Genomic DNA, 113,947 nt, shown 5'->3' with positions numbered 1-113,947 from the left:
AGCGCGACCGTCCCGGGATCCGGTTCGGGTGCGGTGCCCGGCCGCTCCCCGTGGTGGCGCCGCCAGGCGTCCGCGGCCCGCCCGCGCCGCCGCCACCGGCTCACCGCGAGGCGCCACGCGACGGTCCTGATCCACGCCTCGGGCCCGGCGTCCCGCTCCAGGCGGGAGCGGCGGGCCCAGGCGCGCACGAAGGCCTCCTGGACCACGTCCTGCGCCTCGTGGAGGTCGCCCGTCATCAGATACACCTGCCCGACCAGCGGTCTCACGGAGTGCGCGTAGAACGCCTCGAACTCCTCGTCGGTCAAGTGGTCTCCAGATGCGTGCGGTGCGCGTGCGGTAGGTACGTCGTACGGCGCGGGGTCCTCGAATGCAGTACGCCTCGGACACCTGCCCGGTTTACACGGTGGGGCCGGGAATTTTCGGACAGGTATTTTCCGGACATTGTGCGGGGTGCTCGGGGCGGGCCGCGCCGATCAGCGCGGAGTCGTACGCTGGAGACCCCCGGCCCGTACGACGTGCCGGGCGGTTCGCGTTGCCCACCCACGCCGGTTGTCGCCCACCACTCCGGTTTATCTGGACGGAAAAAGCCTCCATGAGCCTGCACGGTCTGCTCGACGCCGTCGTCAAGGACGCGGCACTCGCCGAAGCGGCCAAGGCCGCGACCGACGGCCACCGCATGCACGTCGACCTGGTCGGCCCGCCCGCGGCCCGGCCCTTCGCGGTGGCCGCGCTGGCCCGTGAGTCCGGCCGCACCGTCCTCGCCGTGACGGCCACGGGCCGGGAGGCCGAGGACCTCGCCGCGGCGCTGCGCACGATCCTGCCGCCGGACGGCATCGCGGAGTACCCCTCCTGGGAGACGCTGCCGCACGAGCGGCTCTCGCCCCGCTCCGACACGGTCGGCCGCCGCCTCGCGGTCCTGCGCCGGCTCGCCCACCCGCGCCCCGACGACCCGGAGACCGGCCCGGTCTCGGTGATCGTGGCGCCGGTCCGCTCGGTGCTCCAGCCGCAGGTCAAGGGGCTCGGCGACCTGGAGCCGGTGGCGCTGCGCACCGGGCGGAGCGCCGATCTGAACGAGGTCGTCGAGGCGCTCGCGGCGGCCGCGTACTCCCGCGTCGAGCTGGTCGAGAAGCGCGGCGAGTTCGCCGTGCGCGGCGGCATCCTCGACGTCTTCCCGCCCACCGAGGAACACCCGCTGCGCGTGGAGTTCTGGGGCGACGACATCGAGGAGATCCGTTACTTCAAGGTCGCCGACCAGCGCTCCCTGGAGGTCGCCGAGCACGGCCTGTGGGCGCCGCCCTGCCGCGAGCTGCTGCTCACCGAGGACGTACGGGAGAAGGCCGCCGCCCTCGCCGACGAGCACCCGGAGCTGGGCGAGCTGCTCGGGAAGATCGCCGAGGGCATCGCCGTCGAGGGCATGGAGTCGCTGGCGCCGGTCCTGGTGGACGACATGGAGCTGCTCCTCGACGTGCTGCCGAAGGGGTCCATGGCGGTGGTCTGCGACCCGGAGCGGGTGCGCACCCGCGCGGCCGACCTCGTCGCGACCTCGCAGGAGTTCCTGCAGGCCAGCTGGGCGGCGACGGCGGGCGGCGGCGAGGCGCCCATCGACGTGGACGCCGCGTCGCTCCGGGGCATCGCGGACGTCCGCGACCACGCGCGCGAGCTCGGCATGATGTGGTGGTCGGTGTCGCCCTTCGCCGCCGACGAGGCCCTGACACAGGACGCCGACGCGCCGGGGGACGACCACACCCTCAAGCTCGGCATGCACGCCACCGAGACCTACCGCGGCGACACCGCGAAGGCGCTCGCCGACACCAAGGGCTGGCTCGCCGACGGCTGGCGCACCGTCTACGTCACCGAGGGCCACGGCCCCGCCGCCCGTACCGTCGAGGTGCTCGGCGGCGAGGGCATCGCGGCCCGCCTCGACGGCGACCTCGGCGAGCTGACGCCTTCCCTGGTGCACGTCTCCTGCGGCTCCATCGACTACGGCTTCGTCGACCCGGCGCTCAAGCTCGCCGTGCTCACCGAGACCGACCTGTCCGGCCAGAAGGCGGCCGGCAAGGACGGCCAGCGGATGCCGGCCCGCCGCCGCAAGACGATCGACCCGCTGACCCTGGAGGCCGGCGACTACATCGTCCACGAGCAGCACGGCGTGGGCCGCTACATCGAGATGGTGCAGCGCACCGTGCAGGGGGCCACCCGCGAGTACCTCGTCGTGGAGTACGCGCCCGCCAAGCGCGGCCAGCCCGGCGACCGGCTCTACATCCCCACCGACCAGCTGGAGCAGATCACCAAGTACGTGGGCGGCGAGGCCCCCACCCTGCACCGGCTCGGCGGCGCCGACTGGACGAAGACGAAGGCGCGGGCGAAGAAGGCGGTCAAGGAGATCGCCGCCGACCTCATCAAGCTGTACTCCGCGCGGATGGCGGCCCCCGGCCACGCGTTCGGCTCCGACACGCCCTGGCAGCGCGAGCTGGAGGACGCCTTCCCGTACGTGGAGACGCCCGACCAGCTGACCACCATCGCCGAGGTCAAGGAGGACATGGAGAAGACGGTCCCGATGGACCGGCTGATCTGCGGCGACGTCGGTTACGGCAAGACGGAGATCGCGGTCCGCGCCGCCTTCAAGGCGGTCCAGGACGGCAAGCAGGTCGCGGTCCTGGTCCCCACCACCCTCCTGGTGCAGCAGCACTTCGGCACGTTCTCCGAGCGGTACTCGCAGTTCCCGGTCAGCGTGAAGGCGCTCAGCCGCTTCCAGACGGAGACGGAGTCCAAGGCGACCCTCGAAGGGCTGCGCGAGGGCTCGGTCGACATCGTCATCGGCACCCACCGCCTGTTCTCCTCCGAGACGAAGTTCAAGGACCTCGGCCTGGTCATCGTCGACGAGGAGCAGCGCTTCGGCGTCGAGCACAAGGAGCAGCTGAAGAAGCTCCGCGCCAACGTCGACGTGCTCACCATGTCGGCGACCCCCATTCCCCGTACGCTCGAAATGGCCGTCACCGGCATCCGCGAGATGTCGACGATCACCACGCCGCCCGAGGAGCGCCACCCGGTGCTCACCTTCGTCGGCCCGTACGAGGAGAAGCAGATCGGCGCGGCCGTCCGCCGCGAACTCCTGCGCGAGGGCCAGGTCTTCTACATCCACAACCGCGTCGAGTCCATCGACCGCGCGGCGGCCCGGCTGCGGGACATCGTCCCCGAGGCGCGGATCGCCACCGCCCACGGCCAGATGTCCGAACAGGCCCTGGAGCAGGTGGTGGTGGACTTCTGGGAGAAGAAGTTCGACGTGCTCGTCTCGACGACGATCGTCGAGTCCGGCATCGACATCTCCAACGCCAACACGCTGATCGTGGAGCGCGGCGACAACTTCGGCCTCTCCCAGCTGCACCAGCTGCGCGGCCGGGTGGGGCGCGGCCGCGACCGGGGGTACGCGTACTTCCTCTACCCCCCGGAGAAGCCGCTCACCGAGACCGCCCACGAGCGCCTCGCGACGATCGCCCAGCACACCGAGATGGGCGCGGGCATGTACGTGGCGATGAAGGACCTGGAGATCCGCGGCGCGGGCAACCTCCTCGGCGGCGAGCAGTCCGGCCACATCGCGGGCGTCGGCTTCGACCTCTACGTCCGCATGGTCGGCGAGGCGGTGGCCGACTACCGCGCGTCGCTGGAGGGCGGCGTGGAGGAGGAGCCGCCGCTGGAGGTCAAGATCGAGCTCCCCGTCGACGCGCACGTCCCGCACGACTACGCGCCCGGCGAGCGGCTGCGCCTGCAGGCCTACCGCGCCATCGCGTCCGCCACCACGGAGGAGGACGTCAAGGCGGTACGGGAGGAACTCACCGACCGCTACGGCAAGTTGCCGGAGCCGGTGGAGAACCTCCTCCTGGTGGCGGGCCTGCGCATGCTGGCCCGCGCCTGCGAGGTCGGCGAGATCGTCCTGCAGGGCAACAACATCCGCTTCGCCCCCGTGGACCTGCGCGAGTCGCAGGAACTCCGCCTGAAGCGGCTCTACCCCGGCACGGTCATCAAGGTGACCGCCCAGCAGGTCCTCGTCCCCCGCCCGAAAACAGCGAAGGTGGGCGGCAAGCCACTGGTCGGCCGCGAACTGCTCGGCTGGGTAGGAGAGTTCCTCACCACGATCCTGGGCTCCTAGGCGCCCCGCTTTCCGCGTCTTGCCTGGTCGCCGGGTCGCGGACGTCCGCGACCCGGTCCGCCGCGAACCGGCTCACTGGGACCTGGTCGTCGGCGACGTAAAAGCCTGAAAGACCTGGGGGAATCACCTCCCCACCAACCCGGCCCGGAGCCGTTCGCGGCTCGTCACTCGCGCGGGTGACATTCGCCAACTGGGCTGGAACTCGCGGCTGTTCGCGGGCATATGCTCGCCGCGACAACCGCAGACGTGTGACGGCCCTCGGTGGGACTGGCATCCCGGCCGAGGGCCTGACCTTGAGGAAGAAAAGGCTTCCCCATGGCTTTCGCCCAGCCTAGCGCGCCCCCGTGCGCCCAGTCCGCCGTACCGGCCGACACCCCCCGATCCGGTGTCGTCCACATCAACTCGCGCCACACGGCCCGCTACACGGTCATCGGCAATCACCTCGCCCAGCACCGCGGCCTCTCCCTCCTCGCGATCGGGCTCGCCGTCCACATCCAGTCGCTGCCGGCCGGGGCCCGCATCGGCATCAAGTTCCTCGCCGCCCGTTTCCCCGAGAGCGAGCACCGCATCGCCGGGGCCCTGCGGGAGCTGGAGCGGCACGGCTACCTCGCCCGTACGCGGGAGCGGCTGCCCGGTGGCCGGGTGGTGACCCGGACGGTCTCGTACAACCAGCCGGGCACCCACCCGCACCCTGACACGCGCCCGCACCCCGACGCCCGGACGGCCCCGCCCGCCCCGGACCCGGCGCCGACACCCCGGCCCGCGCCCGCGCCGGGGAGCGCCGTCGCGGAACCCGTCTCCGAGGTGGACCTGCCCGAACCGGCCACCCCGGACCTGGACCGGCACCGCACCGCCGTCACGCTCCTCGCGGACCTGTACCGCCACGAGCCCCGGCTGCTGCTCGCCGAGCGGGACGTCCGCCGGCTGGCGCCCGGCGCCGCGGCCTGGCTGGAACGCGGGGCCGCCCCCGACGCCGTACGCCGCACCCTGACCGCGAACCTCCCCGAGGGCCTGCGACACCCGGCCGCCCTGCTGGCCCACCGCCTCACCGCGCTGCTGCCGCCACCGCTGCCCGCGCGGCCACGGCGGCCCGACCCGCTCCAGACCTGCGAAGCCTGCGACCGCGCCTTCCGCGCACCGCAGCCGGGCCACTGCCGCGGCTGCCCACCCGAGGCGGCGGACGCCGCCTAGCATGAACGTGACGACCCTTGCCCCAGGGCACAGACGAGGAGCGCACGCCATGACCATCGCCCCGGACAGCTCGCGGAACGGCAGCTCCCAGTACCGGGCGATGCGTGAGGTCGTCGAGCACGCGTGGGACGGCCTTCCCGGAAAATTCGAGATCACCAAGGAAGGAATCGTCCACGACATGATGACGCCAGGGGGCCCGCACGAGGTGACGGCGGCCCATATCAGCCGCCGTCTGGAACGGCGGATGCCTGACGAACTGCTGGCACACACCGGGACACCGGATGTGGAACACGAACCCGAGGGCATCCTCCGCCACCCGGACGTGATCGTGCTCGCGTGGACCGACCTCGACGTCGAAGGCTCCGTCGACCCCCGCACCCTCATCGCCGCCATCGAGATCGTCTCGCGCTCGACCCCCGAGAACGACTGGGTCGGCAAGACCCGCGACTACCCGCTCCTCGGCATCCCGGTGTACGCGATCTTCGATCCCCGCACCGGCACGGGGGCGGTCCTCTCCGACATCCACACCACGCCCGACGGGCCGCGCTACGCCACCCGCAAGGAGTTCGTCTACGGCGAGGACGTCACCATCGCCGAGTGGACCATCTCCACGGAGGGCCTGCCCCGCTACGAGTGAGGGCCCGAGGCTCCGTGAATCGGCTCAGTCCACGGTGCACGCCTGCGCGATCGACAGGCTGTTCTCGTAGAGGTGGTGCCGGGTGATCCGGCCGTTCTCCACCGTCAGGTGCAGGGCGAAGGGGCCCTCGAAGGTCTTGCCGGTGGCGCGGACGCGGCCGGAGAGGTGGCCCATCAGGACCGCGTCCGTACCGTCCACGAGGAAGGTGTCGACGGAGGCGCGGGCGTCCTCGGCCACCGTGTGCTCCGCCAACTCCGCGGACTGGGCGGCGCATTCGGCGCCGGTGGAGCGGGGGCGGATCCACGGCACGGCCGGGTTCTCGGCGAGCAGCCAGTCGACGTCGTCGGCGAAGATCTCCACCATCCGGGCGGTGTCACCGGCCATGCGCGCGGCGAGGAATTCCTGGACGACGGCGCGGGTGGCGTCGGCCGTGCGCGTGGCGTGCGTGGCGGTCATGGTCCCTCCCCGGGACTCGGAGCGGATCGGCTGAGGGGACAGAGCCTGCCGGGAAGAGCGGGTGCGGTCGATTACCGCTGAGGTAATGGTGTGCGGGCGAGCTCCTCGTCACGCCGCCGCGTGAGCGCGTCGGCGGCGTCGTACCGTGGGGGCCGGGATTCCGCCCAGGGGAGGGGAGAGCGTCGTGACGCTCAAGGTCGTGGGTTTGTGCCGGTTTCCGGTGAAGTCGATGCTGGGCGAGGAGCACGAGCGGCTCGACGTCGGCCCGCGTGGCGTCGTCGGCGACCGCGAGTGGGCCCTGCGCCACCCCGACGGCAAGCTGGGCAGCGGCAAGAACCACGCCCGCTTCCGCCGCGTGCGCGGGATGCTCGAGCACTACGCGACGTACGAGGGGGACGGCACGTCGTCGCCCGTCGTCACCGCACCGGACGGCGCCACGCTGCGCCCCGGCGACCCGCGGATCCCCGAGCGCTTCGGCGCGGGCGTCGAACTGGTCCGGGAGGGCGAGACGAGCCACAAGGACGTCTCCCCGGTCTCGATCGTCGGCACGGCGTCGCTCCGCGCGCTGGCCGACCTGCTGGGCGACGCCGACCCCGTCGACGTACGGCGGTTGCGCAAGAACGTCGTCGTGGAGACCGAGGAGCCGTGGATCGAGGAGGACTGGGTGGGCCGCGAGATCGTCATCGGCGGCAGCAGCGGAAACAGTGGTCAGGAGGGCGGCCCGCTGCGGCTGCGCGGCCTGCAACGCGTGAAGCGGTGCGTCATGGTCACCCAGGCCCAGCCCGGCCTGCCCGAGGACAACCGGGTCCTGAAGACCCTCACCACCGCCCGCGGCATGTGCATCGGGCTGCACACGGACGTGGTGGCGCCCGCGCCGATCGCTCTCGGCGACACGCTGGTCGTCCGGTGAACCGGCGTACCACCGTGGCCCTGCTCGCCACCCTCGCCGTGCCCGCGCTCCTCACCGGCTGCGAGGGCGTGGACCAGGACAAGGCGGAGGGGGGCGCCGCGGGGCCCGGCGCGCGGGCGGGCTCCGCGCTCGCCGCCGTCGACGCGCTGACCGTCAAGGGCCGTGCGCCCAAGACCGGTTACGCCCGTGAGCGGTTCGGCACGGCCTGGGCCGACACCGACTCCAACCACTGCCCGACCCGCGACGACATCCTCAAACGCGACCTCAAGGACGTCAGGTACCAGGGCGGCGACTGCCGGGTGTCGGCCGGGACGCTCGCGCCCGACCCGTACACCGGCCGGGACGTGACGTTCCGTCGGGGCCGCAGCCAGGTCGACATCGACCACCTCGTGGCGCTCTCGGACGCCTGGCAGAAGGGCGCGTTCCGCTGGGAGCCGAGCAAACGGATCGCCTTCGCGAACGACCCCCTCAACCTGCTCGCCGTCGACGCCGGCACGAACCGCGGCAAGAGCGACGGCGACACGGCGACCTGGCTGCCGCCGAACAAGAGGTTCCGCTGCGTGTACGTGGCCGGGCAGGTCGCGGTGAAGAAGAAGTACGGGGTGTGGGTGACCGAAGCGGAACGGACCGCCATGAAAAGGGTGTTGACCACCTGCCCCGAACAAAACCTCCCCCAAAGCCAAACCCCGACCACGGCCCCACCCCGCTTCCACGCCCGCTGAGCCCGACCCCGAGGGCCCCGCAGGGGCCTTTCAGGGGCGCGGGGAACTGCGCGATCAACCCCCACGCACGCGCGGAATCCAACGACCGCAACCCACCCGGGGCCCCGGAGGGGCCTTTAAGGGGCGCGGGGAACGGCGCGATCAGCCCCCACTCACGCGCGGAATCCAACGACCGCAACCCACCCGGGGCCCCGGAGGGGCCGTCCAGGGGCGCGGGGAACTGCGCGCCCAGCCCCGACGCACGCGCGGCCGGAAAACCCGATACCCCCCGCCCCGCGGACCCCGTACCGTCCGCCCCATGGACCTGAAGATCACCACCCTGGCCGAGCGGCCCGACCTCGCGGGTCCGGCCTGGCGCATGGCCGAGGACTGGCCGGAGTTCATCCTGCACGACCCCGTCGGCTGGTCGCTGATAGGCCGGATCGTCGCGGAACTCCCGGAGTACGTCCTGGTAGCCACCGACGAGGACGCCCCCACCGGCACCGGCACCGGCACCGGCACCGGCACCGACGCGGGCGACGCGAAAGTCCTGGCCCGCGCCTTCAGCGTCCCGCTCGCCCTGCGCGACCGCACCGGCGGCGACCTGCCCGACGGCGGTTGGGACCAGGTCATGCTGTGGGCCTTCTCCGACCTGCGGCACGGCAAGCAGGCGGACACCGTCAGCGCCATCGAGATCACCGTCGACGAGACCGCACGCGGCAAAGGCCTCTCCGGACGGATGCTCGCGGCCATGCGCGACAACGCCCGCGCCCGCGGCTTCACCGAGGTCGTCGCGCCCGTACGCCCCAACGCCAAGCACCTCGAACCGACCGCACCGATCGACGAGTACGCGTACCGCACCCGCGAGGACGGCCTCCCCTACGACCCGTGGCTGCGGGTGCACGTGCGGGCGGGCGGCGTCATCGACAAGGTCGCGCACGCCTCCATGACCGTGTCGGGGTCGACCGCGCAGTGGCGCGAGTGGACCGGACTGCCCTTCGACGCGGAGGGCCCGGTCGATGTACCGGGCGCCCTGGTGCCGGTGCACTGCGAACCGGCGCGCGGCTACGGCGTGTACGTCGAGCCGAACGTCTGGGTCCGGCACGCCGTGTGACGCCCGCACGCCGCAACGCGCCCGCCCGCCGCAAGGCCCCCCCGCCGGAGACCACCGTTTCGGACACGTGCGCGGCCGGCGCTCGTACGGCGGGGCGAGGGTGCCCCAACCCCCGGGAAATCGTTGGTCGAATAGGTGTCGAATGGCTGGCCGAGACGACGGCCACTGCCTAACATCGATCACCGCAAGACTTTGTGCACCGCCGCACAATCTCCAACGGGAGGCTTCCTTGCACTGCCGTCGTCGCACAGCGCTCATCCTCTCCGCGGCCGCCGTCGCCGCGGCCCCCCTCCTGACCGCCTGCGGCAGCGAGGCGCACCCAGGGGCCGCGGCCGTCGTCGGCGGCGACCGCATCACGGTCGCGCAGCTGGAGGGCCGGGTGAACGAGGTGCGCGACGCGCAGCGTGCCGCGGTCCCCGACGACGCGCAGTACGCGCAGGCCATCGCCAAGTCCGGCGGCCTCACCCGCTCCACGCTGCACACCATGGTCCTGGACAAGGTGCTGCACCGCGCGGCCACCGACGCCGGCGTCGACGTCACGCGCCGCGACATCCAGACCATGCGCACCGGCCTCGAACAGCAGGCCGGTGGCCGCAAGGCCCTGGAGCGCGGCTGGCTGCAGCAGTACAGCGTCGCCCCCGCCCGCCTCGACGAGAGCCTGCGCACCGAGATCGAGGCGCAGAAGCTCGCCCGGAAGCTGGGCGCGGACATGAACTCGCCGCAGGGCCAGGCGCTCTTCTGGAAGGCGCTCTCCGGCGCCTCCAAGAAGCTCGACATCGATCTGAACCCGCGGTACGGCACGTGGGACGTCGACAAGAACAAGCGCACGGACACGAAGACGCCGTGGCTGCGGCAGGTCTCGGAGACCGGGGCGTCCCAGCAGGAGCAGCGGGCCTGACCGGCCGGGTGGTGTCGGCGGGCTGGGTTACGTTCGAGGGGTGAACGAGACCGAGACCCCGCCCCCGGCCGGCGCACCCGACGCCTCCCACGCGCCCCACGCGTCCCAGGAGCCCGACGCCTCCCACGCGCCCGATGCCCCCGGCGCCTCCGTCGGCCGCGTCATCCTGCTGACCACCAGCCACCGCGTCGCGCCCGGCCTGCTGTCCTGGCCCGCCTGGCAGGCCCTGCACGCGGCCGACGCGGTGCTGTGCGCCGACGCCGACCACCCGCAGCTGCCGTATCTGCGCGAGGCGGGCGTACGCGTGGAGCAGGCGGCGCCCACCGCGCAGGAGCTGGTCGACGCCTGCGCGGGCGGGCGCACGGTCCTGGTGCTCGCCACCGCCGAGGGCGAGAGCCCCCTCACCGACGGCCTGGCCCGGCTCGCCGGCTCTGGCCGGGTCGCCATGCCGGACCTGGAGCTGCTGCCCGCCTCGTACGACCTGCCGGGCGCGCGCCTGCTCGACCTCGTCCAGGTGATGGACCGGATCCGCGAGGAGTGCCCCTGGTCCTCGCGCCAGACCCACCAGGGCCTGGCGAAGTACGCGATCGAGGAGGCGTACGAACTCGTCGAGGCGATCGAGGAGGGCGACCGGGACGAGCTGCGCGAGGAGCTCGGCGACGTCCTGCTCCAAGTCGTCTTCCACGCGCGGATCGCCGAGGAGGGCGGCCCGCGGGAAGAGGACGCGCCGTTCTCCATCGACGACGTCGCGGGCGGCATCGTCGAGAAGCTCATCCACCGCCACCCGCACGTCTTCGGCGATGAGTCGGCGCGGACCCCGGAGGACGTCAAGGCCCACTGGCTGCGCACGAAGGCGCAGGAGAAGCAGCGCACCTCGGTCACCGAGGGCGTCCCGCTCGGCCAGCCCGGCCTGGCGCTCACGGCGAAGCTGGCGTCCCGGGCGCGCACGGAGGGACTCGAGGTGACGGCGCCGACGGGGGAGGGCGTGGGGTACGAACTCCTCGCGCTGGCCCTGCGGGCCGAGGCCGAGGGCGTCGACCCGGAGGCGGCGCTGCGGGTCGCGGCGCGGGCCTACCGCGACGCGGTGCGTGCCGCCGAAGGCGGGGGAGCGGCGGACCGGCGCTAGTACCGTTGCTCCCTGGAGCCGTTCGGCTACGGAGGGGGTTCGGGTGGAACCGGAGTTGGAGCAGCTGGCGGCTTCGGCGACCGCCGCCCTGGTGGCCGCGATGGGGTCGCGGCGGTGGGTCGAGGCGCGGCCCCGGTTCTCGCGGTTCCTGCTGGCCGGGGGCGTCATGGCGGGGGAGAGCCTGATGCTGGACGTCGCCGCGCGGCAGCTGGCCCGCGCCGGGGCGGATCCCCGGGAGTTCGAGGCGCGCTGGTACCGGAACGTGTTCGCCGCGGCGTCCGCCCCGTCGCGGCAGCAGCACGAGGTGCGGGCGGAACTCCTCGCGCTGGTCACGGAGTTCGGCGGGGGCGGGGTCGTCAGCCGGTCCGTGCTCTGCCCGCAGGGGCACCGCGCGTGGGAGCCGACCTTCTGCGAGGCCTGCGGCACCCCGCTGTCCTACCTCGCCCGGCTCCCGCGGGACGCTTCGGCGCCGCGCAAGCCGAGCCGCCTGTTCCGCCGCCCGCCCCCGCCGGAGTCGACGGGGTCATCGGAGTCGCCGGAGCCGTAGTTCCGCCACCGCCCGGTGGACCGGCGCCCGTTCCGCCGCCCGGTGCGCCCGTCGGCCCGGTGCCCCCGGTCCCGTACAACGGCGTGCCCCCGGGCCCGTACAACAGCGTGTCCCGAAGCGCCGTCGAGTACCTGATCCAGTCGGGGGTCATCAGCGGCGGACTGCACCTGACGTCGCCCCGGGTCGGCCGTGACCACGTCGAACTCGGCGCGGGCGCCGCGGGACCCGGCGGTCAGGTGATCGGTGTCCAGAACAACTACGCGGGCGGCGCGCCGCAGGGGGCGGACGGCTGGCCCCGTGTCGGCGCGCTGCGCCGGCACGCCCCCGGTGTCCGCCCCGCGCGCCGCTTCGGCTTCGAGCAGCGCCTGCCGCCGTACGTCGAACGCGACTGCCACCGTGAGCTGGCGGCGATGATCACGCTCGCCGTGACCGACGGCGGCCTGGTCGTCGTCACGGGCGAGCCGCTCTCGGGCAAGACGATGACGGCCTGGGCCGCGCTGCAGCACGGCGCCGGGGACGACGCCCGGGTGCACGCCCCGCAGCCGGGGACCGACCTGCGCGAGCTGCCGGGCAGGATCCCGGACCGCGCCCCCACGGCCCGTCACGTGGTGTGGCTCGACGACCTGGAGGACCACCTCGGTGAGCACGGCCTCACCGCGGGCCTGCTCGCCCGGCTCACCCACGAGGGCGTGCTGGTGCTCGCGACGATGCGGGACGAGGCGTACGACGCGCACCGGTTCGGCGCGGGCCCGGCCTCGCGCGTCCTCAGCGCCGCCGCCACCGTCGAGCTGACGTGCCGGTGGAGCGCGGCGGAACTGGCGCGGCTCGCGGCCGCCGACGACCCGCGCCTGGTGGACGCCGTGCGGTGGCGCGGCACGCTCGGCGTGACCGAGTACCTGGCGGTGGGGCCCGAACTGTGGGACGAGTGGCGCAGGTCCGCCCGGCGCGGCGGCCCGCACCGGCTCGGGCACCTGCTGGTGCGCGCGGCGATCGACCTCGCGCGGTGCGGGCTCACCCGGGGCGTCACACCGAAGCTGCTGACCCGCTTCCAGGAGGAGTACGAGGCGGAGTACGGGACGGAGTCCGGGGCGGGGACGGCGGGGAAGGCAGGGGAGGCGGACGACGCCGGGCACGAGGAGCTCGACGCGGCGCTGGCCTGGGCCGCCGCGCTCCGGCACGGGGTGAGCGGACTGCTCGTGCCCGGCGAGTGGCCCGGCACCTGGCGGGCGTGCGGGTCGCTGGTCGCGGACGCGGCCCGGTCCGCCGGTACCGAGCCGCTGCCGGACAGCGCGTGGATCCGCGCGTACCGGGAGCTGGAACCGCACGACACCGCCGAACTGGACGCCCTGGCCGCCGCCTTCCGCCTCGCCCTCACGCCGCGCGCGGCGAGCGGGGACGTGCACGCCCTGCTGTGGCTCGGCCGGCTCGCCCGCGACGAGGGGGACCTGGCGGGCGCCGAAGAATTCTTCCGCGACGCGGCGGACCGCGGGGACACCCGCGCCGCGGCCGCGCTGGGCCACCTGCTCGCCACCCGCGTCGCCTACGCGGAGGCGGTCCCCTATCTCACGGCCGCCGCCGAGGCGGACGAGCCGGGCGCGGCGGCCCTCCTCGGCCAGGTCCACCAGCACCTGGCGGTCCACTACTTCCGCATCGCCCGAACCGCCGGCGACGAGTCGGCCGCCCGCCGCCTCAAGGGCCCACTCCGCCCGACGCCCCCCTAGGGCCTGTCCGACCCTTCCCTTCTGCTCCGCGACGCCCGGCACGCACTCTCGCCGCACCGGGCGTAAGCCCAAGTACATCCAGTACGAGGGCTTGCACCCGGCACGCCGAGAGCACGCACCAGACGCCGCGAAGCCGCCCTCCGGGCGACGAAGGGAAGGGTCGGACAGGCCCGCATGAGCGGATACCGTCGACCACATGCACGACCAGCAGCCGCCAGCCGTCACCCCCTGCCCCGTCGCCGGAGGCTCACCGCAGCCCGAGCTCTTCAGCTGGGAGTTCGCCACCGATCCGTACCCGGCGTACGCCTGGCTGCGGGAGAACTCGCCGGTGCACCGCACCACCCTGCCGAGCGGCGTGGAGGCCTGGCTGGTCACCCGGTACGCGGACGCCCGGGAGGCCCTCGCCGACCAGCGGCTCAGCAAGAACCCGGCGCACCACGACGAGCCCGCCCACGCCAAGGGCAAGACCGGTATCCCGGGTGAGCGCAAGGCCGAGCTGATGACGCATCTGCTCAACATCGACCCGCCGGACCACACCCGGCTGCGCCGGCTCGTCTCCAAGGCGTTCACGCCGCGCCGCGTGGCTGCCTTCGCGCCCCGGGTGCAGGAACTGACGGACCAGCTCATCGACGCGGTCGTCGCCAAGGGCGACGGTCCCGGTGGCACGGCCGACCTCATCCACGAGTTCGCCTTCCCGCTCCCCATCTACGCCATCTGCGACCTGCTCGGCGTCCCGCGCGAGGACCAGGACGACTTCCGTGACTGGGCGGGCATGATGATCCGGCACGGCGGCGGGCCGCGCGGCGGGGTGGCCCGGTCGGTGAAGAAGATGCGCGGCTACCTCGCCGAACTCATCCACCGAAAGCGCCTCGACCCCGGCGACGACCTCATCTCCGGTCTCATCAAGGCCTCCGACCACGGCGAGCACCTCACCGAGAACGAGGCCGCCGCCATGGCCTTCATCCTGCTCTTCGCCGGCTTCGAGACCACCGTCAACCTCATCGGCAACGGCGTGTACGCGCTCCTCACCCACCCCGAGCAGCGCGCGCGGCTGCAGCAGGCGCTCGCCGACGGCGACACCGGGCTCCTGGAGACCGGCGTCGAGGAACTGCTGCGCTACGACGGTCCCGTCGAGCTCGCCACCTGGCGGTTCGCGACGGAGGCGATCCGCATCGGCGGCCAGGACATCGCCGCCGGCGACCCCGTCCTCGTCGTCCTCGCCGCCGCGGACCGCGACCCCGACCGCTTCGACCGGGCCGACACCCTGGACCTCTCCCGCCGTGACAATCAGCACCTCGGGTACGGCCACGGCATCCACTACTGCCTCGGCGCACCGCTGGCCCGGCTCGAAGGGCAGACCGCCCTCGCGACGCTGCTGCGGCGCCTTCCCGACCTGCAACTCGCGGCGGATCCTGCCGATTTGCGGTGGCGTGGCGGACTGATCATGCGGGGACTGCGCACGCTGCCGGTGGAGTTCACGGACGCACAGCCCCCGGGCCGGGGCTGACGGACCGTCACGACTGTGATGTTCACGTGATCTCCGCTGCATCGACTTGTGACAAGCGTTCGACTGCGACTACGTTCACGACGACTTGAGCGCCCCCGGGCGCCCCAGTTGTCGCTGCAGTCTCCTGAAAGGCAACCGCATGCTCTCCGGTCATGGTCGTCACCGACGCCCCCGCCAGGCCCCGGCTCTCATCGTCGCGGCAGGCGTCACCGGATCAGCCATCGCCATCCCGCTGCTCGCCGCCACCAGCGCGAGCGCGGCCGACACCGCCACGTGGGACAAGCTCGCCCAGTGCGAGAGCGGCGGCGCGTGGAGCGCGAATCCGGGCAACGGTTACTACGGAGGGCTCCAGCTCTCCCAGGAGACGTGGGAGGCGCACGGCGGCCTCGAGTTCGCGCCCAGCGCCGACCAGGCCTCCAAGTCGCAGCAGATCGCCGTCGCCGAGAAGGTCCTCGACGCCAAGGGCACCGCCGCCTGGCCGAGCTGCGCCCCGATCGCCGGTCTCACCGACGGCGGCGCCGCGGCCGACGTCGACCCCGGAGCCCCGCTCCCGCAGACCCCGGACGACGCGCCCGACTCCACCGGCTCGACCGGGAGCGGCAAGGCCGACGGTTCGAAGGGCGCCGAGGACTCCGAGGACGCCAAGGGCACGGACGACGCGGCCAAGGACTCCGCGGACAAGAACAAGGGCACGGACGCGGACAAGGGCGAGAGGGCCGACCCGTCCTCGGACGCCGGCGAACCGTCCGCGGACGACGACACGCCCGGTTCGGCCGACGACGCGCGAGACAAGAATCACGACGAGTCCGGCGAAAAGGACGGCAAGGGCGGTAAGGACGGCAAGGTCGACGCGGGTGACGCGGACGCCGACGGCAAGTCCGGGTCGCAGGACCCCGCTTCGCCCGGCTCCGAGGGGTCGACCGCGCCCGCCGAGGGCTCGGACGGCGCCTCGGCGGGACGCCACCGCGGTGGCGTCGACGAGAGCGAGCGGGCCGGCGGCGACCGTCCGGGACGGCACGCCTCGCGCGGCGCCGACCGCGACGGCGGCATCGCCGACGGGTCGTACACGGTGCGCTCCGGGGACAACCTCTCGCTCATCGCCGACGACCTCGACGTGGCGGGCGGTTGGCACGAGCTCTACGCCGAGAACAAGAAGACCGTCGGCGCCGACCCGGACCTCATCCTCCCCGGTCAGAGCCTCGATCTGGGCGAAAAGTAACGGTAGTTGACGAAGAGTCGGGCGGGGCCTTCGCGTCGTATGTCCGCTTTGGCGCGAGTGAGACATGGGTCTCAGAAGCCCTGATCGTCTTTGAAATTGTGTGGAAGACGTGATTACCGTCGTCACCGCTCGCCACTGGTGGGCCCCGCCGGTCGGTACGCCGAATCCTGCCAACGGCCGGACGGGAACAGTCGTCGCTCAAGAGCGCCGTGGGCAGGAGCGGGGGACCCAAGGTTTGTGCCGGGTCCGTCCGTTGAGGGGTGGGGCAGCCGAGAGGCTGAGCGCCGCGAGACGGACGGGAACGGCTAGGGGTGAAGTCGCGCTCAAGGAGTGCGACCGGGCAACCACATCGGCCCGAACCCGACAGCTCACCTCGCAGGCGTCGGTGTAGGGGATCAACTCATGCTGCTTTCCAGCAAGGGCAAGCACCGTCGTCCGTCCAAGGCCACGCGCGTCGCCACCCTCGTCGGTGTGACCGGCGCGGCCGTCGCCGCTCCGCTGATGGCGGCCGGCTCGGCCTCCGCCGCCACCGCCTCCGAGTGGGACGCCGTCGCCCAGTGCGAGTCCGGTGGCAACTGGTCCATCAACACCGGCAACGGTTTCCAGGGCGGTCTGCAGTTCTCGCCGTCCACCTGGGCCGCGTACGGCGGCACCAAGTACGCGCCGTCCGCCGACAAGGCCTCCAAGGCCCAGCAGATCGAGATCGGCGAGAAGGTCCTCGCGGGCCAGGGCAAGGGTGCCTGGCCGTCCTGCGGCGTCGGCCTCTCGGGCGCCTCCCCCAGCAGCGGCGGCGGCCAGCAGGAGCAGGCCCCGCAGCAGCAGGAGAAGCCGCAGCCGCAGCAGACGCGGCAGCAGGCCGCTCCGGAGCAGAAGCAGGCCGCGCCCAAGCCGCAGCCCACGCCGCAGACCGAGTCCAAGAAGACCGTCGAGACCCCGACCGGCAAGACGGTCAAGAAGGGTGACGGCGAGTACAAGGTCGAGACCGGCGACACCCTCTCCAAGATCGCCCAGTCGCACCACGTCAAGGGTGGCTGGCAGAAGGTCTACAAGCTCAACGGCGACATCATCGACGACGCCGACTTCATCTACCCGGGCCAGCAGCTGCACCTGAGCTGACCCTCCCGGACCCCACCCGGCCGTGCCTCGGCGGACGCACGGCCACCCCGTCCCCACGGGCTCCCCGCCCCGGTGCGCGTATCCCCCGTACGCACCGGGGCGGGGCCATGTCCGCCCCCGCCGTGTTCGCTACCAGCGAGTAAAACGCGGTCTTCCGTCCTGTTTCCCGGGGATTTCGCCTCTTGTCCGTCCCACGGGACGGGCGGTCGGCTGGCTGAAGCCCCGGAGCCGGTTAGGCTCAGGAGACGCAGGGCCGAAGCGGCTCGCGTAAACGCGTCACATCCCAGAAGGAGATGCTCGTGCCGTCCATCGACGTCGTCGTAGCCCGGGAAATCCTGGACTCCCGAGGCAACCCCACGGTCGAGGTCGAGGTCGGCCTCGACGACGGCAGCACCGGTCGTGCCGCCGTTCCGTCCGGTGCCTCCACCGGTGCCTTCGAGGCCATCGAACTCCGTGACGGTGACCCCAACCGTTACCAGGGCAAGGGTGTCGAGAAGGCCGTCCTCGCCGTCATCGAGCAGATCGGCCCGGAGCTCGTCGGCTACGACGCCACCGAGCAGCGCCTGATCGACCAGGCCATGTTCGACCTGGACGCCACCGACAACAAGGGCTCGCTCGGCGCCAACGCCATCCTCGGCGTCTCGCTCGCCGTCGCGCACGCCGCCTCCGAGGCCAGCGACCTGCCGCTGTTCCGCTACCTCGGCGGTCCGAACGCGCACCTGCTGCCCGTCCCGATGATGAACATCCTGAACGGCGGGTCGCACGCCGACTCCAACGTCGACATCCAGGAGTTCATGATCGCGCCGATCGGCGCCGAGTCGTTCTCCGAGGCGCTGCGCTGGGGCACCGAGGTCTACCACACCCTCAAGAAGGTGCTGAAGGAGAAGGGCCTGTCCACCGGCCTCGGCGACGAGGGCGGCTTCGCCCCGAACCTGGACTCCAACCGCGCCGCGCTCGACCTCATCCTGGAGGCCATCAAGCAGGCCGGTTACGTCCCGGGCGAGCAGGTCGCGCTGGCGCTCGACGTCGCCGCCTCCGAGTTCTACAAGGACGGCTCCTACGAGTTCGAGGGCAAGTCCCGCTCGGCCGCCGAGATGACCGAGTACTACGCGGAGCTCGTCGCCTCGTACCCGCTGGTCTCCATCGAGGACCCGCTGTTCGAGGACGACTGGGCCGGCTGGAACACCATCACCGAGCAGCTCGGCGACAAGGTGCAGCTCGTCGGCGACGACCTGTTCGTCACCAACCCCGAGCGCCTGGCCCGCGGCATCGAGGAGAACTCGGCCAACGCCCTGCTCGTCAAGGTCAACCAGATCGGCTCGCTGACCGAGACCCTGGACGCCGTCGAGATGGCCCAGCGCAACGGCTTCAAGTGCATGATGTCCCACCGCTCCGGCGAGACCGAGGACGTCACCATCGCCGACCTGGCCGTCGCCACCAACTGCGGCCAGATCAAGACCGGCGCCCCGGCCCGCTCCGAGCGCGTCGCCAAGTACAACCAGCTGCTGCGCATCGAGGAGATCCTCGACGACGCGGCCGTCTACGCGGGCCGCAGCGCCTTCCCGCGGTTCCGGCTCGCGGACCAGTAGGCACAGCCGCCTCGTGGACCAGTAGGCACAGCCGCTTCGCGGACCAGTAGTTACGTACGTCCCCGCACCCGGTCCCGTACCGTGTGCGGGGACGTACGCACGTATACGCGCAGCTCTGGGGAGGCGGAACCATGGCCAAGGCCGGGACCAAGGACCGGTTCTCCACCGCGACCCGCCTGCGGCTGCTCGGCGAGCAGACCGCCGAGCGGGTCTACCGCTCCCAGACCAAGCGCCAGGCCCGCCGCTCCCGGCTCACCGGCCGCGCCGCCCTTCTCGCCCTGGTGCTCTGCTCGTTGGTCGTCGCGCTCGCCTATCCGATGCGGCAGTACGTCTCCCAGCGCGCCGAGATCGACGACCTGCGCCGGCAGCAGGCCGAGCACCACGCGGACGTCGAGAAGCTGCGCGACGAGAAGGCCCGCTGGCAGGACGACGCGTACGCGGAGCAGCGCATCCGCGACCGGCTGCACTACGTGATGCCCGGCGAGACCGGCTTCACGGTGATCGACCCCGCGGCGGCGCACAGCCGGCGCCCGGACCAGGGCGCGGCCGCCCGCCCGTGGTACTCCAACGTCTGGGACGGCGTCGACAAGGCCGACCGTCCCCACGACTGACCGACCGATGGAAAGACAGGCATGGAAACGCCCCCGCCGACCACTGAGCGCACCGAGCCCACCGACGCCGACGTCGAGGCCTTCAAGCAGCAGCTCGGCCGCCCGCCGCGCGGGCTCCGGGCCATCGCGCACCGCTGCCCCTGCGGGCAGCCGGACGTCGTCGAGACGGCGCCGCGTCTCCCGGACGGGACGCCCTTCCCGACGACGTACTACCTGACGTGCCCCCGGGCCGCCTCCGCGATCGGCACGCTGGAGGCCAACGGCGTCATGAAGGAGATGTCGGAGCGGCTGACGACCGATCAGGATCTCGCCGCCGCGTACCGCGCCGCGCACGAGGACTACCTCGCGCGCCGTGACGCCATCGAGGTCCTGGAGGGCTTCCCGAGCGCGGGCGGCATGCCGGACCGGGTGAAGTGCCTGCACGTCCTGGTCGGCCACTCGCTGGCCGCGGGCCCCGGGGTGAACCCGCTGGGCGACGAGGCCCTCGCGATGCTGCCCGAGTGGTGGGCGAAGGGCCCGTGCGTCACGCCGTGCGCGGCCTCCGAGGGGGAGGGCGCATGACCAGGGTCGCCGCCATCGACTGCGGCACGAACTCGATCCGCCTGCTCGTGGCCGACGCCGACCCCGCCACCGGCGCGCTGGTCGACCTCGACCGCCGGATGCAGATCGTCCGCCTCGGCCAGGGTGTGGACCGCACGGGCCGCCTCGCCCCCGAGGCGCTGCAGCGCACCTTCGCGGCCTGCCGCGAGTACGCCGCCGTCATCAAGGAGCACGGCGCCGAGCGGGTCCGCTTCGTCGCCACCTCGGCCTCCCGCGACGCGGAGAACCGCGACGAGTTCGTGCGCGGCGTCCTGGACGTCCTGGGCGTCGAGCCGGAGGTCATCACCGGCGACCAGGAGGCCGAGTTCTCCTTCACCGGCGCGACCAAGGAGCTGACCGGCCGGGACGACGTGGCGACGCCGTACCTGGTCGTGGACATCGGCGGCGGCTCCACGGAGTTCGTGGTCGGCGCGGACCACGTGCAGGCCGCCCGCTCGGTCGACGTCGGCTGCGTGCGGATGACCGAGCGTCACCTCGTACGGGACGGCGTGGTCACCGATCCTCCGACGCCCGATCAGCTGGCCGCGATCCGCACCGACATCGAGGCGGCCCTCGACCTCGCCGAGCGGACGGTGCCGCTCAAGGAGGCCCGCACGCTGGTGGGCCTGGCCGGCTCGGTGACCACGGTCGCCGCGATCGCCCTGGACCTCGACGCCTACGACTCGCAGGCGATCCACCACTCCCGGATCCCGTACGAGCGGGTCAAGGAGATCGTGGAGCGGCTGACGCACGCCACGCACGACGAGCGCGCCGCGATCCCGGTGATGCACGCGGGCCGCGTCGACGTCATCACATCCGGCGCCCTCGTACTTCTGGCGATCATGGACAGGGTGGGCGCCCGCGAGGTCGTCGTCAGCGAGCACGACATCCTCGACGGCATCGCACACAAGGTGGCGGAGGAGGCCGAGGAACTGCGCAGGCAGGCCCCGGACCTGGAGGCGTAGGACGGCCGTTCCCAGCACGACGACGAGCGGGCCCCGGCACCTGGAGAGGTGCCGGGGCCCGCTCGTCACGCGGTGGGACGCGTCAGTCCTGCACCAGGTCGCCGAACGCGGCCACCGAGTTCCAGTTGCCGTTGCCCCAGTCGGCCGACTCGTGGGACGGGGCGTTGCCGCTGAACTCGGCCTCGTTGTGGCCGTGGTGACCGTTGTAGTCGTCGTGGTCGTCGGCGAGGGCGGTGCCGGCGGCGCCGAGGGTGGCTGCGGTGGCCAGGGCCGCTGCGGCGATGGCGGTACGGATGCGCATGCTGCTCTCCCAATCAATGAGGGGGTTGGTGATCGCACTTCGATCTGAACGCACCCCCGGTGGGCGGGCAACAGGTGCTGGTGCGACAGGGTGACGGGCCCCGCGGCGACACTCCGTCGGGAAAGTTCGTGAAGTTCTTCACAAGGAATTGGGTCCCGATGGACGAGGTTCTGGGTCACTTGACCCCCGAAAGGGTCCGTGGAAGGGCCTTACGGCCTCCGGATCAGAGGTTCCGGGGCGACGGCCGGGAGGGGGCGCGGCCAGTGGTCCACCGCGCCGCGCGGCCAGGACGGGCAGCTCACAAGGGGTGAACAACGACTCGTGTGACGCCCTGGTTCCCCTGCGACGCCATGACCTCCGTCACGTGGGCGGCGAAGTGTAGCAGAGGCCCTGGGCATGCTTGTGAAGGGGCGCACGAGCGACCCCCGCCGGGCGGGTGGATACTCGATGGCATGAGCACCACGGAGCGTCCCAGGATCCTCGTAGTAGGCGGTGGGTACGTAGGCCTGTACGCAGCTCGGCGCATTCTCAAGAAGATGCGCTTCGGAGAGGCGACCGTCACGGTCGTCGACCCCCGGTCGTACATGACCTACCAGCCCTTCCTCCCCGAAGCCGCCGCCGGCAACATCTCGCCCCGGCATGTCGTCGTACCGCTGCGACGCGTGCTGCCGAGGGCCGAGGTCCTCACCGGCCGGGTCACCACCATCGACCAGGACCGCAAGGTCGCCACGATCGCGCCGCTCGTCGGCGAGGCGTACGAGCTGCCTTTCGACTACCTGGTCATCGCGATGGGCGCGGTCTCCCGCACCTTCCCGATCCCCGGCCTCGCCGAGCAGGGCATCGGCATGAAGGGCATCGAGGAGGCCATCGGCCTGCGCAACCACGTCCTCGAGCAGCTCGACAAGGCTGACTCCACGACCGACGAGGAGGTCCGCCGCAAGGCGCTGACCTTCGTCTTCGTCGGCGGCGGCTTCGCGGGTGCGGAGACCGTCGGTGAGGTCGAGGACATGGCCCGCGACGCGGCCAAGTACTACAACAACGTCAAGCGCGAGGACATGCGGTTCGTCCTCGTCGACGTGGCCGACAAGATCCTGCCCGAGGTGGGCCCGAAGCTGGGCGCCTACGGCAAGGAGCACCTGGAGAGCCGCGGCGTCGAGGTCTACCTCAAGACCGGCATGGACTCCTGCGTCGACGGCCACGTGGTCCTGAACAACGGCCTCGAGGTCGACTCCAACACCATCGTGTGGACCGCGGGCGTCAAGCCGAACCCGGCGCTGTCCCGCTTCGGTCTGCCGCTGGGCCCGCGCGGCCACGTGGACACCCAGACGACGCTCCAGGTGCAGGGCACGGACTACATCTGGGCCGCGGGCGACAACGCCCAGGTGCCGGACGTCGTCGGCCGCAAGGCCGGCAACGAGAACGCCTGGTGCCCGCCGAACGCCCAGCACGCGCTGCGTCAGGCGAAGGTCCTCGGCGACAACGTGATCTCCGGCATGCGGGGCTTCCCGCAGAAGGAGTACAGCCACGCCAACAAGGGTGCGGTCGCCGGTCTCGGCCTGCACAAGGGCGTCGCGATGATCGTCATGGGCAAGATGAAGATCAAGCTCAAGGGCCGTCTCGCCTGGTACATGCACCGCGGGTACCACGGCATGGCGATGCCGACGTTCAACCGCAAGATCCGCGTCCTCGCCGACTGGACCCTCGGCATGTTCCTCAAGCGCGAGGTCGTCTCGCTCGGCGCCATGGAGACGCCGCGCGAGGAGTTCTACGAGGCGGCCAAGCCCGCCCCGAAGCCCGCGGCCGCCGCCGAGCCGGCGCCCGCGGCGAAGACCGAGGAGAAGGCCAAGGCCTCCTGACCTCGCGTCACTGATCCACCCCGAAGGGGGCCGTCCGCCATCCGTGGTGCGGACGGCCCCCTTCGGCGTGCCCGGGGCGGCGCGTGGACGTCCCGCGCGCCCCACGGGCAAGTAGATGGAGTGGGCATCTATTTTGCCGTTCCGTGACGCGGCGACGGGACTGCGCCCGGGGGTCTTCGGTGTTTACGTGGTGTTGGACCGTTCCGGGACCATTCGGAGGTGTGCGTCATGCAGGACGCCGCACTGCGGCTGAAGAAGATCGCCGAGCAGCTCATCGGAGCTCCCCTGCCGGTGCGCATCCGCGCCTGGGACCGGTCGGAGGCGGGCCCGCCGGGCACCCCCGTCCTCGTCGTACGCAGCCGCCGCGCCCTGCGCCACCTGCTCTGGAAACCGGGCGAACTGGGCCTGGCCCGCGCCTGGGTCGCCGGTGACCTGGACGTCGACGGCGATCTGTTCGCCGCCCTCGACCTGCTCGCGGAGTTCATCTGGGAGCGCGGCGAGGACGCCCGGAGCCTGCGCGATGCGCTGCGGGACCCGGCGTTCCGGGCCGCCGCGCGCGAACTGTTCGCGCTCTCCGCGCCCTTCCTGCCGCCGTCCCCGCCGCCCGAGGAGATGCGCAGACACGGCCGCCTGCACCGCCACACCAAGGGCAGCGACCGGCAGGCCATCAGCCACCACTACGACGTCGGCAACGACTTCTACGAGCTGGTCCTCGGCCCCTCGATGGTCTACTCGTGCGCCTACTGGGAGTCGCCCGACGCCACCCTGGAGAGCGCCCAGCGCGACAAGCTCGAACTCGTCGCCCGCAAGCTCGCCCTGAAGCCCGGCATGCGCCTGCTCGACGTCGGCTGCGGCTGGGGCTCCATGGCGATCCACGCGGCCCGCGAGCACGGCGTGAACGTCGTCGGCGTCACCCTCTCGCAGGAGCAGGCCGCGTACGCCAGGAAGCGGATCGCCGAGGAGGGCCTGACCGACCGCATCGAGATCCGCGTCCAGGACTACCGCGACGTGCGCGACGGCCCGTACGACGCCATCAGCTCCATCGGCATGGCCGAGCACGTCGGCGCCGAGCGCTACCTGGAGTACGCGCACGACCTGTACGCCCTCCTGAAGCCCGGCGGGCGCCTGCTCAACCACCAGATCGCGCGCCGCCCGCAGGCGGACGAGTCGGCGTACAGCGTGGACGAGTTCATCGACGCGTACGTCTTCCCCGACGGGGAGCTGGCGCCCGTCGGCAGCACGGTCGGGCTCCTGGAACGGGCCGGCTTCGAGGTGCGCGACGTGGAGGCCATCCGCGAGCACTACGCCCTCACCCTGCGCCGCTGGGTGGCCAACCTGGAGGCCCACTGGCCGGAGGGCCAACGCCTGACCTCCCCGGGCAGGGCCCGCATCTGGCGCCTCTACATGGCCGCCTCCGCCCTCGCCTTCGAACGCAACCGCATCGGCGTGAACCAGGTCCTGGCGGTGAAGACGAGGGAGACGGGGGCGTCGGGCCTGCCGCTGAGGACGAGGGACTGGACCGCGTAGCGACGGAATCCCAGCCCGCCCGGTGGATTCCCAGCCCGTCCGGCGTTTGAGGACGAGCCGCGAAGCGGCGACATACGGCACCCCGAAGGGCCCCGGAAGAGATGACTCTTCCGGGGCCCTTCCCTCTGCTACCCCCAGCGGGAGCTACTCCGCCTTGATGGCCATCAACGGATTCAGCCGCGCAGCGCTCCGCGCCGGCCACACCGCCGCGAGGACGCCGACCACCGCCGCGACGGCCAGGAAGATCGCGATCCGGCCGACCGGGATCTCCATGGAGTACGTGGTGACCTTCTCGGCGATGCTGCCGCCCACGACCCAGCCCATGAAGAGGCCGAGGACGATGCCGAGCACCGCGCCGAAGAGCGAGATGATGACCGCTTCGAGCCGCACCATCTGCTTGACGTTGGCCCGGTCCAGGCCGATGGCCCGCAGCATCCCGATCTCGTGCTTGCGCTCGAAGACCGACATGGCCAGCGTGTTGATGACGCCGAGCACCGCGATGAGGATGGCCATGGCGAGCAGGCCGTACAGCATGTTCAGGATCAGGTTGATGCCGCCCGCGACCGCGTTGCTGATCGCGTCCTTGTCCTGGATGGTGATGGCCGGGTTGTCGCCGAGCGCCTCGACGATGGCGTCCTCGGCGCGGTCGGACGCGCCGCCCTCCATCTTCACCAGGACCTGCTTGTCGAGGACCTTGGTGACGTGCGGGTCGACGACGGAGGTCGGCGTGAAGAGGCCGCTGAACATCTCGTTGCTCTCGTAGACGCCCGCGACCTTCAGCTCGACGGTCTTGTCGTCGTCCTCGAACTTCAGCGGGAAGGTGTCGCCCGTCTTCAGGCCCTTGTCCTTCGCCGTGTCGGTGTCGATCAGCGCGGTGCCGTCCTTGAGGCCGGCCGCCGAGCCGCTGATCATGTCGAGGCCCAACAGGTCGCCGAAGGTCTTGGGGTCGACGCCGTTGACGTTGGTGTAGCTGCCGTCGGCCTCGCCGTACGCGGTGCGCAGCGGGGTGGTCGACTCCACGTCGGGGATCTTGTCGAGCTTCTGGCGGACCTCGGGGGTCAGCGGCTGGAAGTTCGCCATGGAGACGCTGTAGTCGGCCTTCAGGGAGCCGGCCGCCATCTTGTTGATGGCGCTGCCCATGGAGGTCGCCACGACCGTCATCGCGGTGATGAGGGTCAGACCGATCATCAGGGCCGCGGCGGTGGACGCGGTGCGGCGCGGGTTGCGCACCGAGTTCAGGCGGGACAGCTTGCCGGTGACGCCGAAGGGCTTCAGGAGTGGCGCGGACGCGGCGATGAACGGCCGGGAGAGCAGCGGGGTCAGCACGATGACGCCGACGAGGATGGTCCCCGCGCCGCCCGCCATCACGTAGTTGTCCTCCATGAACAGCATGACCGCGCCGAGGGCGACGATGAGCGAGCCGATGGTGTTGCGCACGACCAGACCGCGCACGGTCGGCGTGGCGTGGACGCTGTTCATCGCGGCGACCGGCGGGATCTTCGCGGCGCGCCGGCCCGGCAGCCAGGCGGCGAGCATGGTCACGACGACACCGATCAGGAGCGCCGCGACGATCGTCGTCGGGGCGATGACCAGCGGCCCGTCGGGCAGCGAGGCGCCGCCGGAGTTCATCAGGGCCTGCAGGCCGAGGCTGACGCCGATGCCGAGCCCGAAGCCGGCCACGGCGGCGATCAGGCCGACCACGAAGGCCTCGATGAGCACGGAACGGGTGACCTGGCGGCGCGAGGCGCCGACGGCCCGCATGAGGGCGAGCTCCTTGGTGCGCTGGGCGACCAGCATGGTGAAGGTGTTGGCGATGATGAAGATGCCGACGAAGAGGGCGATGCCGGCGAAGATCAGCAGGACCTGGCTCATCGAGCTGGTCTGCCGCTCGATCATGTCGTCCTGCTGGGTCTTGAGCTCGCCGCCGGTCATCGTCGAGATGTCCTTGGGCAGGATCTTCTCGACGGAGGCGTTCAGGGCCGACTCGGAGGTGCCCGCGGTGGCCTTCACGTCGATCTCGTCGTACTCGGTCTTGTTGAGCGCCTTGAACGCGGTCGCGTTGTCCAGGACGGCGAGGCTGCCGCCCGCGACGACGCTGCCGTCGTCGGTGTCGAAGACGCCGCTGACTTTGGCGGTCCGCACCGGGCCGTCGGTGGAGTAGCGGACGGTGTCGCCGACCTTGTAGCCGGTGCGCTCGGCGGTACGGCTGTCCAGGGCGATGTCGCCGGCGGACTTCGGGGCGGCGCCGCGCACGAAGTCGTAGCGCGGGTCCTTGCCGTCCTTGCCCGGGTAGTAGTTGGTGCCGGTGGTGCCCCACTCGCCGCCGACCAGCTTGCCGTCCTTGTCGGCGAGGGCGGTGAAGCCGGAGACGGACCCGATGGCGGAGTCCGCGCCGGGCAGCCCCTGCGCCTTCTTCAGGAGCGAGTCGGTGAGCTTCGGCTTCTGCTTGGCCTCGTCGTCGGAGCCGCCGTCCGACTGGATGGCGACGGAGACGTGGTCGAAGCTCTTCGCCGACTTGTTCTTGTAGGCGTTGCCGAAGGTGTCGGTGAAGACCAGGGTGCCGGAGACGAAGGCGACGCCGAGCATGACGGCGAGCACGGTCATCAACAGCCTGGCCTTGTGCGCGAGCACGTTGCGCAGGGCGGTACGGAACATGGGTGTGAGTCCAGGGTGAGGTGAGGGGGGAGAGAAAGGCACCGGAGGTGCCTTCTCAGGGGCGCGGGGAACTGCGCGACAAGCCACGACGGGCCCGCAGTCCCGAACAAAGGCCGGGCCCCGACGGCGGCAGGGAAGAGCCACCCGGAGCCGAGCCGCGAACTAGCTCGTCCGCCCCTTCGCGTCAAAGTGCTTCATCCGGTCGAGCACCCCGTCCGCGGTGGGCCCGTGCATCTCGTCGACGACCCGCCCGTCGGCGAGGAAGATCACGCGGTCCGCGTACGAGGCGGCCACCGGGTCGTGGGTGACCATGACGACGGTCTGCCCGAGGTCCCGCACCGAGTTGCGCAGGAAGCCGAGGACCTCGGCGCCCGAGCGCGAGTCGAGGTTTCCGGTCGGCTCGTCACCGAAGATGATCTCCGGCTGGGAGGCGAGCGCGCGGGCCACCGCGACGCGCTGCTGCTGACCGCCGGAGAGCTCGGTGGGCCGGTGGCTGAGGCGGCCGGAGAGGCCGACCATCTCGATGACCTGCTCCACCCACCGCTTGTCGGGCTTGCGGCCCGCGATGTCCATGGGGAGCGTGATGTTCTCCAGGGCGGTCAGGGTCGGCAGCAGGTTGAACGCCTGGAAGATGAAGCCGATCTTGTCCCGGCGGAGCTTGGTGAGCTGCTTGTCCTTGAGCGTCGACAGCTCGGTCTCGCCGAGGCGCACCGAGCCGGAGCTGAAGCTGTCCAGACCGGCGACGCAGTGCATCAGGGTCGACTTGCCGGAGCCCGAGGGGCCCATGATCGCGGTGAACTCGCCCTGCCCGAAGTCGACGGAGACCCGGTCCAGGGCGACCACCTGGGTCTCGCCCTGTCCGTACACCTTGGACAGTTCCGTGGCGCGGGCCGCCACGGCGGTGGCGCGGGTGGCGAAGGGGGTGGTGGTCACGGGAGGGTGCTCCTGTCGGGACGACGAGTGGGGACGTACTCCATCGTCCTGGCCGATCAGCGCCGTGGAGTCACCCGCTGATCCGGTTCCGGGGGCCCTCTCCAGTCGGACTTGAGGAGCTCCTGTCATACCTGGGGATGACACGCGTCCCTGATGCGGAAGGGGGACAGACGGGTCCGATCCGGAAAGCGGGTGACAGCGGCGACGGGAACCTCAGGGCGGCTAAATTCCGTCATTCCGTGCAGAGGCCCACGAGACCGGCCGAGCCCGAGGACAGGCCTCCGGCATGTACCGATGGACTGTGCCGAGGGCTGATGCACCCTCAGACGTCAATAAAATAAGACAACATCGGGCTGACCTTCCGCTGTTCGGGGGACGCCTCCCGATAGGGTCGAAGCCTCGACGCGGAGCCCATGGCCTGCCCGGATGGTGGAATGCAGACACGGCGAGCTTAAACCTCGCTGCCCCTCGGGGGCGTGCCGGTTCGAGTCCGGCTCCGGGCACTTCCGCTGTCCTGCCCTCGGGCGCCGCCAAATCCGTTGCCCTGCACGCGAATTGATGCGCCATCAGGCATATGCCCCTTGCCGAGCTGCCGCCCTCTCGCCCGCTCGTCCTCGCCGCCCGTCCCCGCCCGCCCGTCCTCGCGTCCGCTCAGGACAGCCGTACGGCGTTGAAGCGGGCCGCCGTGTGCAGATCGGTCTCGATCGCCGCCGCCGTCTCCCGCAGTACGGGCAGCAGCGCGTCGCGGGCCTCGGCGAGCGGACCGGAGCCGGCGTGCTGGGCGACGTTCAGCGCCGCGACCACCCGCCCCCGCGCGTCCCTGACCGGCACGGCGACCGAGCGAAGGCCCTCCTCCAGCTCCTGGTCGGCGGTGGCGTGGCCGTCGGCGGCGACCCGGTCGAGGAGCCGGGCGAGGGCGCCGGTCTCCGTCACGGTGCGCGCGGTGAGGGCGCGGGGCGGCGCGGCGGCGAGGAGCCGGGCGCGCTCGGGGCCGGGGAGCCCGGCGAGCAGCACCCGGCCCATCGCGGTGGCGTACGCGGGGAAGCGGGTGCCCACCGTGATGTGCACGCTCATGACGCGCGCCGCCGCGGCCCGCGCCACGTACCGGATGTCGGTCCCGTCCAGGACGGTGACCGAGGCGGACTGGCGCACCCGGTCCGTGAGGTCGCGCAGGTGCGGCTCGGCGATCTCGGCGAAGGTGAGCCCGGACAGCGGGGCGTGGCCGAGCTCCAGGATGCGGGGGAGCGGGCGGTACAGGCGGCCGTCGTGGGCGGCGTACCCGGCCCGCTCCAGGGTGTGCAGACAGCGCCGCGCGGTGGCTCTCGGCAACTCGGTGGCCGCGGCGAGCGCGGTGAGCGGCAGGCCGTCGCCGCGCGCCGCGCCCAGGGCGCGCAGCACCGCGAGCCCCCGGGCCAGGGACTGCAGGAAGCCCGGACCGAGGTCCGCCTTGGCGGCCACGGCATCGGGGGCGGGGGTGCGGGCCGGCTCCTCGGCGGGCGGCGACGGTCGTACGGCCGACAGGCGGGCGAGCCGCGCCGCCTCCGCCCGCAGCCGCGGCAGCATCGCGTCGGCGAGGCCGTCCGCCGTGTGCCTGCTGGTGTGGCTCACCGCCGACAGGGCGTACCGGATGCGGCCCGCGCCGTCGCGCACCGGGACCGCGACCGCGATCAGGCCCGGCTCGATCAGCTGGTCGTCCAGGGCCCAGCCCGTCTCGCGGGAGCGGGCGACGCGGGCGGCGAGGTCGGGGAGGGCGTGCGGGGCGGGACCTGGCGGCAGCGCGGGGTAGGCGGCGCTCGCGTCCTGGGCGGCCTCGGGGGTGTCGGCGGCCTCGGTGGCGTCGTCGGCGGCGGTGCGGGTCCGCCAGGCCGCCCACCGCGCCTCGTCCCACTCCTGGGCGAAGAGGGCGCCGGGCGCGCACCGTTCGGGGGGCAGCAGGTCGCCGATGTGGAACGCCACCGACATCGCGCGGCGCCGGGCGGCCTGCGTCACGAAGCGCACCCCGTCGCCGTCCGGCACCGCGAGCGACACCGACTCGTCGAGCTCGTCCGCGAGCCGGGCGGTGCGGGCCGCGACCTCGCCGGTCAGACCGCTGGCCGCGAGGTAGGCGTTGCCGAGCTCCATGAGGCGGGGGGTGAGGTGCAGCTCCTGGCCGCGCACGCGTACGTAGCCGAGGTGGGCCAGCGTCGCCACCACCCGGTCGACCGTGGAGCGGGCAAGACCGGTGGCGCGCACGAGATCACCGGCGCGCAGCCGGCCGGGCTCCGCGGGGGCGAGGGCCCGCAGCACGGCGAGCCCGCGCTCCAGGGGACGTACGGACTCCACGGACTCCACGGACTCCACGGACTCCACGGACTCGTCGGACATGGCGCCGCGCTCCTCGCTGCCGGGAAGACCGGATGACCGGTCGGGCCGGGAAATCGGATGCCGCACGACCGTTGACAGCGCACAGGCGCAGCCAGAGACTCCCGGCAACACATTATGAACGAAAGTTCACCAGGCGAACAAGTGCGGGGCGTGCGCGGGGTGGACGCGGGAGGGGATCGAGCGATGCGCACCACCGTCGGGATCATCGGGGCCGGACCGGCCGGGCTGCTCCTCGCCCGCCTCCTGCACCGGGCCGGCATCGAATCCGTCGTCCTGGAGAGCCGGGACCGCGCGTACGTGGAACGGCGCCAGCGCGCCGGAATCCTGGAGCAGGGCACCGTCGACGTGTTGCGCGAGGCGGGCGCGGCCGCCCGTATGGACCGCGAGGGCCTGCCGCACCACGGCATCGAACTCCGCTTCGACCGCCGCAGACACCGCGTCGACTTCCCCGCGCTGACCGGCGGCAGGTCCGTCATGGCCTACGCCCAGACCGAGGTCTGCAAGGACCTCATCGCGCTGCAGCTGGCGGAGGGCGGACCGCTGCTCTTCGAGGCGGAGGCGCTGGAGGTGACCGGCGCCGACACCACGAGCCCGCGCGTGCGGTTCCGACACGCGGGCCGCGAGTCCACCCTGATGTGCGACTACGTGGTGGGCTGCGACGGCTTCTGGGGCGTCTCCCGCGCGGCCGTCCCCGAAGGGCTCTCCCGGACCTTCGAGCGCACGTACCCCTTCGCCTGGCTCGGCGTCCTCGCCGACGTGGCGCCCTCCCACGACGAGCTCGTCTACGCCCGCCACGAGCGCGGCTTCGCCCTGCTGTCCATGCGCTCGCCGACCGTCACGCGCGCGTACCTCCAGGTTCCCGACGGCACCGACCCGCGCGACTGGGCCGCGCCGCGGATCTGGGACGAGCTGGACCGCCGCCTGGAGACCGACGACCCGGCCTGGACGCTGCGCCGCGGCCCCCTCACCGCCACCACGGTCACCCCCATGCGCAGCTACGTCCACGAGCCCATGCGGCACGGCCGGCTCTTCCTCGCCGGGGACGCCGCGCACATCGTCCCGCCGACCGGCGCGAAGGGCCTCAACCTCGCCGTCGGCGACGTCACCACCTTCGCCCGCGCGCTGGTCCACCACCGCGACACCGGCGATCCGAGCCGCCTCGACGCGTACTCCGCGACCTGTCTGCGCCGCGTCTGGCAGGCCGAGCGCTTCAGCTACGCGATGACGACCCTGCTGCACCGCGCGCCCGACGCCACCCCCTTCGACGACCGCATCCAGCTCGCCCGCCTCGACCGCATCACCACCGCCCGCTCGGCCGAGACCGACCTCGCGGAGGCCTACACCGGCTTCCCCCTGACACCGACCGAGAAGGAGAGCCGGTGAACCCCCCTGAGCGCACCTTCCGGGCCGTCGCGCCCGTCATCGCCCTGTGCTGGCTCGTCGTCTTCTTCGACGGCATGGACGTCAACATCTACGGCGCCGTCATGCCGCACCTCATCGACGACAAGGACTTCGGCTTCACCCCGTCCACCGCGGGCACCGTCGGCTCCTGGACCACCTTCGGCATGCTCGTCGGCGCCCTCGGCTGCGGCACCCTCACCGACTGGCTGGGGCGCAAGCCGATGGTGACGGGCAGCGTCGTCGTCTTCTCGCTCGGCTCCGCGCTGTGCGCGCTCGCGCCGGGTGTCGCCGTCTTCGGCACCGGGCGCTTCGTTTCCGGGCTCGGGCTCGGCGGGCTGATGCCGATCGGGCTCGCGATCGTCGCCGAATTCGCGCCGCCGCGCCGGGCCGCGCTCGCCACCGGCCTGATGATGACCTCTTACCACGCGGGCGGCATGGCGGCGACGGGTCTCGGGCTCGCGCTCGGCCCCGACCACGGCTGGCGCGTCGTCTTCTGGGCCGGCGTCGTCCCGGCCCTCGTCGCCGTCCCGCTGGTCCTCCGGTGGCTGCCCGAGTCGCCCGGCGTGCTGCTCGCCAAGGGCCGCACCCGTGACGCGGAGACGGTCGCCGCCCGCTATCTGCTGCCCGCCCCGACCCCGGCCGGGGCCCCCGAGGCCGGCGCCCGGGGACGCCTCGCGGCCGTCCTCGCGCTCTTCGCGCCGGGGCGGCGCCTGGCGACCCCGCTGCTGTGGCTCGCCTCCTTCGCCGGGCTGCTCCTGGTCTACGGCGTCTCCACCTGGCTGCCCGAGCTCATGCGGGCCTCCGGCTACTCGCTCTTCTCCTCCGTCACCTTCCTCATGGTGATCAACGCGGGCGGCATCGTCGGCATGCTGATCGCCGGGCGCACCGCCGACCGCTTCGGCGCCGTCCCGGTCTCCGCGGTCTGGTTCCTGCTCACCGCCTGCGGCGCCTTCCTGCTCAAGGCCCAGCTGCCGCTCGCCGTCGCCTACGGCGTCGTCTTCGTCACCGGCATCTGGCTCTTCTCGGCGCAGGTCATGGTGTACGCGGCCGCCCCTTCCGTCTATCCGCCCGCGCAGCGCGCCACGGGGCTCGGCTGGGTCACCGGCGTCGGGCGCACCGGGGCGGTCGTCGGGCCGTGGCTCGGCGGCGCGGTCGTCACGGGCGGCGACGCCTCGCTCGGCTTCACCACCTTCGCGGTCGCCGCGGTCCTCGGGGCGGTCGCCATCTCGCTGGTGCCACTCGCGCGGGCGAACGATTCCGATACGGGAACAGTGGGGGCCTCCCCGTGCGTTCTCGGTCACAGAGAGGGAAAGATCCTCCCCAAGCACTAGGTCCATCCTTTTGCCTACGCATTACTCTTGAGGCAAAGCCACGCACGGTGGCCATGGAGGAGTGAAATGAGGAGCAGTAACCCGGTCTTCTCGCGACGGGGGTTCAGCCGCGACAACGGCTACGCCGGCTTCGGCGGGCAGCCGCAGGCCGGGGGCCCCGCGAGCGCGACCCAGACCCACCAGGGCAATCCGTACGCGCAGGGCAATCCGTACGCCGGAGGCCAGCAGGCCCCCGCGGGCAACCCCTACGCCACGAATCCGTACGCCCAGCAGGACGTGCAGCACGGCGCCCCCCAGGCACCCGTAGGCGCCGGCCGCATGACGATGGACGACGTCGTCATGCGCACCGCCACCACGCTCGGCACGCTCGTGGTCACGGCCGCGCTCGCCTGGGCGCTGCTGCCGGTGGACGACGCCAACATCAGCAAGTCGTACGGCATCGCGATCGGCGCCGGCCTCGTCGCGATGGTGCTCGGCCTGGTCCAGGCGTTCAAGCGCAAGGCCTCGCCCGCGCTGATCCTGACGTACGCCGCGCTGGAGGGCGTCTTCCTCGGCGTCGTCTCCAGCGTCGTCGACAACCGCATCGCGAGCGGCGCGGCCATGCAGGCCGTGCTCGGCACGATGGCCGTCTTCATCGGCGTCCTCGTGGCGTACAAGGCGGGCTGGATCCGCGTCAACCGCCGCTTCTACGGCTTCGTGATGGCCGCGGCGATGGGCTTCCTGCTGCTGACCGCCGTGAACCTGCTGTTCATGGTCTTCGGCGGCGGCGACGGCCTGGGCTTCCGCTCCGGCGGCCTCGGCATCGTCTTCGGCATCGTCGGCATCCTGCTCGGCGCGTGCTTCCTTGCCCTCGACTTCAAGCAGGTCGAGGACGGCATCGCGTACGGCGCGCCGAAGGAAGAGGCCTGGCTGGCCGCGTTCGGTCTGACGATGACGCTCGTCTGGATCTACATGGAGTTCCTGCGCCTGATCGCCATCTTCTCGGGCAACGACTGACCCAGATAGTCGGTCGTCACAGGACGAGTGACCCCGAAGGGCCCGCGGACCGGGAACGGTCCGCGGGCCCTTCGCCGTGTGGTGGGTGAGGGAGCGCGGTCAGAGCAGTTTGCGGGCGGCCCGCCTGAGGTCGTACTCGTGGATGATCGCCTTCGCGTGGCCGTACGCGAGGTTGTGTTCGGCGCGGAGCCAGCTGACCTTCTCCTCGAAGCGGAAGAGAGAGGGGCCTTCCTCCACGGCACGGAGCCAGTCGGACACTTCACGACCGGTGCATTGGGGGATACGGGCGAGCAGGTTGCGGTGGGTCTCCTCGGAGAAGACTTGGGACATCGGCGCCTCCGGACGCGTCGCGATGTGTTCCGTCCTTCACGCCACCGTGCCTGAGCGCCGGGGCGTTGGCAACAGTCCCGGAAAGGCACATAGGCTCGCGTGGTGCTCGATACGACGCCTTTGACGGCCGCAGTGGACCAATTCGCCGACCGCCTGCGGGCCGCGCCGCAGAGCCGGCTGCAACGCGGGGCGGCGGCCGAAGCGCTGGCGCTGGCCAGGGAGTTGGCGCTGTGGACGCAGCGCGTGGAGGAACCGGCGGCGGAGCCGCGGGAGATGCCGGACGCCGGGATGTTCGCCGCGGCCGACCAGATCACCGTCGCGGGGTGCGATCTCGCCCTTGTCCTGACCGGACCCGAGGACCTCGCGCGGGCGCTGGACCTCGTGGCCGAGGCACAGAAAAGGGCCGGGGTCTAGGACGCTGCGGTCCAGGACCTCGGCCCGGGGCGGGGTGAGGTGGGGCGGGGCGGGTCCGGCCACGCGCGTGGCCGGACTCCGTCAGACCGACGCGATGACGCGGTCGGCCAGGATGTAGATGTTCTCGGTGCCGCACTCGAAGGTCAGCGCGTACGCGCCCGAGATGCCGGAGCCACCCAGCAGGAACGGGGTGCGGCCCTCACGCAGCGCGGTGGCGAGCAGCTCCGCGGTCTCGCGGTGTCCGGGCGTCATGCACAGCGTCGTACCGTCCGCGAAGACGTACACGTCCAGCGTGCCGAGCGGGCCCGGGCGGACGTCGGCGAGGGCGGTGCGGGCGTCGGCCAGCTCCTCCAGGCAGGCGACCGTGCGCTCGTGGTCGCCGTGGCCGTCGTGGTCGGGGGACGCCGGCGTCTGCACCGGCACGAAGTCCGGGTGCGAGGGGTGCCGGCGCCGGGCGGCGGCCAGCTCCGGGGAGTCTCCCGCGAAGGCGCCGTCCTGGGCGGTGCCTCCGGCGAACTCGTCGGCGCCCGCCGGGTCGGCGAAGGGCTCGACGACCGGTTCCAGGCTCTCCGCGTCCAGGCCGGCGAAGTCCGCCTGGCGCGGCAGGAACAGCTCGTCGGCGATGCTCTCGGGCAGGCCGGACAGGCCGGGCAGCCCGCCGAGCAGCGCGGCCCCGTCGGAGCCCTCGCGGGCCTCCTGGGCGGCCCAGAACGCGCGGGCCTCGGCGAGCTCGCGCTCGCGCTCCTCGGCGAGGGCCTCGGAGACGGCCGCGCGTATCTCGTCGGTGTCCACCGTGGTGCGGGCGGCCGGCACCGTGGGGTGCGGGCCGACGGCGGCACGACTCTCGGCCAGTTCGGTGTGCAGGGCTGTGATCTCGGTGAGCTGCTTCCGCAGTCCGTGCACCGCGTGCAGGGCAGCGGCGCCCACGGCCGTGGCAGCGGCCGTGGAGAGCAGCAGGGCAAGAGGCAAGGCGCTCACTGACGTACTCCCGGTTTCAAGTCGACCCCCGACTTCCTACATCAGCTTGAAGCCTGCACGATCCACCTGTCAGTGCATTACGTCACGAATGGGACAGGTCTTTGGGCCCGGGGTTTACCCCCGTAACCGCGCTGAGCTGGGCATATGTATCTCCCCCAGGAGATAGGTCACATCCTGGGGGAGATTGGGTCACGAAGCGATGCAGGGACTGAGGGTCAACACTGCGAACTGTGTGTCAACGAAATCGGGGGTTGCGGTTCAGCTGAGGCGCTCGATGACCATCGCCATGCCCTGGCCGCCGCCGACGCACATCGTCTCCAGGCCGAACTGCTTGTCGTGGAACTGGAGGGAGTTGATGAGCGTGCCGGTGATGCGGGCGCCGGTCATGCCGAAGGGGTGGCCGACCGCGATGGCGCCGCCGTTGACGTTGAGCTTGTCGAGCGGGATGTCCAGGTCGCGGTAGGAGGGGATCACCTGGGCGGCGAAGGCCTCGTTGATCTCGAAGAGGTCGATGTCGTCGACGGTGAGGCCGGCCCGCTTCAGGGCCTGCCTGCTCGCCTCGACCGGGCCGAGGCCCATGATCTCGGGGGAGAGGCCGGTGACGCCGGTGGAGACGATGCGGGCGAGCGGGGTCAGGCCGAGCTCGCGGGCCTTGGTGTCGCTCATGATGACCAGGGCGGCGGCGCCGTCGTTCAGCGGGCAGCAGTTGCCGGCGGTGACGAGTCCGTCGGGGCGGAAGACGGGCTTGAGGCCCTGGACGCCCTCGTACGTGACGCCGGCGCGGGGGCCGTCGTCCTTGCTGACGACGGTGCCGTCGGGGGTGGTGACGGGGGTGATCTCGCGCTCCCAGAAGCCGTTCTTCAGGGCTTCCTCGGCGAGGTTCTGGGACCTGACCCCGAACTCGTCCATGTCCTTGCGGGTGACGCCCTTGGCGCGGGCGAGGTTCTCCGCGGTCTGGCCCATCGCGATGTACGCGTCCGGGACCAGGCCGTCCTCGCGCGGGTCGTGCCAGGTGGAGCCCTCGGACTGGGCGACCGCGGCGGTACGGGCCTCGGCGTCGGCGAAGAGGGGGTTGTGGGTGTCGGGGTGGTCGCTGGTCCCGTTCTTGCTGCGCGACACCATCTCCACGCCGGCGGAGATGAAGACGTCGCCCTCGCCCGCCTTGATGGCGTGCAGGGCCATGCGGCTCGTCTGCAGCGAGGAGGAACAGTAACGGGTGATGGTGCAGCCCGGCAGGTGGTCCATGCCCATCTGCACGGCGACGATCCGGCCCAGGTTGTGCCCCTGCTCGCCGCCGGGCAGGCCGCAGCCGAGCATCAGGTCGTCGATGAGCTTCGGGTCGAGCTCCGGGACCTTGGCGAGGGCGGCCTCGATGATCGTGGCGGTCAGGTCGTCCGGCCGCAGATCCTTCAGGGAGCCCTTGAAGGCGCGGCCGATCGGGGTGCGGGCGGCGGAGACGATCACGGCTTCGGGCATCGAGTGCTCCTGTGGCGAGAGGGCGGCGGGGTGGAACGGGGCGGAACTCCTTGGGAAGTTACCTGCACGTAACGGGGTGGGTCATCGGGTGGGGGGTGTGAGACGGGCCGCATTTCTAAGCGGGCGCTCAGGCCGCGGGGCCCTGAGCGGACTGGGTCTCGCTTTTTGGTGCGGCCCGGTGGGGGTCGCTCGCGCAGTTCCCCGCGCCCCTGGGGTGTGTGCCTTGTTTTTCGTCTGCGGGCCGGCGGGGGCTTGTCGCGCAGTTCCCCGCGCCCCTTGACGGTACCTCCGGCCGCCGGCACCTGAAGGCGGACGACGACGGGGACCCCCCAGGGGCGCGGGGAACTGCGCGAGCGCCACGGGGGACCCGAGCGATGCGTCAGGGGGCGAGGTGGACTGGTCAGGGGCGCGGGGAACTGCGCGATCAACCCCCACCCACCTGCAGGGAAGACCCCCCCGCCCCCCCGGGGCCTCAGTGGGGGAGTGGGGACGGTTCTGGGGCGTGGATGCGGCGGCGGCGTCGGCGTTTGAGGAGGGCCCACGGACCCCGGGGGCCCGTAGGCATGGCCGCCGTGACCTCCGTGCCGCCCTCGGACGCCGCCTGCGCAGCCGCCCGCGCCACCGGCAAGAAGCCCTCGCGCCGCGAGACGTCGGGCCGCTCCTCCTCGGGCCACACGCCGAGCGCCGCGCACAACGTGGGCAGCACCGCCATCGCCGCCGTCGCATACCCCTCCGCGGAGGGGTGGTAGTTGTCCGGACCGAACAGCTCCCGCGGATTCGCCGCGAACTCCGGACCGAGCAGGTCCCCGAGCGACACCGTCCGGCCACCCTGCTCCACCACGCCGATCGTCTGCGCCGCGGCCAGCTGGCGCGAGACGCGCCGGGCCATCCACCGCAGCGGCTGGTAGACGTTCTCCACCGTGCCGAGGTCGGGACACGTGCCGACGACCACCTCCGCCCCCGCCGTACGGAGCCTGCGGACCGCCGCCGAGAGATGCCGCACCGACCGCGTCGGCGGCATCCGGTGCGTCACGTCGTTCGCGCCGATCATGACCACGCAGACGTCCGGCACCCAGGACGGGTCGGAGAGGATCAGCGTCACCTGCCGGTCGAGGTCGTCCGACTGGGCGCCGGGCAGCGCCACGTTCCGCAGGTCGACGGGGCGCTCCGCCACCGCGGCGAGCCCGGAGGCCAGCAGTGCGCCCGGCGTCTGCTTGGCCCGGTGCACGCCCTGCCCGGCCGCCGTGGAGTCCCCGAGCATCGCGAACCGCACCGGTTCCAGGCCGGTGGCCCGCGCGGCGCTGTCGGCGAACGCCCCGCCGTAGCGGCCGTCCGCGCGCGGCGGATCCGCGTGCCCGCCATTGCCCACGTTCCGCTTCGCCAGCTGCACCTCGGCGAGCACCACGCCCACCGCGGCGGCCCCGAGCAGCCCGATGCCTCCTCCGCCGTACGCCGCGCCCGCCGCGATCCGCCGTGCCACCCTCGCCCTCGACATGCCCTGCAGCCACCTCCTCGTGCCGTACCGCGCCAAAGGGCCGTACATCCACTCATTGCCCCGTAAGCACGGTCGGCCAATCGCAAGTGGAGGTGAACGGATGAGGTGGACCCTTAGGCTGACCGCACCAAATTCGTCGCACTACATCGCAGCCCGGAGACAACGGTGCAATTCCACGACTCGATGATCAGCCTCGTCGGCAACACCCCGCTGTTGAGGCTCAACAACGTGACCGCGGGCATCCAGGCGACCGTCCTGGCCAAGGTCGAGTACTTCAACCCCGGCGGATCCGTGAAGGACCGCATCGCGCTGCGCATGATCGAGGCGGCGGAGCAGAGCGGGGAGCTGAAGCCCGGCGGCACCATCGTCGAGCCCACCTCCGGCAACACCGGGGTCGGCCTCGCCATCGTGGCCCAGCAGAAGGGCTACAAGTGCATCTTCGTCTGCCCCGACAAGGTGTCCCTCGACAAGATCAACGTGCTGCGGGCGTACGGCGCCGACGTCGTCGTCTGCCCGACCGCCGTCGACCCCGAGCACCCGGACTCGTACTACAACGTCTCCGACCGCCTCGTGCGCGAGACGCCCGGCGCCTGGAAGCCCGACCAGTACAGCAACCCCAACAACCCGCTCTCCCACTACCACTCCACGGGCCCCGAGCTCTGGGAGCAGACGGAAGGGAAGATCACCCATTTCGTCGCGGGCATCGGGACCGGCGGCACGATCTCCGGTACCGGCAACTACCTGAAGGAGATCTCCGAGGGGCGCGTCACGATCGTCGGCGCCGACCCGGAGGGGTCCGTGTACTCGGGCGGCTCCGGGCGGCCCTACCTCGTCGAGGGCGTCGGTGAGGACTTCTGGCCGACGGCGTACGACCGGAACGTCACGGACGAGATCATCGCGGTGTCCGACAAGGACTCCTTCCAGATGACCCGCCGGCTCGCCAAGGAGGAGGGGCTGCTCGTCGGCGGCTCCTGCGGCATGGCCGTCGTCGCCGCGCTGCGCGTCGCCGAGCGGCTCGGCCCGGAAGACGTCGTGGTGGTGCTCCTGCCCGACTCCGGCCGCGGCTACATGAGCAAGATCTTCAGCGACGAGTGGATGAACGACTACGGCTTCCTGGAGCAGGACGGCGACCAGCCGGACGTCGGCGACGTGCTGCGCCGCAAGGAGGGCGGCGCGCTGCCCTCGCTGGTGCACATGCACCCCGAGGAGACGGTCGGCGAGGCGATCGAGGTGCTCCGGGAGTACGGGGTCTCGCAGATGCCGATCGTGAAGCCGGGCGCGGGGCACCCCGACGTGATGGCCGCGGAGGTCATCGGCTCGGTCGTCGAACGCGAGCTCCTGGACGCGCTGTTCACGCAGCGGGCCTCGCTCTCCGACCCGCTGGAGAAGCACATGTCGGCGCCGCTGCCGCAGGTCGGCTCCGGGGAGCCGGTGGCTGACCTGATGTCGGTGCTGGGTGCGGCGGACGCGGCGATCGTCCTGGTCGAGGGGAAGCCGACGGGGGTCGTGAGCCGGCAGGATCTGCTGGCGTTCCTGGCGGAGCAGCCGGGGCGCTGACGCTGGGTCTTGGCGGATGTGGGGCGGGGCTTCTCCGAAGTGGTACGGGGCTTCTCCGAAGTGGTACGTGGGTGTCATGTGCGCGCAGCACCCGCTTAACACGGCTCCGGCACAGTGGTGGTTGTCGGCGTCAGGAACTCCGGAGCGGCTCCCGGGCCTCCTCGTACGTCTGGACGTGCGTCCGGCTCTGACCCGGCCGCACGTCCCTCACGGGGACCACCGTCGTCCCGCCCCCTGGGGGGTTCCTCCACCGGGGGTGCGGTGGTCCCTGTGAGCGACCCTGACCTGCGGTCGGCGGGTGCGGGGCGGGTGGGGGTTGCCGCGTGGTTCTTGTTCGTCCGCGGCCCGGTGGGGGCTTGTCGCGCAGTTCCCCGCGCCCCTCAAGGCACCTCCGGCTGACGGCACCTTTCAAGCGGGCGATCAGGGGGCCCACTTAGGGGCGCGGGGAACTGCGCGATCAGCCGCCACCCGCCCGCAGGGGACGGGTCAGCCGGTGGGGTGGGACGGCTCCGTTGGGGTGGACCAGCTGGCCAGCAAGGAGAGGCGGTCCGCGCTGGGGGAGCCCGGCTCGGGGGTGTAGACCACCATGAGCTGGTCGGGATCGCCGGGCAGCGCCAACGTCTCGTAGGGGAGGACCAGTTCCCCCACCACCGGATGGTTCATCCGCTTCACGCCGTGCGTCTTCTCCTTCACCTGGTGGTCGGCCCACAGCCGCCGGAAATCCTCGCTCTTGACGGACAACTCGCCCACCAGGGCGCAGAGTTCCGCGTCCGAGGGGCAGCGCGCCGCGTCCAGGCGCAGATACGCGACCGTCTCCGCCGCCACCGCCTCCCACTCCGGGTAGCAGTCACGCCCGGGGCCCTCGAGGAACACCTGGCGCGGGACGTTCCGCTCCGCGGGCGACAGCGCGGAGAAGCCGTTGAGCGCGTCGGCCAGCGCGTTCCAGGCCAGTACGTCCATGCGGCGGCCGAAGATGAACGCCGGCGCGCGGTCGATGGTGTCCAGGAGCAACCGCAGGCCGGGGCGGACCCGTTGCGCGGGCGCCCGGGGCCGGCGAGCGCGCGGCCGGGGCCGGGCCACGGTGCGCAGATAGGCGTGCTCGGTCTCGTCCAGGCGCAGCACGCGGGCGATCGCGTCGAGCACCGCGTCGGACACCGAGGGCCCGCGCCCCTGTTCGAGGCGGATGTAGTAGTCCACGCTGACGCCCGCCAGCTGCGCGACCTCTTCGCGGCGCAGGCCCGGCACGCGGCGCCGCCCGTGCGCGGTGAGGCCCACGTCCGCGGGCTGTATGCGGCCGCGCCGTGAGCGCAGGAAGTCTCCGAGGTCGCCGTCCATGCGGTCGATCCTAGAGGGGCGGCCGGATTCCAGCCTGGTACTGCCGGACCCAGGAAAGGCACAGCCCTGGGTAGCCCGGCGCGGGACGCGCAGAGTGGTTCTCGCCGCCGGGGAACGCCCCGGACGGCACCGACCCCCGCACCGACCCCACTGATCGCACAGGGAGTTCAGCCATGTCGTACGAGAACCTGCAGGACCGCACCGCCCTCGTCACCGGCGCCGCCAGCGGCATCGGCGAGGCCACGGCCCGGCTGCTCGCCGCCCGGGGCGCCCGCGTCGTCCTGCTGGCCCGGCGCGCGGAGCTGCTCGACGAGCTGGCCGGGAAGATCGAGGCGGACGGCGGCCGGGCGCTCGCCGTCACCGCCGACGTCACCGACCAGGCGTCGGTGGACGCCGCCGTGGAGCGCGTGCACGCGGCGTACGGACGCGTCGACCTGGTGGTGAACGCGGCGGGCGTGATGCTGCCGAACCCGGTGACCGCCCACCGCACCGACGAGTGGCAGCGGATGCTGGACACCAACGTGGCGGGCGCGCTGCGGATCATCGGCGCCTTCACCCCGGACCTGATCGCCGCGGCCGACGGGGGCGGGACGGCCGACCTGGTGAACATCTCGTCGATCGGCGCGCACACCGCCTTCCCGCACTACGCGGTGTACGGGGCGACGAAGGCCGCGCTGACCTATCTGTCGGAGTCGCTGCGCACCGAACTCGGCCCGCGGGACGTGCGCGTCACCAACGTCGAGCCGGGCCTCACCGAGACCGAGCTGCGCGGGCACATCGACAACTCGGAGCTGAGCGGGCAGCTGGACGGCATGTTCGGCGCGATCGGCTCGCTGGCCGCGGACGACGTCGCCGACCTCATCGCGTACGCGACGAGCCGGCCGCGCCACGTCAACCTGCGTCAGCTGATCGTGCTGCCCACCCGCCAGGCGTGAGCCGCCGGGGCGCGGTGCGGCCTCAGTCGTCCCACTCCGAGGAGCGCTCCCTGCGGCGCCGTCCCAGGTCGGCGCCGCGCAGGGCGTGCACCGCGTTCACACCGAAGATGCCGGCCCAGCAGACGAAGAGCCCGGTCAGGTCGGCGTTGACCACGGCGATGGCGGACAGCGGGATGGCCAGGATCAGCGAGATCACGCCGAACCCGAAGCGCTCGCTCCAGGAGTCGACGGGGCTGCCGGGGGAACGGGCGCCCCGGGCGACCACCATCTGCTGCTCGGCGAGGTGGCGGCGCATCCGGCGGTCGACCGTGCCGTCCAGGCGCTGCTCGATCTTCCCCAGGAATGAGTCGACCAAGGCGGCGTCGTACTCTTCGCCGAGCTCCCTGCGGGCGTGCAGAGTGGCGTCGAGTTCCTTCTTGAGTTCGGGGTCACGGGCTTCCATACCCGGTTACGTTACGGCGCGGGCGCCTCGGTCGCGGTGGGGCTAACCCCCCTTTCCGTCCGGGCACCACCCCCAGGAACGGGCCGGTTCCGGCGGGCGAGCGCCCAGTACAGCACCGCGGGCACCACGAGCCCCACGATCCACGAGACGTCGGCGCCGTCCAGCGGCTCGACCAGCGGCCCCGTGTAGAAGTGCGTGGCGAGGAAGGGGAGCTGGGCGAGGACCCCGACGGTGTAGACGACGAGGGCGTCCCAGCGCCACGCGCCGTAGCGGCCGCGCGGGTCGAAGAGGGCGGGGATGTCGTACCGCTCGCGCGAGATCAGGTAGTAGTCGACCAGGTTGATCGCCGACCAGGGCGTGAAGAAGGTCAGCAGGAACAGCAGGAAGTCCTTGAACGACGTCAGGAAGCTGTCCTTGCCGAGCAGCGCGACCGCCGTGCCCGCCACCATGATCACCGCGATGTACGCGGCCCGCCCGCGCTGCCCGAGGACGCGCTGCCCGCGGAAGCCGCTGATGCTCGTCACCATCGACATGAAGCCGCCGTAGGTGTTGAGCACGTTGATGGTCAGCTTGCCGAGCGCGATCACGAAGTACAGGAAGGAGGCGATCAGGCCGGTGCCGCCGAGGCCCACCACATAGCCGACCTGGTCGGCGAGGAAGGCGTCCCCCGCGCTCGCCGCCACGAGCACCCCGAACGTCATCGACCACTGCGAGCCGAGCGCCGAGCCCGACAGGGTCCACCAGAAGGTGGCCTTCGCCGAGGTGGTGCGCGGCAGATAGCGCGAGTAGTCGGCGACGTACGGGCCGAAGGCCAGCTGCCAGGAGGCCGAGAGGGAGACGGCGAGCAGGAACATCGGCAGGTCGAAGTGGGCGTCGGACAGCAGTGCCGACAGGTCCACGCGGTCCAGGAGCCGGATGCCGAGGTAGACGAAGGCGAGCGCGCAGATCACGCTCGCCACCCGGCCGAGGGTGTGGATGACGCGGTAGCCGACCGCCGCCATCACCGCGGTGACCGCGGCGAAGAGCACGATGCCGGTGGTGTCGTTCGTGTGCGTGAGCTCCGCGGTGGCCTGTCCGGCGAGCACACTGCCGCTCGCGAAGAACCCGACGTACATGAGGATGACCAGGAGCAGCGGGACGACCGCGCCCTTCACGCCGAACTGGGCCCGTGACTGGATCATCTGCGGCAGGCCGAGCTTCGGGCCCTGCGCCGAGTGCAGGGCCATCACCGCGCCGCCCAGCAGGTTGCCGAGGACCAGGCCCACGAGGGACCACACCACGTCGCCGCCGAAGACGACGGCGAGCGCGCCCGTGACGACCGCGGTGATCTGCAGATTGGCGCCGAGCCAGAGCGTGAACTGGCTGAACGCCGTGCCGTGCCGTTCGTCGTCGGGGACGACGTCGATGGAGCGCCGCTCCACCAGGTCCTCTACCGCCATGCCGGTCAACTCCCTCGTTCCGTACGGGACTTACCTGCTGCTACTTCGTGAGGCCGTGCCGTCACTTCGTGAGGCCGTGCCGTTACTTCGTGAGGCCGTGCCGCTCCGCCCAGTCCTGCGCGACGTCCTCGGGGTCCTTCTTGTCCTTGTCCACCAGGCGGTTGAGCTCGGTGAGCTGCTCGGTCGTCAGGAGCGCGCCGAGCCGGGCGAGCGCCTTGCGCACGGTCGAGTCGGCCTTGCGGTCGGCGACGAGCGGGACGACGTGCTGGCCGGGGACGAGGTGCTTGGGGTCGGTGAGGACGACCCAGTGTTCGGCGGCGATGTCGGTGTCGGTGGTGAAGAGGTTCGCCACGTCGACGTCGCCCTTGCGCAGCGCGCCCTTCACCAGCGGCCCCGACGAGTCGAGCGACTTGAACTCCTTGAACTCGACGCCGTACACGTCCTTAAGGCCGACCGCGCCGACGGTGCGCTTCTTCACCTCGGCGGCGGCGCCGATGACGAGCTTGCCGTTGTGCTTCGCCAGATCGGCGAGGGACTTCAGGCCGTACTCCTTCGCGGTCTCGCGGGTCACGACGAACGCGTCGGAGTCCTCGGCCTTCCCGTACGGGAGGATCTGCAGCCCGCGCGGGAGGCGCATCGCGAGGGCGTTCTGCATCTCGCCCTCCTCGGTGGCCTTCGCCTTGGGGTCCAGGTAGTGCAGGAGCGCGCCCTGGTACTCGGGCAGCAGGTCGATGTCGCCGCCCTTGAGGGCGGGGATGAGGATCTCGCGGGTGCCGAGGTTGGGGCGCACGCTCGTCTTCACGCCGGCCGCCTCCAGGGCGGCGGCGTACAGGTACCCGAGGACCTGGTTCTCGGTGAAGTTGGCGGTGCCGATGGTGACGCCGCCCTTGCTGGAGCCGCCTCCGCCGCCGCCGGACCCGTCGCCGTTCAGCGAGGTGATGCCGCCGCTGCAGGCGGCGAGCGCGGGGACGGAGGCGGTGGCGAGGAGTCCGCCGATGAGGTTCCTGCGGGATATGGGGGCCATCTGGTGTGCTCCTAGGCCTGTCGGGCGGGGCGGTGGCGGAAGAGGGTGCGCTGCAGGGCGGCGAGCGCGAGGTCGAGTACGACGGCGACGAGCGCGACGAGCACGGCCCCGCCGAGCACCTGGACCAGGTCGCGCTGGGCCAGGCCGTCGAAGACGTACCGGCCGAGCCCGCCGAAGGAGACGTACGCGGCGATGGTGGCCGTCGCGACGACCTGGATCAGCGCGAGCCGCAGCCCGGTCATGATCAGCGGCAGCGCGAGCGGCAACTCGACCTGGAACAGCACCTGGTGGGCGCGCATGCCCTGGCCGCGTGCCGCGTCCTTCACCTCGGGGTCGACGGCGGTCATGCCCGCGTACGTGTTGGTGACGATGGCCGGCACCGCGAGCGCGACGAGCGCGATGTAGACGGGCCACATGGACAGCCCGCTCGCCAGGAAGACCAGTACGACGAGGCCGACGGTGGGCAGCGCGCGCCCGAACGAGGACAGGTTGATGGCGACGAAGGCGCCACGCCCCGTGTGCCCGATGAGCAGGCCGAGCGGCAGCGCGATGGCGGCGGCGACGAGGGTGGCGAGCAGCGAGTACTGCAGGTGCTCGGCAAGGCGGTGCGCGATGCCGTCCGGGCCCGTCCACTGCTCGTCGCTGACCAGCCAGGCGCCGAGGTCCTTGAAGAGTTCGTACATGTCAGGCACTCCTGCGGCGGCGGGTCCAGGGCGTCAGGACGTACTGGAGGGTGACGAGCAGGGCGTCCGCGACGAGCGCGAGGAGCAGCGTGAGGACGACGCCGACGATCACCGGGGTGGGGAAGTTGCGCTGGAAGCCGTCGGTGAAGAGCTGGCCGAGTCCGCCGTCGCCGATGTACGTCGCCACGGAGACCAGTGAGATCGACATGACCGTCGCGATCCGTACGCCCGCCATGATCACCGGCAGGGCGAGCGGGAGTTCGACGGTGAGCAGGGTGCGCAGCGGCCGGGTGCCCATGGCCTTGGCGGCTTCCTTGGTCCTCGCGGGCACGGAGTCGAGGCCCTCGACGGTGTTCCGCAGCAGCACGACGAGCGTGTAGATCGTCAGGCCGGTGACGGTGGTGGTACGGGTGAGTCCGCTGACCGGCAGGAGCAGCACGAAGACGGCGATGGACGGGATGGTGAACAGGACGTTGGAGAGCCCGAGGAGGAGTCCGCGCAGGGGGCGGACGCGGTGGGCGAGGACGGCCAGCGGAAGGGATATCAGCAGCCCCAGGGCGACGGCCGAGAGGGCGGCCTGGAGGTGGGAGAGGGTGAGGGTGGTGAGGTCATCGGTATGGTCGCCGATCCACGACCAGTCGACGGTCACGGTGCGTCCTTGACGTGGGCGGTGCTGTGGGTGCCGTCGTCCGTGCGGGCGGCGTCACCCTTCGGGCGCGGGTCCGTCTGCCGCGGGGGATTGTCCGGCGGGTGCGGGCCGTTCTTGGCCGGCCGCGCAGTTCCCCGCGCCCCTGGGGGGTTTGCCTCGCCGTCCGCGTGCGGGTCGCTCTCGGCTGGTCGCGCAGTTCCCCGCGCCCCCAGGGGGTCCTCCTCGGCCCGCACCTCTGGGCGGGACTCCTCGGTGCCGGGCCCGGTGGACGACTCAGGGGCGCGGGGAACTGCGCGACCAGCCCCCACCGGGCCCGCACCCGAATGCCCCGCCCCCACCGAACCCGCACCCGAATGCCGACGCCCCCGTTCATGCACAGCGCCAGCGTGCTCGTGGAGGTCGCCCCGCGACGACACCCCCGTCAGGCGCCCCGTCACGTCCACGCGGGCCACCAGCCCCGCGGGCGACGCGAGGGACTCGTCCAGCGCGGCGAGGAGCGAGTCCGCGTCGCGCAGCGCCCGTACGGGGACGTCGGCCGCGTCACCGTCCACGTGCCGCCAGGCCACCGGCGCCCCCGCCGCGTCGAGACGGAGCGTCCACGCCCCGCCCTCGGGGGCCGGCCCCTGGGGGACGTCCCCCACCGTCGTCAGGGACAACAGCTTCAGGCCCCGCTCCGCGCCCAGGAAGTCCGCGACGAAGTCGTCCGCCGGGCGGGCGAGCAGCTCCGTCGGCTCGGCGCACTGCACGAGGTGTCCGCCCGTGCGGAAGACGGCTATCCGGTCCCCGAGCCGCACCGCCTCGTCGATGTCGTGCGTGACGAAGACGATGGTCTTGTTCAACTCCCGCTGGAGCCGCAGCAGTTCGTCCTGGAGCTGGGTGCGGACCACCGGGTCGACCGCGCCGAACGGCTCGTCCATGAGCAGCACCGGCGGATCCGCGGCGAGCGCGCGGGCCACGCCGACCCGCTGCTGCTGTCCGCCGGAGAGCTGGTGCGGGTACCGCTTGCCCGCGTCAGGGGCGAGCCCCACCGTCTCCAGGAGCTCGGCCGCGCGGGCGCGGGCCTTGCGCCGGCCCCAGCCGAGCAGCAGCGGCACCGTGGCGACGTTGTCGAGGACCGTGCGGTGCGGGAAGAGCCCGGCCTGCTGGATGACGTAGCCGATGGAGCGGCGCAGCTCCGCCGCGTCCTGCTCCAGGACGTCGCGGCCGCCGACGCGGATGGTGCCGGAGGTCGGGTCGACCATCCGGTTGATCATGCGGAGCGTCGTCGTCTTGCCGCAACCGGAAGATCCGACGAGGACGGTCACGCCGCCTTCCGGCATCTCGAGGGTGAGGTCGTGGACCGCTGTGGTGCCGTTCGGGAAGCGTTTGTGGACCGTGTCGAACTGGATCATGTGGAGTCCCTTGCCCGGCTGTATATCGTCATGCAGAGTTCTTGCTGGCTGAATAGGTTGTCAATAGTTCTCGGCGCTTCCGGCAGAAATCCCTGGTCACAAATGGCCGATGGGCAAGACAGAACGTCCGATAGAGGAGGGAATGCGAGTGAAGTCGTCTCGTATCGCGGACACGGCGACCGACGACAGGGGAGCGGTCGTCATCCTCGACGGCCGGGGAATGATGGTCGCAGACGTCGTACGCCTGGCCGAATCCGATGCCAGGCCGGTGCCCGCCACCGACGGGATGCAGCGCGCCGAGAACTCCTGGAACGCCGCCCGTGAGATCGCCGCCTGGGGCCGCGTCTACGGCCGCTCCACCGGCGTCGGCGCGAACCGGAATGAGGACGTGCCCACCGAGGCGGCCGCCGACCACGGTCTGCGGCTGCTGCGCTCGCACGCCGGGGCCATCGGCGAGGAACTGCCCGCCCGCGAGGTCCGCGCGATGCTCGCCGTCCGCGCCAACCAGCTGCTCGCCGGCGGCGCCGGCCTGCGCCCCAGCGTCGTCACCGCCCTCTGCGAGGCCCTGGAGGCCGGCGCCTACCCCACGGTCAACGAGTTCGGCTCGGTCGGCACCGGCGACATCGCCGCCCTCGCCCAGATGGGCCTCGCCCTCGCCGGCGAACACCCCTGGCAGGGCCCCGGGAAGCCGCCCGCGCCCCAGCCCCTCGACAACAACGACGCCCTCGCCCTGATCAGCAGCAACGCCCTCACCCTCGGCCAGTCCGCGCTCGCCCTGCACGAACTGCGCGGCCTGATCGGCGCCACCCAGGTGGTCGCCGCGCTGTCCCTGATGGCGGTCGACGGGTCGTACGAGGCGTACGCGCTGCCCGTCCACGAGGCGCGCCGCCACCCCGGCTCGCACGCGGTCGCCGCCCGCATGCGCCACCTGCTCGGCGCCCCCGACCGCCCAACGCCGCCGCTCGGCCGCATCCAGGACCCCTACGGGTTCCGCTGCCTGCCGCAGATCCACGGCCCCGCGCACGACGCGGCCACCGCCCTGGAGGACGTCCTCACCGTCGAGATCAACGCGGCCGCCGAGAACCCGCTGATCTGCCCCGAGGACCTGGCCGCCTACCACCACGGCGGCTTCTACCTCGCCCAACTCACCCTGGCGCTCGACCACTTCAGGCTCGCCACCACCCAGGTCGCCCGGCTCTCCACCTCCCGCCTGTCCACCCTGAACGAACCGGCCTTCACCCGCCTGCGCCCCTTCCTCGCCGACGGCGAACCGGCCTCGTCGGGCGTGATGATCCTCGAGTACGCCGCCGGCGCCGCACTCGGCGACCTGCGCGCCCTCTCCGCGCCCGCCTCCCTCGGCCACGCGGTGCTCTCCCGCGGCGTCGAGGAACAGGCCAGCTTCGCCTCCCTCGCCGCCCGTCAGACCCTGCGCGCCTGCGCGGCGTACCGCCTGGTGGTCGGCTGTGAACTGGTCGCGGCCACCCGGGCGTTGCGCGAACGCGGCCTGCGCCTGGACCCGGAGACTCCGCTCGCCCGCGCCTTCGAACTCGCCGACGCGGTCCTGGACGCGGAGCTCGCCGACCGGCCGTTGACGGATGATGTGACGGCGGCGACCGGGCTGCTCGACCGGTTCACCGGACTGTGGTCGCAGCCCGGCGCCGGAACGAGTGCGGGTACGGACCTTCTGAGGGGGACGGCATGACTGACAGCCCTGCCGCGCGACTGCAGGTGCTCTTCGAGGGCCACCGGCTCACGCCCACGCAGCGGCGCATCGCGCACTGCATGGTGCGCAGGGCCGCCGACGCGCCCTTCCTCTCCAGCGTGGAGCTGGCCGAACTCGCCGGGGTGAGCCAGCCGTCGGTCACCCGCTTCGCCGTCGCCCTCGGCTTCGACGGCTACCCGGCGCTGCGCAGGCACCTGCGGGACGTGGCCCCCGCGGAGAGCTCGGGGGCGGCCGCCGCCAACGAGTACCAGCAGGCGGTCGAGGCGGAGATCGAGAACCTCCGGCATCTGGCGGAGGTCCTCGCCGACCCCGCGCCGGTCGAGCGCGCGGGCCGGCTCCTCGCCGCGTCCCGCCCCCTGCTCGTCCTCGGCCTGCGGGCCGCCGCGTCCCAGGCGTACGGCTTCTCGTACTTCGCCGCGAAGGTCCACCCCGACGTGCGCCTGCTCGACGAGGGCGGCACGATGCTGGCCGACCGCGTCGACGCGGCGGTGCGGGCGGGTGCCACGACCCTGCTCTGCTTCGCGCTGCCGCGCCACCCCCGCGAGGTCGTGGACGCGCTCGCCCACGCGCAGGCCGCGGGACTGACGGTGGTCACCGTCGCCGACTCCGCGTTCGCCCCGGTCGCCGCCCACTCCGACCTCCTCCTGCCGGCCGCGGTCGGCACCGGCCTCGCCTTCGACACGGCGTGCGCGCCGATGCTCCTGGGCCGCGTCCTGCTGGAGGCGATGTGCGACGACCTGCCGGACGCCCAGGCCCGGTTGGAGGAGTTCGACGCGGGGGCGGCGGCGCGGGGGCTGTTCGTGGAGTGACCCCGCCGTACGGAGACGGTGGCTCTGCGGCGGCGGAGACCTGCCCTAGGCGATTGCCCTCCAGCGGGAGGCCCTTGCCGCTACTCCTCGCCCCTGGCCCGGAGCACCACCTGGTTGACCACCCACAGACCGATGCCGATCGCGATCAGGACGCCGGCCCGGACGTAGACCTCGGCGGGGCGGTCGGCGAGTGGGCTCGCGAGGATCAGGGCGGTGATCGCGCCGAGTACGGGTACGACGGTCGGCGCGCGGAAGTGCCGGTGCTCGACGGGGTCGCGGCGCAGCACCAGGACGGCCACGTTGACCACCGCGAACACGCACAGCAGCAGGAACGCCGTCGTGTCGCCGAGGCCCTCGATCTCGCCGGTCGACACCAGGCCGATCGCGAGCAACGAGACGAAGACGATGCCGACGATCGGCGTGCGGCGGCGGGGCAGGACGCGGCCCATGGCGCGCGGCAGGATGCGTTCGTTGGCCATGCCGTAGCAGAGCCGCGAGGCCATCATGATGTTGATCAGCGCGGAGTTGGTGACCGCGAACAGGGCGATCAGCGCGAAGAGTTTGTGCGGGAAGTCGACGCCGCCCGCCTTGACGACTTCGAGCAGCGGGCCGCTGGACCCCTCCAGGGTCTTGCTGTCGACCAGGAGGGACGAGACCAGCGCCACCAGGACGTAGATCGTGCCGGTCACCGCCACGCCGATGAAGATGGCGCGCGGGAAGGTGCGGACGGGGTCCTTGGTCTCCTCGGCCATGTTCACGGAGTCCTCGAAGCCGACGAAGGCGAAGAAGCCGAGGGCGGTCGCCCCGAGGACGCCGGTCATCAGGGCGAATCCGGTGCCGTCGCCGGTCTCGAACTCGGTGAGGCGGGACGGTTCGCCGTCGCCCGTCAGGACCGCGTACGCGCCGATCGCGAGGATGATGACCAGGCCGGTCAGCTCCACGAGGGTGAGGACGACGTTCGCCTTCACCGACTCCGACACGCCGCGCATGTTCAGGGCGGCGAGCAGCAGGATGAAGGTGATGGCGACGAGGGTCGGCGGCAGCGCGTCGCCGGTGAGCTCGCCGAGGTAGTCCCCGCTGAAGGCGCGGGCCGCGGCGCTCGCGGAGGAGAGGCCGGAGCACATCACCATGAAGGCGATGATGAAGGTGAGGAACGGCGTCTTGAACGCCTTCTGCGTGTAGAGCGCGGCGCCGGCGGCCTTCGGGTACTTGCCGACGAGTTCGACGTACGAGGCGGCCGTCAGGACGGCGACGACGAAGCCGATGGCGAACGGCAGCCACAGCGCGCCGCCGACCTTGCCGGCCACCTTGCCGGTGGTGGCGTAGATGCCGGTGCCGAGGATGTCGCCGATCACGAAGAGGATCAGCAGCTTGGGGCCGATGGCGCGGTGCAGTGTGTGTTCGGCGGGCGATGGGGCGGTGCGGGGTTCGGTCACGTGGGGCCAGCCTTCCCTGGGGCCGGGAACACGTCCTGGTGGGTGGGTCTGCCCGGCGCGTTCGCGCCCATGCGTGATTTGAGCAACCTCAGAGGAATTCGGGGGTGGGTGGGGTGCGGGCGTGCGTGGATGGGTGCGGGTGGTGCGGGGCTGATCGCGCAGTTCCCCGCGCCCCTGAGTGGTCCTCGCGACCCCGCACCAAGCGTGGGACGGGCCGCAGGTGCCGTCCAGGGGCGCGGGGAACTGCGCGACAAGCCCCCACGGGCCCGCGGTTTGAAGCGGCCTTCGTGACCCCGCGCCGAGCGGATGCCCGGCCGCAGGTGCCGTTCAGGGGCGCGGGGAACTGCGCGACCGGCCCCCACCGGCCCGCGGTGGACGTCGGCCTGGGGGCAGGGTTACAGCTGGCGCAAGCCGTCCCGTTCTGGGCCGCCGCCCGCCTCCCTCACGATCTCCTCCAGCGTCTGCGGCTCCCGTACCACGGCGAACCGCACACCCTCCCCGCGCTCCGCGAAGCCGTAAACCCCGGGCCTGCCAAGGCTGTTGTACGAGTAGTGGTGCGCGAAGTAATACGCCCCCGTGTCCAGCGCCGTCACATGGTCCCCCGCCTCCAGCAGCGGCAGCGGCCTGTTCTCGGCGAGCAGGTCGCCCGCGAAGCACGCGGGCCCCGCGATGTCCTGGCCGACGGCCGCCCCACCCTTGGGGCGCCCCTTCCCGTCGTACGCCCCGATCCGCAGCGGCCACGACGCCGGCATGTACACGGTCCGGGTCGCCACCTGAACGCCCGCGTGCGTCACGGCGATCGGCCTGCCGCCCGCGCGCTTCGCGTACTCCACGCGCGCGAGGATCGTGCCGTGCTTGGCGAGCAGCGAGCGGCCGAACTCCGTGACCAGGCCGTACCGCCCGTCGAGCAGCCCCGGCACCCGCGCCTTGAGGCGCCGCGCGTACTGCGCGTGCGTCGGGGTCTCCTCCTCCGAGCCGAAGTTGACCGGCAGGCCGCCGCCGATGTCGATGGTGTCGATCTGCCGCCGCCCGGCGCGTTCGTTGATCTCCTCGGCCAGTTCGTACGTCGCCGCGACGCCCCGCACCATCATCTCCAGGGGCATCCCCTGCGACCCGGAGTGCGCGTGCAGACGGGTCAGCCACGGGCGGTCCAGGAAGGCCCGGACCACCCACTCCCTGGCGTCCTCGTCCCGCAGCGGCACCCCGAACTTGGACGTGGGCGTCGCCGTCGAGAGCGCGCCGATCGCCCCGCCGCCGATCTGCGGGTTCACGCGGATGCCGAGGGGTGAGCCGGTCACCGCCGAGCGGGCCATCGCGTCGATGCGGTCGAGCTCCTGCGGGTTGTCCGCGTTCACGGCGATGCCGAGCGCCAGCGCCTCGCGCAGTTCGGCGGGGGTCTTGGCGGGCGAGTCCAGGACGGTCCGGGTGGGCGGCACCCCGGCGGCCCGCGCCAGGGCCAGCTCCCCGGGGCTCGCCACCTCCGCGCCGATGCCGGCCGACCGCAGCAGCCGAAGGACCGGGACGAGCGGGGCCGCCTTCACCGCGAAGGCGTGCAGGACGGGCGTGCCCGGCGGGGTCACGGCCTCGAAGGCGGCGTGCAGGGCGGCGGCACTCGCCCGGATCCCGACGACGTCGAGCAGGCCCACGACGGGAGCGGCGGGGCTGACGACGCCCTGTTCGACGGCGGCACGGACGGCCTGGTCGCGGCGGGCGGCGGCGTCGGCGCGGGCGGCGGCGCTCCGGTCGGCCGCCCGGGCGAGCACCTCGGTCGGTGGCTCCACGGCGTCCGGTGTACGGGGTTCTGCCGCGCGAGGTGTACGGGGTTCCGCCTCGGGAGACGTTCGGGGTTCTGTCGCGCCCGGCGCGCGGGGGTCTTCGGTGGTGCCCATTGAGCCAGCCAATCACCCGCCGCCCGCCCCCGCCGCCGTACTCGCGCATTCGTTCGCTATTGACTAGCTCTATTCAGGACCCCAGGATGTGAATAACAAGGTCACAGTTCAGAGGAGGCACCGCCATGTCAGGACCCCGCCCCGTACGAGCGCCGCGCGGCACCGAACTGAGCGCCCTGGGATGGCAGCAGGAAGCCGCCCTGCGGATGCTGCAGAACAACCTCGACCCCGAGGTCGCCGAGCACCCCGACAAGCTCGTCGTCTACGGCGGCACCGGCAAGGCGGCCCGCGACTGGCGCTCCTTCGACGCCATGGTCCGCACCCTGCGCACCCTCAAGCAGGACGAGACGATGCTCGTCCAGTCCGGCCGCCCCGTCGGCGTCATGCAGACCCACGAGTGGGCCCCCCGCGTCCTGATCGCCAACTCCAACCTGGTCGGCGACTGGGCGAACTGGGAGGAGTTCCGCCGCCTGGAGCAGCTCGGCCTCACCATGTACGGCCAGATGACGGCCGGGTCGTGGATCTACATCGGCACGCAGGGCATCCTCCAGGGCACGTACGAGACGTTCGCCGCCGTCGCCGCGAAGAAGTTCGGCGGCACGCTCGCCGGGACCATCACCCTCACCGCGGGCCTCGGTGGCATGGGCGGCGCCCAGCCGCTCGCCGTCACCATGAACGACGGCGTCGCCCTCTGCATCGACGTCGACCCGCGCGCCATCGAGCGCCGCATCGAGCACAAGTACCTGGACGTGAAGGCCGACAACCTGGCCCACGCGCTCCAGCTCGCCGTCGAGGCCAGGGACGCCCGCCGCCCGCTCTCCATCGGCCTGCTCGGCAACGCCGCCGACCTGCTCCCGCAGATGCTCGCCGAGGGCGCCCCGATCGACATCGTGACGGACCAGACCTCCGCCCACGACCCGCTCTCCTACCTTCCCGTCGGCGTCGACTTCGACGACATGCAGACGTACGCGGCGAAGGACCCGGCGGGCTTCACCACCCGCGCCCGGGAGTCCATGGCCCGGCACGTCGAGGCCATGGTCGGCTTCATGGACGCGGGCGCCGAGGTCTTCGACTACGGCAACTCGATCCGCGGTGAGGCCCAACTCGCCGGTTACGGACGGGCGTTCGACTTCCCCGGCTTCGTGCCCGCGTACATCCGCCCGCTCTTCTGCGAGGGCAAGGGCCCCTTCCGCTGGGCGGCGCTCTCCGGCGAGGCGTCCGACATCCACAAGACGGACAAGGCGCTCCTCGAACTCTTCCCGGAGAACGAGTCGCTGCACCGCTGGATCAAGATGGCCGGCGAGCGCGTCCACTTCCAGGGCCTGCCCGCCCGCATCTGCTGGCTCGGCTACGGCGAGCGCGACAAGGCGGGCGAGCGCTTCAACGACATGGTGGCGTCCGGCGAGCTCCAGGCCCCGCTCGCCATCGGCCGCGACCACCTGGACTGCGGCTCGGTGGCCTCCCCGTACCGCGAGACGGAGGCCATGCTCGACGGCTCCGACGCGATCGCCGACTGGCCGCTGCTCAACGCCATGGTCAACGTCGCCTCCGGCGCCAGCTGGGTCTCCCTGCACCACGGCGGCGGCGTCGGCATGGGCCGCTCCATCCACGCCGGCCAGGTCTCGGTCGCCGACGGCACGAAGCTCGCCGGCGAGAAGATCCGCCGCGTCCTCACCAACGACCCCGGCATGGGTGTCATCCGGCACGTCGACGCGGGATACGACATCGCGGAGTCCGTGGCGGACGACAAGGGTGTACGGGTTCCCATGCGGGAGGGTGAGGGCGCGTGAGCGACGCGCGGCCCCCGTCGTTCCTGGACATGTGGCGGGACCTGGAACCCATCGGCCGGGACACCGGCACCCGCGGCTACCGGCGCTACGCCTGGACCGGCGCCGACGCCGACTGCCGCGCCTGGTTCAAGGCGCAGGCCGACGCCCGCGGCCTCACGTACGAGCTGGACCGCAACGGCAACCAGTGGGCCTGGCTCGGCGACCCGAGCCAGGGGGACGCCGTCGTCACCGGCTCCCACCTGGACTCCGTCCCCGACGGCGGCGCCTTCGACGGCCCGCTCGGCGTCGTCACCTCCTTCGCGGCCCTCGACGAACTGCGCGCCCGTGGCGTCGAGTTCACCCGGCCGCTCGCCGTCACCAACTTCGGCGACGAGGAGGGCGCCCGCTTCGGCCTGGCCTGCGTCGGCTCCCGGCTCACCGCGGGACAGCTCACCGTCGAGGCCGCGCACAAGCTGCGCGACGGCGACGGCGTGAGTCTGCCGCAGGCGATGGAGGCGGCCGGTTACGACCCGTACGGCATCGGCCCCGACCCCGAACGGCTCGCCCGCATCGGCGCGTTCGTGGAGCTGCACGTCGAACAGGGCCGCGCGCTCGACCTCACCGGCGACCCCGTCGGCCTCGCGTCCGCCATCTGGCCGCACGGTCGCTGGCGGTTCGACTTCCGGGGCGAGGCCAACCACGCGGGCACCACCCGGCTCGTGGACCGCCGCGACCCGATGCTGTCGTACGCGGAGACCGTCCTCGCCGCCCGCCGCGAGGCCGAACTCGCGGGCGCCGTCGCCACGTTCGGCAAGATCTCCGTCGAGCCGAACGGCGTCAACGCGATCCCGTCCCTGGTCCGCGGCTGGCTGGACTCACGGGCCGCCGACCAGGCCACCCTCGACACGGTCGTCACCGGCATCGAGAAGGCGGCCCGCGAGTACGCGGACCGGCACGGCGTCGACCTCGACGTGGTCCGGGAGTCCTTCACACCGGTCATCGACTTCGAGGACGCCCTCCGCGACGAGCTGGGCCGGATCCTCGGCGCCCGCGCGGAACGCCCGCTCCCCGTCCTCGGCACGGGCGCCGGACACGACGCGGGTATTTTGTCCGGGTCGATCCCGACCGCCATGCTGTTCGTACGGAACCCCACGGGCGTCTCGCACTCCCCGGCCGAGTACGCCGCCGAGGACGACTGCCTGGCCGGGGTGACCGCACTGGCCGACGTACTGGAAGGGCTGGCGTGCAGGTGACGACGGAGAGCTCGACGGGGACCTACTGGCTGGAGCACGCCTGGCTCGACACCTACGTCGAGCCGGGGGTCGCGGTCGACGTGGCGGGCGACCGGATCACGGCCGTCCGCACGGAGGTGGAGGCGCCCCCGCCCGGCGCGACGGTCCTGCGCGGCCTGACGCTCCCTGGCCTGGCCAACGCCCACTCGCACGCCTTCCACCGCGCGCTGCGCTCCACCGTCCAGGTGGGCTCCGGCACGTTCTGGACGTGGCGCGAGGTCATGTACGCGGTGGCGGACCGCCTCACCCCCGAGACGTACCACGCGCTCGCGCGGGCGGTGTACGCGGAGATGGCGCTGGCCGGCATCACCACGGTCGGCGAGTTCCACTACCTGCACCACGCACCGGGCGGCACGCCGTACGCCGACCCCAACGCGATGGGCGAGGCGCTGATCCAGGCGGCCGCGGACGCCGGCGTGCGCATCACGCTCCTGGACACGGCGTACGTGGCGTCGGGCCTGCTCGACGCGGAGCGCGGCAAGGCGCCCGACCGCCACCAGCTCCGCTTCTCCGACGGTACGACGGAGGGGTGGGCGGAGCGCGTCTCGTCCCTCAAGGACCGCGCGCACGCCCGGATCGGCGCGGCGATCCACTCCGTACGGGCGGTCCCCGCGCGGCAGTTGGGCACGGTCGCGGAGTGGGCGGCGGCCCGCGAGGCCCCCCTCCACGTCCACCTCTCCGAGCAGACGGCGGAGAACGAGGCGTGCCAGGCGGTCCACGGGCTTACGCCGACGCGGCTGCTCGCGGACCACGGCGTGCTCGGCGCGCGCACGACGGGCGTCCACAACACCCACCTCACGGACGAGGACATCGCGCTCCTCGGCGACTCCGCCACGGGTACGTGCATGTGCCCGACGACGGAACGCGACCTGGCGGACGGCATCGGCCCCGCGGTCCGCCTGCAGCGCGCGGGCAGCCCGCTCTCCCTGGGCAGCGACAGCCACGCGGTGATCGACATCCTCGAAGAGGCGCGGGCGATGGAGCTGAACGAACGCCTCCGCTCGCACACACGCGGCCACTGGACGGCGGCGGCGCTGCTGCGCGCGGCGACGTCCGACGGCCACGCGGCCCTGGGCTGGCCGGACGCGGGCACGATCGAGCCGGGCGCGCTCGCGGACCTGACGACCATCGCCCTGGACTCGGTCCGCACGGCGGGCCCGGTGCCGCGCCTCGCCGCCGAGACGGCGGTCTTCGCGGCGACGGCGGCGGACGTCCGCGACACGGTGGTCGGGGGCCGTCATGTCGTACGGGACGGGGCGCACGTGCTGGTGCCGGATGTCGCGACGGCGCTGGGGGAGGCGATCGCCGCGCTGAGAGACTGAGCACTCCCCCCTTCCCCTCCCCGTCCAGCCCGTCCGGCGATGGGGGACGAACTCGGCGAAGCCGGTGACCCCCGCCAACCCGCAGAGGACCCCATGCCCACCACCCTGATCACGAACATCGCGAGCCTCGTCACCAACGACCCCGCCCAGGGCGACGGAAGCCCCCTCGGCCTCCTGACGGACGCGGCCGTCGTCCTGGACGGCGAGAAGGTCGCCTGGGTGGGCCCCGCCGCCAAGGCGCCCGCGGCGGACGAGACCCACGACGCGGCGGGCCACGCGGCCGTCCCCGGCTTCGTCGACTCCCACTCCCACCTGGTCTTCGCGGGCGACCGCACCCAGGAGTTCAACGCCCGCATGTCGGGCCGCGCCTACTCCGCGGGCGGCATCCGTACGACCGTGGCGGCGACCCGCGCGGCCACGGACGCGGAGCTGGAGGCGAACCTCACCCACTACCTGGCGGAGGCGCTGCGCCAGGGCACGACCACCTTCGAGACGAAGTCGGGCTACGGCCTGTCGACGCGGGACGAGTCCCGCGCCCTGCGTATCGCGGCCCGCCACACGGAGGAGGTCACGTTCCTCGGCGCGCACATCGTCTCCCCGGACTACGCGGACGACCCGGCGGCGTACGTCGACCTCGTCACCGGCGAGATGCTGGAGGCCTGCGCGCCGCACGCCCGCTGGATCGACGTCTTCTGCGAGAAGGGCGCGTTCGACGGCGACCAGGCCCGCGCGATCCTGACGGCGGGCAAGGCGAAGGGCCTGCACCCCCGCATCCACGCGAACCAGCTCTCGTACGGTCCCGGCGTCCAGCTCGCCGTGGAACTGGACGCCGCGTCGGCGGACCACTGCACGCACCTCACGGACGCGGACGTCGACGCGCTCGCGAGCGGCAACACGGTGGCGACGCTGCTGCCGGGGGCGGAGTTCTCCACCCGCGCCGAGTGGCCGGACGCCCGCCGCCTCCTCGACGCGGGCGCGACGGTGGCCCTCTCCACGGACTGCAACCCGGGCTCGTCCTTCACGTCCTCGGTCCCGTTCTGCATCGCCCTGGCGGTACGGGACATGGGCATGACGCCGGACGAGGCGATCTGGTCGGCGACGGCGGGCGGCGCGGCGGCGCTGCGGCGTGACGACATCGGCGTACTCCGCGAGGGCGCCCGGGCCGACCTGACCCTCCTGAACGCCCCGAGCCACGTCCACCTGGCCTACCGGCCGGGGGTGCCGCTGGTGAGCGGGGTGTGGCAGCGGGGAGTGCGGGCGGTCTGACGCGTCCGGACGGCCACTCTCCGGCGTTCGCCGGCTGTGCCCCGTGTGAAGGCCTGGGGTGACTGGGACGCCCGGCCTTGGCCGGATTCCTGTGGGGCGTATGGCCGGGAGGGCGTGGCAGCCTGGGAAGGATGTCTTACGGGGGAGGCACGGAGTGGAGACCGACAACGTCGTATGGGCCCGGCACCGCGAGATCACCGTGCTGGTGACGGAGGACGACACGCTCGACCGCAAGGCCTTTACGCGCCTGCTGCAGCAGGAGCCGGGGCTGCGGCTGGTCGGCGGCGCGGGGGTCACCGGGGGCAGGGCCGACGTGGTGCGCGAGGCGGTCCGGTGCGCACCGGACGTGGTCCTGGTCGACCTGGAGCGGACCGAGAAGGCGCTGGAGACGGTGGCGACCCTGCGCAGACGCTGCCCGTGCGCGCGGTGCATCATCCTGACGACGGCGGGGGACGTGGCGCAGCTGCGGCGGGCGGTGGCGGCCGGGACGTGCGCGTTCGTCACGAAGAGCGTGTCGGTGACGGGGCTGTGGGACGTGATCCGGCGGGTCATGGCGGGGGAGCGGGTGCTCGATCCGGAGCTGTCCGTACGGGCGTTGCTCACCGAGCGATGTCCCCTTACGCCGAGGGAGTGCGAAGTCCTGGGCGTGGCGCGGCAGTCGGCGACGGTGGCGGAGATAGCGGCGGCCGTGTCGTTGTCCCCGGGGACGGTGCGCAACTATTTGTCGCGGGCGATCGCGAAGACGGGGGCGCGGAATCGGCATGAGGCGGCTGCGGCGGCGGCGCGGTTGGGGTGGATCTGAGGGGAGTGCGGTGACGTTGCGGGTGGGCGGGGGCGCCCGGATGTGAGCGGAGTGTGGGGGGCGGCGGGCGACGCTGGGATGGGTCATCCTCTTTCGCTGCCGGGTGCGGCCCGGCCCAAGGTGGGCGGGGGCCACGGTTTGGGGCTCGGTCCGGAGGTCACCCTTCGCCGGCCCGGTGCCTTCGATTCGTACCGGGGCCGCCCGGGTTTTGCGGAGTGTGGCGCCTCCGGGCCGGAAGTAAAGGGCGCCCTTCGGGCGTCGGCTCCGCCGATTCCGCTCCGCTCCACCCTTGACTCCCGCCCCTCCACCGCACGTTGACTTTTGACCCGGACGGCCAGGGGTGAGGCGGCGGGCGAGGCTGGGTTGGGTCATCACGTTTCGCTGCCGGGTGCGGCCCGGCTCATCGTGGGCGGGGCCCCCGTGCGAGCTCGGGCCCACGGCCCGTCTGGCCGGGTCATCCGCTCGCGCGGCCGGGTGCGGCCCGGCTCATCGTGCGCGGGCGCCACAGTGCGAGCTCGGCCACCCCGGCGGCATCGCTGCTCGGGTCATCGGCTAGCGCTGCCGGGTGCGGTCCGGCCCATCGTCGGCAGGCGTCACCTTCGAGGCGCTGCCCGGGACACGGGGCTGGCCTCTGGGGGTCTGGCACCTACTTTGGGAAAGTTGCGAATGAATATGCCGCACGCCCCCCTGTCACACCCCAAGGCGCCCCCGGAACCAACCAATCCGCCAAGGGGGATGGGGCGGATGGGTGCCCTGTGAGAGGTGGGGTTGGTGGGACCGGCGGGATCTGACGGCGCACGAGGTATGTGGGACGAATGAGTTCAGTGGGGCCACCGGGCGCGGCGGAGGGGCAGAACCCGCTCATCGACCACCCGCCGGGCGGCGCGCGGGGTGTGGCAGGGGGGCGCGCGAGAATCCGCTTCGCAACTTTCCCAAAGAAGGTGACCGAGGGGGAGGGACGGGATGGAGACGGGCCTGACGCCAGAGGACGGGCTTACGTCGCCGGGGCGCATCCGATCTGGCAAGGGGGCGCGCGGCGTCTCAATTCGCAACTTTGCCGAAGTAGGTGCCCGACCGCGAGCACCCGCCCGCGCAACCGACACCGCCTCGACCGCGACGGCCAGGCACGATGCCCCGGACCGCACCCGGGCGCGCAAGCCGATGACCCGAGCGGGGTGGCCGCGTGGCGGACCGGGCCGCGATCCTGACGCCCTCCCACGATGGGGCGGGTCGCACTCGGCGTCGAGAGGTGATGGCCCGGATGGCTGGCCCAGCCCAGACTCTGGCATCCGCTCACGATGGGCCGGTCCGCACCCGGCCGCGAGAGGTGATGGCCCGGGCGGCGAGGCCGCTGGGTTGGCCGAGCGTGCACAGTGGCCCCCGCCCACGATGGACCGGTCCGCACCCGGCGGCGAGAGTTGTTGACCCGGCCAGACCGGCCGTGGGCCGAGCCCGCGCCGTGGCGTCGGACCACGATGAGCCGGCCCGCACCCGGCGGCGAAGGCCGATGACCCGACCACACCGGCCGTGGGCCGAGCTCGCACCGTGGCCTCCGCCCACGATGGGCCGGGCCGCACCCGGCGGTGAGAGGTGATGGCCCGAGCAGCGTGGCCGGGCGGTTGGCCGAGCTCGCACTGTGGCGTCGGCGCGCGATGGGCCGGTCCGCGCCCGGCAGCGAAAGCCGATGACCCATCCCAGCGTCGCCCGCCGCCTCACCCCTGGCCGTCCGGGGCAAAAGTCAACGTGCGGTGGAGGGGCGGGAGTCAAGGGTGGAGCGGAGCGGAATCGGCGGAGCCGACGCCCGTAGGGCGCCCTTTACTGCCGGCCCGGAGGCGGCACACTCCGCTCACACCCGGGCGGCCCCGGTACGAATCGAAGGCGCCGGGCCAGCGACGGGTCACCTCCGGACCCCGGCCACGGTGGGCCGGTCCGTACCCTGCCGCGAGACGTGATGACCCGAGCGGAGTTGCCCGTTGGCCTCACAACCGGGTGGGCCCGGTGAGAAGCGAAGTCACCGGCCCACCGACGGTGCCGGGCCACAAGCCCCCGACGCCAGTTCAGGCAATACGGTCGCGCACAACCGCTCCACACTCGCCCGCGCCACCACCCCACCCACCGCCCCGAAGTCCACCTGCCACAAGAAGCCGTCCACGCCGAGGATCTCGGCGATCTGGGCGATGCGCTCCGCCACCCGGCGCGGGCCCCCCACCACCGCCCCGCCCAGCGTCCGGAACGACTCGGGGGTCATCGCACGGATCGCCCGGCTCATGCCCGTATAGCCGCGGTAGTCCGAGGACACCGTCGACGTCCACGCGTCGGTCGACTCGGCCCACACCCGCAGGTAGTGCGCGAGCAGCGGATCCGCCGTCGCGAACGCCTCGCGGTCGTCCGCCCCGACGTACAACGGCAGACTCGCCAGCACACGCGAACGCCCGCCCCCGCACCCGCGTCCGGCCTGGTCGAAGCTCTCCCGGTACACCGCGATGTGGTCGGCCATCTCCTCCAGCGGAGTCAGCGCCGGCGTCACCAGCAGGCCGTGGCCCTGCTCGCCCGCCCAGGCGAAACTCGACCGGGAGCGGACCGCCGCTATCCACGTCGGCGGATGCGGGGCCTGCACCGGCCGGGGCAGCGCCGTCGCCCCAGCGAACCGGAAGAACGGCGTGTCGACCGTGACCTTCTCCTCCGTCCACAGGCGCCGCACGGCGTCCACCGTGGCGACGAACCGTTCGCGGCTGCCGTCCATCGGCACCTCGAACGCCTCGAACTCGTACGGCAGATAGGCCCGCGCGAACCCGACGTCGAGCCGGCCGTCGCTGAGCGCGTCCACCATCGCCGCCTCCGAGGCGAGTTGGAGGGGATGGTGGAAGACCGGCAGCACGCAACCGGTCATCAGCCGCACCCGCCTGGTGACGGCGGCGACGCCCGCCAGGAACGCCAGCGGGCTCGGACAGTAACCGCCGTACGCGCGCAGATAGTGCTCGGTGATCTTCACATGGCTGAGCCCGGCCTCGTCGGCGTACCGGCTGAGGTCGAGCAGGGTCCGGAAGTACTCCGGCGCGGGCAGCCCGTGGTGTTCGGCATCGGGCAGGAACGACAGACCGTGCTCCAGTTCCATGGCGGATGTACCCCTTCTCCCAGCTCCGGGCGTTGGATTATCTGGATGACCTGGACGACCTGGATGACCTAGATGACCGCGAAGACGAAGAACACGATGTGGGCCACCACCAGCGGTGCCACATCCGGCACCGCCCAGAACACCAGGCCGTGCACGACCCCCATCACCACACCGCCCACCACGGGGAACATCGCGCCCTGCCAGGAGGACATGAAGAACGCCTGCATGACGACGAACAGCACGATGGAGGTGGTGAGCGCGACCGCGGGGCCCGCGTCGCGCAGCCAGGTCAGGGCGATGCCGCGGAACACCAGTTCCTCGGAGGCGACTTGGACCCCGGTGAGGCCGAGCGCCGCCCACAGCGGCAGCACCTTCAGGGCGGTGAGGTGGTGCCGGATCCATCCGCCGCGCGAACGCCCCAGCCAGGAGCGCAGGGACATCCCGTGGTCCTCGCGGGCCCGCGGCCGCACAGCGGTGGGTGTACGAGCCGCGGGCACACGAGCCGTACGAGCCGAGCCCACCCTCGTACGAGCCGAGCCCACCCTCGTACGAGCCGAAGACCCCCCACCCCCCGCCAACCGCACCTCGATCAGCCCCCGGCAGAGCAGCGACCCGATGGCCAGCTCGCCGACGCCGAGCAGCGCCCCGAGGACGAGCAGCTCCGGCCGGCCCAGGCCGCCGACCAGGATGCCGGGGCCGATGCCGCTCACGGCGAGCAGCGCCGCCACCACCACGACGTGGCTCGCCCCCGCCGCGGCCAGCTCGAAGACGTCCGCCCGCTGGGCGGTGCCCCAGCGGGCCGGGCCGAGCCGGGTCACGGCCGCGAGACGGCGCACGGCGCGGAACAGCACGGCCTTGCCCAGCCAGTAGTAGACGATCACGACGGTGACCAGGACGAGGACGCGCAGCGGCGTACTCATGGGCCCGTCCTGCGGGCCGCCGAGGGGCGCGCCCGGTGGTAGCGCCAGACCAGCAGGTTGAACAGCGCGTGCCCGGTCACGGCGGGCAGCACCGTCCCGGTGAGCAGCACGGCCCCCGTGCACAGCGCGGCCAGCGGCAGTTTCGACAGCACCTGGCCCCAGCCGAAGAACACGTGGGACACGGCGAAGACGAGCTGGACGCCGAGCACCGCGCCCGCCACCACGACCACCGGCCCGGCACGCAGGGCGAGGCCCAACAGCACGCCCCGGTAGACGAGTTCCTCGGCCGCCGCCACCGCGAGCAGCAGCGGAAGCCGGACCCGCAGGTCCGCCGAGGTCGGCGCGAAGTCGTTGCGCGCCTCGATGAGCCCGGTGCGCCGCCCGGCCGGAGCGGCGCCGCCGGCCGCGACCCCGGCGGGCCGCGCGTGCCCCGACCGGAGCGCCACCGGCCGGTCGTCCCGTACGGAGTGCCCGGCGCGCCGCCCCCACCACCGGGTCACACGCCGGTCGGCGCCGGTGGCCGCGTGCCCCACGGCCGGGCCGAGCAGCAGCCCCGCGGCGAGCCCCGCCCAGCCCGCGTCCCGTACCGGACGCAGGACGCCGGTGCCGAGCAGCGCGGCGCCACCGAGCACCGTCAGCGCGCACACCCCGAGGTGCAGGCCGAGCATCGGCAGCCGGCGCAGGCCCGCCCAGCGGGTGTGCAGATGGGCGGCGACGGTCATCGACGCGAGGCCGAGGACCACCACGGTGGCGGCGAGCAGCGGACGGGTGTCGGCCGGTATGGCGCCGGTCAGTTCAGGGGAACGGATGATCAGTTCAGGGGAACGGATGAGGGGCATGCCGCCGGAACCCTCCGTACGCCGCGAACCGGGGATGGGCCGCCGTCGGCGCGCTCGGCAGCGGCAGCGTGAGCAGATCGGGACTCCAGAACCGGGCGACGACGAAGCCGAGTTCGGCGGCGTCGACGGTGGTGAGGTCGCCGCAGTAGAGGCGCTTGTCCGTGTCGTGGAAGGCGCGGACGAGGGCGCGTACGGAGGTTTCGGGGGCGGCGGCGACCGGGTCGGGCGGCAGGTCGTCGGCGCCGGCCTCGTCGCAGTCGCCGTAGCGCGCCTCGACCACGCGGGCGCCCTTGGCGGACGCGGCGAGGACGACGTTGCTCTCCAGGTCGAAGATCGCCTCGTCACCGCCCGCAGTGCCGGAGCCTCCGGTACCCGTCGCGTGGTCCTGCACGCTCGTCCAGGTCGCCAGCGCCCGCACCCCCACACCCTCCAGGAACGCCTTGTACAAGGCCGACTCCAGGGACACGTCGGCGCCGAGGCCGACGGCGACCGCCGGGATCCGGCCACCCGGTTCGCGGATCAGACAGGCGACGGTGAAGCCGGGCAGGTCGGCGCTGGGCAGCAGATGGAACTCGGGCCGCCCGCCCAGCGGATGGCAGTGCCGGTCGACGAGCCGGAACAGCGCCGCGCAGCGCGCGCCGGGCCGGATCCGCACCGACCTGGTCCCGCCGTACCAGTGGCCGACGGCCGCGTCGATCTGCACCATCTCCTGGAGCGCGCCGAGGGCCGCCTTGTGCGGGTCGGTGTGGGCGGCGGTGCCGGTGGTGACGGCGGGCTGCACCCAGGGCTCGCCCTCGGCGTCGCGGATCACATAGCCGACGGTGGTCAGCTGGGCCGGCACCCAGGTGTCCGTGCCGTCGCGCAGACAGGTGAAGCGGCTCCACCCCAGCGGATCCCCGGGGCGCGGGCGCCGGAAGGGGAAGCCCTCGCTCGCCAACTGCTCGTCGGTGTAAGGGAGATAGGAGCCGACCGGGAAGTGCGGCTCGTCGGCGAGCTCCGCCTCGGCGGCGAACCGGACCGGGAACGCCCCACTGACGGCGGCCACGTACCCCGCGTAGCGCTCCACGACCTCGCCCAGCGTGCGGATGTGCGACTCGTACGGGCGCACGCCGTAGCCACCGATGTGGTAGCTGCCCAGCTTAGGCCGGGGCTGTTCGCGCAGGACGTGCACGCCGGTCAGGTCACCGCCGGAGACCATGAGGCGGGGAGCGTACCGGGGCCGGGTGAGGAAGCCGAGCTGGGGCATGAGCCCGCACAGCGGCGCGTGCATGCGGCGGCGCAGGCGCCGGGTCTGGCCGTCGGGCGGCTCGACCACGCGGAGCCCCGACGCGGTGCGCAGCTCAGGCATCGACCCACCGCCTGACGTCGAAGTACACCTCGGTGCCGTCGCGTTCGGGCACCGCCCCGCAGGAGGGGCAGCCGGGCAGCCTGAGCACCTCGGAGTAGACCATCTCCATCGACGGCAGATAGACGCCGAGCACCTTGCCGACCGTGCTGGTCATGCCGGTGACCGCCATGTTCAGCGCTTCGAGCGCGGTGTGCGAGGCGAGTAGCGAGGAGAGGACGCCGGTGCCGCCGTCGCCGTGCTCCGCGCCCGGCCCGTCGGAACCGGCCAGGGCCTTCTTGTAGCGCTGGTAGGCGGCGCCCTCGCGCAGGTTCATCACGACGCGGGTCTCGAAGCAGGTGAAGCACGCCGTGCTGTCCGGCACGAAGGTCGGGCCGACCAGGAGCAGCGGGCCGTCCAGCGCCGCCTGGATCCACGGCGTGCCGAGCGCGAGCGCGACGCGGTTCAGGACGGCGAGCCGCAGCGGGTGCACCGTGTCGGCGACGTGGACGAGGAGGCTGCCGCGCCAGTCCTCGAAGTGTTCCACGAACCGTTCGAAGGCCAGGCCGTCCTCCAGGACGTCGAGGGGGCAGTCGTCGAGGAGCCGCAGCTGCTCGGCGTGGGCGCCGGGCGCGCCGACGGTGAGCTGCTCGTGCGCGCCGAGCAGCCCGGACACCCGCGCCGCCGCCGCGCCGCCGAGGACGCGTACGTCGGGCAGCGTGGCCTGCTCCACGCGTCCGCTCGCCGTGCGGTCGAGGAACGCGTCGAGCGCGCTGGAGGGGCCGTGCTCCAGGACGGCCAGCTGGTCCAAGTGGTCGATCAGCGCCTCCAGTTCGGTCCGGGTGACGCCGGCCTCCTTGGCGAGTTCGGCCCGGTCCCTGGTGCCGTCGAGCCCGCTGACGAGGGTGCTGAGGCGGCCCGCGCCGCTGTGGTCGACGAGCGTGATGGACTGCGGATTCCATACGCCGGAGCGCAGTTCCACCGTGTCGCGGTCGTGCGGGACCACCGAATACACGGACTTGATGCGCACGGTGCGGCTGGTGCGTCGCGTGGACACGGACTTCTCCTCCCGGTCGGGTCAGCCCATGAGTGCGGCGGCAGTCACGGACAGGTCGGTGCGCCCCTGCCGGGGCGCGTTCAGGTACTGCAGCTCGATGAAGGCGTCGGCGATGTCGCCGGGAGGCAGCCGCAGCCCGTCCTCGTCGCGCTCCACGGTGGTGACGGAGGCGAAGAAGTCCAGGAGGGTGCGGCAGGCGCGCTGGTCCATCACCTCGTCGAAGGGGCGCCCGGTGCGCCGCTCCCACCACTGCCTGCGGGCGCCCTCGTGGGTGGTGAGGGACTGGTAGAGCAGCCGGGGCGCGATGGCGGCCGAGGCCAGGTCGTACTCCTCGTCGAAGGCGAACGGGTCGCGGTTGTAGTCGAGGAGCCGGCCGCGGGCGTGCGCGAGGTAGCGGCCGCCGAGCACCGAGGTGGCGCCGGAGCCGAAGCCCGCCCAGTCGCAGCGCAGCTGGAAGTAGGCGAGGTCGCTGTGGCAGAGGTGGTCCGGCGTCCCGAAGTGGCTCATCGCGTACTCCGGGAAGCCCGCGTCGACCAGCAGTTCGGCGCCCACGGCGTACCCGCGCTTCTGTTCGTCGCGGTCGATGTGCCGGTTGCCGCGGCCCAGTTGGCGGCGCATCACGGTGCCGTGCGCGGGCCGGTAGGGGTAGAGCGCGACATGGGTGAGGGGCAGGTCGAGGGCGGTGCGCACGGCGTCGCGGGTCTCGGACGGCGGCTGGCCGGGGAAGCCGCAGATCAGGTCGATGCTGATGTCCTCGAACCCGGCGTCGGACGCCTCCTGGACGATGCGGCGGGCCCGGTCCGCGTCGTGGCTGCGGCCCAGGGTGCGCAGCCGGTCGTCGTCGAAGGACTGCACGCCGCTGCTCAGCCGGGTGAAGCCGACCTCGCGGAAGGCCGCGAGCTTCTCCGGCTCGAGGGTCTCGGGGCTGCACTCGATCGTCGCCTCGCGCAGCCCGTCGCGGAGCGGGAACGCGGCGTGCAGGGCCGCGCCCACCTTCGCGATCTCCTCCAGGGTGAGGATGGACGCGGTGCCGCCGCCCCAGTACAGGATGGTCGGCCGGTATCCCGCGGCCCCCAACGCCGCGCCCCGCTCGATGAGTTCACGGCAGAGGGCGTCGATGTACCGCAGGCGCGGCTGGTCGGTCTCCGTGAGCAGCAGCTCGGAGGTGGGGACCTCCGTCACCCAGTCGCAGAAGTGGCACTTGGAGCGGCAGAACGGGATGTGCAGATAGACGAGGAGGTCCCGGTCGGCGCCCTCGGCGTAACCCTTCACTCCAGCCTCCCCAGGACCACCGCGTGCACGGCCGCCCGCAGCACCCCGTCGATGTCGAGCGCCGCGTGCAGCTCGTCGTCGACGAAGCTGGCGCAGTCGGCCGAGCCGAGGCCGAGCGAGGTCACCGCGAGATGCATGTTCTGCGCGATGGCACCGGCCTCGTGCAGGACGAAACGCAGCCCGCGCGGCCCGTACTTGCGCATGCTCCGCCAGGGGCTCGCCACCATGACGACGAGCGCCGCCGCGGTGTCGAAGGCGATCGCCGTGCCGGGCGTGGCGAAGGCGTCGAGTACGCGGTCGACGCCGGCCCGGCCGTCCTCGCGGACCAGTACGTCGCGCACCGGCTGGTAGCGGTAGAGGCCCGGGTCCAGGCCGGTGACGTCGAGCGCGACCACGTGCAGGGCCACCGGGAACAGCCCGCCCCCGCTGGGCGCCGTACGGAAGCGGAACGTCTCGTGGCCGCCGCGCAGCAGCTCCACGTCGGCCTCCGCGGTGAGCCCGTCGGCCAGGCGCAGCACGGTCGCCAGCTCGGCCGCGGCGATCGGGTCCCCGCTGTAGCGGCGTACGCTGCGCCGCCGCATCAGGGCCTCGCCGAGCTCCATGGTGGCCGCGACGGACGCCGGGAGTTCGGTGCGCTGGTGGGCGGCGACGGGGTCGTCGTCGAGCTGGGCGAGGGTGGTGACCATGGCGTCGCCGAAGTAGTCCGACGCGGACAGGACGCCTTCGCGGTCGTGGGCGCGCAGCCGGCTCGCGGCGAGGAACTCCTCGGCTACCCGGCTGCCGGCGGGGCCGGCCGGTTCGGCGCCCAGGTTGTCGAACCGGAGCTGGTGCGTGCGCACGCCCACCGCCCGCGCCTCGGGCGCCAGGACGCGGTAGGCGTTGATGCCGAGGCTGAACTGGGTGAGACCGGAATCCTCGTTCATGCGGTGGGCCCTCCTGACCGGCGCCGCTTCAGACGTCGGCTTCAGTCGTCGGCCGCGTCGGCCGGATCGTTGGCGTCGAACATCTCGGTGGTGGCCGGCACCCGGCGGGCGAGCGCGATGGACTGGTCCTTCAGCTGCTCCGCGGTGACCGGTCGCGCGTACGCGCCGAGGGCGAACGTCGCGTGCGCCCACTCGCTGAGCTCGACGATCCCCATGCGGTTGCCCTCGGCGTCGTGCAGGCTCGCGCCCCGGCCCATCGAGTCGCCCGCCTCGCCGCGGAAGAAGGGGCTGTCCCGGAATTGATCGCGGAACTCGTCGCGGATCTTCCGGGGGAGCGGAAGGTCATAGGGGCCGGCCACGACGGTGCCGCCCGCCGCTTTCCACGACACCAGCGCCGCGTCGATGTCCTCGACGGCGAACATCAGTGTCACGCCCTCGCCGGGAAAATTCCGCTTGTTGACGGTGAGGAGTATTCCGTCGCTGGAGACCGGGGCGTGGAAGGATATCTGGTCCGGCGAGAGCGAGCGGGCGAGCCGGAGCCCGAGGAAACTCTCGTAGAAATCGATTCCGGCGTCGACGTCGTCGACGGGCACATTGATGATGACGGGTTTGGGAATCATCGGATCGCCTCTCTCCTTCCGGGGTGGAGGTGCCGGGCCACACCCACGCGCCCGGCACCCCATCTCTCACGCCAGCGGGCGCACCACGGCCCCGCAGGACGTGGACGTACAGCCTGCGCAGCAGGAGGACGCCCCGGGCACCACGACACCGAAGGCGCCGCCGTCGGCCGCGGACACCAGGCCCGGCTGCAGGGCCGAACTGCGGTGCTCGACGACGATCACGCTCTCGATCTTCAAGTGAATTCACCTCCCGGATCATTTATCGGTGCGGTGCGGAACGTAAATCAGGAATGTTCCGCACAAGTGCCCAAAGTATTGGAAGCGTGGAGCGCGGCTGTCAACGAAGGATTCCAGATGTTGCGTCATCAATTACCGGTGACAAAAGTCATCGGTAAGCGATCGCGGACCTTTACGGAAATGATCTACTGCTACTCTGGCGCGGCTCGGTTACGTCGGGAATTGGGGCGAGCGGCGAGGGGTGAGGATGGCGGCGGCAGAGGTGCTGGTGCGCGTGCGCGAGGTCGACGTCGTCCGGCGCCGCAAGGGATCCCGGCGCCGCGAGGAATCCGAGGTGCACGCCCTGTCCGGGGTCAGCCTCGCCGTGCGGCGCGGCGAGCGGGTGGCGCTGCTCGGCGCCAACGGCGCGGGCAAGACGACGCTGACCCACGTCATGCTCGGCCTGCTGCGCCCGCGCGCCGGCACCGTCGAGGTGCTCGGCGGCCCGCCGGGCCCCGCCCTCGCGGCCGGCGAACTCGGCGCGATGCTGCAGGAGTCCGGCCTGATGCGCAACGTACGCGTCGGTGAACTTCTCACCCTGGTCACCGAGTTGTACGGCCGACGGACCGCCGCCGAAGTCCTGGACGAGTGCGGCCTCGCCCAACTGCGCGCCCGCCAGGTGACCCAGCTGTCCGGCGGCGAGCGGCAGCGCCTGCGGCTCGGCCTCGCCCTCGCGGGGCTGCCGAAGCTGCTCTTCCTCGACGAGCCCACCGTCGCCCTCGACGTGGCGGCCCGCGCCCGCTTCTGGGAGATCCTCAACGAGCGGGCCAGGGACGGCGCGACGGTGCTTTTCACCACCCACTACCTGCACGAGGCGGAGAAGTTCGCCGACCGCGTCGTGGTGCTCAGGGCCGGCCGGATCGTCGCGGACGCCACCGTCGGCGAGCTGCGCTCGGCCTTCACCGAGAGCCGCATCTCCTTCCGTACGGACGAGCCGCTGCCCGGCAGCCTGCTGCGCGGCCTGCCCGGGGTCCGCACGGCCGAGGAGTGCGACGACGGCACCCACGTCCTGACCACCACCGACAGCGACGCGACGCTCGCCGCGCTCTACGCCAAGGCCGGCGGCGCGGAGGGCACCGTGCCGCGCCGCCTCACGCTCACCTCGGCCTCCCTGGAGGACGCCGTCGCCACCCTGCTCGACGAGGAGGCGCGCTGACGTGCTGCGTTACGCGAAGCTGGACACCCTGTGCCTCATCCGCAGCGGCTACTTCCTCACCTTCTCGGTGCTGTTCTCCGCGGGCTTCTACCTGATGTTCACCGTGGTGGCCTCCGACGCCATCTCCGACAGCCCGCACTTCGCCCGCGACTACATGCTCTCGATGTCGGTGTCCGGCGCGTTCTTCGGCGCGCTCAACGGCGCGGGCATCCGGCTCGGCGCCGAGCGCGGCGAGGGCTGGGCCCGGCAGATCCTGCTGACCCCGCTCTCCGGCCGCGCCTACCTGGGCGCCAAGGCGCTCACCGCGTGGCTCGCCACGCTGCCCGCGACCGTGGTGGTCTTCGCCCTCGGCGCGCTGGTCAACGACGTGTCGATGCCCGCCGCCGACTGGCTCGCCGCCCTCGCCGTCATCTGGGGCGCCAGCCTCGTCTTCGTGGTGGCGGGCCTGGCCGTGGGCCTGGTCGCGGTCGGCGAGGCCGCGCAGTTCACCTGCCTCGGCGTCTTCTTCCCGCTGGCGCTGCTCGGCGGCCTCTGGTTCCCGCTCGACGACTTCCCCACGGGGTTGCGGCGCGCCGCGGACTACCTCCCGACGCGCTGCCTCGACCAACTGGCCGCGCTGGTCACCCCCGGCGGCCCGGACCCGTCCCCGCTGCGCCCGCTCCTCGTCCTCGCGGGCTGGGGCGCGGCCCTGCTCGCCGTGGTCCTGACCCGCTCGAAGGCGGCGGTTCTGGCCAGGGTGTGAGGGCGGGGTCCCGCCGCCCCGTCAGACGGGGAGCTCCCCCCTGACGACGGCGCCGACGAAGGGCACCCAGGCGCCGACCCCGACCACGAGCGCGGGCCCACCGACCACCTTGGAGTCCCGCACGGGAACGACACCGGGCGCCCCGTCGGCGACCTCGACGCAGTCGCCGCCCGAGCCGTTGCTGTAGCTGCTCTTGCGCCAGCGCGCGGTACTCAAGTCAATGCTGTGGCTTGCCATTTCGATAATCCTCAGCCGCTTCCTCGATCATGGCCAGGGACGCCTCAGGCGGCAGTGCGGCGGCCCTGAGCAGATCGTACGACCTGCGGTAGTCCTTCACGAGCCGCGGATAGTCGATGAGTTGGCCGCTGTGCAGCCCCTCCGTGTAGACCACTGGAGGGGCGTCCGGGAATGTCATGACCTTGGTCATGCCCATCATGAACGGGTGGGCGGCCGCCGTTTCCGGGAGGATCTGCACAACACCCTGTACGGACCGGATCACCGAGGCGATGTGCTCCAGCTGTTCCGCCATCCGCCCTGGGGGCAGAAGTGGCCTGCGGATCATCGGCTCGTGCAGGATCGCCCAGAAGGCCGGAGGCGTCTCCGACTCCCACAGCTCCGCGCGCTCCATGCGTGCGGTGACTTGCCTCTGCACGGTGTCCGGGCGCAGCCAGGGCAACGACGTCCGTACGACGCCCTCTGCGTAAGAGAACGTCTGCAACAACCCGGGAACCAGCATCGGCGCCCACTCCTCGATGGACTCCGCATACCGCTCCATCTCCGCGACATCCGCGAAGTACTCCGCGTGCCCACCCTGCCGCGCCCGGCGCGCATCTTCGCAACGGCGCTGGAAAAACCCGTCCGTCGACAGCTTCTCGTCGACGTGCCGGGCCAGATCACCCGGCATGCGCCGCTCACCGCGCTCGATCTGGCTGAGGAACGACACCCCGCGGTAGCTGCCGTCGGCCAGCCCTTCGAGGGTGAGGCCCGCGGCCTCTCTCTTGAAGCGCAGCTCCGCGCCGTAGAAGGCCGGCACGCTCGCCGACGCGTCGGGATCCTTACGAGGAGGCACAACACACCACCACCATTTGCCAGTTGCCCTGCGCAACCCGAACCCCTGTCACGCTACGCCGCCCCACGCCACTGTGTGACCGCAACATCACAGAGCGCACCGGAAGGCGTACCCCCATGCGAGACCCCCGCTTCGAAATGGCCCTGCTCGCCTTCCCGAAGGCGGTCCCCGCGCTGCGACGGGCCCTGCGCGGGTACGACGGCCCGTACCCCGACCTGCCCCTGTGCGCCACCGAACTGCTCAGCAACGTCATCCGGCACCTCGGCGAAGGCACCCCCGTGACCGTGCGCGTGACCGGGCACGCCGGGCGGATCCGCGTGTCCGTGACCGACCCGGACCCCCGGGCCTGGCCCCTGCTGCGCCGCGCGGACGGCGACGACGAGACGGGGCGGGGCCTCGCCCTGCTCGCCGCGGTCTCGCTCCGCTGGGGCGTGGACCAGGGACCCGACACCAAGACCGTCTGGTGCGAACTGGAACGTGCGCCCGCCGGACATCCGGCGCCCTGTACCCGACCTCCGGCCCCCCGGACCCGGCATGCTGGCCCCATGAAGACCATCGGCCTCATCGGCGGCATGAGCTGGGAGTCCAGCGCGGAGTACTACCGGCTGCTCAACGAACGCGTACGGGAACGCCTCGGCGGCCTGCACTCCGCCCGCTGCGTGCTGTACTCCGTCGACTTCGCCGAGATCGAGCGGATGCAGGCGGCGGGGGAGTGGGAGCGGGCCGGCGAGGTGCTGGCCGCCGCCGCCAAAGGAGTCGAGGCGGCCGGAGCCGACCTCGTCCTCCTCTGCACCAACACCATGCACAAGGTCGCCGACCAGGTCCAGGCCGCGCTCTCCGTACCGCTGCTGCACCTCGCCGACGCCACCGCCGAGGCGGTGCGGCGCGCGGACGTGCGCCGGGTGGGGCTGCTCGGGACCGCGTTCACCATGGAGCAGGACTTCTACCGGGAGCGCCTCGCCGCGCACGGCCTCGACGTGCTCGTACCGGATGACGAAGGGCGGGCCGTCGTACACCGCGTGATCTACGAGGAGTTGTGCCTCGGCGTCGTGCGCGAGGATTCCCGCGCCGCCTACCAGCAGGTCATCGGCGACCTCGTGGCACGCGGGGCGGAGGGCGTGATCCTCGGCTGCACGGAGATCGAGCTGCTCATCGGGGCCGAGCACAGCCCGGTGCCGGTCTTCCCGACGACCCGCCTGCACGCGGAGGCGGCAGTGGACGCGGCACTGGCGTAACAGGGGTAAGCACCCAGACCCACCGCTTGGGGTGTAGGCCCGCACGGGTCGGGCAGGGGAACGACTGTGGGGCCCGCCTCCTTCAACAGGCGGGCCCCACAAGGCCGTTCAAGCACACGCAACACGCTGTTCAGGCGCAGCGCAGCGTGCCGTTACTCCTCGACCGTCAGCCCCTTGCGGAGGCGGACGAGGGTGCGCGAGAGCAGGCGCGAGACGTGCATCTGGGAGATGCCCAGCTCCTCGCCTATCTCGGACTGCGTCATGTTGGCGACGAAGCGCAGCGAGAGGATCTTCCGGTCGCGCGGCGGCAGTTCGGCGATCAGCGGCTTCAGCGACTCGACGTACTCGATGCCTTCGAGGCCGTGGTCCTCGTAGCCGATGCGGTCCGCGAGCGCGCCTTCGGAGTCGTCCTCCTCGGGCTGCGCGTCCAGGGAGCTCGCCGTGTAGGCGTTGGACGCGGCCATCCCCTCGACGACCTCGTCGTTGGAGATGCCCAGGCGCTCGGCGAGCTCGCCCACCGTGGGGGCGCGATCGAACTGCTGGGCGAGCTCGTCGCCCGCCTTGGCGAGGTCCAGCCGGAGCTCCTGCAGCCGGCGCGGAACCCGTACCGACCAGCTGGTGTCACGGAAGAAGCGCTTGATCTCACCGACGATCGTCGGCATCGCGAAGGTGGGGAACTCCACGCCGCGGCTGAGCTCGAAGCGGTCGATCGCCTTGATCAGGCCGATGGTGCCGACCTGGATGATGTCCTCCATCGGCTCGCTGCGGGAGCGGAACCGGGAGGCCGCGAACTTCACCAGGGCGAGGTTCAGTTCGACCAGGGTGTTGCGGACGTACGCGTATTCGTGCGTGCCTTCTTCCAGCGACTCGACGCGCTCGAAAAGGGTCTTGGACAGGGCCCTCGCGTCCACCGGGCCCACCGTGTCGTACGGCGGGATCTCCGGGAGCTCGGGAAGATCGTGGATCTCCGCCACGGCCTCCGGAACCGACAGGGACGTGTCGGCGGGGTCCGGGATCGTGGTCGCGGAGAGTTGCGGCGGGATTGTCGACGACGCCTGGTCAGTATGCGATTCGTCGAGCCGGGGTGACATGGGTGTCCTCCATCGTTCTCGGCATATGGCTGCCGATGCCCATACGTGCACTGCGGTGTGCGGCGCCTCCAAAGCCGTCCGTGTCGATTGCTGTCTCTACTACCCCTACCCGCTTCCGCGCGTCGGTCGCAAGTGCGTTAGGCGGTGAAATGTCCGAATTCAGGGGGATGTTCGGGTACCGGCGGGGCGTGGTGAGGGCGTAGTGTTCGGGGGCGTCATCAACAGCCACGACGGTCGGAAGAGAGTGACGATGGACCGCGGGACGGTCGGCAGCGCGCACAGGGGCCGGCTTCTGGTCGAAGTGCGAAAGACGGGCACCAGTGCCGTGGTGACCCCGGCGGGTGAGCTGGATCACCACACCGCCGACGTGTTGCGCGAGCCGCTGGAGAAGTGCCTGGAAGAGGGCTATGCGCGCTTGGTCGTCGACTGCTCGCGGCTGGAGTTCTGCGACTCCACGGGGCTCAATGTCCTGCTCGGGGCGCGGCTCAAGGCCGAGTCCGCGGGGGGCGGGGTGCACCTGGCCGGGATGCTGCCGGTGGTCGCCCGGGTCTTCGAGATCACCGGTGCCGAGGCCGTCTTCTCCGTCCACGCGACGCTCGACGAGGCTCTCGGTGAGTGAACCGGTGGCGGCGGAGAGTGATGATGCAGGGGTTGCGCGCGAAAGTTATGCGTCGGTTGCCTTTGTGTGATCATGACGTTACCGGTGTCACGGGGACCGAGTGGAACAAGTGGGTGTTCTCACGGTTCGTCCGGGCAGGAGAGACCTGGATCCGTCGACAACGGACCTCACGCCACTCGTCAGAACGGCAAGCAGCCGATGTCCCCTACTCGTCCCGAGTTCTCTTCCATCCAGAGTCCTCAGTCCTCTTGTCGGTGAGGTGAAGCGCTGATGAGCACCACCCGGCCTTACTCGCCGGGCGACCGCGGCCCGGAGTCCGAGGCCGCAGTCGCGGACGCTCCCGCGGACCGGGTCTCCGGATCGTCTGCGGGCCGCCAGGTCCGCAGGCTCAGCCTGACCGGGGAGAGCGGCATCGTCCCGCTCGCCCGGGACTACACCCGCCAGGCGCTCCAGGCGTGGGGCTGGCTGCCCGCCGAGGGCGCCGACCGGCGCGCCGCCGCCGAGGACGTCCTCCTGGTCGTCTCCGAACTGGTGACCAACGCCTGCCTGCACGCCGAGGGCCCCGACGAGCTCTGGCTCTCCAGCGACGGCAAGGTGCTGCGCATCGAGGTCTCCGACCGGGGTGCGGGCGAGCCCACGCCCCGCACCCCGCACCGCGCGGGCCGGCCCGGCGGCCACGGCATGTTCATCGTCCAGCGGCTCTGCCTGGACTGGGGCGTCGTCCGGAGCCCCGGGGTGCCGGGCAAGACGGTGTGGGCGGAGATGGGCGCTCCCGCCTAGGTCCGCCCGCTCGGGCCCGCCCCTCTCGGGGTCGGCTCCCTCTCGGGGCTGGCTCCTGCTCGGGGTCGGCTTCCTCTTGGGTCGCCTCCCTCTCGGGGGCGGCTCTCTCTCAGGGCTGGCTCCCGCTCGGGGTCGGCTCCCTCTCGGGTCGGCTCCCGCTCGGGGTCCGCCCCTGTTACCCACGGTTCGTACGCGCGCCGGATCACCTGGATCCGGCGCGTTCTTTGTCTTCCCTCGGCAAGGCCCCGGGCGTACCTTGAGCGCCCAATCTGATGTGCCGTCAGCAACACAGGTAACTCCGCACCGCGGCACGCCACGACCGGCATGAGGGGACAACGAGGTGTCGCACACGAAGAAATCGGCCGCGCTCGCGCTTGCCGCCGCCCTGGCCGGCGGTTCAGCGGTGCTGATGGCCGCCCCCGCCGCGCAGGCCGCCGTCCAGGACGTCAACTACCAGTGCAAGACGCCCATCGGGAACAAGGGGGCCGTCTCGCCGATCGACATCAAGAGCGTCAAGAGCGGCAGCGGCTACAAGCTCACCATGTCCTTCCAGAAGGGCGTCTCCTCCAGCCCCGTGGAGCTCGGCAAGGGCGCGATGAAGCCGAGTGCGGTGATCAAGGTGGGCGGGGCCGACAGCGGCACCGTGCCGGTCTCCGGAGCCCCGAACTCCGCGGCGATCCCGGCCAACACCCCCATCAAGATCAGTGACTTGTCGGGGACGTACACGCCCAAGAAGAGCGGCAAGGTCACCTTCACCGCGGGCGTCCTCACCATCAAGGCGCTCGGCACCACCACCACGTGCACGCCGTCCAACAACCCCAAGCCCTCCCTCGAACTCGACGTGAAGGGCTCCGGCGGCTCCGACTCCGGCAGCGGCGGTACGACGGGCGGTTCGGGCGGGACCGGCGGCTCCGGCACCTCCGGTGGCTCGAACAACGCTCCCTCCGGCGGCGAGGAGCTCCCGCAGACCGGACCCGCGGACTCCGCCGTCGCGCTCGGCACCCTCGGCGGCACCGTGCTGCTCGCCGGTGCGGCCGGCGCGCTCTGGCTGACCCGCAGGAACCAGGCGGCACGCACGCGGTAGCGCGCCCGGACGGACCGCAGAAGACCGACCGCGTACGCAGGACCAGGAGCCGCCGATGCCGCCGATGCCGCCCGAGCCGTCGATTCCGCCGAAGCGGCCGATGAGGTCGGCCGCGCGGGCTGCGGCCGTGCGGGCCGGGGCCGTGCGGGGCGCGCTGTGCGCCGTCGCCCTGGTGGCGGCGGCCGCGGTCCCCGCGCACGCGGACGGTGGCGGCTCCGCGCCGTGGACAGCCGCGCCCTCCGCGGGCGGCGGCACCCGGCCGGCGAAGGACGGGCGGCCCGCCTTCTACGCGGAGGGCACCCCCGGCTCCGTACTCCAGGACACCCTGTCCGTCACCAACCCGGGTCCGAAGCCCCGCACCGTCTCGCTGCGGGGTGCGGACGCGGGCAACACCGCGTCCGGGGCGGTCTCCGTCACCCCGGCCAAGGGCAGGCCGAAGGACACCGGGGCCTGGCTCGCCTTCGCGCGCCGGCGGGTGACGGTGCCGCCGCGGACCCGCGCCGAGGTGCCGTTCACGGTGACCGTCCCCGCCGGCGCGCTGCCCGGCGACCACCCCGGCGCGATCGTCGCGAGCGGCGGCGGGCGCACGGTGGGTGTGCGGGTGCATCTGCGGGTGAGCGGGCCGACGCTCTCCGCGCTCACCGTCGAGCGCGTCAAGCTGGACGCCGACGCGGACCGCATCACGTACGACCTGGTCAACCGCGGCAACACCGTGCTGACCCCGCGGCTCGCGGTGCACGTGGACGGCGTGTTCGGCACCCTCCTCGACCGTCCCGCGCGGACGCTGCCCGTCGAGTTGCTGCCCGGCCGCCGGGTCTCCCTGACCGAGCCGTGGAAGGACGCCCCGGCGCTCGACGCGGTCGACGTCGAGCTCACGGCCACGGCAGCCGGCGGCGCCAGGGACACCGCGTCGGGCTCGGCCCGCCTCGTGCCGTGGGGCGCCGTGGCGGGCGTGGGCGCACTGCTGCTCGGCGCCGCGGGCGGCGTCATCGCTCTCGTACGCAGACGGCGGCGGCGCCCCGAAGAGCCCGGACCGGAGGCCCATCGGGAGGCGGAGGACCAACAGGAGGACGGCGCGCAGGAGTTGGCCCGAGCGGGGACTGGAGGAGAACTGTGAACGGGAAGAACAGGTCCGGCCCCGCTGATGGCCCCGCTGACGGCCCCGCTGACGGCCCCGCGGCAGGCGCCGTGCTCGCCGTGTTGGCCGCGCTGGCCGTGCTCGGCTTCCTGCTGCTGCCGCAGACCCGGGCCGCGGCCGCCGACGACAAGCCCGCCGTGCGGCTCTCCGCGTCGCAGGCGGGCAAGGGCGGGTCCGTCACCGTCAAGGGCACGGGATGGCGGCCCGACGCCCTGCTGATGATGCTCGTCTGCGGCCAGGCCGAGCCCGACAAGGGCGTCGTCGGCGGCACCAACTCCTGCGCCAACTCCGAAGGCCGCGCGGTCACCACGGACAAGTCCGGCGCCTTCCGCAAGAAGCTCCCCGTGGCGGAGCCGCCCGCGCCCTGCCCGTGCGTGGTCCACGTCGCCACGGTGACGGGCGACACCCAACAGGTCGACGCGGTGCTGAAGGTAGCGGGCCACCCCGTGAAGGCGCTGCCCGAACAGGCCGGCGGCGGGCGGCTCTCCGTCCTGACGGACACCGGCCTCGAAGGCTCCAGCGGGGTCCTGACCTGGTTCGGCGCACCGGCGCAGCGCAAACTGGAGTTCACCGTCGGCAACGTCGGCTCGGCCCCCGTCAAGGACCCGGTCTTCCAAGTCGGCACCTCCCACGGCGTGTTCGCGCCGCAGTGGGAGGAGCAGCAGTGGCGCGGCACCATCGCGCCGGGCAAGAAGGCGCGGATCACGCTGCCGGTGGAGCTGTCGGCGGGCGCGCACGGCGACTACCTGGTCTCGCTGAAGTTCGGCGGGAAGGTCCTCGCCGAACAGCCGTGGGGCGTGGGCCGCCCGTGGGGCGTGACCGTCTTCTGGATCCTGCTCTGCGTCGTGGTGCCCGCGGCCGTCTTCCGCATCGGCATGGCGGTCGTCGACCGGCTCCGCCCGAACCGGCGCAGGTCCGCGCGGGCGGGCCGGCACCGCACGGGCCGCCTGGCCGAACTCGCCCGCCGGCTGCCGCAGTTGAGACTGCCGCAGGGGGCGCTCGCGGCGGACCGGCGGGCGGCGCACGCGGCGCCGACGACACGTACGCACGCTCTCGGGGGCACGGACGCGGATACGGGAACGGGGGCGGGCGGACCCACGTCGTCCGGTGCCGCCGGATCCGGTACGAGCGGCTCCGCCGCCGGTGGCCCGGCGACCCCGCTGCCCTGGTTCACCCCCGACACAGACCCCGGCGCACCCGCAGGCCGGCTCTCCGCACCGTCCGACAACAGTCCGACGAAAGGAACCACGTGATCACGCATCGACGGAGAGCGGGCGCGACCTCGGTCGCGCTCCTGCTGGGCGGCGCGGGCATCCTGCTGACCGCGGGCCCCGCACAGGCCGCCGAAGTGGCCTACAAGACGGAGTGCATACCTCCGTCGATCTCCGGTCTGCCGCCCGTGCACGGCACGACCAAGGTGGAGATCACCGCGCCCGCCACGGCGAAGGTCGGCGACGAGGTCGAGATCGTCTGGAAGACGACACAGGCCGCGTCCAACAACCCGGACGTGCTCGACCTCGACAAGGACACGGTGAAGCCGACCGGCACGCTGAAGGTGGCGGGCGGCCAGACCGGGGACGTCGCGATGGCGGGTGAGCGCACGAATCCGCCCATCAAGAAGAACAGCCCCATGCTCCTGTCGGACATGAAGGGCAAACTGAAGCTGACGGCGCCGGGCGAGGTGACGCTCACGCCGGACGCGTACGACATCAACGTCAGCAAGCCGATCTCGACGGACACGAAGTGCAAGCCCGAGGAGCAGGTGAAGGCGGGCGCGACGATCAAGGTGACGGACGGGGGCGGCGGCTCGACGGGTGGCGGCACGTCCGGTGGCGGGGCCTCCGGCGGCGGCACGTCGGGCGGCACGTCCGGTGGCGGGACCACGGGAGGGGGCACCTCGGGCGGCGGCACCTCCGGGGGCGGCACCACGGGGGGCGGGGACGGTCAGACCGACTTCCCGGGCAAGGAGGTGCAGACCCCCTACAAGTGCAAGACGCCCATCGGCGACAAGGAAGCCACGTCTCCGGTCCAGATCAACGCCAAGAAGGACGGCGGGAGTTACGGTCTCACGGTCCAGTTCAAGAAGGCCGTCATGGACAGCCCCGCCGACATCCCGGCGGACTCGGTGAAGCCGTCCATGGAGGTCGCGCTGGGCGGCGCGGACAAGGGCACGGTGCATGTGGAGGGCCCGACCAACAAGGAGCCCATCAAGTCCGGTGACCCGATGACGATTCCCGACCTGACCGGCACGTACAAGCCGGGCGCGGACGGCAAGTCGACGCTGTCGCCGGGTGTCCTGACGGTGAAGGCGCTGGGCACGACGACGACGTGTACGCCGACGAAGAGTGAGGTCTCCTTGGAGATCGACACGAAGGCCCAGCCGGGCGGGGCGTCCGGGGGTACGGCGACGGGGGGTTCTGCTGCGGGCGGCTCCGCCGCGGGTGGCGGTTCCGCCTCGGGCGGAGGCGGTCTCGCGGAGACGGGCGCGGAGCATGATGGCGCGTTGCGGGCGCTGGGTCTGGTGGCCGGCACGGTGATCCTTTTGGGCGGGGCGGTCTTCACGTTCCTGCCGAGGCGTGGCGGCTTGCGCTGAGGTTGTGCCTGCGCAGTTCCCCGCGCCCCTGAGGGGCGCGGGGGCTGCCTGTGGTGATGCGTCTGCGGCGCCGCGGTGGTTGCTCGCGCAGTTCCCCGCGCCCCTGAGGACACTTCGGCGAGGCCTTTCGTTCAAGCGAGGGCGTGGGGGCTGCCCGTGGTGGTGCGTCTGCGGCGCCGTGGGGGCTGTTCGCGCAGTTCCCCGCGCCCCTAAAGACCCCTCAGCGAGGCCCCCGCAAGGGGCGCGAGGAACTGCGCGAGCAACCAAAGACGAAACCCGCAGCCGACAACAAGGGGACGCCGGCAGACGCGAAGGGGCGCGGGGAACTGCGCGAGCAACCGAGGACGGCCCGCACTCGAAGGCGGACCGGCGGGGGCAGATGCTGAGGGGCGCGGGGAACTGCGCGAGCAACCCAGGGCGGCCCGCACTCGAAAACGGACGGGCGCGGGCAGATGCTGAGGGGCGCGGGGAACTGCGCGAGCAACCATGCACGGCCCGCACCCGAAATCGCACCGGCCGGGGCAGATGTTCAGGGGCGCGGGGAACTGCGCGAGCAACCATGCACGGCCCGCACTCGAAAGCGGACCGGCGGGGGCAGACGCTTAGGGGCGCGGGGAACTGCGCAGAGGACCCCCAGCCCACAGCGACCCGCGGGGAACTGCGCAAAGCCCCGCCAAAGCCCACCGCAGGGCTACCGCCTTCTGAGCCAGCTCAGGACCGACCCCGCCATCCCCCGCCCCTTGAGCAACGCACCCCCGTGCGCAGCCCCAGCCACCGTCCGAACGGTGACGTCACCCGGACCTGAACCCGAACCCGCCCCCGCCCCCCTCTCCGCCTCCGCCACCTCCACGGAATGAGCCACCGGCACAAAGTCCCCCACGGAGTGGACCAGCAACAACGGCGCGTCAGCCGACCCGGACGCCCCCACCCCAGACGCGTGGGACGCCACCCCCATGTCCTCCCACCTCCGCGCACACCCCGGCCCCGCCCCCAACAACCCCGGCACACACCCCGCAAGCCGCTCCGCGGCCCCCCGCAGCCTCCGCCGCTCCGATGACGCCCCGAGCCGCGCCCCGTCCCGCCACGCGCGGTACGGCGACGCCACGGGGGAGAAGGCCACGACCCCCCGCACCCGGTCCCGCCCGGCCCCGTACACCCCGGCCTGCAGCGCGAGGTGCCCGCCCGCCGACGAGCCGAGGACGAGCGGACGCCCACCGCCCTGGTGACGCCGTACCCACCGCAGCGCCGCCAGCACGTCGTCCCGCTGCGCGGGCCACACCGCGTCCGACGTCAGCCGGTAATCCGTGTCGTACACGGTGAACCCGCGCGCCGCGAACCACCGCGCCCACCCGCTCCAGTCCGTGTCCTGCGCCCAGTAACCGCCGTGCAGGATCACCAGCGCGGGCCCCTTCCGCCCGTACACGGTGATGTTCTGGCGCGGATGTCCCCCGTACCGGAAGACCTGACCGGGGGAGGGGGCGGAGGACGGCCCGGCAGCCGGCCGGGACGAGACCTCGGGGGTCGCCTCCGCCGCCGCGCTGGACGACAGGAGCGCCCCGCAGAGGGCCAAGGACAGCAACGTACGACGCATGGGCCAGATGCTCCACGCCACAGCCGCCCCGCACCCGCAGAAACGCTCCGCACCACCACCGCGAGTGGCCGAACGGCCCTCTGTTCGTATGCCGCCACGTACAAGCAACAGGCGCAACGGAGGCGTAACAGCGAAAAGGGCCGCCGCTCCGTCACCCGGAGCAGCGGCCCTTTCCACGGCGGAAGGCCTCACACGTGGTGGAAAACGGTCAGTTGACCGAGCCCATCAGTTCCTTGACCTTCTTGCGCGACGTCCAGATCCCGAAGCCCGCGACGACCGCGAGAATCGCCTCGACCGCGACCGCGCCCGAGTTGTTCAGATCGACCCCGAGCTGCGGAGACGTCAGCAGACCCGTCACCGAGTCGCCCGCGGTGACCGCGAGGAACCAGACACCCATCATCTGCGCGCTGTACTTCTCCGGCGCCATCTTCGTGGTGAGCGAGAGGCCGACCGGGGAGAGGCAGAGCTCGCCGACGGTCTGGATGAAGTAGATCGCCACGAGCCACATCGGGCTGACCCGGCCGCCGTTGTTGGCGGTGTCGATCAGCGGGATGAGGAAGACGGCGAAGGAGATGCCGATCAGCGTCAGGCTGGAGGCGAACTTGACGGCCGTGCTCGGCTCCTTGCCCCGCTTGTTCAGCCACAGCCAGGCCGAGGCGACCACGGGGGCCAGCGCCATGATGAAGATCGGGTTCAGCGACTGGTACCAGGAGGTCGGGAAGTCGAACCCGAGCAGGTTGTTCGTGGTCGAGCCCTTGCCGAAGATCGACAGGGTCGAGCCGTTCTGGTCGTAGATCATCCAGAAGACGGCGGCGACCACGAAGAACCAGATGTAGCCGGACAGCTTCGACTGCTCCAGCTGCGAGAGCTCCTTGTCGCGCTTCATGCGGGCGAGCACCGTGACCGGGATGACCAGGCCGGCGATGATCAGCGGCATCAGCGCCCAGTCGGCGAAGTTGCCGGTGACGCCCATCAGCGTGTAGAGCGCGGCGGCGACGATCAGCCAGATCAGGCCGGTGCGCAGCGCGGAGCGGCGCTGCTCGGGCGTCGCGGGCTGGGAGATCACGCTGCTCTGCTCGCTCAGGTGGCGCGAGCCGAGCATGAACTGGGCCAGACCGAGCGCCATGCCGACCGCGGCGAGCGCGAAGCCGAAGTGCCAGTTGACGTTCTCGCCGACCGTGCCGATGGACAGCGGGGCGAGGAAGGCACCGAGGTTGATGCCGATGTAGAAGAGCGTGAAGCCACCGTCACGGCGCGGGTCCTGCGGGCCCTTGTAGAGGTGGCCGACCATCACGGAGATGTTCGCCTTCAGCAGGCCGGAACCGATGGCGACGAGCGCCAGGCCGGCGAAGAAGGAGGCCGAGGTCGGCAGCGCGAGCGTGATGTGTCCGAGGATCACGACGGAGGCGCCGATGACGACCGTCTTGCGCGGACCCCAGAAGCGGTCCGCCATCCAGCCGCCGGGCATGGCGAGCAGGTAGACCATCGACATGTAGACGGAGTAGATCGCCGTCGCCGTCGTGGCGCTCATGCTCATGCCGCCGGGGGCGATCAGGTAGAGCGGGAGCAGGGCCTTCATGCCGTAGAAGCTGTAGCGCTCCCACATTTCGGTCATGAAGAGTGTGGCCAGTCCGCGGGGGTGGCCGAAGAAGGTCTTCTCGCTGCCAGGGGTACTGGCGGAGTCCTTCGTCAGGCTGGACGCCATGGTCGATCCTCGTGGGTTCGGGACGCGCGGCAGGAGCGTGAGCGCGCCCGGTGGGGGGCGGTCGGCACCGTTGTCGCGGCGTCCAACCCCACGCCCAGGGGAGATTCACCCCGGTCGAGGGGTGAGGGACGGCGACTCCGGGATCCACACCCTGGCGCATCCTCGCGCTCAGGGCCCGACCACAGGTCATTCCTTTCAAGGCTGGCCGGAGCCGGCCCGCACATAAAAGAGACCTAAGGCGCGCACAGCGGGCCAAAGGTCCTTGAGTAGTGCATCAGGCGTTGGGTCACCATACGACACGGCAGGGATGCATATGGAAGGACTTGAGACATGGATCACAGGTGTCGCTGCAACCAACGGCACACATTCCAAGGTGTTTCTCAGAATCGCATCCCAGGGACGCAGGCTCGCACCTCCACTGTGCGAGCAGCTCACGAGGGCTGTCCAGTGCGGACTACCATCACTCCATGACCCGTGTACTGCTCGCCGAGGACGACGCGTCCATCTCGGAGCCACTGGCTCGCGCCCTGCGCAGGGAGGGTTACGAGGTCGAAGTGCGTGAGGACGGCCCGACCGCCCTCGACGCCGGTCTGCAGGGCGGAGTCGATCTTGTCGTGCTCGATCTGGGGCTGCCCGGCATGGACGGCCTGGAGGTGGCCCGCCGGCTGCGCGCCGACGGGCTCACGGTGCCGATCCTCATCCTGACCGCGCGCGCCGACGAGGTGGACACCGTCGTCGGTCTGGACGCGGGCGCCGACGACTACGTGACCAAGCCGTTCCGCCTCGCCGAGCTGCTCGCCCGGGTCCGGGCGCTGCTGCGGCGCGGGGCGAGCGAGCCGAAGGAGGCGCCCGCCACGCACGGCGTACGGATCGACGTCGAGTCGCACCGCGCGTGGATGGGCGACGAGGAACTCCAGCTCACCGCCAAGGAGTTCGACCTCCTGCGGGTGCTCGTACGGGACGCGGGCCGGGTCGTCACCCGTGACCAGCTGATGCGCGAGGTCTGGGACACGACGTGGTGGTCGTCGACGAAGACGCTCGACATGCACATCTCCTGGCTCCGCAAAAAACTCGGCGACGACGCGGCGAACCCCCGGTACATCGCGACGGTACGGGGCGTAGGTTTCCGCTTCGAAAAAAGCTAACGGCACCCCCTCCGGGGGGCCGAGCCCCGGACGGCGCACGACTCCCCGCGCCTCTGGGGGGGGCGAGCCCCGTCAGGGGCGCGGGGAACTGCGCGAGCGAGCGGGGACGGCCCGCAGCCGCCGTTGAACCGCCGGAGGCAGACGCGTCTGCGGCCCGCCGACGGCTGAGCGCGCAGTTCCCCGCGCCCCTAAGGGACGCCTCGCGGCGGGGCGCGTAGTTCCTGCGGGGGCTGGGCCCCGTAGGGGGCGCGGGGAACTGCGCGAGCTAGCCGGGACGGCCCGCAGCCGCCGTTGAACCGCCGGAGGCAGACGCGTCTGCGGATTGTGGAGGGTTGGTCGCGCAGTTCCCCGCGCCCCTGAGGGACGCCTCGCGGCCCGGCACCGTTCCCCATGCCCCGGGAGGGGCGCACGCGAGAGACTGGCCCCATGCGCCGTCGCCTGATCAACAGCACCCTCGCCGTGGTCCTCGTCGTGATCGCCGTCTTCGGCGTGAGCCTCGTCATCGTCGAGACCAAGACGATCAGCAGCAGCGCCAAGGAGCGCGTGGACTCCGAGGCGCTGCGCCTCGCCAGCATCGTCGACAGCCGGCTGATCAGCGAGGAGAAGATCACCGGCGACATCCTGCGCGACCAGGTCGCCACCGATCGGTACGCCCGCATCGAGCTCCCGGGCCGCGCGCCCATCGAGATCGGCACCCGCCCCACCGGCGAGGTCATCAGCGTCACCCGCCCCGGCGAGCAGGGCGAGCAGGTCACCGTCCAGGAGCCGAAGGCCGCCGTCACCCGCGAGGTCGGCCGTACCCTCCTGATCATCGCCGCCGTGGCGCTGCTCGCCATCGTCGCCGCCGTACTCCTCGCGGTGCGCCAGGCCAACCGTCTCGCCTCCCCCCTCACCGACCTCGCCGAGACCGCGGAGCGCCTCGGCTCCGGCGACCCGCGCCCCCGCCACAAGCGGTACGGGGTGCCGGAGCTGGACCGGGTCGCCGATGTCCTGGACTCCTCCGCCGAGCGGATCGGCCGCATGCTGACCGCCGAGCGCCGGCTCGCCGCCGACGCCTCGCACCAACTGCGCACCCCGCTCACCGCGCTGTCCATGCGCCTCGAGGAGATCACCGTCACCGACGAGCTCGACACCGTGAAGGAGGAGGCCACGATCGCGCTGGCCCAGGTCGAGCGGCTGACCGACGTCGTGGAGCGGCTGCTCACCAACTCCCGTGACCCGCGCACCGGTTCGGCCGTCGCCTTCGACCTGGACGAGGTGGTCAAGCAGCAACTGGAGGAGTGGCGCCCGGCCTACCGCAGCGCGGGCCGCGCCATCGTCAGCTCGGGCAAGCGGCACCTGGAGGCGGTGGGCACGCCGGGCGCGGTGGCGCAGGTGCTCGCCGCGCTGATCGAGAACTCGCTGATGCACGGGGGCGGCACGGTCGCCCTGCGTACCCGCGTCACCGGCAACCAGGCGGTCATCGAGGTCACGGACGAGGGGCCGGGCGTTCCCGCCGACCTCGGCGCGCGGATCTTCGAGCGGACCATCAGCGGCCGCAACTCGACGGGAATCGGCCTCGCGGTGGCCCGGGATCTGGCCGAGGCGGACGGCGGCCGCCTGGAGATGCTGCAGACCAAGCCGCCGGTCTTCGGCCTCTTCCTGTCGCGTACGCCGCTCTCCCGGGGCGTCGACCCGGACGCACCGGAGGACCACACGGTGCGGTGAGCGAGGGCGAAGGGGCCGCTCAGCTCGCCCGTCGTACGACCGGCGGTTTCTCCGGCTCCTCCAGGAACGATTCCGCATGCGCGACGGTCTCGCGGGCGGGCAGCGCCTTGAAGACCCAGGTGCGGTAGGACCAGAAGCGGAAGAGCGTCGCGATGCCCATGCCGAGGAACTTGAAGAAGTTCGCCTGCAGCTTGCCGTCCCAGCCGAACCAGTACGTCGCGGCGTACAGCACGCCGTTCTCGATCACCAGGCCGACCACGCTGAACAGCAGGAACAGCGTGAGCTCCTTGGTGCGGCCGCTCTTGTCGCGGTCGCGGTACGTGAAGTAGCGGAACCCCACGTAGTTGAAGGCGATGGCGACCACCGTCGCGATCACGCTGGCCCGCACCACGTGCAGATCCGTCACGTGCCGCACGAGGTTGAAGACGCCGAAGTTCACCAGGGTCCCGACCGCCCCCACGGCCCCGAACTTGGCGATCTCGCGCTTGAGGCTGTTCAGCCGCACCCGCAGTGCGCCGCGTTCCGTCATGGTCGTCGCCCCAGCCCCCGTCGATGCGTACCGGTCGATGCGTCCCGGTCGTGTACGTGCCGACGGATTGGTGATTCGGTCGTGTCGACCCAGCCATGCTAACCAGCGGGCCTGCCCGGCGCGCGCGGGCGCCCGGACACTGTGGCACCGCTGTGACGCGGGGGTCACGGAGGGCACCGGATCCGGCCGATGTCCGGCGGCGGATACCGGCCGATACCCTGGGGGTGTGACGTTCCCGGTAGTCGGCATGGTCGGCGGCGGTCAGCTCGCCCGCATGACCCACGAGGCGGGCATCCCCCTCGGCCTGAAATTCAAGCTCCTCAGTGACACCCCGCAGGACTCCGCGGCCCAGGTCGTCGGCGAAGTCGTCATCGGCGACTATCGCGACCTGGACACGCTGCGTGACTTCGCGCGGGGCTGCGACGTGATCACCTTCGATCACGAACACGTACCCACCGAGCACCTCAGGGCCCTGGAGGCGGACGGCATCCCCGTCCGTCCGGGGCCCGACGCGTTGGTGCACGCCCAGGACAAGGGCGTGATGCGCGAGAAGCTCACGGAGATCGGCGTGCCCTGCCCGCGCCACCGGATCGTGGAGGACCCGGCCGACGTGGCCGCCTTCGCGGCCGAGGGCGCGGTGGACGGCGGCGACGGCTTCCCCGTGATCCTCAAGACGGTGCGGGGCGGCTACGACGGGAAGGGGGTGTGGTTCGTCCGTTCCGTCGAGGACGCCGAAGACCCCTTCCGGGCCGGTGTCCCGGTGCTCGCCGAGGAGAAGGTCGACTTCGTGCGCGAGCTCGCGGCGAACGTCGTCCGCTCCCCGCACGGCCAGGCCGTGGCCTACCCCGTCGTCGAGTCCCAGCAGGTCGACGGCGTCTGCGACACGGTCATCGCGCCCGCGCCCGGTCTCTCCGAGGCCCTGGCAGGCGAGGCGCAGGAGCTCGCGCTGCGCGTCGCCAAGGAGCTCGGCGTGGTCGGCCACCTCGCCGTCGAGCTCTTCGAGACGCACGACGGCCGCATCCTCGTCAACGAACTGGCGATGCGCCCGCACAACTCCGGCCACTGGACCCAGGACGGCGCGATCACCTCGCAGTTCGCCAACCACGTCCGCGCGGTGCTCGACCTGCCGCTGGGCGACCCGCGCCCGCGCGCCACCTGGACGGTGATGGCCAACGTCCTCGGCGGCGATTACCCCGACATGTACGCCGCGTACCTGCACTGCATGGCCCGCGACCCGCAGCTCAAGATCCACATGTACGGCAAGGACGTGAAGCCCGGCCGCAAGGTCGGTCACGTGAACACCTACGGCGACGATCTGGACGAGGTCCTCGACCGCGCCCGCCACGCAGCCGGCTACCTCCGAGGAACGATCACCGAATGACCTCCCCCGTTATTGGCATCGTCATGGGGTCCGACTCGGACTGGCCCGTCATGGAGGCGGCCGCGCAGGCGCTCGCCGAGTTCGAGATCCCCTTCGAGGTCGACGTCGTCTCCGCGCACCGCATGCCGCACGAGATGATCGCGTACGGCGAGCAGGCCGCGGACCGCGGCCTCAAGGCGATCATCGCGGGCGCGGGCGGCGCCGCCCACCTGCCCGGCATGCTGGCGTCGGTGACGCCGCTGCCGGTGATCGGCGTCCCCGTCCCGCTGAAGTACCTGGACGGCATGGACAGCCTGCTCTCCATCGTGCAGATGCCGGCGGGCGTCCCGGTGGCCACGGTCTCGGTGGGCGGCGCGCGCAACGCGGGCCTGCTCGCGGCCCGCATGCTCGCCGCGCACGATCCCGAACTCCTCGCCCGTATGCGGGAGTTCCAGCAGGAGCTGAACGACCAGGCGACGGAGAAGGGCAAGCGGCTGCGGACCAAGGTCGAGGGCGCGGGTTCCGGATTCGGCTTCGGTTCGGGAAAGTGATCGCATGGACTCCCGACTCGATCGCCTGAACGCTCCGGACGTGATCGCATGACGTCCCTCGACGAAGCACGCGCACTCCTCGCCGACTTCCCGGTCGTCGACGGCCACAACGACCTGCCGTGGGCGCTGCGCGAGAAGGCCGGTTACGACATCGGCCGCCTCGACATCGCCGCCGACCAGACCGGCAGCCTGCACACGGACATCGCCCGGCTGCGGGCGGGCGGCGTCGGCGCGCAGTTCTGGTCGGTGTACGTGCGCACCGACCTGACCGGCGACTCGGCGGTCAGCGCCACGCTCGAACAGATCGACTGCGTCGAGCAGTTGCTCAGCCGCTACCCGGCGGACCTGGCCCGCGCGCTGACCGCCGCGGACATGGAGCAGGCCCGCTCCGAGGGGCGCGTCGCCTCCCTGATGGGCGCCGAGGGCGGCCACTCCATCAACAACTCCCTCGCCACGCTGCGGGCGTTGCACACGCTGGGCGTCCGCTACATGACGCTCACGCACAACGACAACATCGCGTGGGCGGACTCGGCGACGGACGAGCCGGGCGTCGGCGGCCTCTCCGCCTTCGGCCACGAGGTCGTGCGCGAGATGAACCGCGTGGGCATGCTGGTGGACCTCTCGCACGTCGCGGCGACGACGATGCGGGCGGCGCTGGACACGTCAGTGGCCCCGGTGATCTTCTCCCACTCCTCCGCGCGCGCGGTCTGCGACCACCCGCGCAACATCCCGGACGACGTCCTGGAGCGGCTGCCCGCCAACGGCGGCGTGGCGATGGTGACCTTCGTACCGAAGTTCGTCCTGCAGGCGGCGGTCGACTGGACGGCGGCCGCCGACGAGAACATGCGGGCCAACGGCCTCCACCACCTCGACACCTCGGAGGCGGGCATGAAGGTCCACGCGGCCTTCGAGGAGTCGACGCCCCGCCCGATCGCCACCGCCGCCACGGTCGCCGACCACCTCGACCACATGCGCGAGGTGGCGGGCGTCGACCACATCGGCATCGGCGGCGACTACGACGGCACGGCGTTCACGCCGTCCGGCCTGGACGACGTCTCGGGCTACCCGAACCTGATCGCGGAACTCCTCGACCGAGGCTGGTCGAAACGGGACCTGTCGAAGCTGACATGGCAGAACGCGGTACGGGTGCTGGGCGCGGCAGAAGACGTGTCCCGCGACCTCCAGTCCCACAGGGGCCCGTCGATCGCGACGCTGGAGCAACTGGACGGCTGAGACGGGGCGCCCTGCAAGGGGCGCGGGGAACTGCGCCAGCAACCAGGAACAGACCCGCACCCGCGAGGGGGCCGCCGCAGGCAGACGCGTCCGCGGGCCCGCCGTGGCCGAGCGCGCAGTTCCCCGCGCCCCTTACGGGGCACGAAACGGTGCCCTCCCCCCTGAAGCCAGGGGAGAGGGCACCGTCTCGTACCGCTGAAGCGCCGTCGCCTACGGCAGGTTCCGTGCCATCACGATCCGCTGAACCTGATTCGTACCTTCATAAATCTGCGTGATCTTCGCGTCGCGCATCATGCGCTCCACCGGGTAGTCACGGGTGTAGCCGTAGCCGCCGAGGAGCTGGACCGCGTCCGTCGTGACCTCCATCGCCACGTCCGACGCGAAGCACTTGGCGGCCGCGCCCTGGAAGGTCAGGTCGCTGTCGCCGCGCTCCGACTTGGCCGCCGCCGCGTACGTCAGCTGGCGGGCCGCCTCGATCTTCATCGCCATGTCGGCGAGCATGAACTGGATGCCCTGGAAGTCGCCGATCGGCTTGCCGAACTGCTTGCGCTCCTTGACGTACCCCTTGGCATAGTCGAGGGCGCCCTGCGCGATGCCGAGGGCCTGCGCCGCGATGGTGATGCGGGTGTGGTCCAGGGTCTTCATCGCCGTGGCGAAGCCCGTGCCCTCCTCGCCGATCATGCGGTCGGCGGGGATGCGGACGTTGTCGAGGTAGACCTCGCGGGTGGGGGAGCCCTTGATGCCGAGCTTCTTCTCCGGGGCGCCGAAGGAGACGCCCTCGTCGCCCTTCTCGACGACGAAGGCGCTGATGCCCTTCGAGCGCTTCTCCGGGTCCGTCACGGCCATCACCGTGTAGTACTCGGAGACGCCCGCGTTGGTGATCCAGCGCTTGACGCCGTTGAGCACCCAGAAGTCGCCGTCGCGCACGGCCTTCGTCTTCATGCCGGCCGCGTCCGAACCGGCGTCCGGCTCGGAGAGGCAGTACGAGAACATGCCCTCGCCGCCCGCGAGCGCCGACATGTACTTCTTCTTCAGCTCCTCGGAGCCGGAGAGGATGACCGGCAGCGAACCGAGCTTGTTGACGGCCGGGATCAGCGAGGAGCTGGCACAGACGCGCGCCACCTCCTCGATCACGATGACCGTCGCGAGCGCGTCGGCACCGGCGCCGCCGTAGCTCTCCGGTACGTGGACCGCGTGCAGGTCGTTGGCGACGAGCGCGTCGTGCGCCTCCTGCGGGAAGCGGGCCTCCTCGTCCACCGCGGCGGCGAACGGCGCGATCTTCGCCTCGGCCAGCGAACGGATCGCGTCGCGGAGCATGTCGTGCTCCTCGGACGGGCGGTACAGGTCGAAATCAGCCGATCCGGCCAAGGTCTCTCACGCTCCAAGGACGCTAATTACCGTTAAGTAACCCAAATTTTAGTGGTGTGCCCCACGCAAGGGATACGTGAGCTTCGCGACAGCGGGAATCGTGCCCGGTGAGAGGCCGGGACACGCGGGACTATGCTCGTCTGCGCACTGACGCCACAGCCCTCTGGAGCACCGCATGGCCCTCAAGATCACCGTGATCGGCACCGGCTATCTCGGCGCCACGCACGCCGCGGCCATGGCCGAGCTCGGCTTCGAGGTGCTCGGGCTCGACGTCGTGCCCGAGAAGATCGACATGCTCACGCGGGGCGAGGTCCCCATGTACGAGCCCGGTCTGGAGGAGCTGCTCCGCAAGCACGTCGCGGGCTTCGAGGGCGCGAGCGGCCGGCTGCGCTTCACCATGGACTGGGCGGAGGCGGCGGACTTCGGCGACGTCCACTTCCTCTGCGTGAACACCCCGCAGAAGCACGGCGAGTACGCCTGCGACATGAGTTACGTCGACAGCGCCCTGGAGTCCCTCGCCAAGCACCTCACCAAGCCGGCCCTGGTCGTCGGCAAGTCCACCGTGCCGGTGGGCAGCGCGGACCGGCTCGCGGCGCGCCTCGCGGAGCTGGCCCCCGCGGGCGACCAGGTCGAGCTGGCCTGGAACCCGGAGTTCCTGCGGGAGGGCTTCGCCGTCAAGGACACGCTGCACCCCGACCGGATCGTCGTCGGCGTGCGCAGCGAGCGCGCGGAGGAGCTGCTGCGCGAGGTGTACGCGACGCCGGTCGCCGAAGGCTCCCCGTTCGTCGTCACGGACTTCCCGACGGCCGAGCTGGTGAAGACCTCCGCCAACTCCTTCCTCGCCACGAAGATCTCCTTCATCAACGCCATGGCCGAGGTGTGCGAGGCGGCGGGCGGTGACGTCGTGATGCTGGCGGAGGCCCTCGGGTACGACGACCGGATCGGCAAGAAGTTCCTGCGGGCCGGGATCGGCTTCGGCGGCGGCTGTCTGCCGAAGGACATCCGCGCGTTCATGGCGCGGGCCGGCGAACTCGGCGCCGACCAGGCCCTCACCTTCCTGCGCGAGATCGACTCCATCAACATGCGGCGGCGCGGCCAGATGGTCGAGATGGCGCGGGAGGCGCTGGGCGGCGGCTCGTTCCTCGGCAAGCGGGTCGCGGTGCTCGGCGCGACGTTCAAGCCGGACTCGGACGACGTACGGGACTCCCCGGCCCTGAACGTCGCCGGCCAGATCCACCTCCAGGGCGGCCAGGTCACGGTGTACGACCCCAAGGGCATGGCGAACGCCCGCCGCCTCTTCCCCACGCTCGGTTACGCGGACACGGCCCTGGACGCGGTCCGCGGCGCGGACGTCGTCCTGCACCTCACGGAGTGGCAGGAGTTCCGCGACCTGGACCCGACGGAACTGGCAGCGGCGGCGACCACCCCCTTGATCCTGGACGGCCGCAACGCCCTGAACCCGGCGAAGTGGCGCACAGCAGGCTGGACCTACCGAGCAATGGGCCGCCCCCAGGCGTAAGGACCGCCCAGCCGTAAGGGCGCCCAGGGGGCACCCCGTAGGGGCGCGAGGAACGGCGCGAGCAACCCCCACAACCCGCACCGAGAACGCACCGGACACCACCCCGAACCCAATCCGCTCAAGCCCGGCGCAGCCGATACGCCCGCATCTTGGCCCGCGCCCCACAAACCCCCATGTCACACCACCGCCCCCGCCCCGCGGGACTCCGGTCGTAGTACGCCCAGTGACAGTCCACCGCCTCACACGCCTTGAGGCGGAGCCACGTCCCGGCAACCAGCCCCTCCGCGACGGTGACCGCCACCCGCGCCGTCAGCGACGCGGAGTCAGAGTCGGAGTCGGAGGCGGCGAGCGACGCGGCGCCGGACGCGGCATCCACCCGTACCCGTACGGGCCCCGCCGCGAGAAGCTCGGTCAGCCCCCGCACGGGCCGGTGCGGCGGATGCCCGGCGTGCGCGAGACACGCCGCCCGCAGGGCCTCCCGCAGCTCCCGCGCCCCCCGCAGCGCCCCCACGTCACCCGGCGCGAGCCCGAACGCCCGCAGCCCTTCCTCCGTGTCCAGGGAATCCGCCCCCGTCTCCAGGTTCAGCGTGTTCACCAGGTCCTGGATCAGCGCGAGCCCTCCCGGCGCGGGCGCTCTGTCGTTCATGGTTGCGACGTTACCCCTTTGGCGGGAGTATGGAGTAACCGTTACCGGCTGAGCGCCCATAACCGGTAATCCTCCTGACGGAAGCAGGAACCATGCCCCTCGCCAGACTCGACGTCGTCGTCCTGGACTGCCCCGACCCCCTCGCCCTCGCCGAGTTCTACGCGTCCGTCATCGGCGGCACCCCGACCCCCGGCGACGAGGGCTGGTACGACCTGAAGTCCCACGAGGACCACGGAGGCCAAGGGAGCCAAGGGGGCGCAGCCCTGGCCTTCCAGGAGGCCCCCGGCTTCGTACCGCCGTCGTGGCCGTCCCCCGACGGCTCGCAACAGTTCCACCTGGACCTCACAGTGGATGACATGGACGGCATGGACGCCGTGGAGAAGGAGATCCTCGCGCTCGGCGCCACCGTCCTCGACGCCGCCGACCGCGACCGGTCCTGGCGGGTTTACGCGGACCCCGCCGGGCACCCGTTCTGCCTGTGCGCCTGTTGATCCCCTAGGGGCGACCCGAGGCCCGAAGTCCGACCCCTGGGCCCACGGTCGACGCCCCCCACCCGTCGAAGGAGCGAGACATGACCGAGGCCCACGCCCAGGACACCACCATCCCCTTCGCCACACTGCGCAACGTGGTCCTCGACTGCCCCGAGCCGCGCCGGCTCGCCGAGTTCTACGCGCAGATCATCGGCGGCACCATCGAGGACGACGGCGACTGGGTGGACCTCGTCCTGCCCGGCCGCGTCAAGGTGTCGTTCCAGCGGGTGACCGACCTGCGCCCGCCGGAGTGGCCCCGCTCCGACGCGAACGCCCAGCAGGTCCACCTGGACCTCGACGCGGGACGCACCATGGAGGAGATCGAGGCCGCCGAGAAGAAGGTGCTCGCCCTCGGCGCCCGGCCGCTGGACCTGGACGACGACGGCGGCAAGCGCGACTTCCGCGTGTACGCCGACCGGGCGGGCCACCCCTTCTGCCTCTGCAAGATCCCCTAGGGGACCCGGAGAAGAGGCGGCCACCCCGTCAGGACCGCCCGGCCCACCCCGACCACCCGGCCCCTCACGTCCGACCGGCCCGCTCAGCCGTCCAGACGCTCCATCCGCGCCGTGGACGGCGCCCGACGATCCCGCGTGGCCCGCGCCGTGAAGTCCGCGCCACGCAGGGCGCGTTGGACGTTGCCCCAGGTGAGCAGCGCCAACTCCGCGTCGGGCCAGCCGCGTTCGACGAGCTCGGCGATCAGCCGGGGGTAACTCGCCGTGTCGGCGAGCTCGTCGGGCCGCGCCTCGGTGGTGTCGTACGTCCCCGAGAGGCCGACGCACTCAGGCCCGGCGATCCGCCGCACGTGGTCCAGGTGGTCCGCCACCTCGCGCACCGAGGGTCCCGTGCGGTCCGCGGAGAGTGGCACCAGGCACAGCCCCTTGGCGGCGCCCACCGCCGCCAGCAGTTCGTCGGTGAGGTTCGCCGGGTGGTCGCGCAGGGCGCGCGCCCCGGAGCGGGTGAAGATCACCGGGGCCTTGGAGACCGCGAGGACCCGCCGCGCCGTCGCCTCGGACGCGCCGGACAGGTCCGCGAGGACCCCGAGCCGGTTCATCTCCCTGACGACCTCTTCGCCGAACGGGGTGAGCCCGCCCGGCCCCGCCCACGACGTGCCGGAGAGCGTCACCGCGCACAGGCCGAGGCTGTGCAGCGCGCGCAGTGCCCCCAGCGAGTCGCCGAGCGCGGCCCCGCAGGCCGGTCCGATCAGCGTGGCGATGCGGCCGCAGTTGCGCGCGTCGGCCGCCTCCGAGGAGTTGCGGGCGAGCCGCAGCCCCTCGGGGTGGGCGGCGATGAGGTGCCGTACGAAGTCGATCTGTTCGAGCGTCGCGCCGACGGGCCGGTCGGCACGGGGGCCTTCGGGCACGTGCACCGACAGGAACTGCGCGCCGACCCGTCCCGCGCGCAGCCGCGGCACGTCGCTCTCCAGGCCGCTGTCGCCCGTCTCGAAGTCGTGCCAGGACAGCTGGCGCAGCGCCCACGGCAGACCGCTGTAGCCGTCGGCGACGGGGTGGGCGGCGAGCAGCGCACGAGCCCGCTCGGCCGGGTCGACCGGATCGGCCCGCCCAGTCGAGTCAGTCGAGTCAGACGAATCAGACGAATGAGCCGCGTCCGCGGACCGGACCGGTCCGGGGCGGCCCGTCTCGGTCTCCCGGGCGGGCAGCGGCTCCCGTAGGGGGAGGGGTTCCCGTACGGGGAGCGGCTCCCGGGTGGGAAGCGGATGCCGCAGCGGCAGCGGATCCCGTACGGGTACGGGCTCGGTGGCCGGCTCGCGCAGGGTCCCGGTGTCGGGCGCGGGGATGGCTTCGGGCGGGACGGGGGGCGGGTCGAGCTCCCCCGCCTCGGCGGTGGTGGAGAGGTCCTCCTGCAGGTCTGCCATGGCGGGTGCTCCGGACGTCGGCGGGGGCGGCCAGTTCGCACCACCGTGACACGGAGCGGCCGCGGGTTCTCGGCGGGCGGAGCGTTCGGGGTAACCCCCGCCGACGGGCCCGCCGCACACGGAAGGGCCCCGCCGCACACGGAGGGGCCCCGCCGCACACGGAAGGGCCCCGCCGACGGATCGGCGGGGCCCTTCGGCGGTGGACGGCGGCCTCAGTTGCCCGCGACGGTCACCGCGTCGTCGTTGTTGAGCTCCTCGACCAGCTTCTTGACCTTGGCCTTGTCCCAGACGAGGTTGCCGCCGACGCTGCCCGAGATCGGGATGTTCATCGACTTGCCGTCGCCGCCGGTCACGCCCTTCATCGCCCAGAACATGGAGGCCACGTCGAACAGGCCCATGTCCTTGTCGACGACCAGGGTGTCCAGGCCCGCGCCCATGGTGGGGTAGAGCTTGAAGGGGTTCATGACCGTGCCGGGCGTCGCCGCCTGGTGGGCCAGGGCCGCGAGGAACTTCTGCTGGTTCTTCGTCCGGTCCAGGTCGCTGGAGAAGGCGTGCCGGGTGCGGACGAAGGCCAGGGCCTCCTGGCCGTTCAGCGTCTGCTTGCCCGCCTCGAAGTCGGCGCCGGACCACTTGTCCTTGAAGGCCTTGGGGATGTCCATCTCGACGCCGCCGACCGCGTCCACGATCTTGGCGAAGCCGCCGAAGCCGATCTCCGCGTAGTGGTCGATCTTCAGGCCGGTGTTGTACTCGACGGTCCGCACGAGGAGCTCGGGGCCGTCCTCCGCGTACGCGGCGTTGAGCTTCGTCTGGCGGCCCTGGTTCGGGTAGAGCTTGCCGGACTCGGCGCCCTTGAACGAGGGGATCGTGACGTTCGAGTCGCGGGGGAGCGAGATCATCGTGTTCCCGCCGTCGTCCGCGACGTGCAGGATCATCATCGAGTCCGTGCGCTTGCCCTCGGCCGAACCCGTGTGGAGCTTCTTCTTGTCCTCGTCGGTCATGCCCTCGCGGCTGTCGGAGCCCACGATCAGGTAGTTCGTACCGGCGCCGCCCTCGGGCCGCTCGATGACCTTGGAGAGGTCGACCTCGCGCTTGAGCTTGGAGTCGGCCCAGAAGTACGTGGAGACGGAGACCACGACCAGCACCGTGACCAGGGTGATCGCGCCCCACTTGAGCCGCTTGCGCCAGTTCGGCGCGGGGCGCGGGGCGCGCGTCGCCGAGGCGGGGCCGCCGCCGTTGCCGCCGCCGCCCTGGCCGTAGACCTGCCCCGTGTTGTAACCGCTGTCGTACGCGCTGTCGGGGTTCTGGCCGTACGAGCCCTGGCGCGGGGCGCGCGGCTCGAAGACGTCGTCCCGGGCGTCGCCGTACGGGCGGCCGTCGCCGTACCCGTCGTCGTACGCCGGCTGCTGCGGCACCCCGCCCGGCGGCGGACCGGCCGGACGGGACGCCGGGCCGCGCTGCACATGCCGCATCACGCGGGCGCCGTCGGGCTGGGAGTCCCCGCTGCCGCGGCCGTACCCCCGGCCGCCGCCCTGATCGTCAGGCCAATCGCTCATGTGGCCCAGTGTGCCGTCTCGGACCCCGCGCCTTACAGGGCGGTCGGGAATTCGACGCAGTGCTGTAGCAGAGCTGATGCAAAGCGGGCGGGGAGGGGGTGGGCGCGGGCCCGGCATAGGGTGGAGGGCATGACAGACCAGGCTCCCCGTCCGACGGCGTCCCGGCCGGAGGAGAATCCCCAGGCCCGCGGGGCGATCGAGGGCAAGCCGACATCGGCCTCCCGCACCACGCTCAGCCACATCATGACCCACAACGACACCAACCTCCTCGGTACGGTGCACGGTGGCGTGATCATGAAACTCGTGGACGACGCGGCGGGGGCGGTCGCCGGCCGCCACTCGGGCGGGCCCGCGGTCACCGCGTCCATGGACGAGATGGTGTTCCTCGAGCCGGTGCGGGTGGGCGACCTCGTCCATGTGAAGGCGCAGGTCAACTGGACCGGGCGCAGCTCCATGGAGGTCGGCGTCCGGGTCCTCGCCGAGCGCTGGAACGAGTCGACGCCCGCGCAGCAGGTCGGCTCGGCGTACCTCGTCTTCGCGGCGGTCGACGCGGACGGCAAGCCGCGTACGGTTCCTCCGGTGGTGCCCGAGACGGACCGTGACCGGCGCCGCTACCAGGAGGCGCAGATCCGGCGCACGCACCGGTTGGCGCGGCGCCGGGCGATCAAGGAGTTGCGGGAGGCGCGGGTGGCTGAGGGGTTCGACGACTAGGGGTGGTTCCGGTGCGTTCTCCGTGCGGGGCGCCTGTGGTTGCTCGCGCCGTTCCCCGTGCCCCTTACGGGGCCCGCTAGCCGCAGGTCACCTCGTCGCCTCTGATCGCTCCGAATTCTCCCTGTTGGGCGTCTTCCGCGCGGACCTTGCGGACCTCCTTGAAGTCCGTGCCCGCGATGACCTTCAGGGTGGGGCCCTGGCCCGGTACGGGGCGTAGTTCCGCGCCCGGGAGTGCCGTCGCCAGGGACTTCGCCGAGCGGTCCCAGCGCGGGTCGAAGGCGATGACCGTCCGCGGGGCGGGGCGGGCCGCCGCGCCCGGCACGTCCGCCGGCGCCCCCGTGGTCTGGAAGCCGGTCGCCCGCAGCGCCGCGTCGACCTTCTTGCCGAGCCCCGGGGCCCCCGTGCCGTTCTCCACCTGGACCCGGACCTGCTGCGGCGAGACGTCGACCATCGTGGCCTTGCTCTTGGGGCGGTGCGCCGCGAGCGGCTGGTCCTGGCGCAGCGCCTCGAAGAGCCGGCCCGCCTTCACCGGGTGCCACTTCAGCGTCGAGCCGATGCCGGGCACCACCTGCCCCGTGGCGTCCAGCGGCACCGTCGTGAACTCCGACGAGGAGGGCGAGAAGCCCCGCATCGCCCGCCCGAGGTCCAGCATGTCGCCGGTGCCGAAGCCCTTGTCGGCCCGGACGGAGCCGAGCAGTGTCCGCGTCACGTCGCGGAACTTGACCGGGTTCAGCAGGACCCCGCTGCTCGTCGCCTTCGCGATGAGCGCCGCGAGGAAACGCTGCTGGCGCTGCATGCGGCCCAGGTCCGATGCGCCGTCGACGTAGCGGGACCGTACGTACTGGAGCGCCGCGCCGCCGTTCAGCTGGTGCGTGCCCTCCGCCAGGTCGAGCCCCGTGTGCGAGTCCCGGAGCGGGCGGGCCGTGCAGATCTGCACCCCGCCGAGCACGTCCACCGTCTTCATGAAGCTCAGGAAGTCGACCTCCAGATAGTGGTCGATCTTGACCTTCGTCATGTGCTCGACGGTCTGCACGGTCAGGTTGGGGCCGCCCTCCGCGTACGCCGCGTTGATCTTGTTGGGGTGCTCGCGGTGCTTCTGGCCGGTGTTCCGGTCGGTGTGCGGGGGCAGATCGGCGTAGCTGTCCCGGGGCAGGCTCACCACGCTGGCGCGGTCCCGGTCCTCCGAGATGTGCACGATCATGATCGTGTCCGTGCAGTGGCAGGGCGCGCCGCCGAGCCGGTACTTCGCCTTCTCCTCCGGGGTGATCTTGTCCCGGCCGTCGGTGCCGACGAGCAGCACGTTGATGCCGTGGCCCGACTCGGGCCTGTTCTTCATGTCCCGGAAGACGTCCACCCGTCTGATGCCCGTGTCCAGGCTGGTGACGACCGAGTGCCCGATGCCCGCCGCGGCCAGCACCGTCACCGAGACGGTGCACGCCACCCGCATCGCCCAGCGGGGCCGTTTCCGCCGCCCCGCGGACGTCCGTCGGGCCCGCTGGGCCGGTGGGCGCGGGCGCGGCGCGGGGGCGGGGGAGCGGGGCGGTGCGGGCACGTGCGGAACACCTCCGCGGTGACGGGCGGCTGGGGGTGGGAGACGGGCCGGGCGACCCGAGAAAGGTAAGGCCATACGAAATGCGGCCCGGGGTAGCGACCCGGACGGCGCGCACCCGTGTCCCCCATTCGCGGTAACGTGACGCGTGATGAACGCGAAGTCCGAGGCGCAGCCTCCAGCCGTATCCGTGATCATGCCCGTCCTCAACGAGGAGCGGCATCTGCGTGAGGCCGTGCACGCGATCCTGCAGCAGGAGTACGCGGGCGAGATGGAGGTCGTCGTCGCGCTCGGCCCCTCCACCGACCGCACGGACGAGATCGCCGCCGAGCTGGTCCGGGAGGACCCGCGGGTGCACACGGTGCCCAATCCGTCCGGCCGCACGCCCGCCGCGCTGAACGCCGCCATCAAGGCGTCCCGGCACCCCGTCGTGGTGCGCGTCGACGGTCACGCCGCGCTCTCGCCCGGCTACATCACCACCGCCGTGCGGCTCCTGGCGGAGACCGGCGCGATGAACGTCGGCGGCATCATGCACGCCGAGGGCCAGAACGACTGGGAGCACGCGGTCGCCGCCGCCATGACCTCGAAGATCGGCGTGGGCAACGCCGCCTTCCACACCGGCGGCGAACCCCAGCAGGCCGAGACGGTCTACCTGGGCGTCTTCCGCCGCGAGGCCCTGGAGCGGCAGGGCGGCTACAACGAGGAGTTCATCCGCGCCCAGGACTGGGAGCTGAACTTCCGCATCCGTGAGGCCGGCGGCCTGATCTGGTTCTCGCCCGAGCTGAAGGTCTCGTACCGCCCGCGGCCGAGCGTGAAGGCGCTGGCCAAGCAGTACAAGGACTACGGCCGCTGGCGGCACGTCGTCGCCCGCTACCACGAGGGCTCGATCAACCTCCGCTACCTCGCGCCGCCGACCGCGGTCTGCGCCATCGCCGCGGGCATCGTGGTGGGCGCGGCGCTCACCCCGTGGGGCTTCGTCGTCCCCGGCGGCTACCTCGCGGCCATAGCCGCCGGTTCGGTCCCCGCGGGCAAGGGCCTGCCCCTGAAGGCACGCCTGCAGATCCCGGTCGCGCTCGCCACCATGCACATGTCGTGGGGCTGGGGCTTCCTCACCAGCCCGCGCTCGCTCGCCAAGCGGGTCATCGCCTCGCGCCGCCCGGCCGTCCTGGGCACCGCGCAGGAGGCCTGACGGCCGCGGGCCGGACGGTACGCGACGAGACGGCCCGGCCCCACCTCACCGGTGGGGCCGGACCGTCTCCCGTACACCTGCGTTCCCGTACGCCTACCAGCTGAAGTTCGGGTCGACCTTCATGCACGCCTTCTTGTCGGAGCCGCTGAGCGCGTCCGCGGAGTCCGGTGTGCTGTCGTCCTTCTTCTTCGGCTTGGGCGGCCGCTCGCCCTCGCGCCAGTCGGCGCCGACGACCAGGGTCACCCCGGAGACGTCCGTCGACTTCTTCGCCGAACTCAGCGGCAGACCGAGCGACTTGGCGATCCGCTGGGCGTCGCCCTCCAGGTCCTTGCTGGGATAGCGGACGAGGGTCCGCTCCTCGGTCAGCGCGGTGGCCGCGTCCGGCGTCGCCTTCTTGAAGCCCTTGGCCGCGAGGAGCTGCGCCACCGTCGCCGCCCGGCCGCTGACCGGGGGCTCCGCGTCGGTCCGGGTGCCGTTCTGGACCTGCACCGCGATCTCGTCGTCGTCGGCCGCGGGATCGTCCGACGCCTTCTCCTTGGCCGGCTTCTTCACGCCCTTGCCGTCCAGCGGGATGTCGTCGCGGACCAGCCGGAAGAGCTGCTCCGCGTCGCCGGGCTTGGGGACGACGCGGGCGCCCGCGTAGTCGAACGGCATGGTCGTCATCGTCGTACGGCTCGGCGAGACCTTCTTGAGCTCGTTGCCCAGGTCGTACAGCTTCTTGATGGTGCCGAGGCCGTCGTCGACCTTCAGCGCGCTCGTCGCCTCCTCGGCGAGCTTGCGCAGCTGGTTGGGGCTGCTCAGGCCGGTGTTCTCGCGGAGCTTGCGGACCAGCGCGTTCATGTACATGTGCTGGGCCTTGGCGCGGCTGATGTCGGTGCCGCCCTCGAAGCCGTAGCGGGTACGCAGCCACTGCAGGGCCTGCTTGCCCTTGACCTCGGTGGTGCCCTTCTTCAGCTTCAGGCCCGAGCCGTGGCCCTGGCTGTCCCGCGAGTGGATGTTGCGGTCCACGCAGACCGGGACGCCGCCGATGGCGTCCGCCATGGACACCACCCCCGAGAAGTCCACCATCATGAAGTGGTTGATGTGGATGTTGGTGAGCTTCTCCCAGGTGGCGACCGTGCAGCCGGGACCCCCGCGTCCCAGGGACTCGTTCGTCATGTTCCGCGGGCCGGTCTGCGGATAGACCTTGCCGTCGTCCGGGTCGGTGCACTTGGGGATCTGCAGCAGGGTGTCGCGCGGCATGCTGACGACCGACATGTTGGAGCGGTCGGCCGAGAGGTGCAGCAGCATCTGTACGTCCGCGAGCGGCGGTGAGCCGAAGGTGTCCTTGGCCCCGCCCAGCTTCTGGTTGGCCTTGGAGTCCCGCGCGTCCGAGCCGATGAGGAGGATGTTGAGGGGGGTCTGACCCGCGGCGTTGGGGGTGGGCGCGGGCGCCCGGTGCTCCCCGAGGTTCAGGTCGTCCGTCTCGAGGTTGTCGTTGAGGTGCTGGTAGTACAGGTATCCGGCGCCGGCCGTGCCGAGTATCAGCACCGAGAGGATCGTCGCCGACCAGCGCAGGACCCGGCGCTTGCGGCGCGGTGGCCGACCGCCGTCGCCCGCGCCGCGGCCGCGGCGGTGGCCGCGGCTGCCCCGAGGGGGCTCGGCGCCGCTCGGCGCGGGCTTGCCGGGGCCTGCCGCGTCCTCGTGCGCGCCGTCCCAGCCGTGATCACTCGCGTGCGGGACACGTCGTCGTGTCCCCTCCTTACGCACGCTGTTCTGCCTCATCCCCAGCCCCTCCCCGCCCCATTCCCGAACTGCGGCCGCTCCGCGACGCCTTGGCGCACTGTTAGATGCAGAACGACCGCTTCAGGTCACTTGGCACACACGGTCTTGTCCGCCTCGACCTTCTTGATGTCCTTCGGCACCTTCGTCGAGGCGTCGATGGGCACCCCCGCGCCCTCGAAGTCGCCGCCGAGCGTCAGCTTCATGGCCGGCAGACCCTGTGCGTTCTTCTCGCTCTTGCCCGGCTTCAGGGCGGCGGCGGGCAGACCCATGATGTCGGCGAGCCGACGGGCCTGGTCCGCCTGGTCCGGCGCGTACTCGAGCGTCGTCTTCTTCAGGTTCGAGGGCGCGTTCCCCAGCTGGCTGGACTTGAGCACGCCCTCGTCGTTCTGCAGCCAGGTGAGCGTCGTCTGGGCGGCGCCGGTCTTGCCGCTGCCGTTGTAGATGTCGACCCGCACCTCGGAGGCGTCGGCCTTGGGGCCCTTGAGGCGGGCGGCCACCTCGGCCTTCTCCTTCTTCTGCTTCTTCTTCACCGCGGTCAGCGACTGGTCGGCGCGCATCATCGCGAAGAGCTGCTCCGCCTTGGCCGGGGCGGGCACCACCGTGGTGTGGACCTTCTCGGCGGGGTTGTCGACGACCGGGACGGTGGTGAAGCTCAGGTTCTTCACGTCGAGCTTGCCGAGCTCCATGCCGAGGCTCTTGAGCTTCATGATGTCGGCGATCTTGGAGTCGACGGTGAGCGCCTTGGTGCCGGCCTCGGCGAGTGCGAACATCTTCTTCGGGCTGGTCAGGGTGTCGTTCGACTTGAGCTTGCGCATCAGCGCGCTGAGGAACTGCTGCTGCAGCTCGATCCGGCTCAAGTCGCCGCCGGTGCCCACCGAGTGGCGGGTGCGGACGAACGCCAGCGCGTCCTCGCCCTCGATCGTGTGCTTGCCCTTGGGCAGCTTCAGATGCGACTTGGGGTCGTCGATGTCCTTGGCGAGGCAGACCTCCACGCCGCCGACCGCGCTGGAGAGCGTCTTGACCGCGTTGAAGTCGGCCACCATGAAGTGGTCGGGCGTGATGCCGGTGATCGCCTTGACGGTGCGCATCGTGCAGCTCGGCGTGCGGTCGGACTGGCCGAGGCTCTCGTTGAAGCGGGCGTTCTGCGTGCCCTCGATGTTCTTGACGCTGCCGTCGTCCTGCTTCGTCGGGCAGTTCGGGATGTCGACGATCATGTCGCGCGGGATGCTCAACGCGGTCGCGTTCGTACGGTCCTTGGAGACGTGCAGCAGGATCGTCGTGTCGGCGTGACCGACGCTGCCCTCGTCGCCGTACCCCTTGTTGCCGCTGCCGCTGCGCTTGTCGGTGCCCATCACCAGGATGTTGATGGCCCGGTCCTTGCTGAACCCGCCGGTGCCCGCGCCGTCGTCGTCTATCGACGTGATGTTGTCGTTGAGGTGCTGGTAGTAGAGGTAGCCGCCGGCACACCCCGCGACGAGCAGGAACGCCAGCGTGCCGCCCGTCCAGACGAGCACCTTCTTGCCCTTGGACTTGCGCGGCTTCTGCTTGCGCCGGCCGCCGCCCGAGCCGGGCTCCGGCTCCTTGACGCGCCGCCGCCGCTGCCCCGGCACCTCGCGGCGCTCCTCGTGGCGCTCGTCGCGCTTGCCGGGATCGTTGCGACGGGAGCGCTCACGGCCCGTCTCGGTGCGGCCGCGGCCGCTTCCACGGGTCGACGAGCCACGGGGGCCCGGCACGGTCGACTGCCCTGCGGAGGGGCTCAGTCGCAGTTCGTAGTCACCGGTGTCCGGATTGAGCACCCACTGGTCTGCGGGATCGATGTTCTCCGCCCGCCCACGGCCTTGCGCGTCCACGGTTGTTTGCGTCCTCCGTCGGGGCCACGCGGCGCCTTACCCCCTCAAGAAGGCGCTCGGTCAGTCGTTCCAGCGGTGCGTGGCCGTCATGGCCCGGCGCACCGGATCGCTCACACTATCCGCCCAGTTCAGCGTCGGACGACGCCGGTGACAAATTCCACTCCCCTACAACCGGGCAATCCGCCCCATTTCTTTGTGGGGCGGCGCCATCCCTTGGGGATCGTTTTACTTACAGGTGGATCCGGCGGCCGTGTTGCCCCGGAATGTCGGAACGGGGGACGGCGTGGGCGCCGGGTCGTCGGGCTTCTCGTCGCTCCCGTCCTCGCCGGAGCCGTCGCCGTCCTCGTCGGTGGAGGGCGGTTCCTCGGCGGGGGGCTGTTCCGAGGCGGACGGCCGGTCCGTGGCCGGGGAGTCCGTGCGGGTCCGCGCCTCGCCGGGCCCGGAGCTCTCGGTCCGCCGCGGGTCCACCACGACCGGGCTGTCCGTGCGCAGCCGGGTGAAGAGCTGGTCCGCCGCGGGCTCGACGAGCTCGTCGCGGTTGGCGTCGTAGGTGTAGGACTGCCGGGGAACGGTCAGGAACTGCACCCGTTCCGTGGGGATGTCGCGCATGCCGCGCACCAGGTCGTACAGGCCCCGCAGACTGGCGAGGCCGGGGTCGGTCGTCAGCGAGGACGTGGCCGCGTCGAGCACCGGATAGAGCTTGGTCGGGTTGAGCAGGACGTCGTTGCTCTGCACCTTGTTGACGAGCGCGGCGAGGAACTGCTGCTGACGGTCCATCCGGTCGGTGTCGCTGCCGTTGCCGAGGCTCTTGCGGGCGCGGACGTAGCCGAGCGCCTGCTCGCCGTTGAGGGAGCGCAGGCCCGGCGGGAGCGCCACCTTGGCGTCGGTGTCGTCGATCGGCGCCCTGATGCAGACCTGGACGCCGTCGACCGCGTCGACCATGTCCTTGAAGCCCGCGAAGTCCACGACCATGTGGTGGTCGACGCGGATCCGGGTGAGCTTCTCCACCGTACGGATCGTGCAGGCCGTCCCACCGAACTCGAACGCCCAGTTGAACTGGGCGAATTGGGGCTGGGTGCGGCTGCCGTCCGGGCGGAGGCAGCCGGGGATGTCCACCATCAGGTCGCGCGGGATCGACACGGCCGTCGCGCTGTGCCGGTCGGCTGCCAGGTGCAGCAGGATCGTGGTGTCCGAGCGCTGGGTCCCCGGGTCACGGCCGTACTCGCGGTTGCCGGGGCCCGCGCGGGTGTCGGAGCCGAGCAGCAGGATGTTCTGGGCGCCGTTCACCAGCGCCGTCGGACGCTCCTTCTCGAACCGCGCCAGCTCGTCAGCGGCGTCGGTGTCCGTGGTGATGTTCCCGTTGAGCTTCTGGTACGCCGCCCAGCCCACGCCCCCCGCCCCGAGCACCAGGACGGCGACGCCGAGCGCCGTGTAGCGCAGCCAGCGCCGTCTGCGGCGGACGACGCCGGCGCCGGTGGCGCTCGCGCCGGTCCCTGGTCCGTACGTGGCCTTCGGCTCAGGCGGTGCGCCCTCCGGGGCCGGCGGCTCGTCCGGTCCGGAAGGCGTGCCTGCGGTCTCGGTCACGTGAGCGTCCACCCCTCATGGCTGCGTCGGTGCGTGGTCGGTTCCTACGACCATGGACCGGCGCGGCGCCGGGGGCCTCCGGGCCCGGGGACGGTGTGGGCCGAACGGGGGACAAAGAGGGGACGGAGGGGGTGGGAGGAGGAGTGGGGGAGGAGAGGAGAGGCACGGGCCGGCCGGAGGCGTCAGCGCGCCGTGACCGTCACCAGCTCGTCCTCGATCCGCTTGTGGAGGCCGTCCTCGGCGAGCCGGTCGAGGTGGCGGCAGAGCACCACGGAGCCGCCCGCCGCGAGCGCCGCGTACAGCCCGGCGCTCAGCCCCTCCCAGGTGGTGTACGGCAGACCGGACAGGATCCGGGTGCCGGGCGCGATGCCGAGCCGCTCCGCGTCGGCGGCCGCCCGCTCCACCAGGGCGGCGCCGGTCAGCTCCACGCCGTCCACGGCGAGCGCCGGCTCGTCCGGGTCGACGGGCGCGTACGGCGCGAACCGGTCGCCCTGGCCCGGCACCTCCACCGCGTAGTCCGCGAAACCGGCCGGCGGCTGCGGGAAGCGTCCGCCGAGCGGGCGCAGCGCGAGCGCGACCCGCTCACCGGAGCAGGCGCGCGCGGCGTCCAGCGAGTCCGGGCCGCTGACGACGAGGTCGGCCGACGCCGGGTCGCCCCCCACGTCGGCGAGGACCCCCACCGACGAACAGGCGAGCAGCCACACGGCCGTCTGCCAGTGCGCGGGGAGCAGCAGCACGGCCCGGTCGCCGGGTTCGGCGGCGAGGTCGCCCTGGAGCAGATTGGCGGTCTTGGCCACCCAATTGGCGAAGGTGGCCACGGACAATTCCACGCGTTCGCCGGTGGCGTCGTCGTAGAAGGTGACGAGGGGACGGGCCGGGTCCGAGGCGAGCGCGGATCGCAGCAGGTCGGCAGGGGTGCGGTCGTTGGCGTTCACGGGCGCAAGGGTACGCGGGCGGTGCGTCCGGCCCCGGCGTGGCGGGGAGTGCGAGGGATCGGATCGCCCGCACTCGGCCGACGACCCGTCAGTTTCCCGATGGACAGATATGCACGGATATGCCAACTATCAGTCGTATGCGTGGATTCCTTGCTTCCTCGATCGGCGTCACGTGCGCGGCCGCCCTCGCCCTGCCCCTCACCCTGCCGGCGTCCGGCGCCCGGGCCGCGACGCCCGGCGCACCGTCGGCCGCCGGCCCCGCCACGGAGGCGGTGCCCGGCAGCACCCAGTCCCTGCCCCTCGTCCCGCTCGGCTCCGACCGCTCGCTCGGCCCGGCCGAGGTGAGCGAACAGGGCCTGACCCAGCGCGATGTGCGCCGCTTCTCCCTGGTGGGCGTCGTCTGGAACGACCCCGACGCCGAACTGCTCGGCACCGTCCAGGTCCGCACCCGTGCGACCGGCACCCGCACCTGGTCCGGCTGGCAGCACGTCGAGACGCACAACCACGAACACGCCGCCGACCTCGACACCGCCGAGCGGGGCACCGGCACGGTCCGCGGCTCCACCGCGCCGCTGTGGGTCGGCGCGTCCGACGGCGTCGAGATCCGCGTACGGCCCGAACGGCCCGAGGGCGCGGACCGGGCCGCACCGCCCCGGCTCCCCGAAGGCCTGCGGATCGAACTGGTCGACCCCGGCGACGAGGCCCCGCCGCAGGGCGCCAAGCTCGACGTGGGACACGCCGGCGCGCTGACCGCCGAGTCCGCCGCGTCCTCCGCGGTCAACGCCGACCTCGCGCCGATCGGTGCCGCGGTCATCCCCGAACTGACGAAGCGCCAGTCGGAGGACGACCTGATCGCCGCCCGCGGCGGCCCGGAGGCGGTCGGCAAGGTGCGCCCGCACATCGGCCCGCGGCCGCGCATCGTCACGCGCAAGGGCTGGGGCGCCGACGAACGGCTCCGCGAGAAGAACTTCGCGTACACCAAGACCGTCAAGGCGGCCTTCGTGCACCACAGCGCGTCCGGCAACAACTACCGCTGCTCACAGGCGCCGTCCGTGCTGCGCAGCATCTACCGCTACCACGTCAAGAGCAGCGGCTGGCGCGACTTCGGCTACAACTTCGCGATCGACAAGTGCGGGACCATCTACGAGGGACGTGCCGGCGGTGTGGCCAAGCCGGTCCTCGGGGCCCACACGCTCGGGTTCAACACCAACACCACGGGCATCGCGGTCCTCGGCACGTACAGCACCACCGCACCGCCGAAGGCGGCCGTCAAGGCCGTCGCCAAGCTGACCGCGTGGAAGCTCGGTCTGTTCGGCGCCAACCCGCGCGGCACCACCGTCCTGACGTCCGGCGGCGGCAAGTACAAGAAGGGCAAGAAGGTCCGGCTCCACGTGATCTCCGGGCACCGCGACGGATTCGCCACCGAGTGCCCCGGGAACCGCCTGTACAAGAAGCTCGGTTCGACCCGGACGAGTTCGGCGAAACTCCAGGGCCGCTGAGCTCCGAACCCCGGGGCCGCTGAGCTCCGACGCACCGTCCGAACTGCGTGATCTGCACGATCTGCACGATCTGCACATCCGTCTGCATACACTGGCCGGCCGAAACCCCCGTTCGGCCGGCCCCAGCAGGAAGCAGAGACGACAGGTGACAGAAGCGATCCTCCTGGTCGGCGGCAAGGGAACCCGGCTTCGGCCGCTCACGGTGCACACCCCCAAACCGATGGTGCCGGCGGCCGGCGTCCCGTTCCTCACCCATCAGCTGGCGCGGGCCCGCGCCGCGGGCGTCGAGCACATCGTCCTCGCCACCTCCTACCTCGCCGAGGTCTTCGAGCCGTACTTCGGCGACGGCTCGGCGCTCGGCCTGCACATCGAGTACGTCACGGAGACCGAGCCCCTCGGCACCGGCGGCGCCCTCCGCAACGTGGCGTCCCGGCTGCGCTCGGGCCCCGACGAACCGGTCCTGATCTTCAACGGCGACATCCTCACCGGCCTGGACATCCGCGCCCTGGTCGCCACCCACGAGGAGTCGGGCGCCGACGTCTCTCTGCACCTCACCAAGGTCGACGACCCGCGCGCCTACGGCCTCGTCCCCACCGATCCGACCGGACGGGTCACGGCCTTCCTGGAGAAGCCGCAGACCCCCGAGGAGATCGTCACCGACCAGATCAACGCGGGCGCGTACGTCTTCCGCCGCTCGGTCATCGACACGATCCCCGCGGGCCGCCCGGTCTCCGTCGAACGTGAGACGTTCCCCGGCCTCCTCGCCGCCGGCGCCCACCTGCAGGGCATGGTCGACTCCACGTACTGGCTGGACCTGGGCACCCCGCAGGCGTTCGTACGGGGCTCCGCCGACCTGGTCCTCGGCCGCGCGCCCTCCCCTGCGGTGCCCGGCCGCCGAGGCGAGAGCCTGACCCTGCCCACCGCCCTCGTGGCCCCCGACGCGAAGCTCACCGGCGGCACGGTCGTCGGCGAGAACGCGCGGATCGGCGAGGGCGCCCGCGTCTGCGGCAGCACGATCCTGGCTGGCGCGGTCGTCGAACCGGGCGCGGTCATCACAGACTCCCTGATCGGCGCGGGCGCGCGGATCGGCGCCCGCGCGGCGCTCACCGGCGCGGTGATCGGCGACGGCGCGGTGGTCGGCGCCGACAACGAACTGCGCGAGGGCGTACGGGTCTGGTGCGGGGCGACGCTGCCGGCGGGCGCGGTCCGCTTCTCGTCGGACCAGTAGGGGCCCTCCCGTAGGTGCCCCGCGCGGGCGGGCCGTCGCCTACCCTCATAAAGATGTCGTCCCGTTTCGCCCCGCGCCCCACCCGCACCACCGTGCGCGGTGGCGAGACGGCCGTCCCGAAGGGCGCCCTCCCGCACCAGAACACGGCGCCGCACCCGGCCACCGCCCGGACCCGCACCTGGAAGCCGCCGTTCCCCGTCGACCTCGGCCTGACCCTGGGCGCGCTGCGTCGCGGACCGGCCGACCCGGCGTTCCGCAGGACCCCCGACGGCTCCGTCTGGCGGGCGAGCCGTACGCCGGAGGGGCCCGGCACGCTGCGGGTCGCCGTCCGCTCCGGGACGGTCGAGGCGGAGGCGTGGGGGCCGGGCGCGGACTGGTTCCTGGACCGGCTCCCGGATCTGCTGGGCGCGTCGGACGACCCGGGCGCCTTCGTCCCCCGCCACCGGCTGCTCGCGGTGACGGAACGCCGGCGGCCCGGCCTGCGGCTGACCCGTACGGGTCTGGTCATGGAGGCACTGATCCCGTCGATCCTGGAACAGAAGATCACCACGGACGAGGCGTACCGCGCGTGGCGCCTGCTGCTCCGCGCGTACGGCGAGCCGGCCCCGAGTCCGGGCCCCGACCTGTACGTCATGCCGGCGCCCCGCACCTGGGCGTTGATCCCCTCCTGGGAGTGGCACCGGGCGGGCGTGGACAACAAGCGGGCGTCCACGATTTTGCGCGCGGTGGCGCGGGCGGCACGGCTCGAGGAGGCGGCGGGCATGGAGCCCCTGGAGGCGCAGGCCCGCCTGGAACTGATCCCGGGCATCGGCCCGTGGACCTCGGCGGAGACGGTGCAGCGGAGCAATGGGGCGGCGGACGCCGTGACGGTGGGGGACGTCCACCTGCCGGGCATCGTGGGGTACGCGCTCGCGGACGACCGCGAGGCGGACGACGCGGAGATGCTGCGCCTGCTGTCCCCCTACGCGGGCCAACGTCACCGGGCGACCCGCCTCATCTGCCTGAGCGGCCACACGCCCCCGCGCCGGGAGCCGCGGATGCGGCGCACGAATATCGCGGCGTGGTGAGGGGGGCGGCGGCCGCCTAACGGGTGCGTTGCGCAGTTCCCCGCACCCCTGGGGGTGACGCCGACCGGTGTTCGTCTGCGGGCGCGCACTGGCTGGCCGCGCAGTTCCCCGCGCCCCTTAGGGGTGGTTCCGGCGGGCGTTTTTCTGCGGGTGCGCGCTGGTTGCTCGCGCAGTTCCCCGCGCCCCTGAGGGCGGTCCCGTCCGCGGCTTGGTGAGGGTGGCGGGCGAATAGCGCGCCGGGGACAGATCAGGGGCGCGGGGAACGGCGCAAAAAACGCCCCCCGACCCGCAGCAAACAACGGACCGGGGCGACATCTCAGGGGCGCGGGGAACTGCGCAAAAGCGACCACGGCCTGCAGACGACGACGGGCCGGGGCCAGGTGGTCAGGGGCGCGGGGAACTGCGCAAAGAACGACCCGCGGCCCGCAGCAGACGACGGACCGGGGCGACAGATCAGGGGGCGCGGGGAACTGCGCAAAGAACGACCCGCGGCCCGCAGCAGACGACGGACCGGGGCGACAGATCAGGGGGCGCGGGGAACTGCGCAAAGAACG

96 protein-coding genes, 1 tRNA gene, 2 pseudogenes and 1 riboswitch (1 of these 100 running past the window's edge) are annotated in these 113,947 nt (G+C 72.1%); of the genes and pseudogenes, 56 read left to right on the top strand and 43 right to left on the bottom strand.

All coding sequences use genetic code 11. The features are described from left to right. Positions 1 to 305, bottom strand: the 5' portion of a protein-coding gene (locus ACZ6CV_RS17085) for a SigE family RNA polymerase sigma factor (protein ID WP_469251582.1). It extends 199 nt beyond the left edge of the window; 305 of the gene's 504 nt are visible here — the first part of the coding sequence; it begins with the start codon at positions 303 to 305; the stop codon falls past the left edge of the window. 287 nt (positions 306 to 592) lie between these two features. Between ACZ6CV_RS17085 and mfd the strand changes: the two genes are divergently transcribed. The 3 genes from mfd (at position 593) to ACZ6CV_RS17070 (ending at position 5,975) form a co-directional block, all read left to right on the top strand. Further along, positions 593 to 4,147 carry a transcription-repair coupling factor gene (gene mfd, locus ACZ6CV_RS17080; protein WP_469251581.1) on the top strand — a complete coding sequence of 1,185 codons (3,555 nt, stop codon included), beginning with the start codon at positions 593 to 595 and terminating at the stop codon, positions 4,145 to 4,147. A gap of 315 nt (positions 4,148 to 4,462) precedes the next feature. Then, a complete protein-coding gene (locus tag ACZ6CV_RS17075; RefSeq protein ID WP_469251580.1) occupies positions 4,463 to 5,338 on the top strand; it encodes a helix-turn-helix domain-containing protein in 876 nt (291 codons plus the stop codon). A gap of 49 nt (positions 5,339 to 5,387) precedes the next feature. Further along, complete coding sequence (locus tag ACZ6CV_RS17070; protein ID WP_469251579.1) at positions 5,388 to 5,975, top strand: Uma2 family endonuclease; 588 nt, start codon at positions 5,388 to 5,390, stop codon at positions 5,973 to 5,975. Between the two features lie 24 nt (positions 5,976 to 5,999). On the opposite strand, the gene ACZ6CV_RS17065 is transcribed toward ACZ6CV_RS17070, so the two are convergent. Further along, positions 6,000 to 6,431 (bottom strand): nuclear transport factor 2 family protein, encoded by a 432-nt coding sequence (locus tag ACZ6CV_RS17065; protein WP_469251578.1) that lies wholly within the window; start codon positions 6,429 to 6,431, stop codon positions 6,000 to 6,002. A 184-nt stretch (positions 6,432 to 6,615) separates the two neighbouring features. Here ACZ6CV_RS17065 and ACZ6CV_RS17060 point away from each other — a divergent pair, with 184 nt between their 5' ends. The 14 genes from ACZ6CV_RS17060 (at position 6,616) to ACZ6CV_RS16995 (ending at position 21,034) form a co-directional block, all read left to right on the top strand. Beyond that, a complete protein-coding gene (locus tag ACZ6CV_RS17060; protein WP_469251577.1) occupies positions 6,616 to 7,341 on the top strand; it encodes an MOSC domain-containing protein in 726 nt (241 codons plus the stop codon). Further along, positions 7,338 to 8,063 carry an HNH endonuclease family protein gene (locus tag ACZ6CV_RS17055; RefSeq protein ID WP_469251576.1) on the top strand — a complete coding sequence of 242 codons (726 nt, stop codon included), beginning with the start codon at positions 7,338 to 7,340 and terminating at the stop codon, positions 8,061 to 8,063. Before ACZ6CV_RS17060 ends, ACZ6CV_RS17055 begins: the two co-directional genes overlap by 4 nt. A gap of 298 nt (positions 8,064 to 8,361) precedes the next feature. Next, positions 8,362 to 9,156, top strand: coding sequence for an N-acetyltransferase (locus ACZ6CV_RS17050; RefSeq protein WP_469251575.1), 795 nt, complete (start codon positions 8,362 to 8,364; stop codon positions 9,154 to 9,156). A gap of 229 nt (positions 9,157 to 9,385) precedes the next feature. Continuing rightward, the gene (locus ACZ6CV_RS17045) at positions 9,386 to 10,054 is read left to right on the top strand and encodes a SurA N-terminal domain-containing protein (protein WP_469251574.1); all 669 of its coding nucleotides are present in this window, start codon (positions 9,386 to 9,388) and stop codon (positions 10,052 to 10,054) included. Positions 10,055 to 10,094: 40 nt separating this feature from the next. Beyond that, a complete protein-coding gene (locus ACZ6CV_RS17040; RefSeq protein ID WP_469251573.1) occupies positions 10,095 to 11,180 on the top strand; it encodes a nucleoside triphosphate pyrophosphohydrolase in 1,086 nt (361 codons plus the stop codon). A 43-nt stretch (positions 11,181 to 11,223) separates the two neighbouring features. Beyond that, on the top strand, positions 11,224 to 11,727 hold the full coding sequence (locus ACZ6CV_RS17035) for a hypothetical protein (RefSeq protein ID WP_469251572.1): 504 nt from the start codon (positions 11,224 to 11,226) through the stop codon (positions 11,725 to 11,727). A 107-nt stretch (positions 11,728 to 11,834) separates the two neighbouring features. Continuing rightward, a complete protein-coding gene (locus ACZ6CV_RS17030) occupies positions 11,835 to 13,448 on the top strand; it encodes an SEL1-like repeat protein (RefSeq protein WP_469251571.1) in 1,614 nt (537 codons plus the stop codon). A gap of 196 nt (positions 13,449 to 13,644) precedes the next feature. Next, on the top strand, positions 13,645 to 14,955 hold the full coding sequence (locus ACZ6CV_RS17025; protein ID WP_469251570.1) for a cytochrome P450 family protein: 1,311 nt from the start codon (positions 13,645 to 13,647) through the stop codon (positions 14,953 to 14,955). 139 nt (positions 14,956 to 15,094) lie between these two features. Further along, positions 15,095 to 16,174 (top strand): LysM peptidoglycan-binding domain-containing protein, encoded by a 1,080-nt coding sequence (locus ACZ6CV_RS17020; RefSeq protein WP_469251569.1) that lies wholly within the window; start codon positions 15,095 to 15,097, stop codon positions 16,172 to 16,174. A 228-nt stretch (positions 16,175 to 16,402) separates the two neighbouring features. After that, positions 16,403 to 16,572: riboswitch (cyclic di-AMP (ydaO/yuaA leader) on the top strand. A gap of 4 nt (positions 16,573 to 16,576) precedes the next feature. Then, positions 16,577 to 17,290, top strand: a complete 714-nt coding sequence (locus ACZ6CV_RS17015; RefSeq protein WP_469251568.1) for a transglycosylase family protein — start codon at positions 16,577 to 16,579, stop codon at positions 17,288 to 17,290. A gap of 299 nt (positions 17,291 to 17,589) precedes the next feature. Then, the gene (gene eno / locus ACZ6CV_RS17010) at positions 17,590 to 18,879 is read left to right on the top strand and encodes a phosphopyruvate hydratase (protein ID WP_362376916.1); all 1,290 of its coding nucleotides are present in this window, start codon (positions 17,590 to 17,592) and stop codon (positions 18,877 to 18,879) included. Positions 18,880 to 19,010: 131 nt separating this feature from the next. Next, on the top strand, positions 19,011 to 19,490 hold the full coding sequence (locus tag ACZ6CV_RS17005; RefSeq protein ID WP_469251567.1) for an FtsB family cell division protein: 480 nt from the start codon (positions 19,011 to 19,013) through the stop codon (positions 19,488 to 19,490). 21 nt (positions 19,491 to 19,511) lie between these two features. Next, positions 19,512 to 20,051: a DUF501 domain-containing protein gene (locus ACZ6CV_RS17000; protein ID WP_469251566.1), complete on the top strand. Its 540-nt coding sequence runs from the start codon at positions 19,512 to 19,514 to the stop codon at positions 20,049 to 20,051. Continuing rightward, positions 20,048 to 21,034: a Ppx/GppA phosphatase family protein gene (locus ACZ6CV_RS16995; protein WP_469251565.1), complete on the top strand. Its 987-nt coding sequence runs from the start codon at positions 20,048 to 20,050 to the stop codon at positions 21,032 to 21,034. The genes ACZ6CV_RS17000 and ACZ6CV_RS16995 overlap by 4 nt, the downstream gene beginning before the upstream one ends. An 82-nt stretch (positions 21,035 to 21,116) precedes the next feature. Here ACZ6CV_RS16995 and ACZ6CV_RS16990 read toward each other — a convergent pair whose 3' ends face one another. Then, the gene (locus ACZ6CV_RS16990) at positions 21,117 to 21,335 is read right to left on the bottom strand and encodes a hypothetical protein (RefSeq protein WP_469251564.1); all 219 of its coding nucleotides are present in this window, start codon (positions 21,333 to 21,335) and stop codon (positions 21,117 to 21,119) included. Between the two features lie 452 nt (positions 21,336 to 21,787). Here ACZ6CV_RS16990 and ACZ6CV_RS16985 point away from each other — a divergent pair, with 452 nt between their 5' ends. Together ACZ6CV_RS16985 and ACZ6CV_RS16980 are read left to right on the top strand one after the other, a co-directional pair. Beyond that, the gene (locus tag ACZ6CV_RS16985) at positions 21,788 to 23,191 is read left to right on the top strand and encodes an NAD(P)/FAD-dependent oxidoreductase (protein ID WP_469251563.1); all 1,404 of its coding nucleotides are present in this window, start codon (positions 21,788 to 21,790) and stop codon (positions 23,189 to 23,191) included. 228 nt (positions 23,192 to 23,419) lie between these two features. Then, positions 23,420 to 24,718, top strand: a complete 1,299-nt coding sequence (locus ACZ6CV_RS16980) for a class I SAM-dependent methyltransferase (RefSeq protein WP_469251562.1) — start codon at positions 23,420 to 23,422, stop codon at positions 24,716 to 24,718. Between the two features lie 144 nt (positions 24,719 to 24,862). Here ACZ6CV_RS16980 and ACZ6CV_RS16975 read toward each other — a convergent pair whose 3' ends face one another. Further along, on the bottom strand, positions 24,863 to 27,373 hold the full coding sequence (locus tag ACZ6CV_RS16975) for an ABC transporter permease (protein ID WP_469251561.1): 2,511 nt from the start codon (positions 27,371 to 27,373) through the stop codon (positions 24,863 to 24,865). Positions 27,374 to 27,535: 162 nt separating this feature from the next. Then, positions 27,536 to 28,306 (bottom strand): ABC transporter ATP-binding protein, encoded by a 771-nt coding sequence (locus ACZ6CV_RS16970; RefSeq protein ID WP_362376927.1) that lies wholly within the window; start codon positions 28,304 to 28,306, stop codon positions 27,536 to 27,538. Between the two features lie 420 nt (positions 28,307 to 28,726). Here ACZ6CV_RS16970 and ACZ6CV_RS16965 point away from each other — a divergent pair. After that, positions 28,727 to 28,809: transfer RNA gene (locus ACZ6CV_RS16965), tRNA-Leu, on the top strand. Between the two features lie 148 nt (positions 28,810 to 28,957). On the opposite strand, the gene ACZ6CV_RS16960 is transcribed toward ACZ6CV_RS16965, so the two are convergent. After that, complete coding sequence (locus ACZ6CV_RS16960) at positions 28,958 to 30,670, bottom strand: IclR family transcriptional regulator domain-containing protein (protein WP_469251560.1); 1,713 nt, start codon at positions 30,668 to 30,670, stop codon at positions 28,958 to 28,960. A gap of 183 nt (positions 30,671 to 30,853) precedes the next feature. On the opposite strand from ACZ6CV_RS16960, the gene ACZ6CV_RS16955 reads away from it, so the two are divergent. From ACZ6CV_RS16955 to ACZ6CV_RS16945, 3 genes are all read left to right on the top strand, one after another. Next, positions 30,854 to 32,053: a 4-hydroxybenzoate 3-monooxygenase gene (locus tag ACZ6CV_RS16955; RefSeq protein WP_469251559.1), complete on the top strand. Its 1,200-nt coding sequence runs from the start codon at positions 30,854 to 30,856 to the stop codon at positions 32,051 to 32,053. Next, positions 32,050 to 33,402, top strand: coding sequence for an MFS transporter (locus ACZ6CV_RS16950; RefSeq protein WP_469251558.1), 1,353 nt, complete (start codon positions 32,050 to 32,052; stop codon positions 33,400 to 33,402). Before ACZ6CV_RS16955 ends, ACZ6CV_RS16950 begins: the two co-directional genes overlap by 4 nt. Before the next feature lie 66 nt (positions 33,403 to 33,468). Next, positions 33,469 to 34,398, top strand: coding sequence for a Bax inhibitor-1/YccA family protein (locus ACZ6CV_RS16945; RefSeq protein WP_362376932.1), 930 nt, complete (start codon positions 33,469 to 33,471; stop codon positions 34,396 to 34,398). Between the two features lie 99 nt (positions 34,399 to 34,497). Here the strand turns inward: ACZ6CV_RS16945 and ACZ6CV_RS16940 are convergent, their stop codons facing one another. Next, on the bottom strand, positions 34,498 to 34,728 hold the full coding sequence (locus ACZ6CV_RS16940) for a DUF4287 domain-containing protein (protein WP_469251557.1): 231 nt from the start codon (positions 34,726 to 34,728) through the stop codon (positions 34,498 to 34,500). 102 nt (positions 34,729 to 34,830) lie between these two features. Between ACZ6CV_RS16940 and ACZ6CV_RS16935 the strand changes: the two genes are divergently transcribed. Beyond that, positions 34,831 to 35,142, top strand: coding sequence for a hypothetical protein (locus ACZ6CV_RS16935; RefSeq protein ID WP_469251556.1), 312 nt, complete (start codon positions 34,831 to 34,833; stop codon positions 35,140 to 35,142). 81 nt (positions 35,143 to 35,223) lie between these two features. Here the strand turns inward: ACZ6CV_RS16935 and ACZ6CV_RS16930 are convergent, their stop codons facing one another. The 3 genes from ACZ6CV_RS16930 to ACZ6CV_RS16920 all read right to left on the bottom strand — a co-directional run bounded on the left by ACZ6CV_RS16930 (position 35,224) and on the right by ACZ6CV_RS16920 (position 39,091). Further along, entirely contained in the window at positions 35,224 to 36,120 is an 897-nt protein-coding gene (locus ACZ6CV_RS16930; RefSeq protein ID WP_469251555.1) for a hypothetical protein, read from the bottom strand. Between the two features lie 258 nt (positions 36,121 to 36,378). Continuing rightward, positions 36,379 to 37,596 carry an acetyl-CoA C-acetyltransferase gene (locus ACZ6CV_RS16925; RefSeq protein WP_469251554.1) on the bottom strand — a complete coding sequence of 406 codons (1,218 nt, stop codon included), beginning with the start codon at positions 37,594 to 37,596 and terminating at the stop codon, positions 36,379 to 36,381. Positions 37,597 to 38,068: 472 nt separating this feature from the next. After that, positions 38,069 to 39,091 carry an SGNH/GDSL hydrolase family protein gene (locus ACZ6CV_RS16920; RefSeq protein WP_469251553.1) on the bottom strand — a complete coding sequence of 341 codons (1,023 nt, stop codon included), beginning with the start codon at positions 39,089 to 39,091 and terminating at the stop codon, positions 38,069 to 38,071. A 165-nt stretch (positions 39,092 to 39,256) separates the two neighbouring features. On the opposite strand from ACZ6CV_RS16920, the gene ACZ6CV_RS16915 reads away from it, so the two are divergent. Beyond that, positions 39,257 to 40,648: a cystathionine beta-synthase gene (locus tag ACZ6CV_RS16915; RefSeq protein ID WP_469251552.1), complete on the top strand. Its 1,392-nt coding sequence runs from the start codon at positions 39,257 to 39,259 to the stop codon at positions 40,646 to 40,648. 486 nt (positions 40,649 to 41,134) lie between these two features. Here ACZ6CV_RS16915 and ACZ6CV_RS16910 read toward each other — a convergent pair whose 3' ends face one another. Then, positions 41,135 to 41,983 carry a helix-turn-helix transcriptional regulator gene (locus ACZ6CV_RS16910; RefSeq protein WP_469251551.1) on the bottom strand — a complete coding sequence of 283 codons (849 nt, stop codon included), beginning with the start codon at positions 41,981 to 41,983 and terminating at the stop codon, positions 41,135 to 41,137. Between the two features lie 173 nt (positions 41,984 to 42,156). On the opposite strand from ACZ6CV_RS16910, the gene ACZ6CV_RS16905 reads away from it, so the two are divergent. After that, the gene (locus tag ACZ6CV_RS16905) at positions 42,157 to 42,918 is read left to right on the top strand and encodes an SDR family oxidoreductase (protein WP_469251550.1); all 762 of its coding nucleotides are present in this window, start codon (positions 42,157 to 42,159) and stop codon (positions 42,916 to 42,918) included. Between the two features lie 22 nt (positions 42,919 to 42,940). Here ACZ6CV_RS16905 and ACZ6CV_RS16900 read toward each other — a convergent pair whose 3' ends face one another. The 6 genes and pseudogenes from ACZ6CV_RS16900 to ACZ6CV_RS16875 form a co-directional block, all read right to left on the bottom strand. Then, the gene (locus tag ACZ6CV_RS16900; RefSeq protein ID WP_362376942.1) at positions 42,941 to 43,360 is read right to left on the bottom strand and encodes a hypothetical protein; all 420 of its coding nucleotides are present in this window, start codon (positions 43,358 to 43,360) and stop codon (positions 42,941 to 42,943) included. Between the two features lie 11 nt (positions 43,361 to 43,371). Further along, positions 43,372 to 44,799, bottom strand: a complete 1,428-nt coding sequence (locus ACZ6CV_RS16895) for a purine-cytosine permease family protein (RefSeq protein WP_469251549.1) — start codon at positions 44,797 to 44,799, stop codon at positions 43,372 to 43,374. A gap of 82 nt (positions 44,800 to 44,881) precedes the next feature. Further along, positions 44,882 to 45,814, bottom strand: coding sequence for an ABC transporter substrate-binding protein (locus ACZ6CV_RS16890; RefSeq protein ID WP_469252005.1), 933 nt, complete (start codon positions 45,812 to 45,814; stop codon positions 44,882 to 44,884). A gap of 20 nt (positions 45,815 to 45,834) precedes the next feature. Next, the gene (locus ACZ6CV_RS16885) at positions 45,835 to 46,506 is read right to left on the bottom strand and encodes an ABC transporter permease (RefSeq protein WP_362376944.1); all 672 of its coding nucleotides are present in this window, start codon (positions 46,504 to 46,506) and stop codon (positions 45,835 to 45,837) included. A gap of 1 nt (position 46,507) precedes the next feature. Further along, positions 46,508 to 47,155: an ABC transporter permease gene (locus ACZ6CV_RS16880; RefSeq protein ID WP_469251548.1), complete on the bottom strand. Its 648-nt coding sequence runs from the start codon at positions 47,153 to 47,155 to the stop codon at positions 46,508 to 46,510. A 359-nt stretch (positions 47,156 to 47,514) separates the two neighbouring features. After that, positions 47,515 to 48,546, bottom strand: a pseudogene (locus ACZ6CV_RS16875) (ABC transporter ATP-binding protein); the annotation flags it as partial. 142 nt (positions 48,547 to 48,688) lie between these two features. Here ACZ6CV_RS16875 and ACZ6CV_RS16870 point away from each other — a divergent pair. Next, positions 48,689 to 50,248: an aromatic amino acid ammonia-lyase gene (locus tag ACZ6CV_RS16870; protein ID WP_362376949.1), complete on the top strand. Its 1,560-nt coding sequence runs from the start codon at positions 48,689 to 48,691 to the stop codon at positions 50,246 to 50,248. After that, positions 50,245 to 51,078, top strand: coding sequence for a MurR/RpiR family transcriptional regulator (locus ACZ6CV_RS16865; RefSeq protein ID WP_355807305.1), 834 nt, complete (start codon positions 50,245 to 50,247; stop codon positions 51,076 to 51,078). Before ACZ6CV_RS16870 ends, ACZ6CV_RS16865 begins: the two co-directional genes overlap by 4 nt. Positions 51,079 to 51,158: 80 nt before the next feature. Here the strand turns inward: ACZ6CV_RS16865 and ACZ6CV_RS16860 are convergent, their stop codons facing one another. Together ACZ6CV_RS16860 and ACZ6CV_RS16855 are read right to left on the bottom strand one after the other, a co-directional pair. Next, positions 51,159 to 52,514, bottom strand: a complete 1,356-nt coding sequence (locus ACZ6CV_RS16860; protein WP_469251547.1) for an APC family permease — start codon at positions 52,512 to 52,514, stop codon at positions 51,159 to 51,161. Between the two features lie 395 nt (positions 52,515 to 52,909). Continuing rightward, positions 52,910 to 54,277 (bottom strand): type III PLP-dependent enzyme domain-containing protein, encoded by a 1,368-nt coding sequence (locus ACZ6CV_RS16855; protein WP_469252004.1) that lies wholly within the window; start codon positions 54,275 to 54,277, stop codon positions 52,910 to 52,912. Between the two features lie 251 nt (positions 54,278 to 54,528). On the opposite strand from ACZ6CV_RS16855, the gene hutU reads away from it, so the two are divergent. The 5 genes from hutU to ACZ6CV_RS16830 all read left to right on the top strand — a co-directional run bounded on the left by hutU (position 54,529) and on the right by ACZ6CV_RS16830 (position 60,854). Continuing rightward, positions 54,529 to 56,193, top strand: a complete 1,665-nt coding sequence (hutU, locus tag ACZ6CV_RS16850; protein WP_469251546.1) for a urocanate hydratase — start codon at positions 54,529 to 54,531, stop codon at positions 56,191 to 56,193. A 29-nt stretch (positions 56,194 to 56,222) separates the two neighbouring features. Further along, complete coding sequence (locus tag ACZ6CV_RS16845) at positions 56,223 to 57,425, top strand: allantoate amidohydrolase (RefSeq protein WP_469252003.1); 1,203 nt, start codon at positions 56,223 to 56,225, stop codon at positions 57,423 to 57,425. Then, positions 57,422 to 58,786: a formimidoylglutamate deiminase gene (locus ACZ6CV_RS16840; RefSeq protein WP_469251545.1), complete on the top strand. Its 1,365-nt coding sequence runs from the start codon at positions 57,422 to 57,424 to the stop codon at positions 58,784 to 58,786. The genes ACZ6CV_RS16845 and ACZ6CV_RS16840 overlap by 4 nt, the downstream gene beginning before the upstream one ends. Positions 58,787 to 58,879: 93 nt before the next feature. After that, a complete protein-coding gene (gene hutI, locus ACZ6CV_RS16835; RefSeq protein ID WP_469251544.1) occupies positions 58,880 to 60,052 on the top strand; it encodes an imidazolonepropionase in 1,173 nt (390 codons plus the stop codon). A gap of 154 nt (positions 60,053 to 60,206) precedes the next feature. Next, positions 60,207 to 60,854, top strand: a complete 648-nt coding sequence (locus ACZ6CV_RS16830) for a response regulator transcription factor (RefSeq protein WP_362376955.1) — start codon at positions 60,207 to 60,209, stop codon at positions 60,852 to 60,854. Between the two features lie 2,011 nt (positions 60,855 to 62,865). On the opposite strand, the gene ACZ6CV_RS16825 is transcribed toward ACZ6CV_RS16830, so the two are convergent. From ACZ6CV_RS16825 to ACZ6CV_RS16785, 9 genes are all read right to left on the bottom strand, one after another. Further along, positions 62,866 to 63,969, bottom strand: a complete 1,104-nt coding sequence (locus ACZ6CV_RS16825) for an LLM class flavin-dependent oxidoreductase (protein ID WP_469251543.1) — start codon at positions 63,967 to 63,969, stop codon at positions 62,866 to 62,868. A 68-nt stretch (positions 63,970 to 64,037) separates the two neighbouring features. Beyond that, positions 64,038 to 64,889, bottom strand: a complete 852-nt coding sequence (locus tag ACZ6CV_RS16820; RefSeq protein ID WP_469251542.1) for a CPBP family glutamic-type intramembrane protease — start codon at positions 64,887 to 64,889, stop codon at positions 64,038 to 64,040. Continuing rightward, positions 64,886 to 65,728 (bottom strand): CPBP family intramembrane glutamic endopeptidase, encoded by an 843-nt coding sequence (locus tag ACZ6CV_RS16815; RefSeq protein ID WP_469251541.1) that lies wholly within the window; start codon positions 65,726 to 65,728, stop codon positions 64,886 to 64,888. The genes ACZ6CV_RS16820 and ACZ6CV_RS16815 overlap by 4 nt, the downstream gene beginning before the upstream one ends. Continuing rightward, complete coding sequence (locus tag ACZ6CV_RS16810) at positions 65,706 to 67,076, bottom strand: YcaO-like family protein (RefSeq protein WP_469251540.1); 1,371 nt, start codon at positions 67,074 to 67,076, stop codon at positions 65,706 to 65,708. The genes ACZ6CV_RS16815 and ACZ6CV_RS16810 overlap by 23 nt, the downstream gene beginning before the upstream one ends. Then, positions 67,069 to 68,109: a TOMM precursor leader peptide-binding protein gene (locus tag ACZ6CV_RS16805; protein WP_469251539.1), complete on the bottom strand. Its 1,041-nt coding sequence runs from the start codon at positions 68,107 to 68,109 to the stop codon at positions 67,069 to 67,071. Before ACZ6CV_RS16805 ends, ACZ6CV_RS16810 begins: the two co-directional genes overlap by 8 nt. 21 nt (positions 68,110 to 68,130) lie before the next feature. Next, positions 68,131 to 69,381: a coproporphyrinogen-III oxidase family protein gene (locus ACZ6CV_RS16800; RefSeq protein ID WP_469251538.1), complete on the bottom strand. Its 1,251-nt coding sequence runs from the start codon at positions 69,379 to 69,381 to the stop codon at positions 68,131 to 68,133. Continuing rightward, complete coding sequence (locus tag ACZ6CV_RS16795; RefSeq protein WP_469251537.1) at positions 69,378 to 70,304, bottom strand: SagB/ThcOx family dehydrogenase; 927 nt, start codon at positions 70,302 to 70,304, stop codon at positions 69,378 to 69,380. The genes ACZ6CV_RS16800 and ACZ6CV_RS16795 overlap by 4 nt, the downstream gene beginning before the upstream one ends. Before the next feature lie 41 nt (positions 70,305 to 70,345). Beyond that, the gene (locus ACZ6CV_RS16790; protein ID WP_362376967.1) at positions 70,346 to 70,924 is read right to left on the bottom strand and encodes a VOC family protein; all 579 of its coding nucleotides are present in this window, start codon (positions 70,922 to 70,924) and stop codon (positions 70,346 to 70,348) included. A 66-nt stretch (positions 70,925 to 70,990) separates the two neighbouring features. Next, entirely contained in the window at positions 70,991 to 71,161 is a 171-nt protein-coding gene (locus ACZ6CV_RS16785) for a hypothetical protein (protein ID WP_469251536.1), read from the bottom strand. Positions 71,162 to 71,408: 247 nt separating this feature from the next. Here ACZ6CV_RS16785 and ACZ6CV_RS16780 point away from each other — a divergent pair, with 247 nt between their 5' ends. Beyond that, a complete protein-coding gene (locus ACZ6CV_RS16780) occupies positions 71,409 to 72,356 on the top strand; it encodes an ABC transporter ATP-binding protein (protein ID WP_469251535.1) in 948 nt (315 codons plus the stop codon). Position 72,357: 1 nt separating this feature from the next. Then, positions 72,358 to 73,098, top strand: coding sequence for an ABC transporter permease (locus tag ACZ6CV_RS16775; RefSeq protein ID WP_469251534.1), 741 nt, complete (start codon positions 72,358 to 72,360; stop codon positions 73,096 to 73,098). Positions 73,099 to 73,119: 21 nt separating this feature from the next. Here ACZ6CV_RS16775 and ACZ6CV_RS16770 read toward each other — a convergent pair whose 3' ends face one another. Beyond that, complete coding sequence (locus tag ACZ6CV_RS16770; RefSeq protein ID WP_469251533.1) at positions 73,120 to 73,314, bottom strand: DUF397 domain-containing protein; 195 nt, start codon at positions 73,312 to 73,314, stop codon at positions 73,120 to 73,122. 1 nt (position 73,315) lies between these two features. Then, a complete protein-coding gene (locus tag ACZ6CV_RS16765; protein WP_469251532.1) occupies positions 73,316 to 74,167 on the bottom strand; it encodes a helix-turn-helix domain-containing protein in 852 nt (283 codons plus the stop codon). Positions 74,168 to 74,283: 116 nt separating this feature from the next. Between ACZ6CV_RS16765 and ACZ6CV_RS16760 the strand changes: the two are divergent. Together ACZ6CV_RS16760 and ACZ6CV_RS16755 are read left to right on the top strand one after the other, a co-directional pair. Continuing rightward, positions 74,284 to 74,619: pseudogene (locus ACZ6CV_RS16760) on the top strand (ATP-binding protein); the annotation flags it as partial. Positions 74,620 to 74,712: 93 nt separating this feature from the next. After that, on the top strand, positions 74,713 to 75,402 hold the full coding sequence (locus ACZ6CV_RS16755; protein WP_469252002.1) for an aspartate/glutamate racemase family protein: 690 nt from the start codon (positions 74,713 to 74,715) through the stop codon (positions 75,400 to 75,402). Positions 75,403 to 75,554: 152 nt separating this feature from the next. On the opposite strand, the gene ACZ6CV_RS16750 is transcribed toward ACZ6CV_RS16755, so the two are convergent. Continuing rightward, positions 75,555 to 76,493, bottom strand: coding sequence for an RNA polymerase sigma factor SigF (locus tag ACZ6CV_RS16750; protein ID WP_469251531.1), 939 nt, complete (start codon positions 76,491 to 76,493; stop codon positions 75,555 to 75,557). A gap of 250 nt (positions 76,494 to 76,743) precedes the next feature. On the opposite strand from ACZ6CV_RS16750, the gene ACZ6CV_RS16745 reads away from it, so the two are divergent. The 6 genes from ACZ6CV_RS16745 (at position 76,744) to ACZ6CV_RS16720 (ending at position 82,707) form a co-directional block, all read left to right on the top strand. Then, positions 76,744 to 77,112 (top strand): STAS domain-containing protein, encoded by a 369-nt coding sequence (locus ACZ6CV_RS16745; protein ID WP_355807272.1) that lies wholly within the window; start codon positions 76,744 to 76,746, stop codon positions 77,110 to 77,112. 270 nt (positions 77,113 to 77,382) lie between these two features. Then, positions 77,383 to 77,892, top strand: a complete 510-nt coding sequence (locus ACZ6CV_RS16740; protein ID WP_469251530.1) for an ATP-binding protein — start codon at positions 77,383 to 77,385, stop codon at positions 77,890 to 77,892. A 340-nt stretch (positions 77,893 to 78,232) separates the two neighbouring features. Then, positions 78,233 to 78,976 carry an LPXTG cell wall anchor domain-containing protein gene (locus ACZ6CV_RS16735; RefSeq protein ID WP_355807268.1) on the top strand — a complete coding sequence of 248 codons (744 nt, stop codon included), beginning with the start codon at positions 78,233 to 78,235 and terminating at the stop codon, positions 78,974 to 78,976. 55 nt (positions 78,977 to 79,031) lie between these two features. Beyond that, positions 79,032 to 80,093: a COG1470 family protein gene (locus ACZ6CV_RS16730; protein WP_469251529.1), complete on the top strand. Its 1,062-nt coding sequence runs from the start codon at positions 79,032 to 79,034 to the stop codon at positions 80,091 to 80,093. Positions 80,094 to 80,164: 71 nt separating this feature from the next. Further along, the gene (locus ACZ6CV_RS16725; protein ID WP_469251528.1) at positions 80,165 to 81,367 is read left to right on the top strand and encodes a hypothetical protein; all 1,203 of its coding nucleotides are present in this window, start codon (positions 80,165 to 80,167) and stop codon (positions 81,365 to 81,367) included. Then, positions 81,367 to 82,707 (top strand): hypothetical protein, encoded by a 1,341-nt coding sequence (locus ACZ6CV_RS16720; protein WP_469252001.1) that lies wholly within the window; start codon positions 81,367 to 81,369, stop codon positions 82,705 to 82,707. Before ACZ6CV_RS16725 ends, ACZ6CV_RS16720 begins: the two co-directional genes overlap by 1 nt. A gap of 691 nt (positions 82,708 to 83,398) precedes the next feature. Here the strand turns inward: ACZ6CV_RS16720 and ACZ6CV_RS16715 are convergent. Both ACZ6CV_RS16715 and ACZ6CV_RS16710 read right to left on the bottom strand, forming a co-directional pair. Further along, positions 83,399 to 84,298, bottom strand: coding sequence for an alpha/beta hydrolase fold domain-containing protein (locus ACZ6CV_RS16715; protein WP_469251527.1), 900 nt, complete (start codon positions 84,296 to 84,298; stop codon positions 83,399 to 83,401). A gap of 208 nt (positions 84,299 to 84,506) precedes the next feature. After that, entirely contained in the window at positions 84,507 to 86,003 is a 1,497-nt protein-coding gene (locus ACZ6CV_RS16710) for a peptide MFS transporter (protein WP_469251526.1), read from the bottom strand. Between the two features lie 467 nt (positions 86,004 to 86,470). Between ACZ6CV_RS16710 and ACZ6CV_RS16705 the strand changes: the two genes are divergently transcribed. After that, positions 86,471 to 87,148 (top strand): response regulator transcription factor, encoded by a 678-nt coding sequence (locus ACZ6CV_RS16705; protein WP_150168682.1) that lies wholly within the window; start codon positions 86,471 to 86,473, stop codon positions 87,146 to 87,148. 426 nt (positions 87,149 to 87,574) lie between these two features. Beyond that, positions 87,575 to 88,855 (top strand): ATP-binding protein, encoded by a 1,281-nt coding sequence (locus ACZ6CV_RS16700; RefSeq protein ID WP_469251525.1) that lies wholly within the window; start codon positions 87,575 to 87,577, stop codon positions 88,853 to 88,855. Positions 88,856 to 88,874: 19 nt separating this feature from the next. On the opposite strand, the gene ACZ6CV_RS16695 is transcribed toward ACZ6CV_RS16700, so the two are convergent. Continuing rightward, entirely contained in the window at positions 88,875 to 89,384 is a 510-nt protein-coding gene (locus ACZ6CV_RS16695) for a GtrA family protein (RefSeq protein ID WP_469251524.1), read from the bottom strand. A 247-nt stretch (positions 89,385 to 89,631) separates the two neighbouring features. Here ACZ6CV_RS16695 and ACZ6CV_RS16690 point away from each other — a divergent pair, with 247 nt between their 5' ends. The 3 genes from ACZ6CV_RS16690 to ACZ6CV_RS16680 are packed head-to-tail and all read left to right on the top strand — an operon-like array spanning position 89,632 to position 92,528. Continuing rightward, positions 89,632 to 90,765 carry a 5-(carboxyamino)imidazole ribonucleotide synthase gene (locus ACZ6CV_RS16690; RefSeq protein ID WP_469252000.1) on the top strand — a complete coding sequence of 378 codons (1,134 nt, stop codon included), beginning with the start codon at positions 89,632 to 89,634 and terminating at the stop codon, positions 90,763 to 90,765. Further along, positions 90,762 to 91,295, top strand: a complete 534-nt coding sequence (gene purE / locus ACZ6CV_RS16685) for a 5-(carboxyamino)imidazole ribonucleotide mutase (protein ID WP_355807255.1) — start codon at positions 90,762 to 90,764, stop codon at positions 91,293 to 91,295. The genes ACZ6CV_RS16690 and purE overlap by 4 nt, the downstream gene beginning before the upstream one ends. A 48-nt stretch (positions 91,296 to 91,343) precedes the next feature. After that, positions 91,344 to 92,528 (top strand): dipeptidase, encoded by a 1,185-nt coding sequence (locus ACZ6CV_RS16680; protein ID WP_469251523.1) that lies wholly within the window; start codon positions 91,344 to 91,346, stop codon positions 92,526 to 92,528. Between the two features lie 210 nt (positions 92,529 to 92,738). Here ACZ6CV_RS16680 and ACZ6CV_RS16675 read toward each other — a convergent pair whose 3' ends face one another. Continuing rightward, positions 92,739 to 93,896: an acyl-CoA dehydrogenase family protein gene (locus ACZ6CV_RS16675; protein ID WP_355820182.1), complete on the bottom strand. Its 1,158-nt coding sequence runs from the start codon at positions 93,894 to 93,896 to the stop codon at positions 92,739 to 92,741. A 175-nt stretch (positions 93,897 to 94,071) separates the two neighbouring features. Here ACZ6CV_RS16675 and ACZ6CV_RS16670 point away from each other — a divergent pair, with 175 nt between their 5' ends. Further along, a complete protein-coding gene (locus ACZ6CV_RS16670) occupies positions 94,072 to 95,415 on the top strand; it encodes a UDP-glucose dehydrogenase family protein (protein WP_469251522.1) in 1,344 nt (447 codons plus the stop codon). Between the two features lie 118 nt (positions 95,416 to 95,533). Here the strand turns inward: ACZ6CV_RS16670 and ACZ6CV_RS16665 are convergent, their stop codons facing one another. Next, on the bottom strand, positions 95,534 to 96,061 hold the full coding sequence (locus ACZ6CV_RS16665; protein WP_469251521.1) for a CGNR zinc finger domain-containing protein: 528 nt from the start codon (positions 96,059 to 96,061) through the stop codon (positions 95,534 to 95,536). Positions 96,062 to 96,153: 92 nt separating this feature from the next. On the opposite strand from ACZ6CV_RS16665, the gene ACZ6CV_RS16660 reads away from it, so the two are divergent. Both ACZ6CV_RS16660 and ACZ6CV_RS16655 read left to right on the top strand, forming a co-directional pair. Next, a complete protein-coding gene (locus ACZ6CV_RS16660) occupies positions 96,154 to 96,552 on the top strand; it encodes a VOC family protein (protein ID WP_469251520.1) in 399 nt (132 codons plus the stop codon). An 80-nt stretch (positions 96,553 to 96,632) separates the two neighbouring features. Then, positions 96,633 to 97,046, top strand: coding sequence for a VOC family protein (locus ACZ6CV_RS16655; RefSeq protein WP_469251519.1), 414 nt, complete (start codon positions 96,633 to 96,635; stop codon positions 97,044 to 97,046). An 83-nt stretch (positions 97,047 to 97,129) separates the two neighbouring features. On the opposite strand, the gene ACZ6CV_RS16650 is transcribed toward ACZ6CV_RS16655, so the two are convergent. Continuing rightward, positions 97,130 to 98,464, bottom strand: a complete 1,335-nt coding sequence (locus ACZ6CV_RS16650; protein WP_469251518.1) for a dipeptidase — start codon at positions 98,462 to 98,464, stop codon at positions 97,130 to 97,132. A gap of 212 nt (positions 98,465 to 98,676) precedes the next feature. After that, positions 98,677 to 100,017 (bottom strand): LCP family protein, encoded by a 1,341-nt coding sequence (locus ACZ6CV_RS16645; RefSeq protein ID WP_469251517.1) that lies wholly within the window; start codon positions 100,015 to 100,017, stop codon positions 98,677 to 98,679. A 129-nt stretch (positions 100,018 to 100,146) separates the two neighbouring features. On the opposite strand from ACZ6CV_RS16645, the gene ACZ6CV_RS16640 reads away from it, so the two are divergent. Beyond that, positions 100,147 to 100,728, top strand: a complete 582-nt coding sequence (locus ACZ6CV_RS16640; protein WP_469251516.1) for an acyl-CoA thioesterase — start codon at positions 100,147 to 100,149, stop codon at positions 100,726 to 100,728. Between the two features lie 76 nt (positions 100,729 to 100,804). Here the strand turns inward: ACZ6CV_RS16640 and ACZ6CV_RS16635 are convergent, their stop codons facing one another. Further along, the gene (locus ACZ6CV_RS16635; RefSeq protein ID WP_362377202.1) at positions 100,805 to 102,280 is read right to left on the bottom strand and encodes an LCP family protein; all 1,476 of its coding nucleotides are present in this window, start codon (positions 102,278 to 102,280) and stop codon (positions 100,805 to 100,807) included. A gap of 148 nt (positions 102,281 to 102,428) precedes the next feature. On the opposite strand from ACZ6CV_RS16635, the gene ACZ6CV_RS16630 reads away from it, so the two are divergent. Further along, positions 102,429 to 103,466: a glycosyltransferase family 2 protein gene (locus ACZ6CV_RS16630; protein WP_362377200.1), complete on the top strand. Its 1,038-nt coding sequence runs from the start codon at positions 102,429 to 102,431 to the stop codon at positions 103,464 to 103,466. 93 nt (positions 103,467 to 103,559) lie between these two features. On the opposite strand, the gene ACZ6CV_RS16625 is transcribed toward ACZ6CV_RS16630, so the two are convergent. The 4 genes from ACZ6CV_RS16625 to ACZ6CV_RS16610 form a co-directional block, all read right to left on the bottom strand. Then, positions 103,560 to 105,230 carry an LCP family protein gene (locus ACZ6CV_RS16625; protein ID WP_469251515.1) on the bottom strand — a complete coding sequence of 557 codons (1,671 nt, stop codon included), beginning with the start codon at positions 105,228 to 105,230 and terminating at the stop codon, positions 103,560 to 103,562. A gap of 86 nt (positions 105,231 to 105,316) precedes the next feature. Then, the gene (locus ACZ6CV_RS16620; protein WP_469251514.1) at positions 105,317 to 107,080 is read right to left on the bottom strand and encodes an LCP family protein; all 1,764 of its coding nucleotides are present in this window, start codon (positions 107,078 to 107,080) and stop codon (positions 105,317 to 105,319) included. 225 nt (positions 107,081 to 107,305) lie between these two features. Beyond that, positions 107,306 to 108,664, bottom strand: a complete 1,359-nt coding sequence (locus ACZ6CV_RS16615) for an LCP family protein (RefSeq protein ID WP_469251513.1) — start codon at positions 108,662 to 108,664, stop codon at positions 107,306 to 107,308. A gap of 182 nt (positions 108,665 to 108,846) precedes the next feature. Next, positions 108,847 to 109,599 (bottom strand): TIGR03089 family protein, encoded by a 753-nt coding sequence (locus ACZ6CV_RS16610; RefSeq protein WP_469251512.1) that lies wholly within the window; start codon positions 109,597 to 109,599, stop codon positions 108,847 to 108,849. A gap of 137 nt (positions 109,600 to 109,736) precedes the next feature. On the opposite strand from ACZ6CV_RS16610, the gene ACZ6CV_RS16605 reads away from it, so the two are divergent. The 3 genes from ACZ6CV_RS16605 to ACZ6CV_RS16595 all read left to right on the top strand — a co-directional run bounded on the left by ACZ6CV_RS16605 (position 109,737) and on the right by ACZ6CV_RS16595 (position 113,393). Beyond that, positions 109,737 to 111,098, top strand: coding sequence for a peptidoglycan recognition protein family protein (locus tag ACZ6CV_RS16605; RefSeq protein WP_469251511.1), 1,362 nt, complete (start codon positions 109,737 to 109,739; stop codon positions 111,096 to 111,098). 145 nt (positions 111,099 to 111,243) lie between these two features. Then, the gene (manB, locus tag ACZ6CV_RS16600; protein ID WP_469251510.1) at positions 111,244 to 112,326 is read left to right on the top strand and encodes a mannose-1-phosphate guanylyltransferase; all 1,083 of its coding nucleotides are present in this window, start codon (positions 111,244 to 111,246) and stop codon (positions 112,324 to 112,326) included. 53 nt (positions 112,327 to 112,379) lie between these two features. Then, positions 112,380 to 113,393, top strand: coding sequence for a DNA-3-methyladenine glycosylase family protein (locus ACZ6CV_RS16595; RefSeq protein ID WP_469251509.1), 1,014 nt, complete (start codon positions 112,380 to 112,382; stop codon positions 113,391 to 113,393). Positions 113,394 to 113,947 lie beyond the last annotated feature (554 nt).

The organism is Streptomyces sp. NPDC041713 (assembly GCF_055591085.1).
Note: the sequence above shows the minus strand (reverse complement) of the source record. Positions and strands in the feature narration are given on the sequence as shown.

What these genes read in the sequence shown, in the direction of transcription:
- ACZ6CV_RS16730 (WP_469251529.1), top strand. Translation starts at nt 79,032, where the DNA reads ATGCCGCCGATGCCGCCCGAGCCGTCGATTCCGCCGAAGCGGCCGATG.
- ACZ6CV_RS16810 (WP_469251540.1), bottom strand. Translation starts at nt 67,076, where the DNA reads ATGCCTGAGCTGCGCACCGCGTCGGGGCTCCGCGTGGTCGAGCCGCCC.
- ACZ6CV_RS16695 (WP_469251524.1), bottom strand. Translation starts at nt 89,384, where the DNA reads ATGACGGAACGCGGCGCACTGCGGGTGCGGCTGAACAGCCTCAAGCGC.
- ACZ6CV_RS16960 (WP_469251560.1), bottom strand. Translation starts at nt 30,670, where the DNA reads ATGTCCGACGAGTCCGTGGAGTCCGTGGAGTCCGTGGAGTCCGTGGAG.
- ACZ6CV_RS17025 (WP_469251570.1), top strand. Translation starts at nt 13,645, where the DNA reads ATGCACGACCAGCAGCCGCCAGCCGTCACCCCCTGCCCCGTCGCCGGA.
- ACZ6CV_RS16900 (WP_362376942.1), bottom strand. Translation starts at nt 43,360, where the DNA reads ATGGAAGCCCGTGACCCCGAACTCAAGAAGGAACTCGACGCCACTCTG.
- ACZ6CV_RS16780 (WP_469251535.1), top strand. Translation starts at nt 71,409, where the DNA reads ATGGCGGCGGCAGAGGTGCTGGTGCGCGTGCGCGAGGTCGACGTCGTC.
- hutI (WP_469251544.1), top strand. Translation starts at nt 58,880, where the DNA reads ATGCCCACCACCCTGATCACGAACATCGCGAGCCTCGTCACCAACGAC.
- ACZ6CV_RS16670 (WP_469251522.1), top strand. Translation starts at nt 94,072, where the DNA reads ATGGCCCTCAAGATCACCGTGATCGGCACCGGCTATCTCGGCGCCACG.
- ACZ6CV_RS16815 (WP_469251541.1), bottom strand. Translation starts at nt 65,728, where the DNA reads ATGCCCCTCATCCGTTCCCCTGAACTGATCATCCGTTCCCCTGAACTG.
- ACZ6CV_RS16595 (WP_469251509.1), top strand. Translation starts at nt 112,380, where the DNA reads ATGTCGTCCCGTTTCGCCCCGCGCCCCACCCGCACCACCGTGCGCGGT.
- ACZ6CV_RS16910 (WP_469251551.1), bottom strand. Translation starts at nt 41,983, where the DNA reads ATGGACGGCGACCTCGGAGACTTCCTGCGCTCACGGCGCGGCCGCATA.
- ACZ6CV_RS16755 (WP_469252002.1), top strand. Translation starts at nt 74,713, where the DNA reads ATGAAGACCATCGGCCTCATCGGCGGCATGAGCTGGGAGTCCAGCGCG.
- hutU (WP_469251546.1), top strand. Translation starts at nt 54,529, where the DNA reads ATGTCAGGACCCCGCCCCGTACGAGCGCCGCGCGGCACCGAACTGAGC.
- ACZ6CV_RS16995 (WP_469251565.1), top strand. Translation starts at nt 20,048, where the DNA reads ATGACCAGGGTCGCCGCCATCGACTGCGGCACGAACTCGATCCGCCTG.
- ACZ6CV_RS17065 (WP_469251578.1), bottom strand. Translation starts at nt 6,431, where the DNA reads ATGACCGCCACGCACGCCACGCGCACGGCCGACGCCACCCGCGCCGTC.
- ACZ6CV_RS16745 (WP_355807272.1), top strand. Translation starts at nt 76,744, where the DNA reads ATGGACCGCGGGACGGTCGGCAGCGCGCACAGGGGCCGGCTTCTGGTC.
- ACZ6CV_RS16905 (WP_469251550.1), top strand. Translation starts at nt 42,157, where the DNA reads ATGTCGTACGAGAACCTGCAGGACCGCACCGCCCTCGTCACCGGCGCC.
- ACZ6CV_RS16885 (WP_362376944.1), bottom strand. Translation starts at nt 46,506, where the DNA reads ATGTACGAACTCTTCAAGGACCTCGGCGCCTGGCTGGTCAGCGACGAG.
- mfd (WP_469251581.1), top strand. Translation starts at nt 593, where the DNA reads ATGAGCCTGCACGGTCTGCTCGACGCCGTCGTCAAGGACGCGGCACTC.
- ACZ6CV_RS16980 (WP_469251562.1), top strand. Translation starts at nt 23,420, where the DNA reads ATGCAGGACGCCGCACTGCGGCTGAAGAAGATCGCCGAGCAGCTCATC.
- ACZ6CV_RS16660 (WP_469251520.1), top strand. Translation starts at nt 96,154, where the DNA reads ATGCCCCTCGCCAGACTCGACGTCGTCGTCCTGGACTGCCCCGACCCC.
- ACZ6CV_RS16605 (WP_469251511.1), top strand. Translation starts at nt 109,737, where the DNA reads ATGCGTGGATTCCTTGCTTCCTCGATCGGCGTCACGTGCGCGGCCGCC.
- ACZ6CV_RS16680 (WP_469251523.1), top strand. Translation starts at nt 91,344, where the DNA reads ATGACGTCCCTCGACGAAGCACGCGCACTCCTCGCCGACTTCCCGGTC.
- ACZ6CV_RS16715 (WP_469251527.1), bottom strand. Translation starts at nt 84,298, where the DNA reads ATGCGTCGTACGTTGCTGTCCTTGGCCCTCTGCGGGGCGCTCCTGTCG.
- ACZ6CV_RS16865 (WP_355807305.1), top strand. Translation starts at nt 50,245, where the DNA reads ATGACTGACAGCCCTGCCGCGCGACTGCAGGTGCTCTTCGAGGGCCAC.
- ACZ6CV_RS16925 (WP_469251554.1), bottom strand. Translation starts at nt 37,596, where the DNA reads ATGCCCGAAGCCGTGATCGTCTCCGCCGCCCGCACCCCGATCGGCCGC.
- ACZ6CV_RS17005 (WP_469251567.1), top strand. Translation starts at nt 19,011, where the DNA reads ATGGCCAAGGCCGGGACCAAGGACCGGTTCTCCACCGCGACCCGCCTG.
- ACZ6CV_RS16795 (WP_469251537.1), bottom strand. Translation starts at nt 70,304, where the DNA reads ATGAACGAGGATTCCGGTCTCACCCAGTTCAGCCTCGGCATCAACGCC.
- ACZ6CV_RS16990 (WP_469251564.1), bottom strand. Translation starts at nt 21,335, where the DNA reads ATGCGCATCCGTACCGCCATCGCCGCAGCGGCCCTGGCCACCGCAGCC.
- ACZ6CV_RS16895 (WP_469251549.1), bottom strand. Translation starts at nt 44,799, where the DNA reads ATGGCGGTAGAGGACCTGGTGGAGCGGCGCTCCATCGACGTCGTCCCC.
- ACZ6CV_RS16630 (WP_362377200.1), top strand. Translation starts at nt 102,429, where the DNA reads ATGAACGCGAAGTCCGAGGCGCAGCCTCCAGCCGTATCCGTGATCATG.
- ACZ6CV_RS16945 (WP_362376932.1), top strand. Translation starts at nt 33,469, where the DNA reads ATGAGGAGCAGTAACCCGGTCTTCTCGCGACGGGGGTTCAGCCGCGAC.
- ACZ6CV_RS16650 (WP_469251518.1), bottom strand. Translation starts at nt 98,464, where the DNA reads ATGGCAGACCTGCAGGAGGACCTCTCCACCACCGCCGAGGCGGGGGAG.
- ACZ6CV_RS16700 (WP_469251525.1), top strand. Translation starts at nt 87,575, where the DNA reads ATGCGCCGTCGCCTGATCAACAGCACCCTCGCCGTGGTCCTCGTCGTG.
- ACZ6CV_RS16790 (WP_362376967.1), bottom strand. Translation starts at nt 70,924, where the DNA reads ATGATTCCCAAACCCGTCATCATCAATGTGCCCGTCGACGACGTCGAC.
- ACZ6CV_RS17075 (WP_469251580.1), top strand. Translation starts at nt 4,463, where the DNA reads ATGGCTTTCGCCCAGCCTAGCGCGCCCCCGTGCGCCCAGTCCGCCGTA.
- ACZ6CV_RS16710 (WP_469251526.1), bottom strand. Translation starts at nt 86,003, where the DNA reads ATGGCGTCCAGCCTGACGAAGGACTCCGCCAGTACCCCTGGCAGCGAG.
- ACZ6CV_RS16640 (WP_469251516.1), top strand. Translation starts at nt 100,147, where the DNA reads ATGACAGACCAGGCTCCCCGTCCGACGGCGTCCCGGCCGGAGGAGAAT.
- ACZ6CV_RS16625 (WP_469251515.1), bottom strand. Translation starts at nt 105,230, where the DNA reads ATGAGGCAGAACAGCGTGCGTAAGGAGGGGACACGACGACGTGTCCCG.
- ACZ6CV_RS16705 (WP_150168682.1), top strand. Translation starts at nt 86,471, where the DNA reads ATGACCCGTGTACTGCTCGCCGAGGACGACGCGTCCATCTCGGAGCCA.
- ACZ6CV_RS16985 (WP_469251563.1), top strand. Translation starts at nt 21,788, where the DNA reads ATGAGCACCACGGAGCGTCCCAGGATCCTCGTAGTAGGCGGTGGGTAC.
- ACZ6CV_RS17050 (WP_469251575.1), top strand. Translation starts at nt 8,362, where the DNA reads ATGGACCTGAAGATCACCACCCTGGCCGAGCGGCCCGACCTCGCGGGT.
- ACZ6CV_RS17000 (WP_469251566.1), top strand. Translation starts at nt 19,512, where the DNA reads ATGGAAACGCCCCCGCCGACCACTGAGCGCACCGAGCCCACCGACGCC.
- purE (WP_355807255.1), top strand. Translation starts at nt 90,762, where the DNA reads ATGACCTCCCCCGTTATTGGCATCGTCATGGGGTCCGACTCGGACTGG.
- ACZ6CV_RS16940 (WP_469251557.1), bottom strand. Translation starts at nt 34,728, where the DNA reads ATGTCCCAAGTCTTCTCCGAGGAGACCCACCGCAACCTGCTCGCCCGT.
- ACZ6CV_RS16665 (WP_469251521.1), bottom strand. Translation starts at nt 96,061, where the DNA reads ATGAACGACAGAGCGCCCGCGCCGGGAGGGCTCGCGCTGATCCAGGAC.
- ACZ6CV_RS16955 (WP_469251559.1), top strand. Translation starts at nt 30,854, where the DNA reads ATGCGCACCACCGTCGGGATCATCGGGGCCGGACCGGCCGGGCTGCTC.
- ACZ6CV_RS16870 (WP_362376949.1), top strand. Translation starts at nt 48,689, where the DNA reads ATGCGAGTGAAGTCGTCTCGTATCGCGGACACGGCGACCGACGACAGG.
- ACZ6CV_RS16740 (WP_469251530.1), top strand. Translation starts at nt 77,383, where the DNA reads ATGAGCACCACCCGGCCTTACTCGCCGGGCGACCGCGGCCCGGAGTCC.
- ACZ6CV_RS16820 (WP_469251542.1), bottom strand. Translation starts at nt 64,889, where the DNA reads ATGAGTACGCCGCTGCGCGTCCTCGTCCTGGTCACCGTCGTGATCGTC.
- ACZ6CV_RS16920 (WP_469251553.1), bottom strand. Translation starts at nt 39,091, where the DNA reads ATGTCGAGGGCGAGGGTGGCACGGCGGATCGCGGCGGGCGCGGCGTAC.
- ACZ6CV_RS16750 (WP_469251531.1), bottom strand. Translation starts at nt 76,493, where the DNA reads ATGTCACCCCGGCTCGACGAATCGCATACTGACCAGGCGTCGTCGACA.
- ACZ6CV_RS17015 (WP_469251568.1), top strand. Translation starts at nt 16,577, where the DNA reads ATGCTGCTTTCCAGCAAGGGCAAGCACCGTCGTCCGTCCAAGGCCACG.
- ACZ6CV_RS16975 (WP_469251561.1), bottom strand. Translation starts at nt 27,373, where the DNA reads ATGTTCCGTACCGCCCTGCGCAACGTGCTCGCGCACAAGGCCAGGCTG.
- ACZ6CV_RS16690 (WP_469252000.1), top strand. Translation starts at nt 89,632, where the DNA reads ATGGTCGGCGGCGGTCAGCTCGCCCGCATGACCCACGAGGCGGGCATC.
- ACZ6CV_RS16655 (WP_469251519.1), top strand. Translation starts at nt 96,633, where the DNA reads ATGACCGAGGCCCACGCCCAGGACACCACCATCCCCTTCGCCACACTG.
- ACZ6CV_RS16845 (WP_469252003.1), top strand. Translation starts at nt 56,223, where the DNA reads ATGTGGCGGGACCTGGAACCCATCGGCCGGGACACCGGCACCCGCGGC.
- ACZ6CV_RS16825 (WP_469251543.1), bottom strand. Translation starts at nt 63,969, where the DNA reads ATGGAACTGGAGCACGGTCTGTCGTTCCTGCCCGATGCCGAACACCAC.
- ACZ6CV_RS17020 (WP_469251569.1), top strand. Translation starts at nt 15,095, where the DNA reads ATGCTCTCCGGTCATGGTCGTCACCGACGCCCCCGCCAGGCCCCGGCT.
- ACZ6CV_RS17070 (WP_469251579.1), top strand. Translation starts at nt 5,388, where the DNA reads ATGACCATCGCCCCGGACAGCTCGCGGAACGGCAGCTCCCAGTACCGG.
- ACZ6CV_RS16645 (WP_469251517.1), bottom strand. Translation starts at nt 100,017, where the DNA reads ATGAGCGATTGGCCTGACGATCAGGGCGGCGGCCGGGGGTACGGCCGC.